Origin of the sequence: Maritalea mobilis (assembly GCF_019800885.1) — a bacterium.
Lineage (GTDB): Bacteria > Pseudomonadota > Alphaproteobacteria > Rhodobacterales > Rhodobacteraceae > Roseibacterium > Roseibacterium beibuensis.
In genome coordinates this window covers 1681944-1793407 of sequence record NZ_JAHVKE010000001.1, presented here as the reverse complement: position 1 = coordinate 1793407, position 111464 = coordinate 1681944, and the positions used below count along the sequence as shown (strand labels likewise).

The window sequence follows — 111464 nt, the reverse complement described above, 5'->3', positions numbered from 1 at the left end:
CACCACGCTGGAGGCAGACGGCACGCTGACCGTCGCGCTCGAGGAGGTGTCCTTTGCAGACCCAACCGGCAATCAGGTTCTGGTGCGGATGGAGGCAGCGCCGATCAACCCGTCCGATCTGGCCATCCTTGTGGGCGGCGCAGACGTTGAAAACGCGCAATTCACGCCGGGTAAGTTCGTGGCCAAGATGCCCGAGCCGGCCAACGCCGCCTTCAAGGCGCGCCACGGTCTGAAGCTGCCCGCCGGCAACGAGGGGGCGGGCACCGTGATCGCCGCCGGCGACAGCGAGGCCGCGCAGGCTCTGATGGGGCAGCGTGTCTCCTGCGTGCCGGGCAATGCCTACAGCCAGTATTGCCTTGCCGACGCGTCCATGTGCCTGCCACTGGGCGATCATTCCGCCGAGGAGGGGGCGAGCGCCTTCGTCAACCCGATGACGGCGCTTGGCTTCGTCGAGAATGCCAAGGCCGACGGGCAGGACGCCATCCTGCACACGGTCGGGGCCTCGAACCTCGGGCAGATGCTGACGCGCATCTGCCAGGAGGACGGGATCGACCTGGTGAACATCGTGCGCAAAAGCGATCAGGTCGATCTGCTCAAGGGGCTGGGGTCCACGCATGTGGTCAACTCCGCCGAAGATGACTTCATGGACCACCTGACCGATGCCATCCGTGAGACGGGGGCCTTTTACGGGTTCGATCCCATCGGTGGCGGCAAGCTGGTCGACACGTGCTTCAAGGCGATGGAGCGGGTCGCGTCAGAACAGATGACCGAGTACTCACGCTATGGCTCGACGCAGATGAAACGCATGTTCATCTACGGTCGCCTCGACACCAGCCCCACCGTCCTGACGCCCAGCTACGGGTTCGGCTGGACGCTGTCGGGCTGGCTGCTGTTCCCCTTCCTGCAATCCATCGGGCATCAGGCCATGGGCCGCATGCGGCAGCGCGTGCGCGACAATCTCACGACCACATTCGCCAGCCATTACAAGACCCGTGTCACCCTGGAAGAAATGCTGACGAAGGACGCGGTGCTGGATTACCGCGCCATGCGGACGGGCGAAAAATACCTTGTGACGCCTTGGACCTGATGGGCGCGTCGCAACGGCGCTGCCCGATGGGGCGGCGCCGCAGCTTTGGCAAGCCAGCATTAAATGCAAGCCGCGGCATCACGGGCGGCCGAGTGTCGGCTGTCGGGACGAAATGGACTTTCACCCGGATCACCCGTCGCTGATCATCCACAACTGGAACAGACCCAAGGCACGCACCACATCGCGCCTTATCGACTTGGTGCGTTCTCGCGCCCGTTCCGTGCCTTCCTTTGTCACCTCAAGAATGTATCCCCGGTCTTCAGACAGCTTTGCCCTGCGCTCGCGAATTGGGGCAATAAGGTCCTGAAGGATAGCTTCGAGCCGCGCTTTGACCTCGCGGTCGCCAAGTCCGCCACGCTGATAGTGTCCCTTAAGTTCGATAAGCCAGATAGGTGAAGACCACATCGCCCTCGATACAGCCCGGGCCTTCAACACGCGGTTGGTCAGGCTCGCTAAACATCGCTCTGACAGAACTACGGATTTCCTCGGTCGACGCGGACAAGGCGATAGCATTGCCATCGGGTTTCGACATCCTTGCCTTGCTATCGATACCCGGCAACCGGCCCGCCTTGGGGGTGATCGCCTGAGTTTCCAGGAGCACGGCGCTGCCCGCTGCAGCGTTGATGCGCGGCACGATCACCTTCGGTTGCTCCACCAACGCCGCCTACGGCGCTGCAGACCCATGATTAAGCGTTGTCCGGTATTTGGACTTCGGCGGCCAGCCCTCGATCAAACCAGCGCGCGCACCTTTTCGAGGAGGGTCGTATTGACCGCGACGCCTTCCGCTTCGGCCCGTGCTCGGAACGTGCGACGGGCATCTCCCGGTAGGCGCGCGCCATCCTGATCTTGGAAGGATGCAATCAGATCGCTCAAGCGAGCCTGATACGCGCCACCAGATGTTGCCTCGGGATTGATGGCAATAAAGAATTGCCCAGTGCGCGGCGGGCCACCTGCGGTACCGGAAAACGGACTGGCAACCGAGCCCAAAGTCGCCCCAGTCATCGTGGCGGCCATCATCTCGACCAACAGGGCGATGCCGACCCCTTTATAGCCGCCCGAGGGCACCATGGACCCTTTCAGCCCCAATTCAGGATCGGTGGTGGGATGCCCGTCGGCATCCAACACCCAACCTTCAGGCACCGACTTGCCCTCGCGCGCGTATTTCATAACCTCGCTTTTGGCGATGGTGCTGGCGGATTGGTCGATCAGCACGGCGGCAGAACCGTCGGCGCCGGGGGCCGCGACCGATATCGGGTTGGTCCCGACCACCGGTTTTCTGCCCCCCGCAGGTGCGATCGAAGCGGGCGCATTGGTAAAGCCTATGCCAAGCAAACCTGCCTCGGCCAAGCGGCGCGTATGCACGCCCAACACGCCGCAGTTGTATGAGTTGTGGATTGCCAGAACACCGACCCCCATTTCGCGCGCCGTCGGAACCAATGCGTCAAACCCCATATCAATCGCCGGATGTGCAAAGCCGGTCGCCGCATCGACGCGGATCACGGCGGCGCTTGGGCGGCTGAGCGTGGGCTTGGCCCGACCGTCGACCTTGCCGCATTGAACGTGCTGGGCGTAGATCGGGATATAGGCCAAGCCGTGCGAAGTGATGCCATCGGCCTCTGTCATCGCGGTCGCGGCCGCGAGCGGGCGGGCGTTCTCGGGGATTGTGCCGGCCTTGACCAACGCGCGAAAGGCAAGGTCCTCGATCTCGGTGAGGCTGAGGGTTTCTGTGTCAGTCATGTCAGGTTCCTTCCAATCCCCAAATGGCGCGATTGCGTGCGGCAGCCGTGGGTCAATCGTTGTCATCGGCCCCTGCGCCAGCGCCGAGCAGGCGGCTGAGTTCTGTCGCGGGGGCAAAGGTTCTGTGGGCGAATGCGGCAAGCCGGTCCCACGTGGCGGCGGAGACATGCGCGCGCACCACGGGTTCCAGATGGCCTTTCATTTCGGCGGGTGCCGTGAACACCACCTTCGCGGCCATCTTGACCCGAAGAGCCGCGCCATCCCCCTGCAGGCACAGTCGCCGTCCATCTGTGGCGATCCGTGCCCCGCGCCATTCGGCAGCAACGGGATGACCCAGCCGCAACGCCGCGCCACCCATGAACGGCACGCTCAGCAGCGGGACACAGACGTTTTCCATGGAAATCTCGCCGCGCTCCATCAATGGTACGGCGCAATCGCTGAGCGAAGCCCCGGCGATCAGCGGGCTCATGCGGTGTGCCGGCGCATGCCAGACTGCATCGCGCAGCGACACCGGTGCCAGGTCTATGGGCGGCAGCCGGTCGTTCATTTCAAGCAGATCAGCCAGCAGGTCGGCCCCCGGCAAATCGTATGACGACAGCCAGCGCGCGCCCTTGGCGGCCTCCTCCGCAAGGCCCCAAGACAAGCCGGCTCCGCGCGCGGCGCGTTTGCTCATGGCCTCGATCTCGTTGAGGGAATGGGTCATGCCATCGTGTCCTTCAGGTCGGGGTATACCCAAAGATCTGCAGTGTCGTGCGACAAGTCCTTGGGCAGAGGGGCGTTGCGATACATGCAGATGCGCACCCAGCGATCCGATCTGGGGTCGAACTGGGTCGCTCCGAAAAACGCCAGTTTGCAGCGCAGCATGTCGATGGGCATGACCGCGCCAGATATGGTGTTGTCGCGAATTTCGGCATAGGGCGCGCGGCCGACAATCTGAGTGCGGCGCACGATGTGGCGGTGTTCGGGGTGGCGCAGAAGGAATTCGGCCACCGGCGCATCGTCCGGCCAATGGCGCAGCGCTGCATGAAGCGCGGCGGCGTCACGCCCCGGCGCAAGGGGTTGCTCATACTCCTCGATTGGTTCCTCGAACCGTTCGCCCAGACGGGGTTCCAGCTTTTCCTCTGAAACATACCACGCTCGGGCCTGATTGGCCGGGTCTGTCCAGTCGATGTCGATTGCCCATGCATAGATGTGGCGCAGAAGGGTGCGCAGATCTTCGATGCGCATGGCACCCGCGATGCGAAAGGTCGCCGTGTTGTCGGCTGACATGGTCTGGGCCAGATCATCGACAAGCGCACCGTAGGGCTCAAGCATCAGTGAGACGATCCATTCCTGCCCCTCCAGCGACAGGTTATCCTCGGCCCAATTGTAAAGCGCATCCCATGCATGGGGCGCGGACAGGCTGATCCTTTGCAGGTAGCTTGCGACAAGGTTGGTATCATTGTGCAGAGCGGACAGTTTCGCGACCTGCACCGGGTGGTCCGAGCGCCACATGTCAACCAGCCTTCGCGCGCGGTCGAACAGCATGCGAAAACGGGAAATCTCGTCAGGGGTGGCCTGCGCGATACTGCGCACGCGGCTCAGGGCGGTTTCGCGGGCTGCGATCCAGTTATGAAACAAAACGGGATGGTTCAGCAGGAAGGGCGCCATGCCTAGGCCAGTGGAATTGCCGATCCCGATAGACCGCGCAATGGCGGGCTCCAACGTTGCCGCCGTCGCGCCGCGTTCGGCAGCTCGGCAGCGCGCCATGTGCTGAACAAGGTCGATGACAAACCAGCGTGTCAGGAAGACCGAAAGCATCTCGACCTGAAAGGGCACGCTGAATTCGGGGCGTTCCGCAATCATTTCGCGATCCGCCGCGCCCAGTTTACCCGATCCGTAGACGGCGGTGGTGCGCATCAGGTAACCCACTGCGTCGATCTGGTCGCGCGCGGGCTGCTGCCCGGTGGACAGGCGGCTGACCACATGTTCCCATAGCCGGACCGATCGGTTGGCGCGCGAGACAGACAGTTCCGTGCTTGTCACGCGGCCTGCCTCTTGCAGAGGGATGTTCTGTGCGAGGCGGTCGATATCCTTGGCATCGGGGATGCCATCGAACAGGGTAAAGGTTGCATCCCAAGCCTCGGCGATGACACGGTCTGAGCGTTTCTCAGCAGGCAGGTCATGGGCAAAGGCGATCAGCGAATACGCGCGATCCGGGGTATGGGCGGTATAGACGGCATGACCGACGCCGCGGTCGTCAATCTCGAAGCAGGTCTGCTCGAACCGCCAGCCTTCACGGGCCATACGGCGGGTGAGGATACGCATGAAGGACAGGCGCGATTGGTGCAGCGACCCAAGGCGGGCAAGGCGCATCACCAGATCGGGTTCGCGGTTGGGGATCTCGGTCATGCGGTCGGACCTTTGCTGTCTTGAGGCGCAGGGCGTGTCGGTGTTGTTAGGTATCTTGGGTCGGGTAGGATAGTGGGCGCGGGCGCAGTGGCTGCGCCCGCGCGGGCCTTACTGGACCTTACCTTTGGCCAGCGTGATCCGCAGCGCATCCCAAAGCGAGGGCAGCAACAGCAGCGATACCGGCACGGCTGTCACGACGATGAAGCTCTGCAGCTTCGATACTCCGCCCGCCCCGACCGAGATCAGGATCAGGGCCATGACACCCATGGCCACGCCCCAGAACACTCGGATGGCGGCGGGCGGCGTTTCCTCGGTGCTCATGGTCGATGCGATCATGTAACTCATCGAGTCACCCGTGGTGGCCACGAAGATGGTGGTCAACACCAAAAACAGCAGCGAAACCAGAAAGCCCATCGGCAAGTTCGACGTGATCGCCAAGAGTGCTGCCGGTAGGTTGAACCCCTCGAACGCGGTCGAGATGCTGCCCGGTTCGGCCAGTTCCATCGCGATGCCCGTGCCGCCCACGATCGTGAACCAAAAATTCGTCACGATGGGCGCCACGATGGACAGCATGATGATGATCGACCGGATGGACCGCCCCCGCGACACACGAGCGATGAACATCGCCATCAGCGGGCCGTAGCCCATGAACCAGCCCCAGAAGAAGACCGTCCACCAGCCAAGCCAGCCGGGATCGCCGAAAACACCCGCCTCGCCACGATACAACGCCATCTGGAAGAAGTTTGCGAGGTAGGTGCCAAAGCCCGAAAAGAACGAGCCAAAGATAAATCCGGTCGGACCGGCGATCAGCACGAACAGCAACAGCAATGCGGCCAGCAAGACGTTCAGTTTCGACAGCAGTTGGATGCCACGCGACAGGCCGGTCATGGCCGAGATCGAATAGATCGCAACAAGGCCCGCGATCACCACGAACTGCGTGGCGAACACGTTGGGAATGTCGAACAGGTCGGCCAGCCCGTAGCTGACCTGCAAGCCAAGAAAGCCGATCGGCCCGACAGTGCCCGCGACCACGGCAATGATCGAGCATGCATCCGCGACCAGGCCTATGGGCCCGTTGATCGCGCGGTCCCCGAACACGGGGTAAAGCAGCGTGCGCGGCGCCAGCGGCAGGCCCTTTTCGTAGTGATAATGCATCAGCATCACCGTGGTCAGCGACCCCAGGATAGCCCATGCCAGAAAGCCCCAATGCATGAAGCTTTGGGCGATGGCGGGGTTCACCGCGGCGGGTGTCGCGCCCTCGGCCCCGTAGAGCGGCGGGGAATACAGGAAATGCGCAATCGGCTCACCCGCGGCCCAGAACACACCGCCGCCCGCAAGCAGGGTACACATGATCATAGACCCCCATTGGAACGTGGTGAATTCGGGTGTGGCCAACCCGCCCATAATGGCGCGCCCGCCGGGCAGAACGCACAGCAGCAGACCGATCAGGAAGGTCGCCAGCAGCAATACCTGCCAGTACAGTCCGAAATAGGTCGCGGCGATGTTGAAGCCCCAATCGACAGCGCCCGAAAGCGCATCCAGATCGATCAGGGCCGCAAAGCCGAACAGGGCGATGAAGCCGCCGGAGATCAGGAAAAGTGGCATATTCACCTTCCTGTCCCGCAGGGGCTGTTGAAGGGTCGTGTCGCTCATGTGTCACTCCTGTTGGGGTCGGCATGGGGCTGCCATGCCGTGTGGGGTTCCCTCGGCTAGTTGTCTGGGTTTGTTTGTGGGCCGAAGTTTTCTGCAAAAAAGCGGTACCAGTTCCCGCCCATGATCCCTTGCACCTCAGTCTCACTCAGGCCGGTGGCGCGCAGGCCGTTCTCGATATTTTCAAAGTCGCGATTGTCCTTGAACCAGCTCGGCATGGGCGGAAAGCCCGCGTCCGATTTGGACCCTTCGCCATAGTCGATCTGCTTGGTCCAGCGACCGACGCGCATCCATTCCACGATGCTGTCGGGCTGGTCTTGGCAAAGGTCCGTGCCGATACCCAGGTGCTCCGCACCGTAGCGTTCGGCGGTGCGCGCGATCATCTCGCAGAAATCCTCGAGCGTGCAGGCAGATTTATTGCGCAGATGGTGCGGGTAGACGGAAAACCCCAGCATCCCCCCGTGCGAGGTGACGGCGCGGATCACGTCATCGCGCTTGTTGCGCAAGGCCGGGGCCCAGTCATGCGGATTGGCGTGGCTGACCACAATGGGCCGTTCGGACACCTCGGCCGCCTCGATCGTCGAGCGGTCGGCGGAATGGCTCATGTCCACCACGAGACCCACACGATTCATTTCGCGCACGACCTGTTTGCCCATACGGGTCAGGCCCGCATCCTCGGTCTCGTAGCAGCCGGTCGCCAGAAGCGACTGGTTGTTATAGGTGAGCTGCATGAAACGCGCGCCAAGGGTGTGTACGATCTCGACCAAGCCGATATCGTCCTCGATCGGGCTGGGGTTCTGAAAGCCGAAGAAGATCGCCGTGCGCCCCGTAGCCCGCGCGACGTCGATATCGGCCGCAGTCAGACCTTTCATGATCAGGTCAGGGTATTGTTCGAACCAACGGTTCCATTTCTCGAAGTTCAGGACGGTTTCACGAAAATTCTCGTGGTAGGCGATGGTGACATGGATCGCGTCCACGCCGCCCTCGCGCAGTTGGCGAAAGATCTTTTCCGACCAGTTGGCGTATTGCAGTCCGTCGATCCGCATCAAACCGGCCCCGCGCTGATATAGGCCGTCTTGACGGTGGTGTAGAACTCGGCTGCGGCCTTGCCCTGTTCGCGCGGCCCGTAGGAACTGTCGCCCCGGCCGCCGAAAGGCACGTGATAATCGGTGCCCGCGGTGGGCAGGTTGACCGTTACAACCCCGGTGCGGGCGTTGCGGCGAAAATGGGTCGCGCGGGCCAGCGAGCGTGTCACGATCCCCGAGGTCAGGCCGAGCCGAGTGTCGTTGACCACTGCCAACGCCTCGTCATAGCTGCCGACCTTGATGACCGAGGTCAGGGGCGCGAACATCTCTTCGCGGTTGATGCGCATATCGTTCGTGGTGTTCAAGAACACGCCGGGCGACATGTAGAACCCGTCATGCGGCATCTCCAACCGTTCGCCACCGCAGGCCAACTCGGCCCCTTCGGACAGGCCAATCTGCACGTAGGACAGATTTTCAGCCAGTTGCTGTTCGCTGACGACAGGGCCCATCTGGGTGCCGGCCTCGAGCGCGTGGCCGACTTTCATCGCTTTGGCACCGGCGACCAGTTTCTCGACAAAGGCATCGTGGATCGCTGCATGCACGACCAGCCTGGACGACGCGGTGCATTTCTGCCCCGTGCCGCCAAAGGCCCCGCCAAGGGCCAGCATGACCGCCAGGTCCAGATCAGCGTCATCCATCACCGCCAGCGCGTTTTTCGAGCCCATCTCCATCTGCACCTTGGTCAGGTTGGCGATGGCGGCGGCGGCGATCCCCTTGCCAACGGGCACCGAGCCGGTGAAGGAAATCGCGTCGATCTCGGGGCTTTCGACAAGGCGCTGACCGACGCTGCGACCGGCCCCCATGACAAGGCTGAACAGCCCCTTCGGGATGTCCTGACGGCTGATGATCTCGGTCAGGGCGACGGCAGAGGCGGGCGTCAGGTTGGCGGGTTTCCACACCACGGCGTTGCCGTAGCACAGGGCCGGTGCGATCTTCCACGAGGCGGTGGCCGTCGGGAAATTCCATGGGCTGATGATGGCCACGGTGCCCACCGGTTCGCGGCGGATGTCGACTTCGACCCCTTCGCGGACCGAGTCGGCGTTTTCACCCAACTGCCGCAGGCACTCGGCCGCGTAATAGGTAAAGAACTGACCGGCGCGGTAGACTTCGCCCTTGCCCTCGGCCAGCGGCTTGCCCTCTTCGCGCGACAGCAAGGTGCCCAATTCCTCGGCGCGGGCCATCAACTCGGTTCCGATGGCGTTCAGAACGGCCTGCTTGCGCTCCATCCCGTAGGCGGCCCATTCGCGCTGCGCCACGCGCGCCTGCGCCAGCGTGGCGTCCAACTGGTCGCTGCTGGCCTGCGCGAAGCGACCCACCAGATCCGACAGGTCGGACGGATTGCGGTTTTCGATGTCGCCTTCGCCAGCCTGCCATTCGCCGGCAATCAGGTTCTTTTGAATCTCGCTCATGCGTCGTCGCCTCCCGGAAATTGGATTCGGGCGGACTATGGACACGGTGAGTTGCTTCAGACAAACTCAAACTTCTGAATGGTATTTCAGAAAAACTGAAACTAAGGTCGAATGCTGAAGATCGAAACCTTGCGTGGCTTTGCCGCCGTTGCGCGGTGCGGAAACCTGAGTGATGCAGCGGCAACGCTGGGGCGGACCCCATCCGCCGTGTCGATGATGCTCAAACAGCTTGAAACCCATCTGGGCGAGCCATTGTTCGAGACGGACCGAAAGAACCGCTTGACCGCCTTGGGGCGGTTTGTCCTGGACCACGCCGAGCGGGAGTTGCACCAGTTTGACACGACCGTGCGCGCGATCGAAGGCTACGCCAAGGCTGTCTATGGCTCGGTGCGGATCGCGACGGTTCCGTCAATCGCGGGCACGATCATGCCACAGGTCATGGCCCGCCATTTCGGGAGGTTCGACGAGGTCGATATCGAGCTGCGCGACATCGACTCGAATTCGATCCTGCACGAGGTGTTGCGCAATCGCGTGGATATCGGGATCGCAACCATCGGCCAGAACCGGGCCGGGCTACACAGTCAGTTGTTGATGACCGATGCCTTTGGAGTGGTCTGCGCCCCCAGCCACCCGCTGGCCAAAGAGGACGGACCCATCGAGTGGGAGACGTTGATGACCGAGCGCATTATCGCCAACAGCCTGTCGGAAAGCATCGACGCCATTCCATCGCGAGACCTGCACGAGGCGTCGCGGCTTAAAGCGCATAACGTGGCTTCGATCCTGGGTATGGTGCGGGCGAATATCGGCATCAGTCTCTTGCCGAAAATGACCATCTTGGCCTTTGGCTCCGACGCATTGGTGTTTCGCCCGTTGGCCGATCAGACCGCGCGGCGCGAGTTGCACATCCTGCGCCGCGCCGACGCGACCCTGTCGCCGGCAGCGCGTATGTTAGAGGAACGTATTCGCGACACGGTGGCGTCCATCATGCAGGACATGTGAACCCGCACCGGCGCATTGCATCAGGATGTGTTGCCCGAAACAAAGGTTGGACAAGGGCGCCGGCCGGTAGCAGCCTACCACGAATTACAACATCCCTTAGCCCAGCCAGAGCGAGCGCCATGAAGATAACTCTCGTTCAACTCCGCGCCTTTGTTGCCGTCGCGCGCGAAGGGTCCTTCACGCGGGCCGCCAAGGTGCTGGATACCTCGCAACCCTCTGTCACCACAGCGATCAAGCAGTTGGAAACGGGTCTTGGGTTAAAGCTCTTCGATCGATCAACCAAGGTTCTTTCGTTGACCAAGGCCAGCGCTGCGTTCCTGCCCGGTGTCGAGCGGATCCTGGAGGATCTCGATGCTACGCTGGCCGATTTTCAGGCCGCCGCCGATGGCACGCAGGGCAGCGTGGCGGTGGCCGTGCTACCCTCGGTGGCCACCGTTGTTCTGCCCGATACGGTGAAGAGCTTTTCAGCGGCCTTTCCCAAAACTCGAATCTCGTTGCGCGACGACAATTCCTCGGGCGTGTGCGAGCGGGTTTTGAGTGGTGAGGTCGATCTGGGTGTCGCGGGGCGCACGGATCACATTGCAGGGGTCCAGTTCGATCCATTGATCCGCGACCCGTTTGGCGCGGTCGCTCACAAATCCCACCCGCTTGCACAAGATCAGGGGCCGATTTCATGGGATGAACTTGATGGCTACCCGTTCATTTCCTTCGCCGCCGATACCGGGCTGCGGCCCATCCTCGACACGTTGACCGACATTCCCGAGAACGTGAAATCGCCGTGGATCGAAGTGTCGAACATCGCCACCGTTCTGTCACTTCTCAAGACCAATCTTGGCATTGCCGCGCTGCCCAAGATGTCGGTGAACCCGATCGAAAACGACGTGGTGTTTCGCACCTTGCTGAACCCACCCCTGTTCCGCGAACTGGGTTTGATCACCCGGCCGGGGCGGTCGTTGTCACCGGCGGCCCAAAACTTTGTCGATCACATGAAGGTCACGTTGCGCCCCAAATGGGAACGGTAGAACCGGGCAACATGCATAACGCAGCCCTATCCTATAATTTAAAAAACGAATAAGTGGCTAATTTTTATTCGGTTATGCCATAATATTTTTGGCGCGATGAGAAAAACTGTGCCCCGATGATCTCACCTGAACCGAGAGGGAACGCCATGACACATTCGATCAATCGCCGCGCCATCCTGGCCTTTAGCGGTGCGCTTGCTGCTTCACTGTCTTTCGCCACGCCATCCATCGCCGAAGATCCGGACTTTCTCAATATCGGCGGCGGCCCCAGCGGGGGTACCTTCAACGTCGTCGCCACGGGCCTCGGCGATCTTTTGCGCGAGGAATTCTCGGACAGCATCATTGGTGTTCAGCCGGGTGGCTCTGGCCCAAATCTTTTGCGCGTGGCCTCGGGCGATGTCGATCTTGGCATCACCTCGGCCAGCAATGCCGCTGATGCGTGGGCCGGTCGCGACCCTGCCACGCCCGACGCGCCGATCCAGAACGTGCGCGGTTTGATGACCTTCTTCCCCAGCGCGATCCAGATCTGGGTCGATGCCGACTCCGATATCCACTCGGTTGAGGATCTCGTGGGCCGCCAGATCAGCGCGGGCCAGCCCGGTCAGACATCGTGGCTGGCCTTTAACAACCTGCTATCCGTCTATGACATGAGCATTGAGGATCTCGAGGCCGACGGCGGACAGGTGCATCACCTCAGCTGGGCCGAGTCGCAGGCCGCCTTGCGTGACGGTCAACTGGACGCGGTGATGTGGGTCGCGCTTTACCCGCACTCGACCGTACTGGCGACGGAAACCGCTCGCGAGATCCGCGTGTTGCCGCTGGATGAGGACCGCGTCGCGGAATATCTCGAACTGCACGGCGCGGGTTTTTCGGCCGTGACCCTGCCCGCGGGCCTTTACCAGGGCCACAGCGAGCCAACGCTTTCGGTCGGCACGACCACCTTCCTGTTCGGCTCGGACGAGATGAGCGACGACACGGCTTATCGCGTCACCTCGGCGATCTGGAACCAGCTTGACCGGTTCCAGCAGACTCACGCGCTGCTGCAATTCATCGACGAGGATACCGCCGGTCGCGGCATGTTCGTGCCGATCCACCCCGGTGCGGCCCGCTTCTACGAAGAGCAGGGCATCGCGATGGATGAGCCTCAGTTGAACTGAGCCTCGCCCCTCGCGGACGGGCGCCTCTCACCGTCCGTCCGCGCCCCTTATTTCCCGCAACCAGATTTTCTGCGCCGCAGCGGCCGGACCCCGCTGCCCGCGAGAGGTGGACCTCATGCCCTTAACATTGGACAGGACGGTGACCGCGCTGGCCGTTTCCATGGCGCTGTTTCATCTTTTCGTTGCGTCGCCCTTTACCCTGCTGCCCGATCTGGTCGTGCGCGGCACACATCTGCTGCTCGCGCTTGTGATTGGGTTTCTGGTCTATGGAATGAAGGGCGGCCGCGTACGAAAGGCCATCGATCTGGCATTGATCGCGCTGTCGATCATTTGTCTGGGCTATCTGATCGTTTTTCATTCCTCGATCGTGGTGCGCCCCCCTTGGACGCGCGATGCCACACCAATGGAGCTCTTCGTGGCCCTTGGCACTGTGGTTGTCGTGCTGGAATTGACGCGCCGTGCGCTGGGCTTGGCGATCACCGGGCTGTGCCTGATCTTTGTTCTTTACGGTTTTTTCGGCCCCGACTTGCGTCATGTCGATTTCCTGCGCCCGCTGGCCCATAGCGGCGTCGATCTGAACGAATTCGTCGACCAGATGTACTTCAGTTTCGAAGGGATCTTTGGGGTCGCGCTTGGTGTCTCGACCAACTTCATTTTTCTCTTCGTGGTCTTCGGCGCCTTGTTGCAGGTGATCGGGGGCGGCGATTTCTTCGTCAACGTCACCAAAGCCGCAACCGGATCGACGCGCGGTGGCCCTGCCAATATGGCCGTGGTCGCCAGTGCGCTGATGGGCACCATGTCGGGCAGTTCGGTGGCCAATGTCGCGACCACGGGTGCGATCACCATCCCGATGATGCGCAAACTGGGCTACCCCCGCAACTTCGCCGGCGCGGTCGAGGCCGTCGCTTCGACCGGGGGACAAATCACACCGCCGATCATGGGGGCTGCAGCCTTTCTGATGGCTGCAATTTTGGGCATTACCTACCAAGAGGTCATCACCGCTGCGGCCCTTCCCGCGATCCTGTTCTTTGCGTCCCTGCTGGTCGCGGTCCATTGGGAGGCCCTGAAGCACGGCCTGCAACCGCTGGATCGCAGCGAAAAGGGCGCGACCTGGCGCGAATTCAAGGCAGGGTGGACATTCCTGCTGCCCCTTGTCGTGATCATGACCTTCCTGATGATGGGCTATACCCCCAGCCTGTCGGCCTTTTGGGGCGTGGTCGCCACGCTGGTCACGCCGTTCCTGCGCCGCTCGACATGGGTATCGCTGGCGGTTCTGGCGGATGGCTTGAACCTTGGCGCGCGGGCTGCCGTGACGGTGGCGATCGCCTGTGCCTCGGCGGGCATTATCGTCGGCATCGTGCAGATCTCGGGGCTTGGCTTCCGCTTTAGCAGCCTTGTCATCGCCTTTGCCGACGGCAACCTTTATGCGGCGCTGTTTCTGGCGATGATCGCGGCCTTTATCTTTGGCATGGGGATGCCCACGACACCGGCCTACATCATTCAGGCGACGCTTGTGGCGCCCGCGCTGGTCGATCTGGGTGCAACGCCGCTGTCGGCGCATCTGTTCGTCTTTTACTACGCCGTTCTTGGCCAGATCACGCCCCCCGTTGCCGTGGCGGCCTTTGCCGCTGCACCTATTGCGGGGGCCACATCCACCGCTGTCGGGTGGCGGGCCTTTACACTGGGTATCCCCGCCTACGTGATCCCGTTCCTCTTTGTCGCCAACCCGGTCCTGCTGGGGCAAGGCGAGATTGTTGATCTGTTGATCGTGCTGTCGCGGTCCGCCGCCGCGATCGTATGCCTGTCCATCATGCTGACCGGGTGGTTGGGCGGACGCCCCCTTGCATGGGTCAGCCGGGGCATCCTGCTGATCGCCGCCGCCCTGCTGATCGCCCCGAACCACATGCTGAGTGCGGTGGCCGTCGTCGCGATCGTCTGTGTCTGGTCGATACAGCGGTCGGGATTGACCCTGCCGCGCCTGAAAGGAGAAAGCCGTGACTGAACTCTGCGATCCCAGCCATGAGGCCCTGCCCGCAGATCGCGCCGCGTTCGCCGAAGTCGCGCGTCGCTTGCCCAGCCCCGAGGGCACGAAATATCCCTATGACCTTGTGGTGATCGACGGGCGAACGGCCTACTTAGCCGGGCAAATCCCGAAACGGGATGGCCAGCTTGCGCTGGCAGGTAAGGTGGGGCGCGAGGTGAGCGTCGAAGATGCCGCCGCCGCCGCCCGCATCTGCGCCGAGCAGGCGATGGCGTGGTTGAACCATTCCGCCGGCGGGCTCGAGAACCTGCGCCGCATCCTGCGTTTGACCTGCTACGTCGCACATGAGGACGGGTTCGAGAATATCTCGGCGGTTGCGGATGGCGCCTCGATATGCCTGATCGAGATGCTCGGCGATCCGGGCCGCCATGCGCGGTCAGTTATCGGCGTGCGCAGCCTGCCGCGCAACGCCCCGGTTCTGGTCGAGGTCACGGCCTCCCTGCTGGCCCCGCCTGCGCCGTAAGGCGGCTGACGGCTGCCCCCCGTGGCCAGGCAGACAATCCAGCTAAGCCGCCGACGCCTGCGATCAACCGTAGACACGCACCTGTACTCGAACTGAGTTTTGGCGGTAACGGCATACGTAAAAGGACGTGTATGGCACGATTTCACATAGGCAAAGCATCGAGGTGAGGTATCCCGTAGCAGGTCTCGGAATACATTCAGGCTTAGGTGCAAGTATCACTCGCATACCGCTGCTTGGGGGGGGAGCACTCGGAAATATTCGACCATCATCCGGATGGTTGGACAGGAGGTTTGTTCGTCGATCCGGCCGTTATGATCCGAAGATCTTAAGGATCATGATTCAATCTCTCCTGCGAGGAAGTACCGTGACAGGGTCTTATATGGTGAATAACGCTACAAAGCCGTAGGGTTGATCGGCACGCCAAACGGACCTTGGTGTAATTTGCGGGTGAAACACCGCTCTTCGCCCCTCGCACTTGAACTCACGGCCCCGGCACTTCGAGCACAAACTTGCCGTTCGTACATGGTGCCGTGAACGGCGACTGGCGTTCAGCGGCCGGCTTCTTGGCTGCTTTGACTAGGTCTGCCTATCGGGCCACGATCTGTGCCCTGAGGAAAGCGACATTCACAGCCAGTCCCGGCAAGAGCCACTGAAACAACCGGACGACGGATAGAACGTCGTCCAATTCCGCATCCGCTTTTGCCGCGTCCCGGAGGGCTTCGGACGTCAGCCTCGCGGCGTTGGGCAAGGCAAGAGCCAGCTCGGTCGCGATGCGGTGGACGTGCTCGACCGCATCGACGTAGCCGGGACCGGTGACCGCACCTTTGAGATCGGCCCAAGCGGGGGCAAAGTAGCTCGGCCAGCGGGCAAAGGCGCGGTAGTCGGTATTGACGAAGGGCAGCCCAAGCGTTTCGCGGATATCCTGATAGATCGCTGCCATCGTCGGATCGACGTGATGCGCTTCCATCAGGGTGGGCTTCGGACTGGCATCAACCGGCGTTTGCCGGGTGCCGGCGGAGGCTTGCCCTTGCCATGCATGACCTTCCAGCAGCAACCGGGCCAGCGTGGCCATCAGCAGATAGGGCATGTTGCCATCCGAGAAGACTTCGTTGCAGGCCCGGATCTCGTCGATCTCGCGGCGCCCATAGCCCATACTTTCGAGGCGCGGCAGGATATCTGGTGGCCCCAGCCTTTCGGCTTGCGTCTCGGCCGCGTCCCGCAAGGATCGGCAGAACGACGCAAACGCCTCGGTCCCGATCACGGGTTCGAGTGCCGTCCAGAGGCAGTTGTAGAAATTCGGATAGTGCGCGAAGGCCATGGCGACAACGCCCATCCATGGCACCCCGAGGCCGCGTTTGGTGCGCGCGTAGGCATCCGCCAGGGCGCCCGCCGCCTCGTATTCCGGAACCGGGTGGATCGCCGGCAGCGGGACGGGCTTGAGCCGTGGAAGGTCACTGGCCATCGGAGGTCAGCGCCTTGGGAAGGCCCTCGCTCCATTTCCGGAGCTCATCGAGAAAGCCCAAGGCCGACATGCCGAACTCCGTGATCTCGTAATGCACCGACACTGGCGCGGTATCGAGCACCTCGCGCCGGACGAGTCCTTGCGCTTCGAGTTGCCGAAGGCGTTCGGTGATCATCTTCTTCGAGGCCCCGCCGATCATCCGGGCAAGGTCGTTGAAGCGCACGGGTCCGTCCTTCAGATGCCACAGGATCGAGCCGGTCCATTTGCCTCCGATGATCCGCATGCCGCGTTCGATGGCGCAGGGTTCGATACAGGCATCATGGACATACCTGCGGCCTTTCTCATCCTCTTCGATGCGTGCGTCCATCTTGCCTCCGGTCGTCCATTTCAGGTTACTAAAAGTATACTGGTTGCTTTTGGTTATCTTCACACTCAACTTCCGTCCAACACAGCCGCAAGTCAAGCGGCCCCCGAAACATGGAGACTACCGATGTCCAAGATCCTCATCCTCAACGGCGCACAGCCCTACGGGTTTGCCCCCGGTCGCCTGAATGCCACGCTGGCCGACCGCGCGCGGGACCGTTTGACCGCGCAGGGGCATGATGTGCGCCTGACCACCGTCGCCGAAGGCTATGACATCGAGGCCGAGGTCGAAAACCACCAATGGGCCGATGCGGTGATCCTGCAGTTTCCCGTGAACTGGATGGGCGTGCCGTGGTCCTTCAAGAAATACACGGACGAGGTCTACACCGCGGGCATGGACGGTCGTCTTTGCGCCGGGGATGGCCGCACGTCCGAGACGCCCAAGGCGAATTACGGCATGGGCGGTACGCTGACGGGCACGCACTATATGATCTCGGCCACGTTCAACGCCCCACGCGAATCCTTTGATGATCCCGCCGAGCCTTTCTTCGAAGGCATGTCGATGGACGATCTTTTGCGGCCGGTTCACCTGAACGCCAAGTTCTTCGGCATGACGCCGCTGCCCAGCTTCGGCGCGTTTGACGTGATGAAAGCCCCGCAGGTCGAGGCCGATCTCATTCGCTTCGACGCCCATCTCGACAGTGTCTTCGCGGAGGCAGACCATGTCGCGGCCTGATATCGTTCTCTACACGGCCAACACGATGAACGGCTGGAAGCCGCTGATCTTCCTGCACGAGGCCGAGGTCGATTATGATCTGGTCAACATCGACTTCTCGAAGAAAGAGCAGCACGCGCCGGACTATCTGAAGCTGAATCCCAACGGCAAGATCCCGACGATCTGGGACAGGGCCGAGGACCGCGCGATCTTCGAATCCGGCGCCATCCTGTGGCACCTCGCCGAAAAATACGACCGCTTCCTGTCCAGAGACCCGGTCGAGCGGTCCGAGACCCTGCAATGGCTGTTCTTTCAGGTCGGGCATGTCGGGCCGATGATGGGGCAGGCGATGTTCTTCCAGCGCATTGCCAAACCCAATGGCGATGAGGTGCCCTATGCCATCGACCGCTACGTAAAGGAAAGCCGCCGCCTGATGGAGGTGCTTGACCGGCGCCTTGCGGGGCGCGACTGGCTGGTGGGCGATGACATGTCCATCGCCGACATGGCAACCTACCCTTGGGCCCGCAGCCATTTCTGGGCGACCGTGGATGTCGAAGGCTTGCCGAACCTGCACGCGTGGTTCGACCGTCTGGATGCACGGCCCAAAACGCAGGCCGCGCTGCAACTGCCTGAGCCGCGTCCCTCGGCCTTCGGCAAAGGCGACATCGCGGCCGCAGCCTCGGCCAATGCCGCCCGTTTCAAGGAGTAGCAAGATGCCAATACGTGTCGATATCGTCTCGGACGTGGTCTGCCCCTGGTGTGTGATTGGTTATCACCAGCTGGCCGCGGCGGCTGCGGCGCGACGGATCGCGCTCGATGCGGTGTGGCACCCGTTCGAGCTGAACCCGGGAATGGCCGAAGACGGCGAGAACCTGCGCGAGCATCTGGCAGCCAAGTATGGCACGACGCCTGAGGAGTCCCGCGCGGCACGGGACCGGCTGACAACGCTGGGGGCGTCGCTTGGCTTCACCTTCGATTATGCCGACGACATGCGCATGTGGAATACATTTCGGGCGCATCAGTTGATCGATTGGGCCAATGAACAGAGCAGGGGGCATGACATGAACATGGCCCTGTTCGCCGCGTTCTTTTCCGAACGACGCAACATCTCTGACAACGCAGTCCTCTCGGATGTGGCCGCTTCGGCAGGTCTCGACCGTGACGCGGCCCTTGGCGTTCTGGAACGCGGGGACCGTGCGGACCGGGTCAGGGAAAAGGAACGCTTCTGGACATCGCGGGGCATCACCGGCGTACCTGCCATGGTCTTCCAGCGTCAGCATTTGGTGGTCGGCGCGCAGGGCGAGGATGCCTACGGGCGGATCCTCGACCAACTTGCGGCAGAGCAACCTGCCTGACAGGGGCGGTCGACGCCGTCGAATAGCGCAAACCATCGACAGCCGCCTCTTCAGATCAGCAGCTCCGCTTGTATTCCTCCCACCTCCGTGCCAATTCTCAACGTGCAACAGGGGCGTCCGCCATGCGCGGGCTGAGAAGCACCCTTTGAACCTGACCCGGATCATGCCGGCGGAGGAAGTTGCGGGGATGGGCCCAATTGGGGAGTCCGTCTGCCGTGCCTCCGTCTGAAAGGAGGCACAATGCAGACCCCAGGATCATCTCTGGCGACCATGCGCGCGGCCACGCCGCTTGTTCACAACATCACCAATTTCGTCGCCATGAACGTGATGGCGAATGTCCTGCTGGCCATCGGCGCGTCGCCCGCCATGGTCCATGCCCGCGAGGAAGCCGCCGAGTTCGCCGCTTTGGCGCAAGCCTTGACGGTCAATATCGGCACGGCGGACCCGGACTGGGGCGCCGCGATGTACGAGGCCGCCGCCGTCATGGGCGAGGCGGACCGCCCTTGGGTCTTCGACCCGGTGGGCGTGGCGGCCACGCGGTTCCGGCAGGATCTGTCGGCCAAGCTGCTTGACCTCAAGCCGACCGTGGTGCGCGGCAATGCCTCGGAAATCCTCGCGCTGGCGGGTCTGGGCGGGGCCGCGCGCGGGGTCGATGCCGGTGATAGCGTCGAGGCTGCCGAAGACGCGGCCCGCGATTTGGCGTCACGCACCGGCGGAGTGGTCGCCGTGTCCGGTCCGGTCGACTTCATCACCGACGGCACGCGCGCCGCACGTGTCGCCAACGGCCACCCGATGATGGCGCGGATCACGGTCATGGGCTGCTCGCTGAACGGGGTCATCGCGGCCTTCTGCGCGGGCCAGCCCGCCTTTGACGCCACCGTCGCGGCGCTCGCGGCCTATGGTGTCGCGGGCGAGGTTGCAGGCGAAACAGCGCAAGGGCCGGGCAGCTTTCAGGTGGCCTTTCTCGATGCGCTCTATCACCTGACGCCCGAGGCGTTGAACACCGCCGCCCGGATCGAGGTCGTGGCATGATCGGCCCGGTCTACGTCGTGACCGACCCTAATGCGCCGCTTCCCCAGCGCGATCAGGCCATGGCCGCCGCCCGTGGTGGGGCTTGGGCGGTGCAGATCCGGGACAAGAGCGCCCCGGATGTCGAGGTCGCTCGGCTGGCCGACGCGTTGCTGGCCGATCTTGCCCCCATGGGCGTGCGCGTTTTCGTCAACGACCGGGTCGAAGTGGCGCGCGCAACGGGTGCCGACCTGCATATCGGTCAAGGCGATGGCGACCCGCTACGCGCCCGCGACCGGATCAAGCCGGATGCTCTGCTTGGCCTGTCCATCGAAACCGTCGCGCAATGCGCCCGCATCCCCGAGGGCGTGGATTATATCGGCGCGGGCCCGTTTCGCGCCACGGCGACCAAGCCCGACGCGGCCGCCCCCATGGGGGCCGAGGGCCTGGCCCGGATCGTCGCGGCCGCATCGGTGCCGACAATCGCGATCGGCGGGCTCACCTCGGGCGACATCGCGACCCTGAAACAGGCAGGTGCGGTTGGCATGGCCGTTGTTTCCGCCGTGACACGCGCCGCGGATCCCGAGGCGGCGACCCTCGCCCTGCTAAACACATGGAGGCAGCCATGATCCCCAACATCCTGTCCATCGCAGGATCCGACCCCTCCGGCGGGGCCGGCATCCAGGCCGATCTCAAGGCGATTTCGGCCAATGGCGGCTATGGCATGGCCGCGATCACGGCGCTGACGGCGCAGAACACGCAAGGGGTACGCGCCGTGACGCTGACCGAGCCCGACATGGTGGCCGCTCAGATCGCCGCCATCCACGACGACATCCGCATCGACGCCGTGAAGATCGGCATGCTGGGCAGCGCCGCGATCATCGAGGCTGTGGCCGAGGCGCTCTCAGGCCTGTCTGTGCCCGTGGTTCTGGACCCGGTCATGGTGGCCAAGGGGGGCGATCGCCTGCTGGCGACCGAGGCCGTGGCCACCCTGCGCGGCCGAGTTTTGCCGCTGGCTTCGGTCATCACGCCGAACCTGCCTGAGGCGGCGGACCTGCTGCACACCGACATGGCAACGGATCGGCCCGGCATGGAAGCGCAGGCGCAAGCTTTGCTGGCACTGGGGCCAAAGGCGGTTTTGTTGAAGGGCGGGCATCTTGAAAGCGATGAAAGTCCGGATCTGCTCCTGACCGCAGAGGGCGCCCATTGGATCGAGGGCACACGTTATGCCACGCGCAACACGCATGGCACCGGCTGCACCCTGTCCTCGGCGCTGGCGACGCAGTTGGGCCATGGCCTGCCGCTGCCCGAGGCCGTGGCGCGGGCGAAATCCTACATCGCCGAGGCCATCGCCCGATCAGGCGAGCTATCCGTCGGCTCCGGCCACGGCCCCGTCCACCACTTCCACGCGTTCCTTCCGGAGGCCTGACCATGGCGCAAGCACTCGACACCCAAACCGTCCTGATCACCGGCGCAGGGCGCGGCCTTGGCGCCGCGATCGCCCGCGCCTTTGCCCGCGAGGGCGCCCGCGTCGCGATCAATTACCGCAACAGCGCCGCACAGGCCGAGGCTTTGGCCGAAGAGCTTGGCCCCGGCGCAATGGCCTTCAAGGCCGATGTCACGGATACAGATGCCGTTTCCGCCATGGTGGCCGACGTAGCCGACCGGCTCGGCCCGCCGACGACCCTTGTGCATAATGCGTTGGCAGATTTTTCGTTTAACGGCGACGACCGGGCCAAGATCGACACGCTGACATGGCCCGCGATGGCCCGACAGGCCGAGGTCGCCGTGGGCGGGGCGTTGCACGCCATCCAGACGATGCGCCCCCATTTCGAGGCCGAGGGTGGCGGCAGCGTCGTAACCATCGGCACGAACCTCGTGCAGAACCCAGTGGTGCCTTATCACGACTACACGGCGGCCAAGGCGGCGCTGATGGCCTTCACACGCACCGCTTCCAAGGATCTTGGGCCGCTCGGCGTGCGGGTCAACATGGTGGCGGGCGGGTTGCTGCGCACCACCGACGCCAGTGCCGCGACGCCCGAGGCGGTGTTCGACATGATCGCCGGGCTGACGCCGCTCGGCCGCGTCACCACACCCGAGGATCTGGCCGACGCGGTGTTGTTCTTCGCCTCGCCGTGGTCGCGCGCGGTGACCGGCCAGACGCTGGTAGTCGACGGCGGGCTTGTCTGTGATTGACAGGCTGCGACAGGCTTGTGTCACTTAACGCCCTCTTGGCGATCATTGGTCTTACCTGCAACGGGCGGCCGTCTTCTACCTTGGTCGATGGATTGACGCGCCCGTCGCCATTCGACGATCAGTCATGCCTGCACGCACAGTTTGGCAGCGTGGACAGTACGGCCATTCGTGACCGACGCAGCGAAATTCCACTTCGCGCCTTCGCTCTCGAGGTCACGGCATTTGCACCTCCACCCCGAACCGGCCGTTCGTGTCGACTAACCATGACCCGCCGTAGCTTCATCGGTCCGGACATTCATGCAAGCCACGGCATCACGGCAAGGCTGAGTGTCGGCTGCGCAGATGAAGCTGACGGTCCCGTCCTCATGGTCAGGTTGTTGCCCGAGACACTTCATCGGTTCGACCATTCAGGCTGGAAGCCCCTCGATCCTGTCGATGGAGGCAAGATCGTTATCCCAATCCGCGCGACTGGACCAACAGATATGCGCGTTGGGTCGTATGTCGATCCGGCTGTCGAGCGACCCTGCCGGCACCACAAGCAAACCAAGCTCCGGCTGGGAAACTGGAAGCGCAGACCCGCAGTCGGAGCAAAAGCACTTCACGTGGCGTGTACCGGAAAGTTCGAATGTCTTGATACTTTCCACCCCTGACACCCAGGTGAGACTGGCCGTGGACGAAAACAAGTTTGCAGAATGGGCCGAGCCGCTGTCCTTACGGCAGCGGGAGCAGTGACACAGGAAAAAGGCTTGGAATTCTCCCGATATTCGGAATTTCACAGCGCCACAAAGGCATTGCCCGGTGATTGGATTATCGTTCATTCGTACTCCTCTCGACAGGCAAGCCGCCTTCCGCCAGTCGAACGCATTTTCGTTGATCTCAAGTATCCGCGTGTTGGATCACGGTCACAAGCGGCTCAGCCTAGGGTCAGGACTCATAACCAGAACATGACGGTTGCGGCGATGCAGATGGCGGAGAGGAACAGCTCGCAGCATCTGTCGTAGCGGGTGGCGATGTGGCGCCAGTCCTTGAGGCGGGCAAAGAGGTTCTCGACCCTGTGGCGTTGCTTGTAGAGCTTCCGGTCGTGACTGGCGGGTTTCCTCCGCCCGCGCCGGGCGGGGATGCAGGGCACGATCCCCTTGTCTGCAAGGGCTTCGCGGAGCCAGTTGGCACCGACAATCCGCTCAGATCCCAATCGAGATTTTAGCGGATTGCCAGATCGGGCAGCAGGTCCTCTTGCAAGAGGGTTCCGATCTCGGCGGCGCGGGCGGGGTTGTCTTCGGAAAGATCGCCGGTGACGGTCACGAGGCGGCGCCCGTTTTCCCGCGTGATGGTGGAAAAGGCGCGCAGGGTCTCGGCCGTGACAATCTCGCCCAGAGGCACGAACTGTCCCGGCGCAACGCGGATCAGGGTTGCCGCAAGGAAATCGGCGGTCTGTTCCGCTTCGGGCAGGCGCACGGTGACCTCGGTCGTGCGCGTGCCGGCGGGAAACTCGGCCGCCGTGATCCCGCGCAGGCGGGCGAACAATTCCGCGCCAATCTCGTCTTCGGATAGCCCGAGCGCCGCGCCTTGCGGCGTCAGGCGCAGCACCACCTCGTCGCGTCCGTAAGGCAGATCGTCCTCGAGGGGTCGCCAGAATATCAAGCGAATTCAGCTCAAACCCAAATCGCAAATCCGTTCGGCAAGTCTCACGTGGACGCGGCTCACGCATGCCGGAGAAGCGCGTGGGAGGATGCTGGCGAGCATGAGCTTGGAGACGCTGGCAGATCAGCGCATCCGGGCATTCCTTAACGCTTGCTCTCGTCCCAGATGCTTTTGATTTCGCTTCCTAACGTCATGGGATCGAACGGCTTTGTGATGACAGCGGTTGCACCTTCGGCCAACAGTTGTTCGGTAAACTCAGCTTCTGCTTTGGCCGTGACGAACACGACCGGGACATGCTGGAGCGGCTCTTCCTTTGCCAATTCGCTGGCCAGGGTTTGGCCCGACATACATGGCATCATCACGTCCAGAAGGATGAGCTGGGGCCGGAACTCAGAGGCTTTCTCCAACGCCTCTTTTCCCGAGGCGCATTGCAGCAGCTCGAAACTGTCTACGACCTCAAGCGCAAGCTGGACGATGGCGCGAATATCCTCGTCGTCGTCGACGTGCAGGATGCGTTTCAGTTCTTCGGCCATGGTATTCCTTACGAATCAATGGCTTAAAGTTCACTTTCGGAGACTCGAACACTCGTTACACATCTGCTCTTCGAAATTTCCAGCCGGTGAGTTCCTCTTGAGAGAAACTGCTGCGCCGGACCGCAAAACACACTTTGGTCCGTTCAGTATGCGACCGCAAAGACGAGATGGCTAAGACCGTCGCGCGTTAACGGTCGTGGCCGGTAGAGGCTCTACCTCCTGCCAAACCGTTGGTCACCCCCGAAAACAGATGCTCGAAGAAATCGGGGCGGGCATGCCTTGGCGCGGACCCTTCATCCAACCGCGACCCTAGCTCTTATGATACTACCCCGATTGGGCAGATGGAGCAATCGCCCGACGACGCACGGCGCTTTGATCTTCCGTAGCAGGACGGGCGTGTACGGTGGCTCCTGCCATTTTCGACCAGATCCTTCACCGCAGCCACATCCAGCTGACCTACCGCGGGGCGTTCATCCAGCCGGAAGCTGAAGCCGGTCGACCATTTTGCCGGTCGGCGTTGGTTGGGCAACTGCGCGATATGCGCCGCCAAATTCTCGCACAGGGGCGCGGTTGCTGGCGCAACTCGGAAACCACCCGAAAGAAACCCGGGACCCAGCCTTCCATGGCCATGGGCGCCGGATGTTGGTCGTTGTTCAGGCGCAGGGGGGAGGTCAGGCCTTGGCTTGGTTCAGGGCAACTCCGCCTCAAGCAGGTCCAGCAGGTATTCGATCTTTGAATCGAACTCTTCGAACATGCTCCACGAAAAGCTTTGTTGGAGGGCGCTCTGCAATCGAGCGTCCAGTTGCGCGGCTTCCTCTCCGATCGCGTGAAAGCCAAAAGATGCGGCCGTACCTGCAAGGCGATGAACTTCGTGGATCACGACCGCCAAAGCGTTTTCGGCCAGTTCGGGGTCTTTGGCTGCAATCCAACAGGTTTCGATCTTGAGGATGCGCTCGTCCAGGTTTTTCCTGAACTCGTCTTTAAGGCGCGCTAGATGTTCTTCGACCAGCTTGTATTTCGCACTATCCAATGACACCTGCATATTTGCTCGCACTTCCATATACTGACTGGTCTAACTTGTTACTGTCCGAAAAGATAGCTTTCCTGGCCGACGCAATAGCCCGTGTGATCATCTTCGTCGGCTTTTCCAAACTCAACAGCCTCACGGTGGCCGGTTTGCCCATGACGACGTCAGGCAGACGCAACCCGGCACCTTCATACACCGGCCCCAGTTGGGATATCATGTCGGCCACTTCCCAACGCACGTTTTCCCACTCGTCCGCAGTTTTTGCGTTCGTGACCGCGACGAAAAGGCCACTGCCGGTGTAAGCCAGCAAATGCGGTGTGCGCCCAAGTGCGCTGCTGATCACAGTTGCCGTGTCGGCCATGATATCCGAAAAATCCACTCCGCCGAATTCATCGAGAAGTCCGCGGGCATTGGCGACGCGGAACCCGACGGCCGCACTGGATTTGAGACGAATATTTCCGAGTTTGAGAAGGTAGTTTTCGATTGCCATGACGCTTGTCAGGCAATCCGGTTCATCGATCAGGTAAGGCTTGTCAAAGGCGAAGGACACCGATTGACCATCATCGGAGTCGACAACGCTTTGGTTTAGAAGCTGCGTCTGCCGCCTCGCTTCCGCGAGGCTTGCGGCCATGGAGAGACGCGCTTGCAGCTCGACGGGTTTGAGCGGTTTGGTGATGTAGTCGTTGGCACCGGCAAGAAACGCGTTATCGATCGACGCTTTTTCCGCGTTTGCCGTGATCATGATGATCGGCGTGTAACGGAACCGCTCGATGGCACGGATGCGACGGACAAGCTCGATGCCGTTCATCGGTGCCATCTGGATGTCGACCAGAAAGCAATCGAAATTGTTGCTGGGAACGCTCAGGAATTCCAGCGCCTGCTTTGCAGAGGTGGTGTATTTCGCGTCGGTGTAACCGATTTCCTTCAGCGCTGCCGAGAGCAGTTCGCAAAAGAGAAGTTCGTCGTCGACAGCAAGGATCTTCATGTCCATGTGAGATATCCTTACCCAGTCGGACCGCGGCTATTGAGCCGGTTGGGCCAGCGATCGTCGTTGCGGTCGTCCATGAGCGACGTCAGCAGGTCCGAGTAGGCACTTTTTTCCAGACGTGCCTCTTCGGGATGACGTCGCATGAGCGATCGAGGGCGCTGTTGCCTTGCGTGCATGTCCTGGCCGTAGACGTCGCCATGCGCAACGCTGCGCGCCTCGGCGCTGAGAACTGCCGTGGCCAGCGCATCAAGCGCATCGGCGTAGGCCCCTTGGCCAAGCGGGACTTCCTGGCCAACCAGCAGAAGAACGGGCGTCTGCGATCGTTCTTCGGCGATGTCTTGGCAAAGCGCGTTCAGGGTCGTCTCACGATCGGCACTCGGCCACAGCTTCATCCGCCGTTCCAAGATGCAAAGAAACGTGCCGTCACCACGGTATGACATCACCCCACCATCTGTCAGGAGGGCGCCGCGAATGGCATCGCCGACAAGGGTCAGTGCGGCCTCGAACCCTGACAAGGACCGCATCGCAGAATGCCGATCTTCGTCGGCGATCCGAACCGCGACGGTCGAGAGCCGCGCCCTGGGCTTTCGCACGAGCTGGCGGAGGTAGTTTTCGAATTCGACATAGTCGATCAAACCCTCGACGCCACGCACCGGGACAGGGTCCTGGAACCAGTTCTTTCCCGCATCGTAGACATCGCGTCTTGCCTCGCCCGACCGGCCCGCCTGCTGACTTTGCCATGCCTTGTCCAAGGCGAGCCGTTGGGCCGCTTGCAGCCGCCGCGGCAGATCGTGCAGGTCAACCGGTTTGCTGACATAGTCCGTCGCCCCCGCCGAAAACGCCTGGCCCAGTTCCTGCATCTCTTGCGAGGCAGTCATCATGACGATCGGTGTATGTTCATGCCCCGGCGATTGGCGGATCTCCCGAACGAGGGCGATCCCGTCCATGTCCGGCATCTTGATGTCGCACAAGAAGCAGTCGTAGGGGTCCTTTGCATCGGAGATCGCTTCAAGCGCCGCGACTGCCGAAGGGGCAGCGTTGACGTTGTGGTGCGTCGCAATACCGAGAAAGTGTGCGACGAGATCCAGTGCAATCGGATCGTCATCAACCAACATAACTTTCATCACGTCTCCAGAATCATCGGCCCCCACCGACGCTTCTGTTATCGCTAATGATTTGGGCTGATTTTTGTCGGAGAAGAGACGTTTGCCGCCGGGGTATGCCGTTTTCGCCTTTGGAATGACACTTTTCCTTGCGCCGTCCCTCCGCCGCCTCGGGCGTCCGCGAGACCGACATTCAAGTCATGCTCAACGTGGCTTTGTAACGTCCAAACCGATTTGAAAATCTACAGGCGCGAGCTGAAGTTGCGCGGATGGGTTCAGCGCTCACCTCAACAATAAGCTGCAACGCAGCGAAAACGGCTGGTGTTGCCTCACCGTTCTTCCGGTCGAGGCCGCGCAGAACTACCCTTATTGTGCTCAGAAAGGAAACAGTCCGCGGCATATTTGTGCTTTGTGGACAAATCGGCTTGCAATAGCCGTTCTGCAGTTTAACCTCTTGATAAGACGGTAATCTGTTCAACTCAAGCTTTCCTCGGAAAGGGCTGGGTCGTGGCAAGCAAACCGTCCCCGGCTTGCACCGATGCACCCGTCCAACTTGCTACCGACTGGCTTCGCCAGCTCAACCGGACATTGCGATCCGATGCCACCGAGGCCGGTTTCAAGACCCTAATGCAGCAACCCACTGGTTGCGATGACTGCGGTCGCTTTGTGCGTCGCACCACGCCAAAATCGCGCCCAAGCGCAAGGAGCGCTCATGAACGAGCAGGTCATTAGTGCACTGAAGCACTCCCGCTACCGAGTTCTCACCGATAATGAGAGCCTCAAGGAGGTCTATCGCCTGCGCTACAAGTGCTATCGCGCCGAAAATTCGATCGCCGAGGATGAGCGCGGAATCATGACCGACCCGTTCGACGAGACCGAGAACTGCGTCCAGGTCGCGGTCGAGATGGACGGCAAGATCCTCTCTGCGGTGCGCCTTCACATCGTGACGGCGGCTTCGCCGATCTCGCCGACGTTGGAGGTTTTTCCCGAACTCAAGGAAAATCTGGAGCGCGGCGAGATAATCCTCGATCCGACCAGGTTCGTCGTGGACCCCACGGCGCGCCAGCAGCGCGTGCCGCTGAATTTCCTGACGCTCCGTGTGCCGGTTCTGGCCACGATCTTCTACGACGTGGACATTGCACTGGCTCCCGTCCGGCCGGAACACAGTGCTTTCTATCGCCGTTACCTCGGTCATAAACCCGTTCTTGAACCGCGTGTTTACCCGGGATTGGCCAAGCGCATCGAGCTTCTGATCGCCAAGCGTGAACAGCGTGATGCTGTTCTGGCGCGCACGCCGGTCTTTGGTCCGTTGGAGGACTTCCCGGACTCCAATGTCGATTTCCCCAAGCTTCCCGGCGTTTCCTCCAAGGTGGGTCGGTCGAGCGCAGCCTGACCGAGGCACGCCAGCCTTTCTTGCATCCAAGTGCACCCGCTCCGCGTTCCCTTGCGTCCGGCAGAGTGAATGCGGCCAGGCGCGGATACCGGTGCCTTGCCTTGAATTGTGCAAAGAAACAGACCCTTCCTGCCCAAGAAAAGGCCGATTCCGGGATCATTCCTTAACGCGGATCTAGTTCTTCCGCCGCTTAAGAAACGGGCCTGACACGGCTGGGGAACATTCACACCTAAGCTGTGGAGTTTTGGCGCATGCCTTCAGACGCTCTTGCCGGGGCCATCGCACGTTTGACATCAGATCGGCCGAACTCGGCCCAGGCGTCGGCGCCAACCAATTGGAGCGCCTACGCAACAGCCTATGACATGCTTGCCGAGTACAACCCTGCCTATCAAGAACTCGTGCAGGATTTCGCCGCGTTCCTTTCGACGATCGAGGCGCCGGACCTTGTCTACGATATCGGCGGCGGCACCGGAAACTACACACAGGTCGCCGCCCGGTCCTGCCCGGCAAGCGAGATCCGCTTTGTCGAGCCCGACGATGGCATGATGTCAGCGGCACGATCCAAGCTGGCAGGCCACCCGAACATCGCCTTCGACGGGCGTCCGTTCGAAGCGATCGACGCGGCCGGTGCGGCCGATCTCGTGATCTGCGTGCATGCGCTTTATGCCATGCCTCAGCCCGAGCAACGCCTCAGGGACCTTGCGCGTTTGCTTCGCCCCGGTGGCTGGCTCTACCTGATCGACTTGGGCCGATACCTCGATGTGGCGGAATGGCGGGGCTACCTGTTCGACCATCTGAGGAAGGAACACGGTCTCTTCAACGCGCTTCGTATCGCCTGGCAAGCGCGCCAGATCGCCAGACAAAACAAGGCCATCCTCACGGCCCAGAAAAAGGGTATCTACTGGACCCATTCCGAAGCCGAGATCGCATCCCTCGTCACGTCCGCAGGTTTGCAGATCCACCGGCAGCAACCGGTTTATCGCGGTTACAGCGATCTTCTGATCTGCACAAAACCCGGGTCCACGGAATGAAGCGAAAGCAAAAGACATGATGGACTTGAAGGCGCTATGGTCAGCCCGGTCGCAGTGGTTTTCTTCGGCAGGCCGCGAGCAGCACATCAAGGATTACATGATCCTGACCAATCAGCTTGTCTGGAAGCGGCACGCGAGCTTTCTGACCGTGGCAGCATTGGCGGCCTTCTACTACGATCCCGTTCTGGCCGCAGCGTGCTACACTCTTATTGCGCTGACCGAAGTACTGGATGAGAGGTTGGGGCGCGAGTCTGCGGCGTGGGATGGTACGGACTCTTCTGTAGGGGATTCGATCCTCAGGCGTATAGGCCGAAATACCGTCTTGAGCGCCACGGCCATCAGCATTTTCGTGATCAGCTTGGCGCTCCAACAGACATCCGGCGGGCATTTCACGCCACTCTTCTTCCTGTTCTCGGCATCGCTCTTCGCGGCAATGTACAATAGCCAGATGATGAGTATCCTGTTCTTGCGCCTTTCAATATATGGCGTCGCCTTTCTTGTTATCGCCTTTCTCGATATTATCCGGTTCTTTCCACCGCTCGACTCTCACGTTTGGCTGGACTTTTTCACAATCATGTTGGTGCTCTATTTCTTGGCCGACATCTCTTTGAAGTTCTATCAGAATTACCAAAAGCAGCTGGAACAGCTGAAATTGATACGCGAGGAAAACGAACGCACGAAGGCCGCCTACGAGGTCAAATCGCAGTTCCTGTCCACGGTCAGCCACGAGTTGCGCACGCCGCTGACGTCACTCAAGGCCTCGCTCGACCTGGTGAACAAGGGCGCCCTCGGTGAAGTCCCCGAGCATTTGAAACGCGCGATCGGCATTGCGGCCAAGAATGGGGAAACCCTTGCCGTCCTGATCGATGACCTGCTCGATCTGCAGAAAATCGAGGCTGGCGAGATGAAGTTCAGGTTCAAACCGGTGAACGTGAACGACCTCGTAACCGAAGCTGTCGAAACCACCGCCGATTTCGCCGCCAAGCTGGGAATCCAGGTCACGATAACGCCTTGTGCCGAAGATGGCCGCATCAACGGCGATCGAAGCCGCTTGATCCAGGTGATGAACAACCTGCTGTCAAACGCCCTCAAATTTTCGGAGGCGGGCAGCACGGTGAATGTGCGTGTGGAAACCCTTGGGTCCCGCATCCGCGTTTCGGTAGAAGACACCGGCGTTGGTATCCCCGAAGGTGCAAAAGAGCGCGTGTTCGGCAAGTTCACCCAGGTCGACTCGTCCGATATCCGCAAGGTCGGCGGCACAGGCTTGGGGCTCAACATCGCCAAGCAGATTGTCGAGCGCCACGATGCCTCTATCGACTACGTGAGCGAACTGGGCGTCGGAACAACCTTTTTCCTGGATTTCGATCGGCTGGAAGACACGCAACACGAAAGCGCCAGTTTGCAAGCCACCGCCAAAGTCGCGTGAAGCGGTTCCAAGGCGCCACTGCGCCTGCCGATGGACAGCAATGGCATCCTTTTCAAAACATTGCATCGCGAAGCTCTGGCGGCGCGTTGGCGAAGGTGCAGCGGAGATCGCCGCCGAAGCCGAACGGTGCGCGAATCGCCCCTTGGCGGAAGTCGATCACAGCGCCACAGGAGCGCGTTTCGCAGGGGCAAAGGGCAGAAAGAGGGCTTTGAAACAGCCGCTTGGCCCGTTTTCGGGCAGCTTTCACAGTATCAAATCGTACGGTGTCGACGTATAGTGCGACCTTAGCGGCGCTGCCAAGCCGGGAGGAATTGACATGATACGCTCGGAACTGATCCAGAAGCTGGCCGACGAGAATCCGCATCTCTACCAACGGGATGTCGAACGCATCGTGAATGCGATCTTCGAGGAAATCATCGAGGCGATGGCAAATGGAAACCGCGTCGAATTGCGCGGGTTCGGGGCGTTTTCGGTCAAGAAACGCGACGCGCGCGTGGGCCGCAACCCTCGCACCGGCGAGAGTGTCGAGGTCGAGGAAAAACACGTACCTTTCTTCAAGGCCGGGAAGCTGCTACGCGACAGGTTGAACGGCCAGGACGCGTGACTACTGCAACCCGGGGGTGGGCATGAAACTTATCCGCTACTTGAAGTATCTGTTTCTCATTGTTGTGGCGATCGGCCTCGTCGTTCTGGCGATGGCGAACCGTGATCCGGTCTCCCTGACGATCCTGCCTAGCGAATTGGCGCTGTGGACCGGGGTCGATTACGCGATCGAGCTGCCGCTGTTTCTCGTGATCCTGGGCGGTGTCGTGACCGGTGTGCTGGTCGGCTTCGTCTGGGAATGGCTGCGCGAGCATCGCCACCGGGCGGCTGCGGCGACCAACAAGCGCGAGGCGCGCAAGCTGGAGCGCGAGGTCGAGACGCTCAAGGGCCAGAAGAACGAGCACAAGGACGAGGTGCTCGCCCTGATCGAGGATGCGAGCCCCGCCCGCTGATCCACACGCCATGTCGGTTTCCGTCAAGATCTGCGGCCTGACGCGGCCCGAAGACGTGGCGTCCGCCGCCGAGGCGGGCGCGCGTTACGTCGGTTTCGTGTTCTTTGCGAAATCCCCGCGCCATGTCTCGGTCGAGCAGGCGCGGGCGCTGGCGCTCGACGTGCCGCCGGGTGTGGCCAAGGTGGCGCTGACGGTCGATGCCGAAGATGCGGTGCTGGAGGAGATCGTCGCGCGCGTGCCGCTGGACATGCTGCAGTTGCACGGACACGAAAGCCCCGAGCGGGTGGCCGAGTTGCGCGCGCGCTACGGCCTGCCCGTGATGAAAGCCATCGGCGTGCGGGACGCGGCCGATCTGGCCGAGATCGACCGCTACGCGCCCGTGGCCGACCAGCTTCTGATCGATGCGAAACCGCCCGAGGGGGCCGACCTGCCCGGTGGCAATGGGCTGGCCTTTGACTGGCGGCTTCTGGCGGGGCGCAAATACTGGACGGTGCCGTGGATGCTGGCCGGTGGCCTGACGCCCGAGAACGCCGCCGAGGCAGTGCGGCTGACCGGGGCGAAGCAGGTGGACGTGTCTTCCGGGGTCGAGGCGGCGCCGGGGGTGAAAAATGCGGGCAAGATCGCCCGGTTCATCCAGAACGTACAGGGTGAAGGCACCTCCCCATGACGAGCAAGCTGATTCTCCATCTTGGCCTGAACAAGACCGGGACGACGAGCATCCAGCGTAGTTTTCAATCCCTCGACGAACCCGGCTTGCGTTACCTCGATGCCGGTGCGCCGAACCATTCTCGCTTGATGATCAATTACGGACGGCACCTGAGCGGGCAACCGCTTGAGCCGCTGGCCGAGCGGGATGTCCCTTTGGCGCCGGAAATTGGGTTGCAAACGTTACTCGACGCGCTCGACGACCCGAAGCCGGGCACACTTGTGATCTCGGCCGAGTTCCTGTCGGCACCCCGGTTGAGCCACGCGTCGGCGGCCGACATGGTCGCCGATTTTCGGCGCCGCGTAGAGGATGTTCGCGCCTTGGTCTATGTGCGGGAACCGATTTCCTACATGCGCAGCGTTTTGCAGCAGGGCATCAAGCGAAACGGCAAGTTGCGGATGGACCCCGCGTATTACTATCCGCGCTTTCGCACCCGTCTGGCGCCTTGGGAAGAGGCACTGGGCCGTGATGCGATCAGCTATGCGATCTTCGACCGCGCGAGTTTCGCAGGGGGCGATTTGCTGACCGATTTCGCCAATCGGATCGGGGCGCGCGCCGTCCCGGAACGTGTGGAAGCAAACCCATCATTGTCGGCTGAGGCATTCGCCTTGTTCTATGCGCTGCGAAAGTTCCGGGAAGCCGAAGCCCCGACTGATGTCAGCGATGCCGATATGCGCCGTGCGCTGGCTGATCTTATGCAGGTCAAAGGCCGAAATTTCGAATTCGCGCCCGACGGTTGCCGAGAGGTCATTGCCGCACACTCGGCTGACCTGGCCTGGATGGAAGACCGGGTGGGTTGCCCGCTTCCCGGCTATCGCCCGCCCGAGGATGCCATCGTGTTTAATACCGAAGCTGATGTGCTGGCCTATGCCGAGCACTTGGGGTTCGACCCTCATGCCTTGCTGTGTCGTACCGCATCTCGACGCCGCGCGCCGGTGCATAGTTTGCGCCGCAAGCTTGCCCGGCTCTGGACGGCGACCCGGTAAGCGCCGGAATGAGCCGGAACGAGGACGGTGCCCATGGCAAACCCCGCATGACTGCCCTAGAACATGGTCAACACCGATATTGAGGACTGACATGGCCAACGACCTTCCCAACTCCTTCATGACCGGGCCCGACGAGAAGGGGCGCTTCGGCGATTTCGGGGGGCGGTTCGTCTCCGAGACGCTGATGCCGCTGATTCTGGAGCTGGAGCAGCAATACGAGCACGCCAAGACCGACCAGAGCTTCTGGGACGAGATGGATTTCCTGTGGAAGCATTATGTCGGCCGTCCCAGTCCGCTGTATTTCGCGGAACGGCTGACCGAACGCCTGGGCGGGGCGAAAATCTATTTCAAGCGCGACGAGCTGAACCACACCGGCGCGCACAAGATCAACAACGTGCTGGGCCAGATCATCCTGGCCCGCCGCATGGGCAAGACGCGGATCATCGCGGAAACCGGCGCGGGCCAGCACGGGGTGGCCACGGCAACGGTTTGCGCGAAGTTCGGGCTGAAATGCATTGTCTACATGGGCGCCACGGATGTGGAGCGTCAGGCCCCGAACGTGTTCCGCATGAAGCTGCTGGGCGCCGAGGTCGTGCCGGTGACCTCTGGCCGCGGCACGTTGAAGGATGCAATGAATGATGCCCTGCGCGACTGGGTGACCAATGTACGCGACACGTTCTATTGCATCGGCACGGTGGCCGGCCCGCACCCCTATCCGGCGATGGTCCGCGATTTCCAGGCGATCATCGGCAAGGAAACCAGGGAACAGATCATGGAGGCGGAGGGCCGCCTCCCCGACACGGTCATCGCGGCCATCGGCGGTGGCTCGAACGCGATGGGCCTGTTCTACCCGTTCCTCGATGACAAGTCGGTCAATATCATCGGCGTCGAGGCCGGCGGCCACGGCGTGAACGAGAAGATGGAGCATTGCGCGTCGCTGACCGGTGGGCGTCCCGGCGTGCTGCATGGCAACCGCACCTACCTGTTGCAGGACGAGGACGGACAGATCCTCGAAGGCCATTCCATCTCGGCGGGTCTCGATTACCCCGGTATCGGGCCGGAGCATTCCTGGCTGCACGAGATCGGGCGCGCGGAGTATGTCTCGATCACCGACAAGGAAGCGCTTGAGGCGTTCCAACTGTCCTGTGAGACCGAGGGGATCATCCCGGCGTTGGAGCCCAGCCACGCGCTGGCCCACGTCACCAAGATCGCGCCGGATCTGCCCAAGGACCACCTGATCGTGATGAACATGTGCGGCCGGGGCGACAAGGATATCTTCACCGTCGCCCGCGCGCTGGGCTGGGATATCGAGGGCGGCTGATCCCGCCCAGATCTGTTGGCGATCAAAGGCCCCCGCGTCCATGGCGATGCGGGGGCTTTGTTTTTCGGGGAAACGCATCCCGTAAACCCAAGGTATATGGGCATAGCGCCGGGGTTTATGGCACCGGGTCTAAACCCCGTGGCAATGGCTGGGGAAGGTGCCGCTAGTCAGTCTGATGAGGAGCGGACCATTCAGGTTCGCCAGAACCAAACTGACAGAACGGGAGATACCCTCATGAACCGCAAGCATATGTTTACCGTGTCCGCCGCCGCGCTTGTCCTGGGTGCCGGTTCGGCCTTTGCCGTCGACCAGGAGGTGATTGATGCCATCGTCGCGGACCTCGCCGCGCAGGGCTATGAACGGATCGAGATCGACGTCGAGGATGACGGCTACGAGGTCGAGGCCTATGGCAACGGGCTGGAAGGCGAGTTCTTCTATTCCGAAGATGGTGAGATGCTAACGTCTTTCGTCGAAGAGGATGATGACGACGACGACGATGAAGACGATGATGACGATGATGACGACGATGATGATGATGACGATGATGACGACGATGACGACGATGACGACGATGATGATGACGACGATGACGACGACGATGATGATGATGACGACGACGATGACGACGGTGACGACGACGATGACGACGACGATGACTGACCCGTTGATGTTGGCCATATTGGCATGACGGATTTTCTCACTCCCGCCGGCGGTGCCTCTGTCGGCGGGGTTTGTCTCGAAAGGACAAGGCGATGATGACGCGACGCGCGATACTCGCAGGGCTGCTGGCCACTGCGGCTGGTGCTGCGCCCGCGCTTGCGCAGGATGCCGCGACGCGTTCGGTTCAGCGTCAACTCGAGGCGCAGGGGTTCACCGTGCTGGAAATCCGTCGGACCCTGCTTGGCCGTGTGCGCGTGGTGGCGCGACGCGGCAACCTTATGCGCGAGATCGTTTTCGACCCCCGCAACGGTGCGATCCTGCGGGACTATACATCCGGCGACGGGTCGGTCGAGCCGCAGTTTTCGTACCAGGGCGATGATGGTGACGGCCCCGGCCATGGGGATGACGACGACGCCGACGATGATGATGACGACGACGCCGACGACGATGATGATGACGACGATGACGACGACGATGATGATGACGATGACGACGACGATGATGACGGCGGCGACGATGACGGCGGGGACGATGATGACGATGACTGACACGGGGGACGATCAACGCCGCCAGCGGTGCCGCCTGTGCTGAAGCACCCATGGCTCTTCGGTGCGATCCTCGTGATCCAATCCCTCTGCGGGATCTTCTTCGTGTCGGATATCCTGTTGTCTGTTCTGGGGGTCCCGATCTCGCCGATCCCGTGGACCTATCGCGAGGCCATGGAAATCGCGGCCGCCCTGGGTCTGGTCCTTGGCGTGGTCCTTGGGGCCATGTTGCTGCGCGCCTCCCTGCGGCGGACCCGGGCCGCCGAAGAGGCTCTGCGCGCCGCGTCTGGGGCGTTCATGGAGGTCGTCGCGGATCGCTTCGAGGAATGGGGTCTGACGCCGGCCGAGCGCGACGTGGCCCTGTTCGCGCTGAAGGGCATGTCGATTGCCGAGATCGCACAGTTGCGCGACACCTCGCAGGGCACCGTCAAGGCCCAGACCAACGCCATCTATCGCAAGGCCGGGGTCAGCGGGCGTCCGCAGCTTCTGTCATTGTTCGTCGATGACCTGATGGGCGAGGGCATGCCCATTGTGCCCGTCGCGCAAGGCGAAGAGAGTCAGACCAGCGGGTCCTCCGCGTCGAGCGCGTAGGTCTCCAGCACCTCCAACGGCACTACGTCCAGCGTGCGCTCGTGGGTTGCGTCCATGTTCACGCGCGGCGCACAGCCGCCGTCATGGGCCTGCAGGAAACGGCTGGCACACACACACCAGCGATCCCCTGCCTTCAGCCCCGGGAAGTCGTATTCCGGGCGCGGGGTCGACAGGTCGTTGCCGACGTATTTCGAAAAGGCGAGGAACTCGTCCGTCATCACGGCGCAGACCGTGTGGTGCCCGGCATCCTCGGCGCAGGTGTCACAGGCGCCGCTGCGGAAGAAGCCGGTCATGGGATCGCGCGAGCAGCTTTGCAGCGGCCCGCCGCGGACATTGACCGAAGGGTCCATTTCAAATGACATGTTGCCTTCTCTGTCCTGTGCGCTTGACGATCCACATGTCACGGCCAGAAGACAAGTCAAGGGGAACGCGGGCTATCCGCGCCAATCTACCCAACGACCGTGGAAATCCGCGCGTCCAAGGCAGTGCGGCTCGGGCGCTTCGGGCCAATGCCTCAGGGTCAGGGCGGCACCCTCGGGCCGACCGTCGGCCTCAAGCGACACATGCGCCAGCGGGGCGGCGCGGGTCGCCTTGGCGCCGGCGGCCTCGAGCGCGGCGGTGGCGGCGGCCTGTGTCTCGGGTGGGAAATACTGCCAGGCCACGGTTGTGAAGACGACATGCAAATGGCCGGGATGGGGAGCGGCCAGCCGCCCGGCCAGCCATGGCGCGGCGTCCCCGGCATCGGGCGCGGCAACGGCCAGGGAGATCGCCCCCCGCGTGAGGGCGAGGCGATGCGGCTGATCGGGCCAGAGATAGGCCGTCAGCCGCAAGGCATGCACCGGGTCATGCGGATCGAGCGGGTTGCGATCGACGCCTGCCGCCTCGGCCACGGTCAGGGTTCGCGGGGCAGGGGGCGCATCCCCGCGCCAATCGGGCTGCAACTGCACCGGGCTGTCGGCAGGGCCGCCGATGCCGTCGGGCGCGTGCAGGGCAAAGCGGCCAAGCGACAGGTTCAGCCCCGCGCTTGCCCCCAATTCGGACAGGACAAGGGGCAGGCCGTAAATCTCATCGAGATGCCACAGCGCCGGAAGCAGGGCGCTGGCGCGGCGCACCTCATTGGTTTGGGGGAACTGGTCGAGCCATTCCATCAACCGCGCCTCGTGGCGGGTGAATGCCCCGCTCACCGCTGCCCAAAGCGCTGCGTCTGATACGGTATTGGGCGGGTAGGCCGCGGCCAACTCGGCATCCAGTCTGTCGAGGATCAGGCCATGCAGGGCCCCGGCCAAGCGCAGGGGGATCGACTGTCCCGCGGAGCTGACATCACCCTCCCACGCCAGAACCCGTGCAGCCACGGTGCTGTCCGAGGTCAGCCGGTCGGCCATCAGCGACATGAGCCGCCCCATGAAGGGCGAGCCGAGCATCGCGCAGCTTTTCCCCTGGTCGCGGAATGCCGCGCGGACCGTCTCGGCGCTCACTTGAACCGGTCCACGAGCTTTTGCAGCGGGCTACGCGTGTCGTCGGTTTTGTTCGGCTCCGCGCGGTTTGCCTTCGTTTTGTCGATCGGAATCTTCGTTTCGCTCGCTTTTTCCGAAGATCGGGGCGGCGCGGTGCGCAAGGCGACGGCGTTCTGGAACCGGCCCGTGTCGTCGCTGGCAAGGGCAGGGGCCCCGTCCGACACGCCGCGCAGCACATCGTCGAGCCAATCCTGATCGGCCTTGGCGAAATCCGACAGGACATAGCCCGCCACGCGATCCTTGTGGCCGGGATGCCCGATGCCAAGCCGGATACGCTGGTAGGCCTCACCGATATGCTGGTGGATCGACCGCAGCCCGTTATGGCCCGCATGCCCACCGCCCTGCTTCACCCGGACCTTGCCGGGGGCGAGGTCCAACTCGTCATGGAAGACGGTTACGTCGGCGGGGCTCAGCTTGTAGAAGCGCATGGCCTCGCCCACCGACTGGCCGGAAAGGTTCATGAAGGTTTCGGGTTTCAGCAGCAGGACCTTTTCGCCCTTGAGGCTACCCTCGGTCAGGCTGCCCTGGAACTTGGACCGCCACGGCGCAAACCCGTGATCCTCGGCGATACGTTCGACAGCCATCCAGCCGATATTGTGCCGGTTGCCCGCGTATTTCGGCCCCGGATTGCCCAGCCCGACCCAGAGTTTCATGGCGCATCCTCCTGTCTTCCCGCGGTGATGCCAGCCCGTCGCGCCTTTGCCAAGCCGGAGGCGCCGCGTTTTTGCCATGGTCACGGGGTAGGGCGCGGGCCATGATGCACGGCATGGCCCCCAAACCCTCTTCAGAAGATCCACTCACCGCGATCGCCTTTCGGATCAACGGCGTCGACCTGCATGTTCCGAAGGGGGTGGCCACACCCGAGATCATCGAGAAACTGAGCACCGGCACCTATGAGGCGGATGAGGCGCGCGCCGCCGACCGCTGCGTGAAATCGGGGTTTCGCGTGCTCGAACTGGGCGCGGGGCTGGGATATGTCACGACGCTGGCCGCACAGAGGACCGCGTCGGAAAATGTGCTGTCGGTCGAGGCGAACCCGGCCCTTCTGCCCGTGATCGAGGCCAATCTTGCGCGCAATGGCTGCGAGGGCGTCACCCTGCTGCATGGGGCCGTGTCCGGCGTGGCCGAGGAGGGCGAAACCGCCAGCTTCCATATCTCGAACGGGTTCACCGGGTCACGACTGGGCGCGCAGGGGGGGCGGCAGGTCGAGGTGCCGCTGATCGGGTTTCACAAGTTGATCCGCGCGCATCGCCCCCATGTCGTCCTGATGGATGTCGAAGGGGCCGAGGCGGGATTTTTCGACCGTCTGTGGAAATGCCCGCTGCGGTTTTGCGCGATGGAACTGCACCCAAAGCAATATGGGCCCAGTGTCATCAAGAAGATCGTCGATACCATGTCGGCGATGGGCATGACCTACGACCCGGTCGTGTCCAGCCGCAAGATCCTCGGGTTTCGCAAGGTCTGGGGATCGGACGAGGCGGAATGAAAAACGCCGCCCCGAGGAGCGGCGTTTTCAAGTCATTGAAAGACGGCGCGCAGCGCGTCCGGATCACGCCTCTTCGGCGGCTTCCGCGGCTTCGGCTGCTGCCTCGTCGTCCGCTTCGTTCTCGGCGCTGACAAGGCCGGACGGGGCGGTGATGTTCGCGATCACGAAGTCACGGTCGATCGTCGGCTTCGCGCCCTCGGGCAGGGTCACGTCCGAGATGTGGATGACATCGCCGATCTGACGGCCCGAGACGTCGATCGTGATGTGATCGGGAATATCGCCCGCGGTCACGATCAGTTCGACTTCGGGGCGGACCATCGTCAGAACGCCACCCTTCTTCAGGCCGGGGGCTTGTTCCTCGCCGGTCACTTCGACGGGGATGAAGAGGTTGACCTTCGAGGTGCGGCGCAGGCGCATGAAGTCCACATGCGTCGGCAGGTCCTTGACCACGTCGCGCTGGACATTGCGGCAGATCACGCGCACGTCGTCCTGGCCTTCGACCTTCAGGTTGAAGAGGGTCGAGAGGAAGCGGCCATCCTTGAGGCGCTTGAGCAACGCGTTGAAGGGGATCTGAATGGGAAGCGGGTCTACACCGCCGCCGTACACGATACCGGGCACCTTGCCTTCACGGCGAGCTTGACGAGCGGCCCCCTTGCCTGTCCCCGTCCGTGCCTCGGCGATAAGATCAGGAATCTCACCAGCCATAGCTATATCTCCATAGGTTAGAGGGGCCGCCTCCAAGGGTGTCGGCCCCGATGAAGACGCTCCATTAGCGCCGAATCCCCTATTTGGCCAGAGGAAAAGGAACATACCGATGCCGCGGTCGGGCAGCAGGGGGCTTGCCCGTCCGGCGCGGGCGGGATAGCGGCGGGATATGCAACGCCTCTCCGACCTTCTGAACGCGGCGATCCTGTCGCGCGCGCCAATCGCCGCCCTTGCCGCTATCGGCGTCTTCTGGGGCGGAACAGCGGCTTATATCCCCGACCTCAAGGCGCGGATCGGGGCAGGGGACGCGCTGTTCGGGATGATCCTGCTGGCGTCTTCCGGAGGGGCCCTGATCGCGATGGCAATCTCACCGCGGGTCGAGGCGCGGCTGCCGCGCGCGGCCCTGACGCTGTCGGTCGTGGCCATGGCGGCGGCGGCGGCGCCTTTGGGGTGGGCGGCGAGCGTGGCGCTCTTCAGCATCGCGATGGTCGCGGTCGGGATGACCACCGGCATGGCCGACATCCTTGCCAATGCGCGCGTGGCCCGACTTGAGGCGCGGCACAACACGGCGCTGATGAACCTCAACCACGCCTGCTATTCCTTTGCTTACGCGGCCAGTGCCGCCCTGACCGGGATCGCGCGCGAGGCGGCGCTTTCGCCTGCCCTGTGGTTCGTGCTGATCGCGGCGGCAACGTTGGCGCTTGCCTCGTTCACCTGGCCCCGCATGAGCCAGCAGGCCGAAGGGGACGCGCCGCAAGCCAGCCGGGGCCATGTGGGGCGGCATGCCTGGATCGCGGGGTTCGTCGTGCTGATCGCCTTTTTTGTCGAGAACGCGACCGAGGGGTGGTCCGCGCTGCATGTCGAACGCACGCTGGGCGGTGGCGCGGCCGAGGGCGCGCTTGGCCCGGCCATGCTGGGCCTGACCATGGGCATCGGCCGCCTGCTGGGCCAGATGGTCACGTTTCGCGGGTCCGAGATGACCGTTCTGCGCTTCGCGGTGCTGATCGCGGCGGCGGGGCTGATCATCGCGGCCTCGGCCCCGGTGCCGATCCTCGCCTATCTCGGCTTCGGATTGCTGGGGCTGGGCGTGTCGGTGGTGGCGCCGCTGGCGCTGGCGTTGACCGGCGTCCATGCGGAGCCCGAACGGCGCACGCTGGCCGTGTCGCGCGCCGCGATGATCGGCTATTTCGGCTTTTTCATCGGGCCGCCCCTGATGGGCTTCCTGTCCGAGGCCGTCGGCCTTCGCATCGCTTTTGCCACCGGGGCGGCGATGCTGCTGATCGTGCCGCTGCTGCTGTTGCCGCGGATGCGCGCCGCCGAGCGGATGGTCTGAGCCGTCAGCGCCAGCGCGTTTCGAAATCCTCGGGCAACAGAAGGTTGTGACGCCCAAGGTTCTTCACGTCCCGTTCGCCGCAGAGCGCCATGGTCGTGTCGAGTTCCTTGTGCAGCACTTCGAGCGATTTCTTCACGCCTTCCTGTCCCATGGCCCCGAGGCCATAGACAAAGGCGCGGCCCACCATCGTGCCCTTGGCCCCAAGCGCGAGCGCCTTGAGGATGTCCTGGCCCGAGCGGATGCCGCTGTCGAGATGCACCTCGATCTTGTCGCCCACCGCATCCATGATGCGCGGCAGCATGCGGATGGAACTAAGCGCGCCGTCCAGTTGCCGCCCGCCGTGGTTCGACACGACGATGGCATCGGCACCCACTTTGATCGCCTGTTTCGCGTCCTCCTCGTCGAGGATGCCCTTGAGGATCACGGGGCCGTCCCACCAATCGCGGAACTGTTTGATCCGCGCCCAGTCAAGCGATGGGTCGAAGGCCTCGGCCGTCCATGAGCCGAGCGAGCTGGGATCTTTCACGCCCTTTGCGTGGCCGACTATATTGCCGAAGAACCGCCGCTTGGTTTGCAGCATCTCCAGCCCCCAAGGCACCTTGGTGGCGAGGTTGGCGATGGAGGCGGGAGTCAGTTTCGGCGGCGCGGAGAGACCGTTTTTCAGGTCCTTGTGGCGCTGCCCCATGATCTGCAAATCCACGGTGATGACCAGCGCCGAACATTTCGCCTCTTTCGCGCGGTCGAACAGACGCTTCATGAAGTCGTCGTCCTTGAGCGTGTAGACTTGGAACCAGAACGGTTTCGAGGTGTGGCTGGCCACATCCTCGATCGAGCAGATCGACATGGTCGAAAGCGTGAACGGCACGCCGAACTTCTCGGCGGCGCGGGCGGCTTTGATCTCTCCATCGGCCGATTGCATGCCCAGCAGGCCCACCGGAGCCAGGGCGACCGGCATCGCCACGTCCTGCCCCACCAGTTGCGAGGCGGTCGTGCGGCCCGCCATGTCCACGGCGATGCGCTGACGCAGGCGGATTTCGTCGAAATCGGACGAGTTTTCGCGGAAAGTCTGTTCCGTCCAGCTGCCCGATTCCGCGTAGTCGTAGAACATCTTGGGAACGCGGCGGCGGTAGATGCGGCGCAGGTCTTCGATTTCGGTGATGACGGGCATGGCGGCCTCCCCCTGTCCGCAGGAATTGGTATGGTTTTCTTACCGCCTGTCTCTCACCCTGTCCATTGTGGCGTTCCGCCACCGCGAGCCGCCCGCTCAGGCGCGATGCGCGCCGTCTGCCAATCCCTTGACAAAGGACAGCACGTCCACGGGTGTACGGCCCGCCGCGATTTCGCCCACGATGGCCGAGCCGACGACGCAGCCATCGGCGACGCCTGCAATGGCCTCGGCGGCGTCCGGGGTCTTGATGCCGAAGCCCACGATGACGGGAAGGTCGGTTTGCGCCTTGATCCGGGCCACCTCGGGGGCGACGTCACCGGCCTGCGCCTCGGCCGCGCCGGTGATCCCGGTGATCGACACGTAGTAGACGAACCCGCTGGTGTTCTGCAGCACCTTGGGCAGGCGCTTGTCATCGGTCGTGGGCGTGGCCAGCCGGATGAAGTTGAGCCCCGCCTTTTGCGCCGGGATGCACAATTCCTCGTCTTCCTCGGGCGGCAGGTCCACCACGATCAACCCGTCGATCCCGGCCTCTTTCGCATCGGCGAGGAACCGGTCCACGCCACGCGAATAGATCGGGTTGTAATAGCCCATCATCACGATCGGGGTGGTGTCGTCATCCTTGCGCAGCTCGCGCGCGATCTGGAGGGTCTTTTCGAGCGTTTGCCCGCCTTCCAGCGCGCGCTGGCCGGCCAACTGGATCGTCGGACCATCGGCCATGGGGTCGGTGAAGGGCATGCCCAACTCGATGATGTCGACACCCGCACCGGGCAGGCCGCGCACCACCTCGAGCGAGGTTTCGTAATCGGGATCGCCCGCCATGACATAGGCGACGAAGGCCTTTTTCCCCTCGGCCTGCAGGCGTGCGAAGGTATCGTCGATGCGTGTCATGGGCTCCCCCGTCAAAAACTCCGTTGCCGGGTTTGGGCCAAAGGGGCGGGGAAATCAATGGGGCGCGAGGGATCAGGCCTCAACACCGTCTTCGACGGACACCATCCAGCGGATGCCGAACCGATCGCGCACCGTTCCGAAGGCGGGCGTCCAGAAGGTTTCACCCATCGGCATGCCGACCTCGCCGCCCTCGGCCAGCCCGGCGAAGACCCGGTGCGCTTCGGCCACGCTGTCCAGCGCCAGATGCAACGACGCGCCGGTCATCCCGGCCCCGTCGCCGGCGGCGCTGTCCGAGGCCAGGATCTCCAGGTCGCCGTGGCGCAGCGTGGCGTTCATTACCGCATCGTCCGCCATGCCTGCCATCTGCGCACGGTCGGCTTCGGGCATGTCGGCAAAGCGCAGGATCTCCGGCGCGGGCGCCCCGAGCAATTCGGCATAGAAGGTCAGGGCTGCCTCGCAAGTGCCGTCGAAGAAGAGATAGGGTGTGATGTGCATGGCGCGCCTATGGTTGCTGCGTTCATGCTACCACATTCGGTTGCCCCTTTCGCGTGCGCACCGTAGAAGGCGGCGAATTTCCAAGGCACGAGGGCGAAACATGGGGTTCAAGGTCGGGATCGTGGGGCTGCCGAATGTGGGCAAATCCACCCTCTTCAACGCGCTGACCAAGACGGCCGCCGCGCAGGCTGCCAATTTTCCCTTCTGCACGATCGAGCCGAACGTGGGCGAGGTTGCCGTGCCCGATGCGCGGCTGGACACGCTGGCAGGGATCGCGGGCTCAAAGCAGATCATTCCGGCCCGCATGACCTTCGTGGATATCGCTGGCCTGGTGAAGGGCGCGTCGCAGGGCGAAGGCCTCGGCAATCAGTTCCTCGCCAATATCCGCGAAGTCGATGCCATCGCCCACGTGCTGCGCTGTTTCGAGGATGACGACGTCACCCATGTCGAGGGCCGCGTCGACCCGGTCGAGGATGCCGACACGATCGAAACGGAACTGATGCTGGCCGATCTCGAGTCGATCGAGAAGCGCTTGCAGAATATCGTCCGCAAGGTGCGTGGCGGCGACAAGGAAGCCGTCCAGCAAGAGCGCCTGATGAAAGAGGCCAAGGCCATGCTCGAAGAGGGCAAGCCCGCCCGCATGGTCGAGGTGTCCGAGGATGACGCCAAGGCATGGAAGGGGCTGCAGCTTTTGACCACCAAGCCCGTGCTCTACGTCTGCAATGTCGACGAGGGCGAGGCCGCGACCGGAAATGCGCTGTCGGACAAGGTGGCGGAAATGGCCGCCGAACAGGGGGCCGGGCAGGTCGTGATCTCGGCCAAGATCGAGGAAGAGATCAGCCAGCTCGATGCCGACGAGGCGCAGATGTTCCTCGAGGAACTGGGCCTGCACGAGGCGGGCCTCGACCGGCTGATCCGCGCAGGCTACGACCTTCTGGGGCTCGAGACCTATTTCACCGTCGGCCCAAAAGAGGCCCGCGCCTGGACCATCCGCCGCGGCACCCGCGCCCCGCAGGCTGCTGGCGTCATCCACGGCGATTTCGAGCGCGGCTTCATCCGCGCCGAAACCATCGCCTACGACGATTTCGTCAGCCTGGGCGGCGAACAGGCGGCCAAGGATGCCGGCAAGATGCGGGTCGAAGGCAAGGGCTACGAGGTCAAGGACGGCGACGTTCTGCATTTCCTGTTCAACGCGTAAGGAATAGGGCGCCCAAGGTGGCCCTTTCCCCCTTGCCCCTCCCGGCCATGCCCACTAAACGGGTCGACGGAGACGTGGCCGAGTGGTCGAAGGCGCTCCCCTGCTAAGGGAGTAGGCGGGAAACCGTCTCGAGGGTTCGAATCCCTTCGTCTCCGCCATCCAATTCATGAAATCCTGTGGGCGCGGTTCAATCCAAGCGCCAATTCCGGACTGCGGCTCGCCCATCCATTTTCCAGACATAGAAGATGTGGATTGGGCTTTTCAGTGGCGGATCGGGTCATCCGTTGTACGTTGCCAATAATAACACCCGCGACCGCAACTGTTTGCGGATCTGGTGGATGCGCCACCGCATAAGCGAAAACTGCAGAAGTCCTTGTCCACCTTAAGATGTCTGCTGCTCTCTCCAGATCTATGAACAGTGCAGAAAGAAACGTATCCGGCCCCGAGTGTTCGTTCGATCACGTGCATGCCCAAAGTCGTCTTCAATTCCGGGTCAGAATGTGAGTTTGAAACCCGTACACCCTCAAGGGTCATGGCTGGCCGTGTCGCCTTCTTCGGGCCTGGCAGGTGGATCCAAGTGGTTTCGGGAGCGCAGGCAGTTTTCGGGGCGCTGACACAAGCCAGCGGAGGCCGTTTCACGGGCACTTGCCATCTCGGTAAGGGCGACCGGTCTGCCTCAATCCGTCCACAGGCGCTGGTGACCACGAATCCGCAACCAACCAGCAATAAAACGCGCGCAGATGCCTGCGCAGGATCACAATTGGCATTGCTGACAGCTTTTTGCGACCTATTGTTGCGCGGAAGAGATTTCGCTTGGGGAGGAAGAGATGACGGACTTGCTGGCTGACTTGATTGCGGGGCATCCGGGTGAAACGCCTGCGATTGGCGCTCCTGGTCGTGACTGGCTGAGCTATGGCGGTTTGCGGGACTTGTCGCAGTCGGTGGCCGGTGCGCTGCATGCGGCGGGTGTCGGGCGCGGGGACCGGGTGGCGATCGTGCTGCCGAATGGTCCGGAAATGGCGGCGGCTTTCGTGACGGTGGCGCAGGTGGCCACGACCTGCCCGCTGAACCCCGCCTACAAGGAGGACGAGTTCGCCTTCTACCTCGAGGACCTCAAAGCCAAGGCCATCGTCCTGCTGGACAGCGAAGAGGGCCCGGCCTTGGCCGCCGCGCGCAAGCTGGACCTGGCGGTCATCCGCCTGACGCCGGATGCGGACGGCGCGGCAGGGCAATTCACCTTGACGCCCGAGCGCAGCGCCGGCACCGCCGATCCCGCCGCCCCCGGCGCCGAGGATGTCGCGCTGATCCTGCATACCTCGGGCACGACCTCGCGCCCCAAGATCGTGCCGCTGCTGCAATCGAACCTGGCTGCCTCGGCGCGCAATATCGGCGCGTCGCTGGCGTTGACCCCGGAGGATCGCTGCCTGAACGTGATGCCGCTCTTCCACATCCACGGTCTGATCGCCGCAGTCTCGTCCACATTGGCGGCGGGCGGCTCGGTCTGGTGCGCGCCGGGTTTCGACGCGATGAAATTTTTCGGATGGATGAAAGAGGCGCATCCGACCTGGTATACGGCGGTGCCGACCATGCACCAAGCGATCCTGGCCCGCGCCGGTCGCAACGCCGAGACCATCGCCGAGGTACCGCTGCGCTTCTTGCGGTCCTCCTCGGCCTCGCTGCCCGGCCCGGTCATGGAACAGCTGGCCAAGACCTTCAACGCGCCGGTGATCGAGGGATACGGCATGACCGAGGCCACGCACCAGATGGCCTCGAACCCGCTGCCGCCGCGCGCGCAAAAGCCCGGTTCGGTCGGCATCGAGGCTGGCCCTCTGGTGCGCATCGCGCACGAGGTGGAGGACCGCCTGATCGAGGGCACCGGAGAGGTCGTGATCTCGGGGCCGAATGTCACCCCGGGCTACGAGGGCAACCCTGAGGCCAATGCCAAGTCCTTCTTCGAGGCCGAGGGCAAGCGCTGGTTCCGCACCGGCGACCAGGGGCAATTCGATCAAGAGGGCTACCTGACCCTGACCGGTCGCCTGAAGGAGATCATCAACCGGGGCGGCGAAAAGGTCAGCCCGCTCGAGGTTGACGGTGTGCTCTCGGCGCACCCGGCCATCGCTCAGGTCGTCACCTTTGCCTTGCCCCATCCCAAGCTGGGCGAAGAGGTGGCCGCCGCCGTCGTGCTGCGTGAAGGCGCCGAGGCCGACGAGGCGGCAATCCGGGCCTTCGCGGGCGAACGGCTGGCCGCCTTCAAGGTGCCGCGCAAGGTTCTGATCCTCGACGAGATCCCGAAAGGCGCCACCGGCAAGTTGCAGCGCATCGGCCTGGCCGAGAAACTGGGCCTCGTGGCCTGACACCATCATGGCCGTGCGGCCCTGGCGCCGCACGGCCCCCATCGACTTACGCGCCCGCCCTTCCGCGCGGGCAGGAGACTGATCCATGAAAATCTGCATCTTTGGCGCCGGCGCGATCGGCGGTTACATGGGCGTCAAGCTGGCGCAGGCCGGGGCGGATGTCAGCCTGGTCGCGCGCGGCCCGCATTTGGCCGCGATGAAGGAAAATGGCCTGACCCTGATCGAGGAGAGCGGCACCAGCACCGTGTCCGTTACCGCCTCGGACAACCCCGCAGATCTGGGGCCGCAGGACTACGTCATCGTGACGCTCAAGGCGCATTCGGTCCCGCCCGTGGTCGACAAGATGCAGCCGCTCATCGGGCCTGACACGACCATCGTCTCGGGCGTGAACGGTGTGCCCTGGTGGTATTTCCACAAGATCGGCGGCCCGCTTGAGGGCACCCGGTTGGAAACCGTTGACCCCGGCAATGCGCAATGGGACGGGTTTGGCCCCGACCGCGTGCTGGGCTGCGTCGTCTACCCCGCCGCCGAGGTCTCGGAACCCGGCGTGATCAAGCATATCGAGGGCAACCGCTTCTCCCTCGGTGAGCCGGACGGCTCGAAATCGGAGCGTGCGATGGCGCTGTCAAAGGCGCTTGCCGCGGCCGGGCTCAAGGCGCCGGTGCGGCCCCGCTTGCGCGACGAGATCTGGGTCAAGCTTTGGGGCAACCTGTCCTTCAACCCGATCTCGGCGCTGACGCATGCCACGCTGGACGTGCTCTGCACCGATCCCGGCACCCGCGCCGTGGCGCGCAACATGATGCTCGAGGCGCAGGAGATCGCCGAGAAGCTGGGCGTGAAGTTCCCCATTGACGTCGACCGCCGCATCGATGGCGGCGCAGCCGTGGGCGCGCATCGCACCTCCATGTTGCAGGATCTTGATGCGGGTCGCCCCATGGAAATCGACGCGCTCTTGGGGTCCGTGCAGGAGCTTGGCCGCGTTACCCAGACGGAAACCCCGACCATTGACACGGTGCTTGGCCTGACACGCCTCCGGGCGCGGGTCGCGGGATTGTATAGCTGAAGGGGAGAGCCGGTCAGGACGGCTCTGCCCCACTTTTTCCACGCCCGCGCCGGAGCAGTTTGACCGCCGGCAGGAACAGCAGGATCAGCGCTATGATCGTGATCGGCGCGGCCACGGGGCGGGTGAAAAAGATCGACGGATCCCCCGAAGACAGCAGCAGTGACTGGCGCAAAGTCGGCTCGGCGATCGGGCCAAGCACGATGGCCAGCACCGCCGGCGCGAGCGGATAGTCGAAGCGGCGCAGGACGAAGGCGCCCAGCCCGAAAATCACGATCAGCCAGATGTCGAACATGTCTCGTGTCGCGGCAAAGCCGCCAGCGATGGACAGCACGAAGATCATCGGCGCGAGGATCGTGAAGGGCATGCGCAGCATCCAGATGAAGACCGGGATGAAGGCCAGGTTGATCAGAACCGCCGCAACGTTCGAGATGTAGAACGAGCCGATCAGGCCCCACACGAACTCGGTTTCCTGCACGAACAATAGCGGTCCGGGCACAAGACCCCAGATGACCATACCACCAAGCAGGATGGCGGTCGTGGGCGAGCCGGGGATGCCAAGCGTCAGCATCGGCAGCATGGATCCGGTCGAGGCCGAGTTGTTGGCGGCCTCTGGCGCGGCGACGCCGTCCGGGTTGCCCCGGCCAAATTCATGGGGCACGCGCGAGACCATCTTGGCAACGCCATAGGACATGAGGGACGCAGGCGTTGCACCCGCCGCAGGCAGGATGCCGACGAAGAACCCGAGCACCGATCCGATGGCCGTTCCCTTCCATCCGCGCCGCGTGGCTTCGGCCGTGTCCGCCGCCATGCCGCGCATGGTCATTTTCGGGTTCGTGCTTTCGACGTCGCCGCGCGATTGCTCGATTGTCCAGAGCATCTCGCCGATGCCGTAGACGCCGATGGCGAGGACAAGGAAGCCGATGCCCTGCAGGAAACCGGTGATATCGAACAGCACCAACCGGGGCGCGCCCGAGATCTGGTCGAAACCGATCGCCCCCAGCACGAGGCCAAAACAGATCGAGAAAATGGTCTTGGGAATGTCATCCCCACCCAGCCCCACGAAGGTGGCGAAGGCCAGAAGCATCAGCGCAAAGATTTCTGGCGGGCCGAAGGACAGGGCCACGTCTGCAAGCAGCGGCGCAAAAGCGGTGAAGAACACGTTGGCCACCGTGCCGCCCACGAATGAGGCCAGCGCTGCCGTGACCAGCGCAAGGCTGGCACGCCCCTGTCGGGCAAGTGGCCGGCCGTCGAAGGTGGTGGCCACGGCGGTCGATGCCCCCGGAATGCCAAGTGTCACGGATGAAATCGCACCGCCATACATCGCGCCGTAGTAGATCGCGGCGAGGAAGATGATCGCGCCGCTCGGGGGCACCAGGAACGTGATGGGCAACAGGATCGCGACCCCGTTCACTGACCCAAGCCCGGGCATGGCGCCGATGAACAGGCCCACCGTGACCCCGATCACGATCAGCAGGAGGTTCTGGGGTTGGACGGCCAGCAGCATGCCGTCGCCAAGAAGGGAAAGGATTTCCATGCGCAGCGCCGCCTAGTAGATGATTTCGTAAAGCAGATCGAACACCGGGTCGGTGAAGGACATGCCCGACGGCATGGTGATCTGCATGGCGCCCTCGAAGAAGAAGAAGAAAACCAAGGGCGTCGCGACTGCGAGCGAGATGCTCAGGCCCCAGGAGTGGCGGCCGAGGAAACGCAGGTAGTAGAACAGGAAAACGGCGATCGCCCCGTACATCGAGATGATGTTGATCAGGGCGACGAACACGACCACGCCTCCGCCCACAAGCGCCACCATCCGCCAGCCATAGCTGTCGAGAAACGGCTCTTCCGAGCGCGATGGCGGCGAAGTTCGCCGCCACCAGTTGAATGCGATCAGGCCGCAGCAGGCCAGCATGATGGCCGATAGCCAGAATGGCCAGAAGCCGCCCCCGGGGCCACGCCCGGGGATGTAGCCGATGGGTAGCTCGGCACTCTCCCACATCAGGTATATGGAAAAGAGCGCCAAGACCCCGGCGGTTATGATTTCGCCATTGCGCATCGCTGGTCTGCCTTGGTCAAAGTGCCGTCAGGACAAGCGATTACTCGCCAAGTGCTTCGAGCAGTTCGCGGTGGTTTTCGACCTGCGTTGCCCAGTAGGCGCGCTGTTCGTCGGCATCCATCCAAAGCGGTGCGAGGCTTTCGGACTCCAGGTAGGCCTGCCACTCCTCGGACTCGTAGATGCGGCCGAAGAGGTCCTGGTAATAGGCCGCGGCCTCGTCCGACATGCCCGGCGCGCCGACAACGGCCCGCTGGTTGTAATACGAGAAGTCGTGGCCGAGTTCCCGGATGGTCGGCACGTCGGGATAGGCCGGCAAGCGCTCGTCCGAGAAGGCCAGCAACGGCACGAAATCGCCCGCCTCGTAGAAGCCCTTGGCTTCTGCCGGGTTGTTGACCGTCGCCATGATTTGCTGACCGGCAAGGTCGCGGGCCACGGCGCCGCCGCCATCATAGGGGATGTAGTTGATGTCGAGGTCGTAGGCCGCCGACATGAATGCGATCACGATCGAATCTTCCTGCCCGGCACCGGTCCCGCCCATGACGAATTCGCCGCCCATGGACTGCACCTGTTCGACGAACTGATCGAAGGTCGTGATGCCGGACTCGGTATGAACCCACAGCACGAAGGGATCGACCCCCATCATCGCGACCGGCGTGAAGGTCTGGATGTCGATCCCCAACTCGGACTGCCGCAGCGGTGTGGTGAAGAACGAATTCAGGGTCACCAGGATCGTGTGATCGGGATCGGAGGCATTCGCGACGTGGATCAGCGCCTCGGCGCCCGAACCACCGCCCCGATTGCTCGGAACCAGCGGGCGGTTGGTCATGTCGTATTCTTCGGCCACCGACTGGATGAACCGGGCGATCTGGTCGGCGCCGCCACCCGGACCGGCCATGATCGTGAAGTCGATTGGGCGCCTCGGCTCCCACTCCTGCGCTACCGATGGCAGCGGTGCCAGGGCGACGATCGCCGCACATCCCAATTGCAATAAAACCCGCTTGGAAACCGTCATGTCTTTTCCTCCCATGATCAAGACCCTCGCCGCGCAGACCCTTCAGAAAAGCTCCCCCCTTTCGAAAAGTCTCTGCTGGCACATGGGAAGGTAATTATCTTGCGCGCAACTCAATTCAAGAGAAATTTAATTGCGTACCATCGTATTCAATCAATGCGCAAAAACGACAGGGATTTTCGCTTGATCTACAACGGTTTGCGTGTTGCCGCCGAAAAGTGTCTCGCGTTCGTGACTGTGGCCATACGCCCCCATGATGAGCAAACCGGCCCCAATCGCCTCGGACTTCTCAAGCAGGGCAGTGCCCGGTTTGCGGGAGTCGAACCTGTGCACATCCGCCGATTTGCCGCGCAGGCGGTAGTACTGGACGAGCTCTTCGGCGGTGGCCCCGTGCGGTTCCCCACTGCCAACCGCGAGTATGCTCACACGGTCCGCTTTGGCCACGATATCCATGGTCAGCGCGACGGTGCGGGCGGCCTCGAGCGATCCATTCCAGCCAATGGCGACATGCGTGCCGAAATCCGGTGCGACCTCATCCGACGGCGGACACATCAGAACCGGACGGCCCGTTTGGAACAGGGCCGATTTCAGCGCATTCGTCCCAAGGTTCCGGTCGCGGTTCGGCTTGGGCGTCACGACAAGATCGGCGAGGCGTCCGTGATGCTTGATGATATCTCCCATGCGCCCGAATTCTTCGATGAACTGGACGCTCGCGCTCGTGCCATCCGGGGTTTCGGTCTCGACCAGGTCCAGCGCCCGGGCCGTCTCGTGGATCGCTTCGCGCAGCGCCTCTTCTTCCTGATCGGCCAGTTCGGCCGCCTGGGCCTTGATGGTTTCGCTTGCAAAGGCGGGCAGCAGGGTGCTGTAGGGAAACATGTCTTCCGGTTTCGCCCGGCAATGGGCCACGGTGACATGCGCCTTGTGCAGATGCGCCAAGACGGCCGCGTGTCTCATGACCGTTTTTCCCATGCCATCGCCCCGCACGGGCACCAGTATTTTCGCCAGCATTTCAGCCCCTCCCTTTGGGTCGCGCCCGCGTCAGTCTCGGTCTTTGGCGCGATGTCTCATGGAGAAAATAGTACGAACCCACGCCATTCCTGAGGAAAAAAATTCTCGATGGACCAGCGTGTTTGAAGCTGACCACATCGTGGGGTCGCTCGTGTGCCCTCGGACGCCGGGTGTTTTGCGCTCCGACCTCCTTGAACTTTCGGTGCTTTTCGAAAGGGAAGACTGCGGCACGTTGGAGATGCGGGATAAGCGGTCTCGACGCGCCAAAACGGCTCTTGCCGTTCGGGACGGTTTCGATTGAGGTTTGCACGGCACATGCCGGACAGGGCAATGTCTGAAACCCACCGCCGCCCGTGTGGTCCGTCTACACGCTACCGTGGGGCCAAGGGGGGGCGGACCCGTCGATTCGGTCCAGCAGATCAAGAGGAAGAGCATGTCGAATACCGTCATCCCCGCGCCCGAGGTGCACAGCATTCCCACGACTGGCGACGGCGCCTTTCCGATCCGGCGGGTCTATTGCATCGGCCGGAACTACGCTGCCCACGCGGTCGAGATGGGCCATGACCCCGACCGCGAACCGCCCTTCTTCTTCCAAAAGAACCCCGACAACCTCGATCCGTCGGGTGAGTTTCCCTACCCACCCAACAGTTGCGACGTGCATCATGAGATCGAGCTGTTGGTCGCTCTGAAAAGCGGCGGCACGAACATCCCGTTGGACAAGGCGTTGGAGCATGTCTGGGGCTACGGTGTTTGCCTCGACATGACGCGGCGCGATCTGCAGGGGCAGGCCAAGAAGATGGGGCGCCCTTGGGAAATCGGAAAGGCGTTCGAACGGTCGGCTCCCGTCGGCCCGGTGCGCCCGGTCTCGGAGATTGGCCATCCCGACCATGGTCGCGTTGCGCTGAAAGTGAACGGTGACCTGCGGCAGGAGGGCGACCTGAACCAGATGATCTGGAAGGTGCCTGAAATGATCTCCTACCTGTCCGAGTATTTCGAACTCGCGCCCGGCGACGTGATCATGTCCGGCACGCCCGCAGGCGTCGCGGCCGTCGAACGCGGTGACGTGATGGAGGCCGAGATCGAAGGCGTTGGAACCCTGAGCGTCACCGTCATCTGATCCGGGCTTGGGTCCGGCCGCACGGCCAGAACGGGTCAGTCAAAGACGGACATGACCTCGTCCATGGGTTTCTTGCGTTTGGCGGCGGCTGGCACGGTGGCATCCTCCGCCGGCCAGCCCACGGGTATGATCATCACCGCCTTTTCATGCGCCGGGCGGCCGCAAAGCTCGGGTAGGAATTTCATCGGGTTCGGCGTGTGCTCCAGGCAGACCAGACCTGCCTGGTGAATCGCCGTGATCAGCATGCCTGTGGCGATGCCCACGCTTTCAGGCACGTAGTAGTTCTTGTAGCGCTGGTTGTCCTCGGTCAGGCCATAGCGTTGCGCGAAGACGACGATCAGCCAGGGCGCTTTGGTCAGGTGCGGTTTTGACACGCCCGTTCCGATCGGCTCCAACGCGGCCAGCCATTCGTCGCCCGCGCCGCCTGCGTAGAACTCCCGCTCTTCCTCTTCGGCCGCGGCACGGATCGTGGCCTTCATCTCGGGATTCGCGATGGCCACAAAATGCCATGGCTGGTGGTTCGCGCCCGAGGGCGCCGTGACGGCGGCCTCGATGCAGGCCGTTATGATCTCTCGCGGGACGGGACGGTCCGAATAGTCGCGCACGGAATGGCGCTTGCGCATGTAGTCGCGAAACGCCTCCACCGCCTGCAACGCCTCCGCGTCCGGTTTCTGGACACGATCGGGCAGGGGAAGCGGTTTGTAGGAAATCTCGCCTTTCTTATACATGATTTATCCTTCGGTCCGGCAGTCTGTGACAAAGGTGGCGAGGTCTTCGGCAAATCGATCGGGTGCTTCAAGGAACGGGACGTGCCCGACGCCCTCATACGCAATGAACCGGCCCTTTGGCATGATCTCGGCGGCATGTTCCCCCGTTGCGGGCGAAACCACGGTATCGGCGGCGCCGTGGATCACGAGGCCGGGGCAGGATAGCGCGGCGTAGACCGGGCGAAAGTCGAGGTTTGCCGCGAAAAGCGCGCGCCGGACATGGGCGGGGCAGAGCATGTTGGCGCCGACAAGCTCGGCATAGGCGCGCCGGTCTAAGGGCTCTGCCGTGCAGGCATCGACGAACCGGGCCGTCGCCGCCAGCCGCCGTGGGATGTCCTCGGTATAGAGGTCGCGGTCCAGGCCGGGGCTGGCGCTGCCGACCATCCAGTCTTCGCGCGCCTTGCCGACGGCCACGATCCCACCGGCCAGCACGATGCCGCCCAGATGCGCGTCGCCATGCGTGGCGATATGCGCCGCGATCACGCGCGAGCCGTAGGACCAGCCGACCAGGACCGGTTTGTCGAGGCTGGCCGCATCGATCACCGCCTTCACATCGTCGCCCCAAAGACGGGTGTCCGTATAGGCCTCGGTCGCGTCGGGTTTGTCCGATCCGCCATGCCCGCGCAGGTCCATCGCGACGAGGTGAAACCGGTCGGCCAGCCGCGAGATGGCCGGCGTCCAGCAGATGTATTGCTGCGACCAGCCGTGGATCAAAAGGATTGACGGCGCCGCCGGCTCACCGGCCGTGGCGTAAGCGATCCGGGTGCCATCCGAGGATGTCGCGAAGTGAGTCTGAAGGTCCATGTTGTCCGTTTCGTCTTTTTGCCGCTGGCATGGCGCAGCGTGGCTTTGTTTCGGGCGGGATGATGCGCGGAATGATCGGGCGGAGCAAACCGAAAAGGCTGGGGCGGCCGGCACCCGCCACCTCTCAGATTACGCACAGACCCCATGCGCGCATGTGCATTGAGGCAGGAGAGATTACGGCCATTTTACCGGCAGACACCGGCCAAACCGCCGATGAGCCATTCAAGGAGGAGCGAAATGTCCAAGACCATTCCCGGCATCCACCACGTGACGGCCATTTCCGGGCCGCCGCAGCCCAATGTCGATTTCTTCACCGGCCTGCTGGGTCAGCGGCTGGTCAAGAAGACCGTGAATTTCGATGCGCCCGACACCTACCACCTCTATTACGGCGACAACGCCGGGTCGCCCGGCACCATCCTGACCTTCTTTCCCTTCGCCAATGCGGGCCCCGGCCGGGCCGGCGCAGGGATGGCTAGCGCCTATGCCTATGCCGTTCCGAAGGGTGGGTTTGATGCGTGGATGGAAAAGCTGGCCTCCGACGCCGTCGATTTCGAAGGCCCGGTCGAGCGGTTCGGCCAGCGCGTCATCACCCTGCGCGACCCCGATGGCGCACCGGTCGAGTTGATCGAAACGGAGCGCGAGAGCGCGGACGCGTTGGATGGGTTCCACTCCGTCACCCTGTGGGAGCGTGACCTTGCGCCGACCGCGAAGCTCTTGACCGATATCTTCGGCTATCGAGAGCAGGGGCACGAAACCATCGATGGGGTCGAGCGTCTGCGCTTCGCCGTTCCGGGCGATGCCCGCGGCACGGTGGTCGACCTGATGCGCTCGGACGCGCCGTCGATCGGTCGGCAAGGGGCCGGGACAATCCATCACGTGGCCTTCCGGGCTGAGGATGACGACACGCAGATGGCTTGGCGCGAAGCGGTGGCCTCGGCCGGGTTCGACGTTACGCCGCAGATCGATCGGCAGTATTTCAACGCGATCTACTTCCGCGAGCCGGGCGGCGTTCTGTTCGAAATCGCCACCGATCCGCCGGGCTTTGCCGTGGATGAACCGCAGGAAACCATGGGGCAGGAGCTGAAGCTGCCGCAGCAGTACGAACCCATGCGCGACCGGATCGAGGCGGTTCTGCCGCCGCTGAAGGTGGCGTGATGGCCGTGGATCAGGAAACCCCGCTGCGTGTCGGCGGGGTTAACCCCGCCATGGCCCGCATGGGGCTGGTGCTCGTGCATGGTCGGGGTGGCTCGGCTGCCGATATCCTCGGTTTGGGCGAGGCGCTGGCGCTGCCTGATATTGCGACCATTGCCCCCGAAGCCCCCGGGCGGAGTTGGTGGCCGACCTCGTTCCTTGCGCCGATGGGGCAGATGAACCCGCATGTCGACCGTGGCCTGGCTGCCGTCGATGCGGCCATCGACGCCTTGGTCGAAGGGGGCCTGCCGCGCGAAAAGATCGCGCTGGCGGGGTTCAGCCAAGGCGGATGCCTTGCGCTGGAATACGCGGCGCGCAAGGGCGGCTTGGCGGCGGTGTTCGGCCTGTCGGCGGGGTTGGTCGGCACGCGGGACGCCATGACCGGTGGGCCGCAGCCGGCGCTTTACGGGTTTGCCGCCAAGGCCTTCGACTACGACACGGACCTCTCTGGCACGCCGGTCGAGATCACGGTGCATGAAGAGGACCCGCACATCCCGCTGGCGCGGGCACAAGAGAGCCTCGCGGTCTTCGAGCGGCTGGGTGCGCGCGCGCGACTGCACGTGGCGCCGGGGCCGGGACACGGCATCACCGACGCGGGCATCACCGCGATGCGGGCGCACCTGAACGGCTAGGCGGGCCTAGCGGAACCAGTAATCCCATCCGCGTTGATATAGGGCCACGAGCGGATGGCCCTGTATCGAGTTCACCCCGACCTCGACCGGGCCGGTATCGCCGGGAAAGACCTGCGCGGCGTCCCATTGCGCCTCGGTCAGAAAGCGCAAGCCGTCGGGCAACTCCGGTGCTCGGCCTTCGGCGGGGAGTGTCGGGCCTGCCATCACGAACCCCCAATCTCCGAAACTTGGCACATAGGCGTGGTAGGCCAGCGTCTCCAAGGTGCTGTCCGGCGCGAAGGGATTTCTGGCCGCATCCAGCGTTGCGGAGACCGTCCAAAAGGCGTCGCGCGCGAAGGTCGGCGACCCGGATTGCGTGACGATCAGCCCTTGGGCTGTCAGCCGCTCGACCAGCATGTTGTAGAACTCGATCGAATAGAGCTTCGACAGAGCGATGGTCTTGGGGTCAGGCAGGTCGGCGATGACCACGTCGTAAAGCGCGTCATCCTCGGCGATGAAGCTCCATGCATCGGCGGACACGATCTCGACCCTCGGGTCAGTCAGTGCGCCGTTATTCAGTGCGGCAAGGTCGGGGTTGGTCGCAAAGATCTCGGTCACGCGCGGGTCGAGGTCCACCAGCGTAACCCGCTCGACGCCATCGTGGCGCAGCACCTCGCGTGCGGCCATCCCGTCGCCACCGCCAAGGATCAGGACATGCGCGCGGCGCGGGGCGAGGCCCATGGCGGGATGCACCAGCATCTCGTGGTAGCGGTGCTCGTCAAGGCTGTCGAACTGGATGGAGTGGTCGAGGAACAGGCGGTAGCGTTCGTCGAAGCGCGTAATGGTGATGGATTGATAGGGCGTCTCTTCGCGGAAGATGACCTCGTCCTGGAACAGGCGCGCATCGACGCTGGCGACCAGCCGCTCCGACAGGACCAGCGCGGTCAGCGCTGCCAGAAGGAAGGCCGCCCAAGGCAGCCACAGCCCCCTGGGCAACCGGTCGCGGAACAGCCACAGCGAAAACCCGGCGACGGCCAGGTTCATCACGCCGAAGGACAGCGACGCCGCCATCAGCGACAGGTTCGGCACGATCAGAAGTGGAAAGGCGAGAGAGGCCGCCAACGCCCCGATATAGTCGGCGGTCAGGACATTCTCGAAGCGGAATTCGGCGGCCCCGATCTCTTTCAACACCCGCGTAATGAGCGGGATTTCCATGCCCGACAGGATGCCGATGGCCATCAGGATCGCGTAAAGCGGCAGGCTTACCGCGCCGTAGATCGCGTAGGCGAAGAACAGGAGCGGTCCGGCAGCCCCGCCAATGACGCCAAGCGCGATTTGGGTGCGCACGAAGCCCGACAGCGCATCGCCCACGAAGCGCGACAGCCACGCGCCGGCCCCCATCGCCGTCAGGAACACGCCGATCACGAAGCTGAATTGCCGGATGGAATCCCCGAGCAGGTAGCTGGAGATCGTTGCCGCGATCAGCTCGTAGATCAGGCCCGCGACCGCGACGAAAAAGGTCGCGGCCAGCAGCCAGACGACCTTCAGATCCGGCCCCGGCTGGCTTGTCCCGCTCTGGTCGGAAATGCTCAAGACAGGATGACGGCGGCGATGATGATCGACATGGAGATGAAGACCGACGCGATCAGCACGGCCAGCGAGGTGTTCTGGTCTTCCTCGATCTCCTTGATGATCGAGAAGGGCGACATCAGCTGGATCACCTTCCAGCTGCCCCACAGCAAGATCAGCCCAAGCGCCGTGTAAAAGATGGTCGAGACGACCTCGGCCCAGACAATTGCGTCAAGCATCACGCATCCTTTCCGTTCATTTGACCCGTCCGAATGAAGAATAGCCGCCGCCGGTGCCGGACCCGGCGCGAATGGAGGCGGCACTGGCGGCCAGATCGCCGCTTTCGCGCGCGACGCCGAACCACGAAAGATAGGTGGCCCCCGACAGGAAGGCGGCGCAGCCCAGGATGATGACAAGGCGGAACGGGGTCATGGCGTCACTCCTAGTCCGACCAGTCCGACCCGGCAAACCGGCGTGCGTGGTAGACAGAACGCCGCGCGGTGACGGCCATCCAGCCAAGCCCGAACAGCACGGCCGCGATGATCAGCCAGAACGCGCTGATCTTGCCTTCTTCGACGCTGAGCGTGACGGTGCTGGCCGGGCGCCCGCGCAAACCTTCCGTGCCGTCTTCTTCGAGGGTCAGCGTGATCGTGTGTGTTCCCGTCTCGGCGGGGCGGAACCGGATTCTGTCGCTGTTCGAGCCTTCGCTCCAGCGCTCGCCATCCTCAATCCCCTGGTAGTATTCGACCACGCCCACACCGGCGGTAAGGGGTTCCCCGCTTGGGCCAGCGACTTCGGCGGAGAAGGCAGACCACCCGTTATCCGCGTTGCCCTGCAAGCTGATGATGCTGAGTTGCGAGGCATTCGTCACGTCGAAGCTGAAATTCTTGGGAAGGCTGTCGACGGGAACGCGCGTGGGCGGCATCACGACCGATCCGCTGCCGCCGGAGAGCGTGACGGCAAGCACAACGGCTCCGATGGCGGAGGCCAGCAAGGATCGGCGTAGGAACCCTTCTTCTCGCATCGGCTTGTAGGGGGTCAACGCGTGGCGCTGGGCCGAACCGATGGCCGCCGCATCCAAGCCGAGTTCCGAAAGAACCGTGTCACGGTCCATCAGTGTCGTAAGTTCCACCTCGCGCTCGGTCTCGCTGCGGGTGAGCGACAGCATGGCCGAGGGGCCCAACAGGGTGATCGTTTCAGTGGTCTCGCCGATCCGCGGCACCCAGTTGAATTCGCCTTCCATGAAGTCGATCTGCGCGACCGTCGTCTCGTAATACTTGTAGCGCTCGCCCGCATACTGGCGCGTCGGTGGAGTCTCGGCCCGTTCCACGGTGCCGGAACTCAGCCAATGGCCCATGTTGAAATCGCGGATCTTGCGGGTGAACAGGACATGGCCGTCCTCCCAACTCAACCAGGCGTAGCCATGGGTGGGTGAGAAAAGCTGGTGTTCGACCCAACGCCATGTGCGTCCGCGATAGGTTTCACTCATGCCGAGCGTACCGATCACGGTGAAGGGTACGTCCCGGTATGTCAGGCTCATGCCGATCTTGACCGGGCTGTCGGGATGGTCGCGTTTCCCGATCGAGGTCAGGATCTTGTAATTATCCTGCGTGTCGAGGACCGCGCCGCAATAGCCGCAGACATGCGACAGGACGCGCCCGCCGCCCAGAACCGAGAGGCCGGCCCCGCACTGCGTACAGTTGATCGAGGAAAGCGCGTCTGCCCGTGTCATGCGCCCGACCGCACCGTGAGGGTGAAGGGATCAAGCCAGACGCCTTCGAACCATTGATGCACGCCGTCCCAGAACTCGCCAGACAGCACCTCCCCGTCGCGGCCAGCGGCGTTGATGAAGAGATGTTGCTCACCGATTTCCAGAACTTCGGGAAACTCGCCACGGATCGCGACGCATTTGGCCAAGTCGGCTTCGGTCACGGTGTATTTTCGGCCTTGATACGTGAAGTCATGGCCAACAGGCAGCGGGTCGGGTTGGCGCGGGCCGGACCCGGGCGGAAAGGCGCGTTGCAGCACGACATCACCTTCATCGATCGACAGCCATGCGCCATCGCCGTTGCCATCGAGCGCCCACATCTCGTCCCAGAAGCCGCGACCATAGTCGAAACGGGCATGGCCCACGACCTCGAATTGCGTCCCGTCGGCCCAGACCGCGTCGCCGATCCCGAACAGCATCGGGGTTTCGTGCATCACTCCGTGATCGCCCATCGGGGCAAGCGCGTCCTGCCCGCGAAAGAGGGTCGTGCCACAGGCTGGGCAATCGAACATGCGTGTGGAGTGCCGAAGCTCGGGAAATCCATAGCCGCAATTCGGGCAGGTCAGGGCAGGGTCGGGCATCGGCAATCGTGACGTGATCGAAATCGGAAAAGAAAAGCGCGGTCATGTAACCGCGCCGGGGGAAAGGGGTAAAGGGGGAAGGCTGTGGGCGCCTTCCCCGGTGTGGGCCTGTGGTTAGCCCAGCACTTCCTTGATCGCGTCGGCGGTGGCCTGAACCACCGTGTCGGCTTCCTCGCGCGAGAGGCAGAGCGGCGGGGCGTAGCCGATAATATCGCCCTGCGGCATGGCGCGGGCCACGACGCCGCGACGGCCCATCGCCGCGACCACCTGCGGGGTGATCTTGTCGGCGGCATCAAAGAAGGTGCGGCTGTCGCGATCCTTGACCAGTTCCACGGCGGTCAGCATCCCTTCGCCGCGCACTTCGCCGACATTGGCATGCTCGCCGATGGCCTCGGCCATGGTCTTGGTCAGGTAAGGGCCGACCTCGCCCGCGTTCTGCACAAGGTTCAGGCTGTCGACCAGTTTGAGGTTTGCAACCCCGGCCGCCGCCCCGATCGGGTGCGCCGAGTAGGTCCAGCCGTGGCCGATGGGGCCGTTTTCATCGGTGCCCTGTTCCAGCACCTTCCAGACCTTGTCGGACAGGATGGACCCCGACAGCGGCGCGTAGGCGCTGGTCAGGCCCTTGGCGATGGTCATGATGTCGGGCGTGATGCCGTAATGCGGGCTGCCGAACATCGACCCCAGACGCCCAAAGCCGGTCACGACCTCGTCCGCGATCAGAAGGATATCGTGCTTGCGCAGGATCGGCTCGATGGCCTGCCAGTAGCCGGCGGGCGGCGGCACGATCCCGCCCGTGCCCAGCATCGGCTCGGCGATGAAAGCGGCGATGGTGTCGGCACCCTCGCGCTCGATCATCTCTTCCAGGTCGGCGGCGCATTTCGCGGTGAACTGCTCCTCGGACAGGGACAGGTCATCGCGCCGGTAGTAATAGGGCGAGGTGGTGTGCAGCACCGTGTCGAGCGGCAGGTCGAATTTCTGATGGAAGAGCGTCAGGCCGGTCAGCGAGCCCGACATCAACCCCGAGCCGTGATAGCCGCGCCAGCGCGAGATGATCTTTTTCTTCTGCGGCAGGCCGCGGATGTTGTTGTAGTACCAGACCAGCTTGATGTTGGTCTCGTTGGCGTCCGATCCGCCAAGGCCGAAATAGACCTTGGACATGTGATCCGGTGCACGCTCCATCACCATGTGGGCCAGCGTGACCGAGGCCTCGGTGCCGTGGCCGACATAGGCGTGGTAATAGGCCAGTTCGCGCGCCTGATCGGCGATGGCCTCGGCCACCTCCTGCCGTCCATAGCCGATATTCACGCAGTAAAGCCCGGCGAAGGCATCCAGCATCCGGTTGCCGTCACGATCGGTGATGAAACAGCCCTCGGCTGTCTTGATGATCTTGCCCGGTGCCTCGCCCCGCGCGTGCTGCGCAAGGTGCGTCGAGGGGTGCATGAAGCTTTCGCGATCCCATTTCGCGAGTTCGTCATTGGTCAGCATTCGGGAGACTCCTTTTCGATTTGGGCGCAGTCAAACGTGAGGGCGGGGCAAAACGCAACCCGGGGCGGTGCATCTGCCGCAGGAGAGGCACGGCATTGGCAGGCCGCCCGCTGAACGGGCATACTGCCCGGTATCCGACTGAAAGGTCGCGCATTTGCGTGGGGCGGTCGGCTTTGGCATTGCACCCGATGGCGTTCCGCGGTGACGTGGCCGAGCCCTGTTCACGAACCTGAAAGACGCGCCGATGGTCTCTCGCATCTACAACTTCCCGACCGAAGAATACCAGATCCGCATCGCGCGCACCCGCGCCGAGATGGAAAAGCGGGGACTCGGCTGGATCATCGTCACCGACCCGTCAAACATGGCGTGGCTCTCGGGCTATGACGGCTGGTCCTTCTACGTGCACCAGGCGGTGCTACTGGGCTTGTCGGGCGATCCGTTCTGGTGGGGGCGCGGGATCGACACACGCGGGGCGCTGCGCACGGTCTGGATGGAGGACGAGGCCGTTCACGGCTACGATGACACCTATGTGCAGAACCCCGAGAAGCACCCGCATGAGACGCTGGCCGAGCTGATCCGCCAACAGGGCGGGTCCAAGGGGCGGATCGGCGTGGAACTGGACAACTACTACTACTCTGCCGCCGCCCATCAGGTGCTGGTGAAGGAACTGCCCGAGGCGGAGTTGATCGACGCCACCGGCCTCGTCAACTGGCAGCGCGCCGTGAAATCCCCCGCCGAGATCGAGTACATGCGCCGCGCCGCCCGGATCGTCGAGCATATGCACCGCACCATCCTGGAGGTGGCCGAACCGGGCCTGCCCAAGAACCGGCTGGTGGCCGAGATCTACCGCGCCGGGGTCGAGGGGGCCGAGGGGCACTGGGGCGACTATCCGGCCATCGTGCCCATGACGCCTTCGGGCATCGACGCGACGGCACCCCACCTGACATGGGACGAACAGCCCATGCGCGAGGGCGAGTCGACCTTTTTCGAGATCGCCGGCTGCTATCGCCGCTACCATTGCCCTCAATCGCGCACGCTGTTCCTGGGCCACATCCCCGACAAGTTCCGCGAGGCCGAAAAGGCCGTGGTCGAGGCGACCGAGATGGCGTTGGAGGCCGCCAAGCCCGGCAACACCTGCGAGGATATCGCCATCGCGTTCAACACGACGCTCAATCGCTTGGGCTTTGAAAAAGACGGGCGCTGCGGCTATGCCATCGGTCTCAGCTATCCGCCCGACTGGGGCGAGCGGACCATGAGTTTCCGCCGTGGCGACAAGACCGTTCTGGAACCGGGCATGACTTTCCACTTCATGCCCGCGCTCTGGCTCGATGATGGCGGGATCGAGATCACCGAACCGATCCTCATCACTGAGCAGGGGCACGAGTGTTTTTCCTCCCTGCCGCGCGAGTTGAACGTCAAGTGAGCTGACCCGCGACGCGTTTCGCCCTCGCGCCCGTGGTCGGGCTTGGGTAGGGTCCGTCCATGACCGTGCCCATGCCCTTTTCCGACGATCAAGCCCACGCCCATGACCGCATCGCCGAGGCGCTGCGCGGGATGGGCGTGGACCTCGACCACGAAACGCTCACCCCGGCGGTCGAGGGGAAGTCGACCGTTCTCGCCGTCGTCGGCAAGGCCGGATCGGGCAAGACGCTGCTCTTGGCGGAACTCGTCAAAAGCCTGGAGGCCGCTGGCGTCGATATCGTCTCGGGCGATTGGGAGGGCAAACGCCGTCGCGAACGCCGCACCGTCGCCGTTCTGGCCCCCACCAACAAGGCCGCCAGCGTGTTGCGCCTGCGCGGGGTGCCTGCGACCACGATCCACCGCATCCTCTACACGCCGGTCTATGACCCGGAATACGAGAAGGTCGCGGAATGGCTTGCGGGGCAGGGCGACCGCCCCGAGATCGAGGCGCTGACGGACGAGGCGCTGGATCGCGCCAAGGCCGTCTACGAGGTGCATAAATCCGTGCCCGCCGCGCTAGCCGCCGCCGGGCTGCGCGGGTCCGATTTCATCACCGGCTGGAAACGGCGCGACGACCCGCTCGACATCGGGCTGATCGACGAATCCTCGATGCTGGATGAAAAGCAGTTCGAGGATCTGTGCGAGATCTTCCCGATGCTTGTTCTCTTCGGTGACCCGGCGCAGCTGGCCCCGGTTGGACAGTCCGGCCAGATGGTGTTCGACCGCTTCAGCCCCGAGAAGAAGCTGGAACTGCGCCGCATCCACCGGCAGGACGCCGACAATCCGATCCTCGATCTGGCGCATGCGCTGGGCGACCCGGACCTCAGTTTCGAGCGGTTCGAGCGCATGGTCGAGGATGCCGCCGCCCGGGACGACCGCGTGCAGGTGGCGCCGCGCGTCGACAGCGACATGATGGCCCGCAGCCCCGTGCTCGTCTGGCGCAACGCGACCCGCATCCGCCTCATCGCGGCCTTCCGCGCGGCCCATGGTGCGCCCGAGGACGCGCTTCTGCCGGGCGAGCCCCTGATCTGCGACGGGATCGAACTGCCGCTCAAGCACCGCAAGAAACGCATCGACCTCGAAGCGCGCGGCCTGATCAAGGGCGCCCCGGTGATCTATCTCGGCCCCGGCTCCAAGCCCGGCTTTTCACGGCTGCACGTGATCGGGGCCGAGAACCCGCGCTTCTCCGCCGCCTCCATCGTCAAGATCGAGAAACCCGACGAGGAAGAACCCTTCATTCCTTATGCCGCCCGCATGGGCGCGGCCTTTCTGCATGGGGCAGCGGTGACGATCCACAAGGCGCAGGGTTCGCAATGGCCCGAGGTGCAGGTTTTCGCACCCGATCTCTATGCCGCCTCGCGCGCAGGCCGGATGGAAGCCGGTCAGGCGCTGTGGAAACGGTTGGCCTATGTCGCCATCACCCGCGCCGAGGAACGCCTGATCTGGGTCACACGCTACCGCCTGTCGCGCCCCAAGGCCGAGTTGCGCACAGACGATCTTGTCGCGCCCGCCGCCCCCCTCGCCCTCGAAGCACAGGAGGAGACCCCATGAAAACCGCCATCGTCACCGGGGCCAGCGCTGGGATTGGCCGCGCCGTGGCCGAAAAGCTCCTCGGCGCGGGGTGGACCGTCGGTCTGATCGCGCGGCGTGCCGATCCGCTCGAAGCCATCGCCGCCAGCCATGACCGCGCCGTGGCGCTGCCTTGCGACGTTGCCGACCCCGATGCCGTGCAGGTTGCCTTTCACGACTTCGTCGAAGGGCAGGGGCGCCTCGACCTGCTTTTCAACAACGCGGGCATCTTCACCCCGGCGGCTCCGATCGACGAGATCGCCGTCGACGATTGGAAACGTGCGGTCGACGTCAACCTGACAGGCATGTTCCTGTGCGCGCGCATGGCCTTTCGCCTAATGCGCAGGCAGGCCCCGCAGGGCGGGCGCATCATCAACAACGGATCGATTTCCGCCCATGTCCCGCGCGAAGGCGCCGCCCCCTACACGGCGACGAAACATGGCGTCACCGGCCTGACCCGGCAGATCGCGCTCGATGGACGGCCTTTCGATATCGCCTGTGGTCAAATCGATATCGGCAACGCTGAAACCGACCTTCTGCGCGGCATCGCCGAGGCTGCTGTCGCAGCGGGCAAGGCCCCGCCACCGATGATGGACGTGGACCACGTGGCTGACGCAGTTCTGGGCATGGCCGACCTGCCGCTCTCGGCCAATGTCCTGTTCCAGACGATCATGGCGACGAAAATGCCCTATGTCGGGCGCGGATAGCTCCAACCCACCCCTTCATCTTGGCCAGAAAACTCCGGGGGTGCGGGGGCAGAGCCCCCCCGGGTCCCTCAGCTGCGCAGAAAGCGGAAGGCTGCCGAAGCGCCCCAACCGGCGGCGATTGCGATAATCAGTGACAGGATGCCGTAGACCAGGGGTTGCTGGTGGGCGAGGTTGTAGATCAAGCGTTCCAGCCCGACCTTGCGCACGGCGATGTCGGTCTCGAATGCGTCGATCACCTCGCCGTCCCGGGTCAGGAAAATCCGGGTGCGGTAATCGCCCTCGGTCAGGTTCGCCGGCAGCCGGATCGAGGTGTCGAACAAGGTTTCGTCGCGCAGTGTCACCGCGCCTTCGTTCAACTGGTAAAGCCGATCGTCCATGCGCAGCCGGATCAGCGCGTCTGTGAAATTCGAAAGATCGCCGACATCGACGCCGACGGCGCGGATCGCGCGCGGGATCGAGATGCGGTGGCGCAAATCCTCGGTCTGTGTCAGCGCGATCGCCATGGGCGAGGTGCTGGCCACGGCGTAAAAGGTCGGGGCCGAGTCCACGTCCGCCGCGTCCGTGTTCACCCAGATGCCGAACCGGCGCTCCTTGCGGCGGACGGTCACGGGGCGGCTTGGCCCCTCGACCGTGATGATGACCTCCAGCGGTGCGCCTTCGGGGGCGGGGGCCTCTCGGCTGACCGCGCCGAAAATCAGGATCTCGGAGCCTTCGAAATTCGTGGTGATCGAGATCGCGTCGCGGCTGAGGCCGGCGACAACCCGTTCGGCCATGGCTGGCGTGGCAAAGGCGACCAGCGCCGCAAGCAGGATCGCGAGGCGCCGGATCATTGGATCACCTCGGCCAGCGAATAGAGGTCATTGGGATAGAGCAGCAGGTCCAGCGCGATCTTGCCGCAGACCCCCAAAACCATCAGCGCCAGAAGGATGCGCAACTGCTCGGCCTTCATCTTCACGCCGATCGTTGTGCCGATCTGGGCGCCGATCACCCCGCCCACGATCAGAAGAAGCGCCAGCACCATATCGACGGTGTAGTTCGTCGTGGCGTGCATGATCGTCGCAAAGCCGGTCACGAAGATGATTTGGAACAGCGAGGTGCCGACCACGACCTTGGTGGGCATGCCCAGCAGGTAGATCATCGCCGGGACCATGATAAAGCCCCCGCCCACGCCCATGACAGCGGCGAGGATGCCAACCAGAAGGCCCACCACCAGCGGCGGGATCGCCGAGATATAGAGGCCAGAGGTGCGGAACCGCATCTTGAAGGGCAGCCCGTGGATCCAGCCGATATGCCTGCGTTTGGGCGGCGGTGCTCCACCGGGAATCCGGGACCGTTTCAAGGCCTTCAGGCTCTCGATCAGCATCAGACCGCCGATCACCCCAAGGAAGACGACGTAGCAAAGCTGCACCGCCAGATCGACCTGGCCCAACCGGGTGAGCAGCGCGAAGATCTGCACGCCCGCGCCGGCCCCGACAAGGCCGCCGATCAGCAGCACCACGCCCATTTTCAGATCCACGGTCTTTCGTCGGAAATGCGCCAGAACGCCCGAGATCGAGGATGCGACGATCTGGTTCGACTGGGTCGCCACCGCAACGGCGGGCGGGATGCCGATGAAAAAAAGCAAGGGCGTCAGAAGGAACCCGCCGCCCACGCCGAACATGCCGGACAGGATCCCCACCAGCCCGCCAAGGCCAAGCAGCAGAAACGCGTTCACGCTGACCTCGGCAATGGGCAGGTAGATTTGCATGGGCGGCTTCCCGTTCTGCGCCCTTACAGATGTAACGCGGGGCCATACCTGTGGCTAGACTGCTCACATCGCGAAAGCTCGGAAAGGCGGGAAGGCCTCCCGCCTTTCGCAGGCGAAACGCGGAACGGTCAGCGCTCTTTCACGTAAGGCTCGCCGCCCGCACGCGGCGGAATGGCCCGGCCCACGAACCCGGCAAGGATGATGACGGTCAGGATGTAGGGCAGCGCCTGCATGAACTGGACCGGGATCACGAAATCGCCCAACTGGATATTCTGGTAGCGGTTGCCCACCGCGTCGAGCAGGCCGAAGAGCAGGCAGGCCATCAAGGCGTACCAGGGCCGCCATTTCGAAAAGATCAGGGCCGCCAGCGCGATGAAGCCGCGCCCCGCGCTCATGTCCTTCACGAACCCGGCGGAAAGCGACGTGGCAAGATAGGCCCCCGCGATCCCGCACAGAACGCCGCAGATCAGCACGGCGGCATAGCGCAGGCCGACGACCGAGATACCGGCGGTGTCGACAGCGGCGGGGTTCTCGCCCACGGCGCGCAGGCGCAGGCCAAAGCGTGTGCGGAACAACACCCACCATGTCAGCGGCACGATCAGCAGCGCGACATAGACAAGGATGGAGTGGCCCGAGATCAGGTTGGCATAGATCGGCCCGATCACCGGGACATCCGCGACCGCGTCGGCGAAAGGCAGGGTGATCTCGGTGAACCGGGCATCGCCGGTCAGCGCAGGTGTACGGCCGCCCTGGCGGAACGCGGTTTGTGCGATCACGACCGACAGGCCTGCTGCGAGGAAGTTGATCGCCACACCGGAAATCAGCTGATTGCCGCGGAACGTGATGGAGGCCACCCCATGCAACAGCGCAAGGATCATCGAGGCCCCGATGCCCGCCGCCAGCCCCGCCCAGGCGCTGCCGGTGACGAAGGCGATGGCTGCCGAGGCGAAGGCTGCGGCCAGCATCTTGCCCTCGAGCCCGATATCGAAAATCCCCGAGCGTTCCGAGAACAGCCCCGCAAGGCAGGCCAGCAAGAGCGGCGTGGCCAGTCGCACCGTCGAGTCGAGGATCTGGAGGATGGTCAGGAAATCCATTGGATCACTCCTCGCGTTGGGCGGCTGGTGCGCCGGTATGGGCCGCGTCGGGCTTGGGGTTCGGCGCCGCGGCGGCCGCCGCCGCCTCTTGCCGCCGGTGACGGGCGAGGAAGAAGGCCTCCATCGGCATCCGCACCATGTTGTCCAGCGCCCCGGTGAACAGGATCACCAGCGCCTGGATGACCACAATCATCTCGCGGCTGACGGCAGGCATCTCGAATTCCAGTTCGGCCCCGCCCTGGTAGAGCGCTCCGAACAGCAGCGCGGCGAGGAACACGCCCACCGGATGCGACCGTCCCATCAGCGCCACGGCAATGCCGACGAAGCCCGCGCCCTGCACGTTGTCGATCACCAGCCGCTCGGCCTCGCCCATGACACCGTTGATCGCCATCATGCCGGCCAGCCCGCCCGAGATCAGCATGGAGACCATGACGATCTTGACCGGGTGGATGCCGGCATAGACGGCGGCGGTCTCGGAATGGCCGAAGGCGCGGATCTCGTAACCCAGCCGGGTGCGCCAGATCAGCAGCCAGACGAAGACGCAGGCAAGGATCGCCACGAAGAAGGAGACGTTCAGCGGCGTTGACGGGCGGAACCCGAGGAAGCCCGCGAATTGCGACGCGTTGGGCAGGTGCACCGCCTCGGGGAAGCGGGCGGTTTCGGGCGCCATGGAGCCGGGCACGCGGAACACGTTGACCAGCAGATATACCAACAACGCCGAAGCGATGAAGTTGAACATGATCGTGGTGATCACGATATGGCTGCCCCGTTTTGCCTGCAGGTAGGCCGGGATCGCCGCCCAGGCCGCCCCGAAGACGGCAGAGCCGATCACGGCGGCCAGCAGCGCGACGGACCAGTGCGGCCATGGGATCGTCAGGCAGATGATCGCAACACCGAGGCCCCCGAGCGCGGCCTGCCCCTCGCCCCCGATGTTGAACATCTTGGCATGGAAGGCGACGGCCACGGCCAGCCCGGTGAAAATGAAATTCGTGGTGTAAAAGAGCGTGTAGCCCCATCCATAGGCGTTGCCGAAGGCACCACGGATCATGATCTGCATCGCTTCGATCGGGCTTTCGCCGATGAAGATCACCACAAGCCCCGACACCAGAAGCGCCAGGATAACGCTGATCAACGGGATCAGGATGACATCGGCCCATTTAGGCATCTTGTCCATGGGTTACGCGGCCCCCTTGGTCATGCCGGCCATCATCAGGCCCAGCTCGTTTTCATCGGTTTGGTCGGGCAGGCGTTCGCCCATGATCTGCCCATCGAACATGACCGCGATGCGGTCGGACAGGCCCATGATCTCGTCCAGTTCCACCGAGACCAGCAGGATCGCCTTGCCCTGGTCGCGCAGCGCGATGATCTGGCGGTGGATGAATTCGATCGCGCCGATATCGACACCGCGGGTCGGCTGACCGACCAGCAACAGGTCGGGGTTGCGCTCCATCTCGCGGGCGACGACGATCTTTTGCTGGTTGCCGCCCGAGAAGTTGCGCGCCGGCAGGCGCGGGTTGCGCGGGCGGACGTCGTATTGCTCCATCTTCTCGGCAGTGTCGGCCTTGATCGCGGCGTTGTTCATCAAGAAGCGATTGGCCTGGTAGGCCGGGTCGTGATGATAGCCGAAGGCCATGTTTTCCCACGCCTCGTAGGGCATGATCAGGCCTTCCGACTGCCGGTCTTCGGGGACATGGGCGATGCCACGGGCGCGGCGCGACTGCCCGTCGGATTTCGCGCCGGTCAGGTCGATCGCGTCGCCGTTCATGCGCACGGTTCCGCCCTGTGCCGGGATCATGCCGCCCAGCACCTCCAGCAATTCGGATTGCCCGTTCCCCGCAACGCCAGCGATGCCAAGGATCTCGCCCGCACGGATCTGGAAGGAGATGCCCTTGAGCTTGTCGACCCCGTGATGGCGCACACGCAGGTTGTCGACCTCCAGCACGGTCTTGCCGGGTTTGGCCGGGGCCTTGTCGACCCGCAGCAGCACCTTGCGGCCAACCATCAGTTCGGCCAGTTCGGCAGGCGAGGTGTCGGACGTCTTGACCGTGGCCGTCATCTGCCCGCGCCGCATGACCGACACGGTATCGGTCACCTCCATGATCTCGCGCAGCTTGTGCGTGATCAGGATGATGGTCTTCCCCTCTTCCTTCAGCCGTTCGAGGATACGGAACAACTGGTCGGCTTCGGCAGGGGTCAGAACGCCGGTCGGCTCGTCAAGGATGAGGATATCGGCCTGGCGGTAGAGTTGTTTGAGGATCTCGACGCGTTGCTGGTGGCCAACGGACAGATCCTCGATCCTGGCGTCGGGGTTCACCTCCAGCCCGTATTCGGCGGCGAGGTCGGTCAGAAGCTTGCGCGCCTTGGAGATCGAGGGCTGCAGCATTGCCCCGTCCTCGGCCCCGAGGATGACATTCTCGACCACGGTGAAATTCTCGACCAGCTTGAAATGCTGGTGGACCATCCCGATACCGGCGCGGATGGCGGCCTGGCTGTCGGGGATCGGGGTCAGCTGTCCGTTGATGTAAATCTCGCCCTTATCGGCCTTGTAGAAGCCGTAGAGGATGGACATCAGTGTGGATTTCCCCGCGCCGTTCTCGCCCACGATGCCGTGGATCGTGCCCGGCTGAACGGAGATCGAGATGTCCTTGTTGGCTTGCACAGGGCCGAAGGCCTTGGAGATGCCGCGGAGCTCGATGGCGGGGGGTGTGCTGGTCATGGGCGACCCTTTGGCGGATGGGGGCGTGTCCTGATGGGAAACGGGCCGCGGGCGTGTCATGCCGCGGCCCGGTCCGGTTTTTCGGCGCATGCACCGGTGGGGGCAAGCCCTGCCGGTGCGTCATGCCGTCCTTATTGCATCTGCACGGGGCAGGTGCCGTCGTCCGAGAAATTGTGAACCTCGATATCACCGGCGATGATCGCGGCGCGCGCTTCGTCCACGGCGGCCATCATCTCTTCGGTGATCAGTTCTTCGTTATATTCGTCGAGGGCGTAGCCCACGCCCTCTTCCTCGAGGCCGAGAACGACGAGGCCGGGTTCGATCTCCTCACCGGCGGTGAAGGCGTTGTAGACGGCCACGTCGACGCGCTTGAGCATCGAGGTCAGCATGGAGCCCGGGTGCAGGTAGTTCTGGTTCGAGTCGACGCCGATGCCGAACACACCTGCGTCGGCGGCGGCCTGAAGAACGCCGATACCGGTGCCGCCGGCGGCGGCATAGATCACGTCGGCGCCACGCTCGATCTGGCCGCGGGCCAGTTCACCGCCGCGCACCGGGTCGTTCCATGCGGCCGGCGTGGTGCCGGTCATGTTGGCCAAAACGGTTGCATCGGGGTTGGCGGCCACGGCGCCCTGGGCATAGCCGCAGGCGAAGCGCGAGATCAGCGGGATGTCCATGCCGCCGACGAAACCGACCGTGCCGCTTTCCGAGGCCATCGCGGCCAGCATGCCGACGAGGTAGGAGCCTTCATGCTCCTGGAAGATGATCGACTGCACGTTGGGCTGGTCCACCACGGCGTCGATGATCACGAAGCTGGTGTCGGGGTATTCCGGCGCGATCACGTCCAGGGTCGAGCCAAAGGCGAAACCGGCCATGACGATCGGGTTGGACCCGGCCTCGGCCAGGCGGCGCAGCGCCTGTTCGCGCTGGGCGTCGTTCTGAAGCTCGATCTCGCGATAGCTTTCGCCGGTTTCCTCGGCCCACATCTCGGCGCCGTTGAAGGCGGCCTCGTTGAAGGAGCGGTCGAACTTGCCGCCGAGGTCGAAGACGAGGGCCGGTTCGGCCAGCGCGCCCGTGGCAGTGATTGCCAGCGCGGCGGCCGCGCCGAGGAAGGACTTCATCATGCTCATGTGTATCTCCCGGTTGGTGGGGGGCTGCACATTGAGGCAGGCAGCCCTCTCGCATCAAAGATCGTCACGATCCTCGGCGTGAATTAAGGGCAAAGGGACGGGGAAGGGTCAACCGGATTCTGCCATGAGGCGCCGATAGGATCGACGTATCGCAGGGGTGTCGCTGCGTCAGGCGGCAGGCGACAGCGCTTTGCGCAGCAGGAGGGCATCGCTGCGTGATCCATCAGCTTGTGCGTAGTAGTTCGCGCGAAGGCCGGTCTGCTCGAAGCCTGCTGAACCATAAAGCGCGCGGGCCGGTGCGTTGGTCATGTCCACCTCGAGAAAGAGGCAGGACGCGTCAAGTGCCGCGGCACGCTCCAGCGTCTCATCCAGAAGCGCGCGTCCCAAACCTTGGCCCTGCCGGGCGGTGTCGATGACGATCGTCAGCAGTTCGGCCTCGGGCGGGATGACCTGGATCAGGGCGAACCCATGCGGTGCGGTGATGGCATGGGTGCTTGGCCGGTCAAGCAGGGCGGCGATTTCCGTCGCCGTCCACGGGCGGCTGTCGGGAAATGCCGCCGCGTAGAGCGCTGCCATGGCCTCGGGCGTCATGGTCACCCCGGCAGGATCACGGGGCCGGTTTCACGCGACGGTGCGGCATCGGCAGGGCGGATATAAAGCGGCGCAGGGCGCGGAAGGTCCGGGTCCTGCCAGCGCTTCGCCGCGATGCGGGCGATGGCAGATGCGGGGGCGTGGGCGGCCGGGGCGTGTGCCGCGCCAATCGACTGCGCGACCTCGTCGCTGCGCTGGCCGACAACGGTGATCCCGGGCAGGGCCCAATCCCGCGCCTCGGACAGCGGCACGAGGTCTGGTCCCCGGTCGGCGCTGTCGGCGACACGTTGCAAATAGAGGTTGTCCCTGCGCGCATCGAGGCAGGCCAGCAGCGGGCGCGGCGCGTCAAGCGCAAGCGCATCGAGAAGCGTGACGCCCACCGCCGGAATCCCTAGGGCCAAGGCCAGCCCGCGCGCGGCAGAAACCGAGATGCGGATGCCGGTGAAATTGCCGGGGCCGATCCCGACACCGATTGCATCGAGATCGCGGAGGGTCACGCCCGCCTCGTCCAGCACATCCTGGATGAGCGGCATCAGCCGTTCGGCCTGTCCCTTGCCCATCTCCTCATGGGCCGCCGAGATGACACGATTGCCCGACAGCAAAGCGGCCGCGCAGTGCGCGGCCGATGTGTCGAAGCCCAGGATCAGGGGGTCAGACGGTGACAGGGCGCACCTCGACCACTTCGGGGATGTAGTGCCGCAGCAGGTTCTCGATCCCCATCTTGAGGGTCAGCGTGGACGAGGGGCATCCCGCGCAGGCCCCCTGCATGTGCAGGTAAACCACGCCACGGTCAAACCCGTGGAAGGTGATGTCGCCGCCATCCTGCGCCACGGCCGGACGCACGCGGGTGTCGAGCAGGGTCTTGATCTGGCCCACGATTTCGGCGTCTTCGCCCTCATGATCGGCATGGCCACCGGCGGCCTGCCCTTCGCCTTCCATCACCGGCGCGCCGGATTGGAAATGCTCCATGATGGCGCCGAGAATGGCCGGCTTCACGTGATCCCAATCCGTTTCCTCGGCCTTGGTGACCGTCACGAAATCGGTGCCGAAGAACACGCCCGTCACGCCCGAGACAGCGAAGATGCGCTGCGCGAGCGGCGAGGTGCCTGCCGCATCGGCCGACGGGAAATCCGCGGTGCCGGACTCCAGCACGGACTGTCCGGGCAGGAATTTCAGCGTGGCGGGGTTCGGAGTGGATTCGGTCTGAATGAACATGGGACGAGATCCTTATCAGTTTCGTCAGATATGCGGATCGCGCGCCGCGAAGTCAAGGTTTGGAATGATTCTAAACTTTTCCCATTCAGGTGATCTGTTCAAGCTGTTCCTTGCTCAGCTCCACGGGAACGATGGTGATGGGAACGGGCAGGGTGCCGGCTGTCTTGGTCAGCTTGGTGACAAGCGGCCCGGGGCCGCCCTTGTCCGACCCGGCACCCAGCACCAGCACGCCGATCTCGGGTGTTTCGCGTATATGGGCCAGGATCTCGTCCACCGGCTCACCCTCGCGGATCACGAGGGTCGGGTCGACGCCCTGTTTGTCGCGCATCCACTTGGCGAAGACGTTGTAATGCGCCTCGATCCGTTCGCGGGCCTCGGCGCGCATGACCTCTCCGACACCGATCCAGTGGTTGAACTCATCCGGCGGAATGACGGACAGGATCTCGACCCCGCCCGCCGTATTGGCGGCCCGCATCGCAGCAAAGCGCATTGCGTTCAGGCATTCGCGGGTGTCGTCGAGTACGACGAGAAACTTGCGCATGGATCCATCCCTTACCGCGCCCGAGCATGGCGCGGGCACGGGCGTGTTGCAACGGGAATGATGCCGGGGTCAGGCCGTGGCGCGGGCCCACTCCCAGTAGAGGTCGTAGGCGCGCTTGGCGACGGGGCCATGCTGGTAATGGGTGCCGTCGAATTCCGAAACCGGCGTGACCTTGTTGAGGTTGCCGGTCAGGAAAACCTCGTCGGCCTGGCGGAAATCGTCGAAGGTCAGAACGGTTTCCACCACCTCGTGCCCGTCGGCGCGCAACAGCGCGATGTGCCGTTTGCGCGTGATGCCCGGCAGGAAGGTGCCGTTCGGAATGGGGGTGTAGATGACGCCGTCGCGCACCATGAAAACATTGGCGCTGGCGCTTTCGGCGACATTGCCCATGGCGTCGGCGACAAGCGCGTTGTCGTACCCTTTCGACATGGCCTCGGCCAGCATCCGGGCGTTGTTCGGGTAAAGGCAGCCTGCCTTGGCATTGCAGACGTTGTCGGCCAGGACGGGGCGGCGGAACTGCGTGGTGGTCAGGCGCACGGTCTTGTTGGGATCGGCCATCGGGATCTCTTCCAGCGACACGCAGAAGCCCGCGGGCGACTCAGCCGGCAGGATGCCGAGCGCACCGCCGTCGATGCCCCAGAACATCGGGCGGATATACACCGCGGCGTCCTCGGGGTAGCGTTTCACGCCTTCCCAGACGATGTCGAAGATTTCCTGCGGGGTTTGAGCCGGGTGAAGCATCAGCGCGCGGGCCGAGTTCACGACACGCTCGCAATGGGCCATCAGGTCGGGGGCAAGGCCGTCGACATAGCGCGCGCCATCAAAGACAGTGGTGCCCAGCCATGACCCATGGTCGGCTGCCCGCATGATCGGAACATCCGCATCATGCCAAGCGCCTTCGAAAAATGTCTTGATGTTCGTACCCGTAGCCATCTCGCCCTCCGAATTTCGAGGGCGAGACTAGGCCCGGATCAGGCGGAAGGTCCAGAGGTGAAACCCTGCTGGTATTCCATGGACGCACCGCTGCTATGCGCCTCTGCCTTGGTGGCCGGGCGCTTTAGCGGGCGGGATTGGACACGGGCCACACCGGCGCGCGCATCAAGGGCGGCGGTCCGGGTGGGGCGGGTCATGACGCGGTCAGCCGGACGGCGACCGGTAGGCACGTGGGTGCTCATGGCGGTTCTCCCCAAAAGGATCGTCGATTTCAGGATAGGCAAAACATAACCATCGGTTTGTAAAAGTCAAATGACAGCGGTGGCGCTAACGCTGCAATGCCGCAAAGACGTTACGTCACGCCTCGGACAGAAGGGCGGGTATGTCCAACGGCGCATTGAACATTTCGATGTTTCCGTCGGAATCGCGCGGCCAGTCTTCCGGCGCGCGGTCGACATAAAGCTCGATCCCGTTCTGGTCGGGATCGCGGAAATAGACAGCCTCGGACACGCCGTGATCGGCGGCGCCGTCCAGGCGCACGCCGGACTCCAGCGCCTGTTTCAGCGCCTGCGCCAAGGCCGGGCGGTCGGGGTAGAGCAGCGCGAGGTGATACAAGCCGGTCGTGCCGGGGGCGGGCGGGGTGCCGCCACGGCTTTCCCAGGTGTTCAGGCCAACATGGTGATGGTAGCCGCCCGCGGACAGGAAGGCGGCCTGGTGGCCGAACTTCTGAATGAGCTCAAGCCCGAGAACCTCTCGGTAGAAGGCGATCGAGCGGTCGAGGTCGGACACCTTGAGGTGGACGTGACCCACGCGGGTCTCGGGGTGGGCTGTGTAGGACATCGCATATCTCCGTTCTTTCGAGCAGAGATATGAATTGTGCAGATGCGAAATGAAACAGACGCAAGCGCACCGGATTTGTGCATCCGTGCAGTGCGCCGCGCGCCCCTAGCTGCGCAGCATGCCCACGATATCGTAGGTCCGGTCGAGGATCGGGGCGGCGATCTCGCGCGCGCGCTCGGCGCCGCGTCCGAGGATGCGGTCGATCTCGGCCGGGTCATCCATCAACCGCGCCATCTCGGTCGAGATCGGGGCGAGTTGATCCACTGCGACATCGGCCAGCGCGACCTTGAAATGCCCGAAAAGCGCGCCGGCATGCTGGTCCAGAACCTCTTGCTGCGTGATATCGGCCAGCGCGGCGTAGATATTGACGAGGTTGCGCGCGTCGGGGCGTCCCTCCAGCCCCTCCACCGTGTCGGGCAGCGGGTCGGGGTCGGTCTTGGCCTTGCGGATCTTCTTGGCGATCGCGTCGGCGCTGTCGGTCAGGTTGATGCGCGTCTTGTCCGACGGGTCGGACTTGGACATCTTCCTGGTGCCGTCCTGCAGGTTCATCACGCGGGTTGCCGCCCCCCCGATCACCGGTTCGGTGATGGGGAAGAAGTCGACGTCGTAGTCGTGGTTGAACTTGGCGGCGATGTCGCGCGTCAATTCCAGGTGCTGCTTCTGGTCCTCGCCCACGGGAACATGGGTCGCGTGGTAGACAAGGATATCGGCGGCCATCAGCGCGGGGTAGGCGAACAACCCGAGCGAGGCATTCTCGGCGTTCTTGCCGGCCTTGTCTTTCCACTGGGTCATGCGGCCCATCCAGCCCATGCGCGCGACGCAGTTGAAGATCCAGGCCAGTTGGGTGTGCTCGGCCACCTGGCTCTGATTGAAGAGTACGCTTTTCTCCGGATCGATCCCGGCGGCGATGAAACCTGCACACAGCTCCCGCGTGTTGTTGCGCAATTCGGTCGGGTCTAGGCGCTTGGCGGTGATCGCGTGCAGGTCGACCATGCAGTAGATCGTCTCGTGCGTGCCTTCGTTCTGCATCGTCACGAAGCGTTTCATCGCGCCGAGGTAGTTGCCCAGCGTCAGCCCGCCAGAGGGCTGGATGCCGGAGAAAACGCGCGGGGTGAACTGGGGCTCGGACATGGGACGCTCTTTGCTGTGCGGACGTGGCGCCCGATCCTCTGGCCAAGCGCCGCGGCATCGCTTACCCACGGGGGCAGATGGCGTCAACCGAAGGCCGTGCCGCGATGGAAGACCACAACGTTTCCCCCTTCAATGCCTTGCCGCCCGTCGTGGTGGCTTTGGCCGTGGTGATCGGGGGGCTGGAACTCCTGTTTCAGGCCGCGAGTGCCGGGTTTCTCGGCGGACAGGGCGGTGTCGGCTGGCGCATCGCGGCGATGCAGGACTACGCCGTTCTCGACCAGGTCGCGGACTGGATGTGGGAGAACCGCAGCTTCCCGCCCGAGCATATGCTGCGCTTTCTCACCTATCCACTGATCCATGGTGGCTTTGTCCATACGGCATTCGTGGTCGTCTTCATCCTTGCCATCGGCAAGATGGTGGCCGAGGTCTTTTCGCCCATGGCCTTCGTGGTGATCTTCTGGCTGTCGGCCATGGCCGGGGCCCTGGCCTACGTGACCTTCCTCAACAGCCCCTATCCGCTGGTTGGCGGCTATCCCGGCGTTTACGGCCTGATCGGGGCGTTCACCTTCCTGATGTGGGTGGACCTGACCCACCGGGGCGGCAACCGCGCCCGCGCCTTCGGGCTGATCGGCATGCTTCTGGCGATCCAGCTGATCTTCGGTGTGCTCCAGGGCGAGTTCGGGAATGTCGTTGCCGATCTGACGGGCTTTGCGGCCGGGTTCCTGCTGTCCTTCGTCGTCAGCCCCGGCGGCTGGCAGCGCGTGCTCGGAAAGCTCCGCCAGCGTTAGGAGCGGCGCAGCGCCGTGCGGAACTCGGCCAGCCGGAACGCGCCAAGCCATTGGCCGATCGCGAAATAGGTCACCACGCCGCCAATGACGAGAATGGCGAGCCCGATGTACCGCCACCCCGGCGTGCCAAGCAGCGGGCCGAGGACAAGGGCGGCAATCCAGAGTGCGACGCCCATCAGCATTGATGCAAGGACGATGCGGGGCATCCGTGCGCGGAAGCGGTCGTCGAACCGGGCTACATCGCCCATGCCGCTCTTGCCGCGCAACAACAGCCAGACCATCGCCCAGGCCGCCAGCGTGGTGCCAAGCGCGGCACCGACGAAGCCGATGACCATGGCAAGGCCCACCGCTGCGACCGCGTTCACGACCATCGCGACCAAGGCATACCGGAACGGCGTGCGGGTGTCCTCGCGCGCGAAATAGAGCGGTTGCAGCACCTTTTGCAGAACGAAGGCAGGCAGGCCGAGGCCATAGGCCGCCAGCGCCAGGGCGGTTGCCGCGGTATCGTCGGCCTCGAATGCTCCGCGTTCGAACAGGACGGAGACAAGCGGCACGGGCACGACGACCAGCGCCACGGCTGCAGGCACGGTCAGCGCAAGGCAGATCTCTCCCGCCCGGCTGAGCGCGTGGCGCCCCCCCTCGGCGTCGCCGGCCTGCAGGCGGCGCGACAGGTCGGGCAAAAGCACGATGCCGATCGCGATTGCGACCACGCCCAGGGGCAATTGATACAGCCGGTCAGCGAAACTGAGCCAGGAAATCGCCCCCTCTGCCGAGAAACTCGCCACCTGGCGGCCCACAAGCAGGTTGATCTGCACGACCCCGCCCGCCAGCATCGCGGGCAGCATGATCACGGCCAGCTTCTTCATGTCCGGCGTGAGGCGCGGCCAATGCGGCAGCAGGCGATAGCCGGCCCGCGCGGCGGCGACCCAGACCAGCGCCATCTGCGCGACGCCCGCAAAGAGGATGCCCCAGACCAGGACGGTGCCGTAATTCAGGCCGATCAGCTCCGCATCCCGCCCCGCGCCCTCGACATCGACCGTGACGCCGGACAACCAGCCCTGATCCGTGGCAAGCAGCAGGCTGATCAGGATGACGTTCAGCAGGATCGGTGCCGCTGCGGCCGCGGCGAACCGACCGGTGGAGTTCAGCAGCCCTGACAGCAGGGCGGCAAGCGAGATGAAGATGATATAGCCGAAGGCGATACGCCCAAAATCGACGGCGAGGTCGAACCGCACATCCCCCGCAAAGCCCGAGGCCATGCCCAGAACGAACCACGGCATCGCCACTTGCGCGATCAGCGTCAGGGCGATCAGCACCGTCGCCAAAAGCGAAAAGGCATCGCGGGCGAAGCGCTTGGGGTCTTCCTCCCCTTCCAGCTTTTTCGAGAACATCGGCACGAAGGCGGTGTTGAACGCGCCCTCTGCAAAGAAACGTCGGAAAAGGTTCGGCAGCGCAAAGGCGACGAAGAACGCCTCCGAGACTGGCCCCACCCCCATGAAAGCGGCGATCAGGATGTCGCGCACGAAGCCGAGGATGCGGCTGCCCAGGGTCCAGCCACCCACGGTGATGAAACCCGCGATCAGACGGATCGGGCGCGGCCCGGGGCTCATGCTCAGGCCCCCGCCCGTTCGGCCACGCGCGCAATGGCGTCGCGCAGCTTGCGCTCAAGGCTTTCCTGCTTGGACTTGGTGTAGAGCTTCAGGCCGAACATGTCCTTGACGTAGAAGGTATCGACCACCTGCACCCCGTAAGTCGCGATCACGGCATGGGCGATGTAGATGTTGTTGTTCGCCAGCGTCTTGGTCAGGTCATACAGCAGGCCGGGCCGGTCGCGTGTATCCACCTCGATGATCGTGTAGATCTCGGAGCCTTCGTTGTCGAAGGCGATGTTGGTGGGCACGTCGAAGGGGCGTTCGCGCTTCTTGATCTTGTCGCGGCCTTCCAGCGCCTTGGAGGTTACGACTTCGCCTTTCAGGATCTTGCCGATCATGCCCTTCAGGCGCGGCAGTCGCGCGGCCTCGTAGGGGCTGCCTTCGGCATCCTGCACCCAGAACACGGCGGTCGCGTAGCCGTCCTTGGTCGTATAGGTGCGCGCGTCCACGACGTTGGCCCCGACAAGGCTCAACGCCCCGGCGAGCCTCGAAAAAATGCCCGGGTGATCGGACAGGGCAAAGCAGACGCGCGTGGCATCGCGATCTTCGTCTTCTTTCGTATCAATTCGGATTTCATCGGGGTCGAGGCCGCGCAGCATATGCGCGAAATCGACCTGCGTGGCGAGGTCGAGGCCCTGCCAGTAGGGTCCGTAATGGCGGTCGATCTCGGTCTTGACCTCGGCCTTGCCCCATTCCTCGGACAGCGCGGCCCGCAAGGCGCGCTTGGCCTCGCCTTCGAGGTTCTCGCGGTTGAGATCCTCCAGCCCCGTCTCCAGCGCCGAGGCCGTCGCCCGGTAGAGCCCGCGCAGAAGCGTGGCCTTCCAGTTGTTCCAGACACCGGGGCCGACGCCGCGGATGTCGCAGACCGTCAGCACGGTCAGCAGGTCCAGCCGGTCGCGGGTCTTCACCGCCTTGGCGAAGTCGCGCACCGTGCGCGGGTCGGCGATGTCACGTTTCTGCGCCATGTCGGACATCAGCAGGTGATAGCGCACCAGCCATTCGACCGTCTCGCATTCGGCGGGTTTCAGGCCCAATCGCGGGCAAACCGTGCGGGCGATCCGCGCGCCGACGATGGAGTGATCTTCTTTCCGACCCTTGCCGATATCGTGCAGCAGGCAGGCGACGTAGAGCACCTTGCGGTTCACCCCACGCTCTAGGATGCCGGAGGCGACGGGCAGCTCCTCGACCAATTCGCCGCGTTCGATCTGGGCCAGGTGCGAGATCACCTGGATCGTGTGCTCGTCCACCGTGTAGCTGTGATACATGTTGAACTGCATCATCGCGACCACCGGGGCGAATTCCGGGATGAAGGTCGCCAGAACGCCCAGCTCGTTCATGCGCCGCAGCGCGCGTTCCGGGTTGCCGTGTTTCAGCAGCAGATCGAGGAAGATGCGGCACGCCTCGGGGTCGCGGCGCATGCTGTCGTCGATCTGGTCGAGCCGCGCGGAGACCTCGCGCATGGCGTCGGGGTGGATCAGGTAGCCCGTCCGCAGCGCTTCCTCGAACAGGCGCAGGATATTCAGCTTGTCGGCGAAGAACGCCTCGTCATCCTCGACCGTCAGGCGGTTCTGCTTGAGCCCGTAGCCCGGCTTCAGCTTCTTGCGTCGCGACCGTCCGCGCAGAAACCCCAGGATGCCGGGTTCCTGTTTGACATGGGCGGCTTCCAACGCGGTCAGGAAGATGCGGGTCAGTTCGCCGACCTTCGTGCCGTGCCGGAAATAGTCTTGCATGAAATGCTCGACCGCGCGGCGCCCGGAATGATCGGTATAGCCAAGCCGTTCGGCCACGGCGACCTGGTTGTCGAAGGTCAACTGGTCCTGCGCCCGCCCCGCGATCAGGTGCAAATGGCAGCGCACGGCCCACAGGAACCGTTCGGCCGCGTCGAAGGCCGCGAATTCCTCGGGGCGGAAGACGCCGATTTTTACCAGCTCGGACGCGCGCTCGACCCCGTGCTGGTATTTGGCGATCCAGTAAAGCGTCTGCAGGTCGCGCAGCCCGCCCTTGCCCTCTTTCACGTTAGGTTCCAGCATGTAGCGCTGGCCGCCCTGCTTGCGGTGGCGCGTGCTGCGTTCCTCCAGCTTGGCCTCGACGAATTCGCTGAGCGTGCTGGCAAAGAGCTGCTCGCGCAGGGCGGTTTGCAACTCGTCGGCAATCGCCTCCTCGCCGCAGATAAACCGCATCTCCAGAAGCGAGGTGCGAATTGTGATGTCGTCCTTGCCGAGGCGCAGGCACTCTTTCACCGTCCGGCTGGCATGCCCGACCTTCATGTGAAGGTCCCACAACATGTAAAGCGTCGCCTCGATCACCGTTTCGATGGCGGGCGTCATCTTCCACGGCGTCACAAAGAGAAGGTCCACGTCCGAATAGGGCGCCATCTCGCCGCGTCCATAACCACCCACGGCCATCACCGCCATGCGGTCCGAGTCCCCGGGCAGGGCGTTGGGATGCAGGTGGGTTTGGGCGATGTGCAGAACCTCGCGCACCAGCTGGTCGGTGAGATGCGCATAGGCCCGCGTCGCCCGCCGTGCCGCGAGCGGCGAAGTGTCGATGGCCGACGCGATGGCCGCGCGGCCCGCGTCCTGCGCCTGTTGCAGGACCTTGACCGCGGCACCGCGCACCGCCGAGGTGTCGGCGGCATTCTCGACAGCGGCATCTACCCGCGCGCGGATCGCGGCGGGGTCGAAGATGGCCGTTTCGGGGAGGATCAGTTCCCCCGGTGCGGACGGGATGGGAAGGCGCGGGTTCCGGTCAGAAACCGGGAGCGCTAAGGCGTCTTGGGGCGGGGTCAATGATGGCCACCTGGTTGTCGGTGATCTGGGCGATGGCCATGGCGCGTGAGATCGTGCCATCGGCCAGCAGGCGGAAGACGCCGTTCGCGCCCTGGAATTCTCCTGCGGTCAGGTCTGCCGCGCCAAGGCGTCCGGCATTGGCCGCGGTTTCCCCTGCCGCGCGGATCGCGTCGTATCCCAAGGCCGCAAGGTTATGCGGCGCTTCGCCGTAGCGGCCCTGGTAGCGGGCTTCGAAATCGGCGGTGGCCGACGGATCGGGCAGGGCGAACCAGCCGCCCTGAAGGCCCGCGAATTCCAGCGTTTGCGGCGGGATGTCCCAACGGGTCAGGCCCATGACCTGCACCGCCTCGGTGTCGAGCCCGTTCTCGGGCAGAAGCTGTGCGAAAAAGGGCAGGGCGCCCGCCGAATCCGAGGTCAGGATCAGCCCGTTCGACCCGTTCTCGCGCACCGCGTCGACGACCTGCGGCACCACGTTGATGACACCGGTTTGCGAGAATTCGTAGGGGATGGTCGCCGCGATATTGGCGCCCGACCGGGCCGCGGCACTGCGCACCGCGTCACGCGCCACTTCACCGGCAAGGTTCGAGGCATGCACCAGCACGATGTTGCCGTTGCCCCGCTGGGCCGCGTAGCTGACCATGCGGGTTGCGGTGTTGGCGAAGGTGTGCCCAAGGACAAAGACGTTGCCCCCCGCGACCTCGGTGTTGTTGGAGAAACTCAGCACGCTGACATTGGAACCGGCAACGGCCACGCCCACGGCGGCGGCGGCGTCCGAGCGCAGCGGCCCGAGGATGACATCCGCCCCGTCGCGAACGGCCTCGCGCGCCACGTTGGCGGCGGTCGCGGCCTGACCGGCGGTGTCGTAAACGCTGATTTCCACGGTCACGCCCGACAATTCGGCGGCGGCCAGACGTGCTGCGTTCTCCAGACCGCGCGACACGATCGCGTCGCCACCCTGGGTGGAGCTCATCGGCAGCAGCATGGCAACCTGCACCGTCTGTCCGCTCACGCGCGGGCCGGAGCCACCGCCAAGGCCGCCGCCGACCTGACAGGCGGCAAGAAAGGCGGTAACGACCAGAAGGCCCAGCACTCGGGCCGGGTTGCGGAGCGCTCGGAAAGCGGAAATCATCGAAGCTTGTCCTCCGTGAGGCGCGAAAAACATTGGAAGGCAACCGGATGCCACCCTGTGGCAGGCTAGTTTCTCCGGTTGCGCAAGTAAACGCCGCTTGCACGAGGCGGTTGGAAGGGGTCATGGCCCATGGGCGAGGGCGAAAGCAAGCACCAGTTGCAAAAAACCGACCCGGGCGGCGGAGAGGTGCCGGTCGCGGCGGCCGCGCTTGCCCCCGGGCTGCATTTCGTGGCGACCCCGATCGGGACGGCGCGCGACATCACCCTCAGGGCGCTCGACACGCTGCGCGCGGCGGAGGTGATCGCGGCGGAAGATACCCGGAATGCGCGCCGCCTGATGGAAATTCACGGCATCCCCCTCGGGGGGCGACCGCTGTTGCCCTACCACGATCACAACGGGGCCGAGATGCGGCCACGCCTGATCCGGGCGCTGACAGAGGGCAAGCGCGTGGCCTATGTCTCGGATGCGGGCACGCCGCTCGTGGCCGATCCGGGCTATCAACTTGCCCGCGCGGCGATCGAGGCGGGGGTGCCGGTGACGGCGGCGCCAGGGCCATCGGCGGCGCTGGCCGCGCTGACGATTTCTGGCTTGCCCTCGGACCGGTTCCTGTTCGCGGGCTTCCCCCCGCCGCAGGCCGGGGCGCGCAAAGGATGGATCGCCGGGCTGGATGCGTCAGGCGCGACGGTGATCCTGTTCGAAAGCCCCAAGCGGATTCATCGTTTGTTAGGGGAATTGTGCGAGTCTCTGGGCGAGGATCGTCAGGCGGCGCTGTGTCGGGAACTGACCAAACGATTCGAAGAGGCGCGGCGCGGCACGCTGGCCGAGTTGCGAGACAGCGTGGAGGCCGTGCCGCCCAAGGGCGAAATCGTGCTTGTGCTGGATCGCGCAGGTGCGGTGGAGACGAGCGAAGAGGATCTGGACGCCGCCTTGCATGACGCCTTGGCGCGGCTTCGGGTCAAGGATGCCGCGGCCGAGGTGGCCGAGCGTCTGGGTTTGCCCAGGCGTGACGTCTACCAGCGTGCGCTGGCGTTGAAAGAGAAAGGCTAGCTCGGGCGCATGTCTCCCGGGACCGAAAGGAACGGGCAATGACGAATGCGAAACGGATCGAGCGCGGCCAGCGGAATTTCCACGCCGGACAGGCTGCCGAGGAGCAGGTCGCGCGCCGCTACGAGCGGGACGGGCACCGTATCCTTTCGCGACGCTGGCGGGGGCCTTTGGGCGAGATTGACCTCATCGCTGAGAAGGACGGGGAAACCGTCTTCGTCGAGGTGAAATCGGCGGCGGATTTCTCGAAGGCGGCGCAGTCGCTGACGCGGCGCCAGATCGACCGCCTGCTGCGGAGCGCCGAACACTACATCGGGGCCTTGCCGACGGGTTCCCTTACGCCGATGCGGTTCGACGTGGCCTTGGTGGATCGCTCCGGGCGCATGGAAATTCTGCCCAACGCGTTGATGACATGATGGCGCGCCATTGCCTCTCGGGGTGCAGCGCGCCATGTATGGCGCCGACACGGCCGTCGGAGGGTGACAATGAAAGTGGCATTCCAGATGGATCCGATCGGATCCGTCAACATCAACGCGGACAGCACGTTTCGTCTCGCCGAAGAAGCGCAGGCGCGCGGCCACGAGATGTGGGTCTATACGCCCGATCACCTCTCCTACCGCGAGGGCCGTGTGATGGCCCGCGCCCAGAGCCTGCGGGTCCAGCGCGTGCAGGGCGACCATGCCGACCTTGGCCCGGTCGCCGATATCGACCTCGGCGAGATGGACGTGGTCTGGCTGCGGCAGGACCCGCCTTTCGACATGGGCTACATCACCACGACGCATCTGCTGGACCGGCTCAAGGGGCAGGCGCTGGTTGTGAACGACCCGTTCTGGGTGCGCAATTCGCCGGAAAAACTGCTGGTGCTGGATTTCCCCGATCTGACCCCGCCCACCGCCATCGCCCGCGACATCGAGGTGTTGCGCGAGTTCAAGGAAAAGCACGGTGATATCATCCTTAAACCGCTTTACGGGAATGGCGGGGCGGGGGTGTTTCGCCTCGACCCGAACGACCGCAACCTGACTTCGCTGCACGAGCTCTTCACGGGAATGAGCCGCGAGCCCTTGATCGTGCAGAAATTCCTGCCCGACGTGTCGGCTGGCGACAAACGCATCATCTTGGTGGACGGTGAACCGGTCGGCGGGATCAACCGTGTGCCCGCCAAGGGCGAGACCCGGTCGAACATGCATGTCGGCGGTCGCCCCGAGAAAACCGACCTGACCGAGCGGGAGCGCGAGATCTGTGCGATCATCGGGCCGCGCCTGAAAGAGATGGGGCAGGTTTTCGTCGGCATCGACGTGATCGGCGGCTACCTGACCGAGATCAACGTGACCTCGCCCACCGGCATCCAGGAGCTCGAACGCTTCGACGGGGTCAACGTGGCCGGCCAGATCTGGGAGGCGATCGAAGCGCGCCTCGCCGGGTGAGCGGTCACACCGACTGCGCCCCGATCAGCCGGTAGCCCACAGCCTCGGCGATATGGGGCTGTCCGACCGTCTCGGCCCCGTCGAGGTCCGCAATGGTCCGGGCCAGCCGCAGCACGCGGTGATAGCCCCGGGCGGTCAGGTGGAACCTCTCGGCCGCCTTGAGCAGCAGGTCCTTGCCCGCCTTGTCCGGAGTAGCGATCCGGTCGAGCAGCGCGCCTTCGGCATCGGCATTCACGCGGGCCGCTGCACCGATCTCGGCAAATCGCGCGCTCTGGATGTCGCGCGCCGCGGCGACGCGTTTCGCGATCTCGGCCGACGTGTCACCCGAGGGCGGCAGGTCGAGATCGGCATAGCTGACCGGCGGCACTTCCAGCCGCAGGTCGAACCGGTCCATCAGCGGCCCCGAGATCTTGCCCATGTACTCCGCCCCGCATTGCGGCGCGCGGCCACAGGCTTGGCCCGCGTCGTAGAGCTGCCCGCAGCGGCAGGGGTTGGCGGCAGCGATCAGCAGGAAGCGGCAGGGATAGGTGACATGGGCATTGGCGCGGGCGACCACGACCTCGCCCGTTTCGATCGGTTGGCGCAGGGTTTCCAGAACGGCACGGGCGTATTCCGGGAACTCGTCAAGGAACAGCACGCCGTTATGCGCTAGGCTGATCTCACCCGGTTTCGCGCCACGCCCGCCCCCCACCACCGCGGCCATTGAGGCCGTGTGATGCGGCGCGCGGTAGGGGCGCGTGCGGGAAATGCCGCCCTCGTCGAGCAGCCCCGCAAGCGACTGGATCATCGAGGTTTCCAGCGCCTCCGGGGCCGAGAGCGGCGGCAAAATCCCGGGCAGGCGCGCAGCCAGCATGGATTTGCCCGATCCCGGTGAGCCGACCATCAGCATGTGGTGCCGCCCGGCGGCGGCGATCTCCAAGGCGCGTTTGGCGCGCTCCTGTCCGCGGACCTCTGACAGGCAGCCCGTGGTCGGATCATCACGGATCTCGCCGGGGCGGGCCGGGTCCAGCGGCGCACGGTCGGTCAGATGGGCGATCAGGTCGGCGAGGCTTTTGGCGGCAAAGACGGGCGTGGCGCCGACCCAAGCCGCCTCGGCCCCGCAGGCGGCGGGGCAGAGCAGGACGCGGTCGTCTTCGCCGGCGGCCAGCGCGGTCGGCAGCGCCCCGATGACAGGCACGAGGCGTCCGTCCAGCGACAACTCTCCAAGGGCCACAGCCTCCTCGACCCGGTCTGGGGGCAGGATGCCGAGGGCGGCAAGCAGCGCCAGTGCGATCGGCAGGTCGAAATGCGAGCCTTCCTTGGGCAGGTCGGCAGGCGACAGGTTTACCGTGATCCGCTTGGATGGCAGCGCGATGGCCATGGCCTGCAGTGCGGTGCGCACGCGTTCGCGCGCCTCGGATACGGCCTTGTCGGGCAGGCCCACCACGGCAAAGCCCGGCAGCCCGGCGGTGACCGCGCATTGCACCTCGACCCGGCGGGCGTCCAGCCCTTCGAAGGCGACGGTATGGCAGCGCGCAAGCGCCTCGGGGCTGGGACTGTCGAACATGGCGACAGTCTTCGCCCGGCTTGGTTAGGAAATGATTAACACCACCATCGGCGCGACACGTTTTCCTCGAGGAAAACGGCCCGGAAAACTCGAGTTTTCCGGCCGCGCCCCGAGCGTCGGCTCAGCTTGGCATCGGGAAGGGCAAGCGCGGCAGGCCCAAGTCGTATTTCGCGACTTCGTCATCCTCGGCCAGTCCCGCCTCGCGCCATTCGATGATAGCGGGGTGGGCCAGTTGCGCGGTCACGTAGCTCTGTGTCAGCGGATCGACTGCCAGGCCATAGCCCGCGATGCGGATGGCGACGGGGGCGAAAAAGACATCGGCAAGGGAATAGTCGCCATAGAGGTAAGGCCCGCCTGAGCGCGCCAATGCCTCGGACCATAGGGCTTGCAGCCGGTCGAGATCGGCCTGCACCGCGGCGCTGATCTCGAACCCGTCCCATGCCGTGCGCAAATTCATCGGGCAGGCGCTGCGCAGGGCCGTGAAACCGGAATGCATCTCGGCGATCAGGCTTTGCGCCTCGGCCCGCGCGATGGGGTCATCCGGCAGCAGGCCCTTCTCGGGGAAGGTTTCGGCAAGGTGCCAGGCAATGGCGAGGCTGTCGGTCAGGATGCCGCCTTCGGGCGTGCGCAGAACCGGCACGGTCCCCCCGCCGCCGAACGCCGCGACCTCTGCCGCGAAAGCGTCGGAATAGATGACGGTGGAAGACACCTCGACGGGAATGCCGAAGGCCGCGAAAGGGAGCCATCCGCGCAGGGACCAAGAGGAATAGCTGCGCTGGCCGATCAGGAGTGCATAAGCCATGGCGGCATAGGCGCAGGGGTGCGCGTCGGCGTCAATCGCCATTCGCTGATCGTGCCGATCAGGGAAGGTGATTGATGGCGGCAATGCGCCAGCCGTCGTCGCCGAGATGAAGTTCGGTGACCGACAGCGTGTCGATCCGATGGGAGAGCGCCTGTTCGGGCGCAAGGCCGCCCGCGCGGCTGAGATGGGTGAGGATGGCGCCGAAATGGCTGACCGCGATCAGGTCGCCCTCCACCTGTCCGATCAGCCTGTCGATCGCGGAGGAGACCCGCGCGGCAACGGCGTTCCAGCTTTCGCCCCCGGGTGGGGCGGTGTCGCCCGGCTGTTCCCAGAAGGTGCGGGACAGGTCCGGGTCGCGGGCGGAAACGTCGTCGAACTGCATCCCGTCCCACAGGCCGAAATCAAACTCGCGCAGGGCCGGGTCATGGGGCAGGCGAACACGCTCGGCCATGATGGCATCGGCCGTGGCGACCGCGCGCCGGAGATCGGAGGAGACGACAGTGGCCGTCCGGGGCAGGTAGGCGTCCAGCCGCGCAAGCGCCTGTCGATCCGACAGGTCGGCGGGCACATCGCGCCACCCGGTCATGGTGACTTGGTGGGTCGGTCCGTGTCGGACCCAGCAGAGCCGCCTCACCATGGGGTCGGTTTCGCCATGTCGGGCAAGGGCGCCTCACCCTTCAGGACCAAGGGCAGGCCGGCGGTGACCTGAACCACCAGATCGGCCTGCGCGGCGAGTTGCTGGTTCAATCGCCCCAGGGCCTGTTGAAAATGGCGATCGGGGTCTCCGTCCGGTGCGACCCCTCCGGTGACATCGTTGGTGACCAGAACGACGGGCGCGGGCAGTTGGTCGAGCACGTCTTCAAGCAGCGCGGCCTCTTCCTCGATATCGGCGCCGCTTCGCATCTGGTTCGACAGCCAGGTGGTCACGCAATCGACCAGCGCGACCTCTTCGACCTCGATCTGCGCGAGCGCCCGGGCAAGGTCGCGGGGGGCTTCGACGGTACGCCAGCCCTGCCCGGAGCGGCGGGCGCGGTGCACGTCGATCCGCGCCGCCAGATCCGCGTCATCGGCCTCGGCCGTGGCGAAATAGACCTTGGCAAGGCCCGAGCGGCGCACAAGCCTTTCTGCAAAGGCGGATTTGCCCGAGGCCGCGCCTCCAATGGCAAGTGTGATGGGGGGCAGTTGCAATTTTCTTTCCCGAGAAGTGATCCGGACGCGAAGACGTTGCGTAACAAATATGATCGCGGCTTGCGAGAAAAACAGCAAAAGCAACGAACCGGGGGGTTCTGACGATGGCTTTCGACATGGGTGGAGACCAATCTCTGTCACGGCGCGCCATGAAGGCGGAGCTGCTGGATGCGGAGACGGAATTGCAACTGGCCTACGCGTGGCGCGACCACCGCGACGAACAGGCGCTGCATCGGCTGGTGACGGCCTACATGCGGTTGGCGATCTCGATGGCGGCCAAGTTCAAACGCTACGGCGCGCCGATGAACGACCTGATCCAGGAAGCCGGGCTTGGCCTGATGAAAGCGGCCGACAAGTTCGACCCGGATCGCGGCGTGCGTTTCTCGACCTACGCGGTGTGGTGGATCAAGGCCTCCATTCAAGATTACGTGATGCGCAACTGGTCGATGGTGCGCACTGGCTCGACCTCGTCTCAGAAATCGTTGTTCTTCAACATGCGTCGGGTTCAGGCGCGGCTGGAGCGGGAAGCGCTGGCGCGGGGCGAAAACCTCGACAAGCACCAGATGCGCCAGATGATCGCCACCGAAGTGGGCGTGCCACTGCATGATGTCGAGATGATGGAAGGCCGCCTTGCCGGGTCCGATTACTCGCTGAACGCCACCCAATCCGTCGAGGACGAGGGGCGCGAATGGATTGATGCGCTGGAAGATGACAGCGCCCAGGCGGCCGACCTTGTGCAGGACACGCATGACAACGAACAGCTGCGTGAGTGGCTGATCAATGCGATGCAGGCCTTGAACGAACGCGAACGGTTCATCGTGCGCGAGCGCAAGCTGCGCGAGGAACCGCGGACGCTGGAAAGCCTCGGCAACGAGCTTGGCCTGTCGAAGGAACGCGTGCGCCAGCTCGAGGCCGCCGCCTTTGGCAAGATGCGCAAGAACCTCGAAGCGCAGTCGAAGGAGGTTCTGTCATTTTTCGCCGCTTGATGCTCCACGCGCCTTTGGCGCTGATCGCCGGACTGTTCGCCGGATCCTTCCTGTGGCTGACGCCGCAGGGAGGGTTGGATGCTGGTCCGACGGGGATCGCGGCAGATGCGGCTCAAGGGGTTATTGCCCCGCAGCCGATCCGCCAGATGGCGCTGTTCGACTAGGACCAGACAGACAGATGGTCGCGCGGCCTTGCCGGGCGACCGACCACGGCGCATGTGCCAACAGCTCACCTTTCCCAAGCCTTTGACGAGAGCCGCACATGTTTCGCTTTGTTTTTCCGATCCTGATGGCCACATCCGCCCTGCCCGTCGCGGCATCGGAGGTGGTGGACGCAGGTGCCCTGTCCGAGGTGACGCAGGGTGCCGATGTGATCATCCTGGGCGAGGTGCATGACAATCCCCACCATCACGCCTTGCAAGCCGATGCGGTTGCCGCCATCGGCCCGACCGCCCTGGTGTTCGAGCACCTGACCGAAGCGGCAGCGGCCAGCGTGACCCCGGAACTGGCCGGTGACGCCGCGGCCTTGGAAGAGGCGCTGAACTGGGCCGAAAGCGGTTGGCCGGATTTCTCGTATTACTATCCCCTGATCGCCTTTGCCCAAAACGGGCCCATCTACGGCGCGCAGGTTGGGCGAGAGGCGGCGCAGGCGGCCTTCGCGGATGGCGCAGCGGCGGCATTCGGCCCGGACGCCGGGCGCTATGGCCTGACCACCGCCTTGCCCGAGGACGAACAGGCCACGCGCGAGGCCGAACAGATGGCGGCGCATTGCGACGCCCTGCCGGAAGAGATCCTGCCCGGATTTGTCGAGGCGCAGCGTTTGCGTGACGCGGCCCTTGCCGCAGCCACGCTGGAGGCGTTGGAGGCGCATGGCGGGCCTGTTGTCGTCATCACTGGCAATGGCCATGCCCGGCGCGATTGGGGCATCCCTTCGGTCCTTTCCGTTGCGGCCCCTGACCTGAACGTGGTCAGCCTTGGGCAGTTCGAAGAGGCGCCGCAGGGCGATATCCCGTTTGACCTCTGGGCCGTTGCGGACCCGGTCGAGCGGCCCGACCCCTGCGCGGCGTTTCGCTGACTTGTGCCGCGCGCGTGACGTCGCCATTTCGGTCGGATGAGCTATGCGCGCTTTGTCCAGGGCCTTTTCCGGCTAAGCCTGATCGGATTTGTCACGGTCCTCGCTGTCTATGCCGCGATGATCGCGTTGATCGCATGGCCTGCGCCGTTGTTCTCGCATGAGCGAACGGGTGGGGCGCTGACCTTCCACTCGGACGTGCCGCTGCCGCCCTCGGCCGAGGTCATGGGCCAGGAGGTGACGGCGCTCTTGGCGGCCTCGCCCCTTGGCCCGCCTGAAGAGGTTCATGTCTGGCTGGTCGAGGACGGTCTGGCGCTTCGGGTCTTCTTTGCGGGGTCCCCGCGTGCCTCCGGCCTGACCTACCCGGTGGCGTCGCTCGACAACATCTTCTTGCGCCACGCGGATTTCGACCGGAACCAGCTGGTGCGCGCGGGCCAAGCGGTGCCGCCGCCGCGCACGCTCAGCTACTACATCGTGCACGAGGCGACGCATCTGCAACTGTCGCGCTACGCAGGCCGCTTTGCCGTGCCGCGCATCCCGCGCTGGATCAACGAAGGATTTGCCGACTATGTCGCGCTGGGTCCGGCCACGCCCGACATGGTCGCCCGGGCAAGCCATGGGCGTCCCCTGCCGCGAGAGGCGTTTGGAAGCTACCCGCAGGAACGGGTCTGCGTCACGCTGGCCCTGGAGCGGCTGGGCGGTGATCTCGATGCGCTGCTGGCCCTGCGGAACGAAATGGGCGCGGACGGGGCCTGTCCGCTGGTGCCGCAATTCGGCATTGCCCCAGTCGGGGCCGCCACCTAACCTGCCGCGCGGCAGACGGGGACGGGATCATGCTGACGGACAAGCGAATTCTCCTGATTATCGGCGGCGGTATCGCGGCCTTCAAATCGCTCGATCTGATCCGGCGGCTGCGAGAGCGCGGGGCCTCGGTCGTCCCGGTTCTGACGCCCGCCGCCGAGCATTTCGTCACCCCTTTGTCGGCCTCGGCGCTGGCTGGCGAAAAGGTCTATCGCGACCTGTTCGACCTGACGGACGAGGCGGAGATGGGCCATATCGAACTCAGCCGCGCCGCCGATCTGGTGGTGGTCGCGCCGGCCACGGCCGACCTGATGGGCAAGATGGCCGCCGGGCTTGCCAACGACCTTGCCTCGACCCTTCTGATGGCGACCGACAAGCGCGTGCTGATCGCGCCCGCGATGAACCTGCGCATGTGGGAGCATCCGGCGACCCGGCGCAACCTCGCGACGCTGGAGGGCGACGGTATCCTCGTCGTGGGCCCAAACGAGGGCAACATGGCCTGCGGTGAATTCGGGCCGGGCCGCATGGCCGAGGTGCCCGAGATCGTCGAGGCGGTCGAGGCGGCGCTGGGCGATGGGCCGCTCAAGGGCAGGCATGTGCTGGTGACATCTGGTCCGACGCATGAGCCCATCGACCCGGTGCGCTATATCGCCAACCGGTCCTCCGGTGCACAGGGTACGGCGATCGCCGCCGCGCTGCGCGACCTGGGCGCGCGGGTCAGTTTCGTGACCGGGCCAGCCGACGTGCCGCCGCCCGCGGGCGTCGAGGTGATCCCGGTGCAAACCGCGCAGGAGATGGCCGAAGCCGTCAACACGGTCCTGCCCGCCGATGTCGCCGTTTTCGCCGCGGCCGTCGCCGATTGGCGGGTGGCCAATGCCGCCGGGCAAAAGATGAAAAAGGACGGAAGCGGCAGCCTGCCTGCGCTGGAATTTGCCGAGAATCCCGACATCCTCGCCAGTGTCAGCCAGTTGCAGGCCGGCCGCCCCAAGCTGGTGGTCGGGTTCGCCGCCGAAACCCATGACGTGGAACGCCACGCAACCGAGAAACGCGCGCGCAAGGGCTGTGACTGGATCGTCGCCAACGATGTCTCGCCCGAGACGGGGATCATGGGCGGGGCCGAGAATGCGGTGACCCTGATCACCGCCGACGGGGCCGAAACCTGGCCGCGCCTGTCGAAACACGAGACAGCGCGCCGTCTGGCCCTACGTATCGCCGAGGCGTTGGACTAGGGCGGCGTGTCCGCGTCCGTTGGGGCGACTGAACACCGAAGACGGAGGTAACGGGTGAACGTTACGGTCGATATCATGCGCGAAGATTGGGCCGATCCGGATATCGCGCTGCCGGATTATGCGACGGCGGGCGCGGCCGGGGCCGATGTGCGCGCGAATTTCGAAGCCGAGCGGCGGGATGCGGGCTTGACCCTTGCCCCCATGGCGCGCGCGCTGGTGCCCACGGGCCTGCGGGTCGCCATCCCCGAAGGCTACGAGATGCAGGTTCGTCCACGCTCGGGCCTTGCGCTGAAACATGGCGTGACGCTGGTCAATACGCCGGGCACGATTGACGCCGATTATCGCGGGCCGCTGGGGGTGATCCTGATCAACCTCGGGGAAGAGTCTTTCCGGATCGGCCATGGCGACCGGATCGCGCAGGCGGTGATCGCGCCGGTCGCCCAGGCGCGCTTTGACGTGGTAAGCGCCTTGCCCGATACCGACCGCGGCGCGGGCGGCTTCGGGTCGACCGGGGTCGGCTGATGCTGTTCGTCTTTCTCCTCGCAGGGGCGCTCTGGGGCGTCGGGGCCTTGATGAAGACCCCGGTTCAGGCGCGGCTCTACATGGTCGGGCTGCTCTACGTGGCGGTTCTGGGCGTGCAGGTGGCGCTGCCCGCGGGCCATCCCTTGCGCGAGATGACGGGCGGCTCGCCCGCCTTGTGGCTGCTCCTGGGCGGGGCGTTCGTGCTGATCCTGATCTACCGCGCCGGGCTATCCCGCCTTCGGGGCCGCGCCGAAGCGGTCGAGGCCGCGCGCAATGACGGCACGGCGCAGGAGCCCTCTGGCCCCTTCACGGGCGAGGAACTGGAACGCTACGCCCGCCACATCACGCTGCCCGATATCGGCGGCGGCGGACAACTGGCGCTGAAGAACGCCAAGGTTCTGGTCGTCGGCGCCGGTGGCCTTGGGTCGCCTGCTTTGCTCTATCTCGCGGCGGCGGGTGTGGGCCGGATCGGCGTGATCGACCATGATGTCGTCAGCCTGTCGAACCTGCAGCGGCAGGTGATCCATACCGACGCGCGGCAGGATATGCCCAAGGTGTTTTCCGCCGAGATCGCGATGAGGGCGCTGAACCCGCGCATCGACGTGCGGCCCTACAATCGCCAATTGAGCGCGGACATCGCCGAGGAGTTGTTCGGCGATTACGATCTGATCCTCGACGGCACCGACAGTTTCGAGGTGCGCGCGCTGGTCAACCGCGCGGCGGTGGCCGCAGGCCGCCCGGTGATCGCGGGGGCGATCTCGGCGTGGGAGGGGCAGGTGACCCTCTACGATCCGGCGGGGGGTGCCCCCTGCATGGCCTGCGTCTTTCCCGAGGCGCCGGCACCGGGCCTTGCGGCGACCTGCGCCGAGACCGGTGTCATCGGCGCCTTGCCGGGGGTGGTCGGCTCCATGATGGCGCTGGAGGCTGTGAAGGAGATCTGCGGCGCGGGCGACGGCCTGCGGGGGAGGATGCTGATTTACGATGCACTCCATGCCGAGACCCGCACGGTTCGGATGCAGCGCCGGGCTGATTGCCAGGTCTGTGGCGACCTCTAGGCGCGCTTCCCCTTGCCCGGGCCGCGCGCGCAGGCATACTCGGGCCAAAACCAGCCTGGGAGTTCCGCCATGTTCCGTTTCCTTGCCGCGCTGACCGCGTTCGGCCTGATCGCCCCCCTTGCCGCCACCGCGCAGGACCTGCCCGACCTCGAAGGGCGCGAGGTGGTCGTCGTGACCGAAAACGCCTACCCGCCGCTGCAATTCATCGACCCGGCCTCGGGCCATGAAATCGGCTGGGAATACGACGCGCTGGCGATCATCGCCGAGCGGATCAACATCACGCCCATCATCGAGAATATCAGTTGGGACGCCATGATCCCGGCCGTGGCCGAGGGGCAGTACGACATGGGCATGACCGGCATCACGATCCGCGAAGACCGTGACGAACTGGTCGATTTCAGCGCACCCTACATGGTCAGCCAGATGCGCATGCTGGTGCGCGCGGACGAGGACCGGTTCGAGGATGCCGCCGGGTTCGCCGCCGACGAGGACCTGCTGCTTGGCACGCAAGCGGGCACGACACCCTTCTACGTGGGCGTCTATGACGTGCTGGACGGCAACGAGGCCAACCCGCGCCTTGTCTTGGTCGAAACCATCCCCGCCGCGATCCAGGCGCTGATATCGGGCGATGTGGACATGGTGCTGGCCGACAGCGCCGGGGGCCAGGGCTATGTCAACGCCAATCCCGATGCGCTGATGATGGTGGGCGAACCGCTGGGCACCGAGGAATTCGGCTTCATCTTTCCAAACGGCTCGGACCTGGTCGAACCTTTCAACGCCGCCATCGAGTCGATGCGCGCCGACGGCACGCTTGAGGAACTGGACCAGCGCTGGTTCGTCGAGTACGTGCTGGGCGAGTAAGCAACGCTCCATGACAAAGGCGCCGGTCCCGCGCGGGCCGGCGTTTTCATTGCCCGATGATCCCGACCTCTCCCCCCGACCGTGACTTTCCGTGGTGGCTGGTGGCGCTTGCGCTGCTGGGCGGCGTGGCCGCGTGGCGCATCGCGACCGACGAGATGTACCTGCAGGTGCTGGACACGCTGCGCCGGGGCATCCTGATCACCATCATGGTGACGTTGGTGGGGTTCGCGATGGCCTCGGCCATGGGCCTTTTGATGGCGGTGATGAGCCTGTCGCGGGCGCTGCTGCTCCGGCAGGTGGCGCGGTTCTACATCGAGGTGGTGCGCGGCATCCCGATCCTGGTTCTGCTGCTCTACGTCGCCTTCGTTTTCGCGCCTGCACTGGTGGCGGGCTATAACTGGCTGGCCGAGGAGATCGGTTGGGCCACGATCCGCACGCGGGATTTCCCGCTCCTCTGGCGGGCGATCATCGCCCTTGCGATCGGCTATTCCGCCTTCATCGCCGAGGTGTTCCGCGCGGGCCTGCAATCCGTCGATCCCGGCCAGATCGAGGCCGCACAGGCGCTGGGCCTGAACCGCTGGCAGCGGTTCCGGCATATCGTCTTTCCGCAGGCGATCCGCACGATCCTGCCGCCGCTGGGCAATGATTTCGTCGCCATGGTGAAGGACAGTTCACTGGTCTCGGTCCTGGGCGTCCTCGACGTGACGCAACTGGGCAAGGTCACGGCAGCGTCGAACTTTCGCTATTTCGAGACCTATAACGTGGTCGCGCTGATCTACCTGACGATGACGGTGACCCTGTCGCTGCTGCTGCGCCGGTTGGAGCGGCGTTTGCGCGAGGGAGGGGGGCAGGCGCGCCGGGGGTCTTGACCCCCCGTCGCGCCTTGGGCGCCCGGTGGCATCGGCTGGATTTTTCGCCGCCCGTCTCGCAGCCGGGGGCGGGGTGGCCTATGTCTGGTGAAACGCAACCGAGGATGTCCCCATGACCAACCTGCTGCTTGAAAACTGGAACACGCCGTTCGACCTGCCGCCCTTCGACAAGATCGAGGATGCGCATTTCGGCCCGGCCATGGAGGCCGCGCTGGAGGACGGGCGCGCCGCGATCCGCGCGATTGCCGAGGCACCCGAGCCGCCCACCTTCGCCAACACGATCGAGGCGCTGGAACTGGCCGATGCAACGCTCGACCGGGTGGCGGGGGTGTTCTTCAACCTGGCCGGGTCGGATTCGAACCCCAAACGCCAGGAATTGCAGCGCGCGTTCGCGCCGAAACTCTCGGCCTATTCCTCGGAGATCGTGAACAACGAGGCGTTGTTCCGCCGGATCGACGACCTCTGGCAGCGGCGCGATACCCTGGGCTTGAGCGCCGAGCAGATGCGCGTCCTCTACCTGACCCATCGCGGGTTTGTTCGTTCGGGCGCCGCGCTGGAAGGCGCGGCGCGGGAACGGCTGACCGAGGTCAAAAGCCGCCTGTCCGTGCTTGGGACTGAGTTCACGCAGAACCTGCTGGCCGACGAGGCGGGATGGTTCATGGAGCTTGCCGAAGAAGACCTCGAAGGCCTGCCCGATTTCGTGGTCAGCGCCGCGCGTGCGGCGGGCGAGGAGAAGGGCGCGAATGGCCCGGTCGTGACGCTGTCGCGGTCGCTGATCGTGCCGTTCCTGCAATTCTCGCCCCGACGCGACCTGCGCGAGACGGCCTATCGCGCCTGGGCCGCGCGCGGGATGAACGGCGGTGAGACCGACAACCGGGGCATCGCGACCGAGGTCCTCGCGCTTCGCGACGAACGCGCCAAGCTGCTCGGCTACGAGAGCTTCGCGGCCTACAAGCTGGAAACCGAGATGGCCGGCACGCCCGAGGCGGTGCGCGACCTGCTGATGGCCGTCTGGTCGCCCGCCAAGTCCGCGGCCGAGGCCGATGCGGATGTGCTGGCGAAGATGATGGCCGAGGATGGCGTGAACGGTCCGCTGGAGCCGTGGGATTGGCGCTACTACGCCGAGAAACGGCGACTGGCCGAGCATGACCTCGATGAGGCGGAGTTGAAGCCCTATTTCCAACTCGACGCGATGATCGACGCCGCCTTCGATTGCGCGACCCGCCTGTTCGGGCTGGAGTTCCGGCCGCTCGACGTCACGCTCTATCACCCCGATGCACGGGCCTGGGAGGTCACGCGTGACGGGCGGCACATGGCCGTGTTCATCGGCGACTATTTCGCGCGCGGCTCCAAGCGCTCGGGTGCGTGGTGCTCGGCCATGCGCAGCCAGAAGAAACTGGGCGGCGAGGTGCGGCCCATCGTGGTGAACGTGTGCAACTTTGCCAAGGGCGACCCGGCGCTTCTGTCCTACGACGACGCGCGCACGCTGTTCCACGAGTTCGGCCACGCGCTGCACCAGATGCTGTCGGACGTGACCTATGCCTCGATCAGCGGCACCAGCGTCGCGCGCGATTTCGTGGAACTGCCCAGCCAGCTTTACGAACACTGGCTGGAGGTGCCCGAAGTGCTGGAAAAACACGCCCGCCACGCCAAGACGGGCGAGGCCATGCCGCGGGAGTTGCTGGATCGCCTGCTGGCGGCACAGACCTATGACATGGGGTTCCAGACGGTCGAGTATGTGGCCTCCGCGCTGGTCGATCTCGATTTCCATGATGGCGCCGCGCCCGCCGACCCGATAGCGGCGCAGGCCGACACCCTTGCGCGGATCGGGATGCCGCACGCGATCGGGATGCGCCATGCCACGCCGCATTTCGCCCATGTCTTCGCGGGCGACGGTTATTCCTCGGGTTATTACAGCTACATGTGGTCCGAGGTGATGGACGCCGACGCCTTCGCCGCCTTCGAAGAGGTCGGCGATCCGTTCGACGCAACCCTTGCCGCCAAATTGGAACAGCATGTCCTGTCCGCCGGCGGCTCGGCCGAGGCAGATGCTCTCTATACCGCGTTCCGCGGTCGGATGCCGGGGGTCGAGGCCCTGCTCAAGGGGCGGGGTCTGCTGGACGCGGCCTGAGGATTGCGCCGCCCCGACCGACAGATCGGGGCGGGACCGCGTCAGTAGAGCGGCGGGGCGTCGCTGGCCTGTATCGAGGGAAAGACGATCACGTCCGCGCCGTGTATGGCGCGGTCATGCAGGTCGATCGCGTCTTGATCCAGCATGCGGATACAGCCCGAGGACACGGCTTGTCCCAACCCCTCGGGTGTGGCGCCGCCATGGATGCGGTAAAGCGTGTCTTCTCCGTTCTGGAACAGGTAGAGGGCGCGGGCCCCCATCGGGTTGCCGGGGCCCGGGTCCATCCCGCCATTCGCCACCGAATAGGGTTCCAGCTCGGGCTGTCGCTCGATCATGCTCTCGGGCACGTTCCAGCGCGGCCATTCGCGGCGGAATTGCAGCCGGGCCGTGCCGCTCCAGGAAAACCCTTGCGCGCCCACGCTGACACCGTAGCGCATCGCGCGGTCTGGGCCTTGGAGAAAGAACAGCAACCTTGCATCCGGATCGACGACGATCGTGCCGCGCACACGGTCGGGCCAGGGGTTCGCGACCTCCTGGCGCCACAACTCGGGCCGCACGCTGCCGGGTGGGATTGCGGGGACGGGGAAAGGCTCGTCGGTGATGGCGCCGTAGAAATCCGGCATAGGCGGTGGTGGTGGAACGGCCGAGACGCTTTCGGCGCGGGTGACGGCGTTGTCCTGCGGTTGCTTACAGGCAGTCAGGCCGCTCGCCAAGGAGAGGAACGTGAAGCTTCGACGGGTCAACATGATGTGGTCCTTCGATCTGACGGAAACAGGCGCGGAGCGCCGGTGGTCGGATCAGGACAGACGGGGCGGGGACCGTGGGGGAGACATGCTGCGGCCCTTGACCGTCGGGTCACCCCCGAGGCCAGGGCTTTGGGTGCGCGAGGGGGTATCGCGCAGCGCGATGTCATCGGCAGGCAGAATATCGGACCCGCAGGGCGCGCCGGGCAGAACTGCTGTGCGGCAGTGTTTCGTTGATGTCAGCGAGACGACCTCGGCGGGGAATGTCTCTGGCCCGGCGCTCGCTGAGACCACAACATCGGGCCTTCGTTCGGCGGCTGCGCCCGTATAAGCCCCCCACGGCAAGAGAAGCACGGCCAACGCCAGCATGAGGAGTGCACGGAGTGTCGTCATGATCTCCACGTGGCCAAATGCGCGGCCAAAGTCGAGACGGGTTGACGCGGTTGTGACCGCCGTCGTGTCGCGCTCCTCACTCGAAGGTTTCGCCCGGCTCGACGCCCCAAAGCGCGGCGCTGCGGACCCAGCCGCGATAGCCGGCGACTTCCATCAGGCACCAGTCGGGCTGGCATTCGCGCAGACGTCCGATCACGCCAAGCTCGGCGCGGGCGCGCACGGGGCTGGCCGGGTCGGGGCGGGCGTGAAGCGGCAGCATGTCTTCCTCGACGATCGCGGTGCGCACACCGGACAGAAGCGAGTAATGCATCCAGCCGCCGGCCCCGTCGCGATCCACCACACGGCGCCAATGGCCGTGCTCGGCCACGATCATCACCGGCATGTCGCGGCGCTGGAATACCCAGTCGATGCGATGGCTGCGTGACGGGCCGCGGCGGGCGTTGCCCTCGGACGCGCCCATGGAGACGAAGCGGGGCAGCGGAAAGCCGGTGACCGGGCCGGTCCGCTGAGGCGTAGCGCGCGCGGCGGGGGCGGTGGCCTCGGCCGCGGCCTGGACGATCTCGGGGCGGGGGGCGGGGTGCAGCGCGGGCGGCAGGCGGCGCGCCTCTCCCTCACCCGATTGCTGGGCCAGCGACACGGCGCTGGCGGTAAGGCTCAACAGAAAGACGAGGCCCATCACGGCCTTCCTGGGGAATCCTGTCACGCTCTGCCTCCAATGCGCGGACCCGTTCTGTCGCGGGTTCCGCACCGTTCCGTCGTATTTTTTCTTGCCGCTTTTGTCGCGGTGCCGGGCTGACGCCTTGCGCCATTCCGATGGATCGGAGAGTGTCACGGGACAGGGCGGATTGCCAGCGAAGGAAGGGATCGAATGCCAGGTCAGCGCTTGAGTGTTGTCGTTACGCGACGGTTGCCCGAGGCGGTCGAGACGCGGATGAAGGAATTGTTCGACGTCGAGTTGAACGAGGACGACCACCCGATGAGCAAGGCCGAGCTGGTCTCGGCCATGAACCGGGCCGATATCCTGGTGCCTTGCATCGCTGACCGCATCGACGGCGGAATGCTGGGGCAGGCGGGTGAACGGCTAAAGATGATCGCGAATTACGGCGCTGGCGTAGACCATATCGACGTGGCCACGGCGCGCCAGCGCGGCATTCTCGTGTCGAACACGCCCGGCGTGATGACCGATGACACTGCTGACATGGTGATGGCGCTGATCCTGTCGGTGCTGCGCCGCGTGCCCGAGGGCATGGCGGTCATGCAGTCGGGCAATTGGCAGGGCTGGTCGCCCACCGCCTTCATGGGCGGTCGCGTGGCCGGCAAACGTTTGGGCATTCTCGGCATGGGCCGGATCGGGCAGGCCGTGGCGCGCCGCGCGCAGGCGTTCGGAATGCAGGTGCATTACCACAATCGCCGCCGCCTCCACGAGGAGATCGAGAGCAATCTTGAGGCGACCTACTGGGAAAGCCTCGACCAGATGATCGCGCGGATGGACGTGATCTCGGTCAACTGCCCGCACACGCCCTCGACCTTCCACCTGATGAACGCGCGGCGGCTGAAGCTGATGAAGCCCGAGGCGGTGATCGTGAACACCTCGCGCGGCGAGGTGATCGACGAGAACGCGCTGACGCGCATGCTGCGCGCGGGCGACATCGCGGGCGCGGGCCTCGACGTGTTCGAAAAGGGCCGCGAGGTGAACCCCCGCCTGCGCGAATTGCCCAACGTGGTGCTCTTGCCGCATATGGGCTCGGCCACCCGCGAGGGGCGGGCCGAGATGGGCGAGAAGGTTCTGATTAACATCAAGACCTTCGCTGACGGGCACCGCCCGCCCGACATGGTCGTGCCGAGCATGCTCTGAAGTCCGCGCCGTCCCGGCCCACTTCGTCTTTCCGTCTTGACCTCGATCATGCCCGCCGCGTGGTGCGGCGGGCATGATGGCACGGCAAGGAAGAGAGCCATGGACCGGGCGAACCACGCGCAGCGACGGAAAAAGACGCCGCACCCTTCCCGGCGCAGCAGTGCTGTGTTTGCGGCGGGGCTGTCTTTTGTCGGGATGGCGGCGAGTGGCCTGATCCTATTCGTCCAGCCGCGCGCCATGTTCGGGTCGGGACTTGCGTGGTCCTTCCTCGGGATCGACATCGCAGCGTGGTATCGGGTGCACTTCGTCTTTTCGCTCCTTTTTGTCTTGGCTGGCCTTTGGCATATCCTGCTGCATTTCTCGGTGATCCGAACCCTTGTCTTCGGGGTTGCGGGGCAGAGCCGTGGGCACTGGCTGGAAGGCGGTGTTTTTCTGGCGCTTTTCGTGATCTTCCTGGTGACATCCATTCTGGACGTACCGCCGGCGGCCTGGGTTACGCAGCTGCATCATTATATGGGCCGCGGCTTCTGGCAGCCCTAGGGGCGTTGCTGCGTCGCAGAGTCGGTTTCGCGCCGCGAATGGTCGTCGTGACTTGCTCCTTTCTGGCGCAATCCGCCAAAGTCGCGGCAAATACGGAATGGCGGGAGACGCGTTCATGAAAACCCAAGTCAAAGCCCTTGTCGTCGGCGGCGGTGCCGTCGGCACCTCGATCGCCTATCACCTCGCCCGCGCGGGCTGGGACGATGTGATGCTTCTGGAACGTGATGAGCTGACCTCCGGCAGCACCTGGCATGCCGCGGGGCTTCTGCCGCTGTTCAACATGTCCTACGCGACCAGCCACATCCACGACTACAGCGTCAAATTCTACAAGACGCTGGAGGAGGAAACCGGCCTGAACGCGGGCTTCGCCGTGGTGGGCAACCTGCGCATGGCGCAGACGCAGGACCGCATGGATGAATACATGCTCTATGCCTCGACCGCCGAGACGGTCGGCATCCCCTACGAGTGGATGACCCCCGCCCAGATCAAGGAGCGCTGGCCGCTGGTCCGCACCGAGGATCTGAAGGGCGCGATCTATCACCCCACCGATGGCTACATCAATCCGGCCGATGTCACGATGGCCATGGCGAAGGGCGCGCGCCAGCGTGGCGTGATGATCGAGCGCAAGTGGCAGGTCGATGGCTACGCGTGGGCGGGCGATCACTGGAAGGTCACCTGCACCAAGATGGGCGAGAAGGGCGGCAACCTGATCCCGACCGAGGAAACCGTCGTGATCGAGGCCGAGCATGTCGTCACCGCCACCGGCAACCACGCGCAGCGCACCGCGCGGATGCTGGGCATCAAGATCCCCGCGATCCCGGTCGAGCACCAGTTCATCGTGACCGAACCCGACCCCGCGCTTGTCGCCTACCGCAAGGACGGCAACCCCGAGCACCCGGTTCTGCGCGATGCCGACGCCAAGTGGTACGTGCGCGAGGAACGCGGCGGCTGGATCCTCGGCCCTTACGAGCGCAACGCGCCCGCGCGCTTCCTCTACGAGGTGCCCGACAGTTTCCGCGCCGATCTCTTCCCGCTCGACCTTGAGCGGATCGAAGAGGAATACATGAGCATGATCCACCGCCTGCCGTCCTCGGAAGAGGTGGGTCTGAAGGACGACTATAACGGCCCGATCTGCTACACCCCTGACGGCAACCCGCTGGTCGGCCCCGCGCCGGGGTTGCGCAACATGTGGCTGGCCGAGGGGTTCAGCTTCGGCATCACGGCGGCCGGCGGCACCGGCTACTACCTTGCCCAGATGATGGTCGAGGGCGAGGCCGAGATCGACATGGCCAGCCTCGATCCCAAGCGCTACGGCGACTGGATGACGACCGAATATGGCGCGCGCAAGAACGAGGAAGCCTACGAACACGTCTACATCCTCCACCACCCCGACGAGGAGCGCGAGGCCTGCCGCCCGTTGCGCACCGCGCCGGCCTATGAACGCCAGCGCGCGATGGGGGCGCAGTTCGGATGCGTGAACGGCTGGGAACGGCCCAACTACTATGGTCCCAAGGATGCGCCCAAGGGCTTCGATCACGACACGCGCAGCTTCCGTCGCGGCGGCTGGTGGGACTATGCCAAGTCCGAGGCCGAGGCGATCCGCAATGGTGTCGGCCTGATCGACGCCACCGCCTTCACCAAGCACCTCGTGCGCGGCCCCGGCGCGACGGAGTTTCTTGACCGCTTCACCTGCAACAAGCTGCCCAAGGTCGGGCGGATCAACCTGACCTACGCGCTGACCGATGCCGGCACGACGCGCACCGAATACACCATCGTTCGTCTGGCCGAGAATGAATATTACTGCGTGTCGGCGGGCGCATGGACGGCCTATGACGCCGATTTTCTGAAGAAGGCGGCCGAGGATTTCATGGGCGCGGGCGGCGGCTGGGTCGATATCCACGACGTCACGACCCAATGGGGCGTCTTCGCCATCGCCGGTCCGAAAACGCGCGACGTCCTGAACGAGCTGGTCAAGGATGCGCAGCCGGACACCGTGCTGTCGAACAAGCGCTTCCCGTGGCTGTCCATGCGCAACATCGAGCTGGGCATGTGCCCGGTCCGCGCCATCCGCGTCGCCTATACCGGCGAATTGGGGTGGGAGTTGCACCACCCGATCGAGATGCAGAATTACCTGTGGGACCAGCTGATGCTGGCCGGTGAGAAGCATGCGCTGAAACCCGTGGGCGCCCGCGCGCAGAACTGGCTGCGGCAGGAAAAATCCTACCGCGCCTTCGGCACCGAGCTGGGCCGGGACGCCACGCCGCTCGAAGCCGGGCTTGATCGCTTCGTCGACCTCGACAAGGAGTTCAACGGCAAGGCCGCGATGCTGGACAAGGGCATCCGCTCGAAATGCGTCACGCTCCTGATCGACGGACCCGAGGATGCCGATCCGTGGGGGCGCGAGGCGCTTTACGACGGCGACACCAAGGTGGGTCGCCTGACCTCGGGCGGCTACTCGGTCGCCTTCGGCAAGTCCATCGGCATGGGCTATGTCCGGCCCGACCTCGCCGAGGTCGGCACCAAACTGCGAGTGCGGATGTTCGACCAGCTGTGGGATGCCGAGGTGGTCGAGGACAGCCCTTACGACCCGAGCAACGCCACGATCCGCAAGGACGGCTGACGGTCGCATGTTGCGCCCATGCCGCCCGTGCTAAGCGGGCGGTATGGTGACGATCATCGCGTATTTCGCCCTCGCGGGCTTTGGCTGGCTGGCGCTGTTCCAGATCGCGCTGGCCCTGGGCACGCCTTGGGGCAACATGGCCTGGGGCGGAACGCATCGCGTGCTCCCACCCGCGCTGCGCGTCGGCAGCATGATTGTCGCGCTCTTGTCCGTGTTCGGGGTCGCGGTCGCCCTGCAAGTGGGCGACATCGCGCAAATGAGCCTGCCGCAGGTGGTGCTGCGCCCGGCGCTTGGGGCGTTCGCCGTCCTTTTCGCGATGTCCTTCGTGGCGAATGCCCTCAGCAGCAGCCGTGCCGAACGTCGCCAGGGCATTCCCCTGACGCTGGTCCTGACGATCAGCTGCGGGCTTCTTTTCTTCCTCGTCTGACCCGGCTCAGCCTGCGGCCGCCTTCAACGCGGCAAAGGCCGGGTCGCCTTCCTTGTCGAGCGCCGCAAAGGTTTCGACGGCGTGCTTGTAGGCCATCTCGTAGAACAGCCTGTGCTGGTTCCACGCGAGGAAGCCCGCGCCTTTCAGGCCGGGCGGCCGGATCATCAGGTCGGTGGGGTTCATCGCCTTGAGCATGTCGGCCTGACCCACCAGAAGACTGCGCATCACGGTCGAGATCACGCCGGGCGCGCGCGGTGCGCCCCTTTTGGAAAACGGGTTCACCGTGCGTTTCACCAGTTCCGCGCGCCCCGGCAGTTTCGCGTAGTCGACGTGGTAGCGCGTGCCGGTTTCCTTCTGCACGTTCGACACGATATTCGGGCCGGTCTTGAGCGAATGCATCGTTCGGAACGGCATGTTGTCGATGCAGCCGCCATCGACCAGCATCTCGCCCTCGGCATTGAAAAATGCAGGCAGCACGCCGGGAATGGCCGAGGAGGCGCGCACCGCCTCCCACAGGGGGCCACGGCGGATGTCGATTTTGTCCATGGCCGACAGATCGGCGGCTACGGCGTAATAGGGCAGCCAGAGGTCTTCGATCGGCTCGTCGCCGTAATGCTCCTGCAGGGCGGCATCCAGCACCTTGTGATCGAGGAACGCGTATCTCGGCACGGTCACGCGGCGCATGGCGCCGGACTTGACGAAGATGTCCTCGATCCGCGGCCCGATTTCCTCGGGCGGAACCCCAAGCGCGATGGCCCCTGCCATGGCCGACCCGATCGAGGTGCCGCCCACGATATCGACGGGCAGACCGATCTCGCGCATGGCGCGCCAGATGCCCACATGCGCCACGCCAAAGGCGCCGCCTCCCGACAGGACCATGCCGATGGCCTGACCCGCCAGGAAGCGCGCCAGCCGCCTCAGGTCTTCGCCGTCGCCCGTCAGCGCGACATGGTGGTGCAGGAAGACAGGGCGCGAATCCAACCACCGCCCGGTGCCCTTGGCGCTTTGCGAGCGGTGCGGATGGATCAGCACCAGCCGGCGCTGCGCTTCGGGCAACAGCTCCAGCGCCAGCGCCTCCAGCTCGGACGGGCCCTGGTAACGGATGGCCTGCGCGACGAAGATCACCTGATCGGCCTGTTTCACGGCGGCGCGGGACCAGGCCTCGGCCTCGGGCGAGGCGACGAAAAGGACAAGGTCCGCCGCCCGTTCCTGCGCGTTGAGCCAAGCGATGGCCTCCGGGCTGGCGGGGTCGGCCCCCGGCCCGAACGCGGCGGTGAACTCGGCCTCGGTCACCGTGGCGACCTTGTGGAACCGCCCGATGGCGGCGGCAAGGTCGGGTACGAAACGGTCGGGCAGCGGTGCATGGGCCGAGGGCACGATGCAGAAGGTGCGCGCGGGCGGTCGCCCCGGATCGGGCACGACCCGCGTCGAGGTCGCTGCCAGACGCCGGGCCAGTTCCGCGCTGATCGCGTGTTGCAGGCCGGGCGTCTCGGAGCAGAGCGCGTCATAGGCCGCGCGGCTGACCCGCACGACGACCGAGTCGCGCGCGGCGATGACATCCGCGCTGCGCGGCTGGCCGGTAAAGAACGCGATCTCGCCCAGCACACCGCCTGCGCCGATCTCGGCCAGGTCCACCCCTTCGCGCGAGACGCGGAAGCGTCCGGTTTCGACCAGGTACATCGCGTCTGCGTCGGTGCCTTCGGCGATCAGGCGCGTGCCACGCGGCACCGCTTCGCGCTCAAGCCGCGCCAGCGCGTCCGCGCCTTCGAGAACGGAGAATAAGCCTTCGGGGGCAAACGGTTCGGACCCGGTCATGCTGAAAACCCATCAAGAAACAATTCCGGCGCGACCATACGGGACGCGCCGGTAAATGCGAACGGTTTCCTTGCGTTACGTCCCGCCCGGCGGCTGCCTCCCCCCCGCGGCCCGGGCAGGCCGGTCGCCTCACTCGGCGCCCGTCATCTCGTCATAGACCGACAGGGCCTTGGCGGCATACATGAGCGACGGGCCGCCGCCCATCTGCACCGCCATGGCGAGGACGTCGCCCAGTTCCTCGCGCGTCGTGCCCGCGTTGATCGCCGCCTCGACATGGAAAATGATGCAGGGCTCGCAGCGCACCGCGATCGAGATGCCAAGCGCCACGAATTCCTTGGTCTTGACGTCGAGAACGCCGCCGTCCTTGACCGCCTTCGACAGGGTGCCGAACCCCTTGGTCGCGTCGGGAATCGTGCGGTTCAGCGCGCGCAGGTCGTTGCGCATGTCTTTGGCCTTGTCGGTCCATGTCATCTTGGGGGACTCCATCACAAAAGGATAAGGATGGTCGGGCTCTAACAGCCCGTTGCCCCGTCAACTTTGACCAGTGTCAAACGCGTTCGACCGCAAGAAGCAGGTTGTTGGCGGGCATCCGCACCGTCTCGATCACGCGCAACCCGCGATCGACCAGGTGCGACAGCACCCAAAGCACGTCCTTGTACCCGATGGCCGGGTCCTGCGCCCGCAGTTGCGCGTCAAAGGCCGCGTCCCCCTCACTGGTGGCTTCGCCATCGCGCAGGAAGGGGCCGTAGATCAGCGCCACGCCGCTGGGCCCGAGCGCCTCGGCGATGCCGGACAGCACAGCTTCCGCCGCCTCGGTTGAGATCAGGTGCAGAAGGTTCGACAGGAACAGGAAGTCGATCGGCCCGATCTCGGCCCCCCAGCCGGGGCGCGCGGCATCAAGGTCGAGGGGCGGCAGGATGTTCGCCACGCCTTCCGCCTCGGCCCAGGCTGTGATCGAGGCCCGCCGGGCCGCGTCGGGTTCGGTCGGTTGCCATGTCAGGCCGGGGGTCGCGGCGGCGAAGCGCACGATATGCTCGCCCGTGCCCGAGGCGATCTCCAGGGCGCGGCCGCGCTCCGGTGCGAAACGCGGCAGGTGGTCGAGGATCGCATCCCGGTTGCGCAGCGCCGAGGGTGCGGACAGCCGCGCATCGCCCGTGCCTGCGGCACCGGGCTGTTCGCCCGGTGCAGGTCGCTCGCTGGTCATGGGTCGGCCTTACTGACCGCTTTCCATCATGATCGACATGGCGCCGGACTCGGCCATGCGCATCATCATGATCTCGACCATGCCGCATTCGTTCGAGATGGCCTGCATCTGCTGGTCCGTGATGCCGTCGGGCAGCGCCGGTTGGAACGTGCCCTGCATCAGGCCCTCGGGCGTGGCGGTGGCCATGGCAGCCTCCATGTTGTCGAGCATCTCATTGACGCCGTCTTCGCCCACCTCATCCTCGACGCCGTCGAGGATGCATTCGCCCGCCGCCCGCATCTCGGCGTCCCATTCGGCCGAGGGCAGGTTGCCTTGCAGCGCCGGGATCTCGGCGACCAGCGCAGTATAGGTCATCTCGGTCATGGTTTCCGACATGGCTTCCATCCGCTCCAGCGCGGATTGGGCACTGGCGGCCATGGGCAGGGCCAGGGCAACGGCCGAGGCGAGGATCAGGCGGGTGGTCATGGGTGTCTCCCTTGAGTCGGATGTCACGGGCAAAGGTATCCGCTTGGGGGCGGTCTTCAAGCGCGGGGATTCCCGACCGGGCGCAATCTTGCCGGGGAGAGCGCCGCGACAAGTTCGGGCCCGAGGCTGGGCGCGCTGCCCGAAACCAGTTCCGAGAGCAGGCGGCTGGCGGCGGGCGCCGTCTGGAAGCCGTAGCCGCCTTGCCCTGCAAACCAAAGGAAATCGTGGCGTCCGGGCTCCGGCCCGATCACCAGGCAGCGGTCGGGCGCGAAGGTGCGCAGGCCCGCCCAACTTGAGGACAGGCGCGTGACCTCCTCGGTGACGAAAGGTTGATAGCGGGCGATGCCCTCGGCCAACACCATGTCGTCGGGCCAGGCGTCATGGGGCTCGTCCACCGGGTCTTCCTCGCCGGGCGAGACGATCCACGCGCCGGCATCCGGCTTGGCGTACCAGCTTTCGCCGGTGCCCAGCAGCATCGGCCAGCCCGAGACATCGTGGCCGCCCGGCGCAGGCATGCGCGCCATCGAGCGGCGCAGCGGTTTCAGTCCGATCGCCCCGATCCCGGCCATGGTGGCGACTTGGTCGGCCCAGG

115 protein-coding genes, 1 tRNA gene, 1 pseudogene and 1 riboswitch (2 of these 118 cut by a window edge) are annotated in these 111464 nt (G+C 64.4%); of the genes and pseudogenes, 54 read left to right on the top strand and 63 right to left on the bottom strand.

Annotated features, from left to right (window positions below; translation table 11 throughout):
- Positions 1–1087: the 3' portion of a zinc-binding dehydrogenase gene (locus KUV65_RS08720; protein WP_222189474.1), read on the top strand. It extends 26 nt beyond the left edge of the window; only the last 1087 of its 1113 coding nucleotides appear in the window; its start codon lies off the left edge, out of view; the stop codon is at positions 1085–1087.
- Positions 1088–1457: 370 nt separating this feature from the next.
- Here KUV65_RS08720 and KUV65_RS08715 read toward each other — a convergent pair whose 3' ends face one another.
- From KUV65_RS08715 to KUV65_RS08685, 7 genes are all read right to left on the bottom strand, one after another.
- Positions 1458–1742, bottom strand: coding sequence for a hypothetical protein (locus KUV65_RS08715; RefSeq protein WP_222189471.1), 285 nt, complete (start codon positions 1740–1742; stop codon positions 1458–1460).
- Between the two features lie 74 nt (positions 1743–1816).
- A complete protein-coding gene (locus KUV65_RS08710) occupies positions 1817–2824 on the bottom strand; it encodes an Ldh family oxidoreductase (protein ID WP_222189692.1) in 1008 nt (335 codons plus the stop codon).
- 52 nt (positions 2825–2876) lie between these two features.
- A complete protein-coding gene (locus tag KUV65_RS08705) occupies positions 2877–3527 on the bottom strand; it encodes a DUF3726 domain-containing protein (protein WP_222189469.1) in 651 nt (216 codons plus the stop codon).
- Positions 3524–5215, bottom strand: a complete 1692-nt coding sequence (locus KUV65_RS08700) for a hypothetical protein (protein ID WP_222189467.1) — start codon at positions 5213–5215, stop codon at positions 3524–3526. Before KUV65_RS08700 ends, KUV65_RS08705 begins: the two co-directional genes overlap by 4 nt.
- 108 nt (positions 5216–5323) lie before the next feature.
- Positions 5324–6868 (bottom strand): BCCT family transporter, encoded by a 1545-nt coding sequence (locus tag KUV65_RS08695; RefSeq protein ID WP_222189465.1) that lies wholly within the window; start codon positions 6866–6868, stop codon positions 5324–5326.
- 56 nt (positions 6869–6924) lie between these two features.
- Positions 6925–7911 (bottom strand): membrane dipeptidase, encoded by a 987-nt coding sequence (locus tag KUV65_RS08690; protein ID WP_222189464.1) that lies wholly within the window; start codon positions 7909–7911, stop codon positions 6925–6927.
- Positions 7911–9359 (bottom strand): aldehyde dehydrogenase family protein, encoded by a 1449-nt coding sequence (locus tag KUV65_RS08685; RefSeq protein WP_222189463.1) that lies wholly within the window; start codon positions 9357–9359, stop codon positions 7911–7913. Before KUV65_RS08685 ends, KUV65_RS08690 begins: the two co-directional genes overlap by 1 nt.
- 111 nt (positions 9360–9470) lie before the next feature.
- Between KUV65_RS08685 and KUV65_RS08680 the strand changes: the two genes are divergently transcribed.
- From KUV65_RS08680 to KUV65_RS08660, 5 genes are all read left to right on the top strand, one after another.
- Positions 9471–10358 (top strand): LysR family transcriptional regulator, encoded by an 888-nt coding sequence (locus tag KUV65_RS08680; RefSeq protein WP_222189462.1) that lies wholly within the window; start codon positions 9471–9473, stop codon positions 10356–10358.
- A complete protein-coding gene (locus tag KUV65_RS08675; protein WP_222189461.1) occupies positions 10355–11380 on the top strand; it encodes a LysR family transcriptional regulator in 1026 nt (341 codons plus the stop codon). Before KUV65_RS08680 ends, KUV65_RS08675 begins: the two co-directional genes overlap by 4 nt.
- 146 nt (positions 11381–11526) lie before the next feature.
- Positions 11527–12537 carry a TAXI family TRAP transporter solute-binding subunit gene (locus KUV65_RS08670; protein WP_222189460.1) on the top strand — a complete coding sequence of 337 codons (1011 nt, stop codon included), beginning with the start codon at positions 11527–11529 and terminating at the stop codon, positions 12535–12537.
- Positions 12538–12652: 115 nt separating this feature from the next.
- Positions 12653–14539, top strand: a complete 1887-nt coding sequence (locus KUV65_RS08665; protein ID WP_222189459.1) for a TRAP transporter permease — start codon at positions 12653–12655, stop codon at positions 14537–14539.
- Positions 14532–15041 carry a RidA family protein gene (locus KUV65_RS08660; protein WP_222189458.1) on the top strand — a complete coding sequence of 170 codons (510 nt, stop codon included), beginning with the start codon at positions 14532–14534 and terminating at the stop codon, positions 15039–15041. Before KUV65_RS08665 ends, KUV65_RS08660 begins: the two co-directional genes overlap by 8 nt.
- Before the next feature lie 586 nt (positions 15042–15627).
- Here KUV65_RS08660 and KUV65_RS08655 read toward each other — a convergent pair.
- Positions 15628–16503 carry a halocarboxylic acid dehydrogenase DehI family protein gene (locus KUV65_RS08655; RefSeq protein WP_222189457.1) on the bottom strand — a complete coding sequence of 292 codons (876 nt, stop codon included), beginning with the start codon at positions 16501–16503 and terminating at the stop codon, positions 15628–15630.
- Positions 16493–16870: a winged helix-turn-helix transcriptional regulator gene (locus tag KUV65_RS08650; protein ID WP_222189456.1), complete on the bottom strand. Its 378-nt coding sequence runs from the start codon at positions 16868–16870 to the stop codon at positions 16493–16495. Before KUV65_RS08650 ends, KUV65_RS08655 begins: the two co-directional genes overlap by 11 nt.
- 123 nt (positions 16871–16993) lie before the next feature.
- Here KUV65_RS08650 and KUV65_RS08645 point away from each other — a divergent pair, with 123 nt between their 5' ends.
- The 7 genes from KUV65_RS08645 to KUV65_RS08615 all read left to right on the top strand — a co-directional run bounded on the left by KUV65_RS08645 (position 16994) and on the right by KUV65_RS08615 (position 22140).
- Positions 16994–17602: an NAD(P)H-dependent oxidoreductase gene (locus KUV65_RS08645; protein ID WP_222189454.1), complete on the top strand. Its 609-nt coding sequence runs from the start codon at positions 16994–16996 to the stop codon at positions 17600–17602.
- On the top strand, positions 17589–18290 hold the full coding sequence (locus KUV65_RS08640) for a glutathione S-transferase family protein (protein WP_222189452.1): 702 nt from the start codon (positions 17589–17591) through the stop codon (positions 18288–18290). Before KUV65_RS08645 ends, KUV65_RS08640 begins: the two co-directional genes overlap by 14 nt.
- 4 nt (positions 18291–18294) lie before the next feature.
- Positions 18295–18936, top strand: a complete 642-nt coding sequence (locus tag KUV65_RS08635; RefSeq protein WP_261331623.1) for a DsbA family oxidoreductase — start codon at positions 18295–18297, stop codon at positions 18934–18936.
- 99 nt (positions 18937–19035) lie between these two features.
- A riboswitch (TPP riboswitch) is annotated at positions 19036–19131 on the top strand.
- 45 nt (positions 19132–19176) lie between these two features.
- Positions 19177–19968, top strand: coding sequence for a hydroxyethylthiazole kinase (thiM, locus tag KUV65_RS08630; RefSeq protein WP_222189448.1), 792 nt, complete (start codon positions 19177–19179; stop codon positions 19966–19968).
- On the top strand, positions 19965–20573 hold the full coding sequence (thiE, locus tag KUV65_RS08625; protein ID WP_222189446.1) for a thiamine phosphate synthase: 609 nt from the start codon (positions 19965–19967) through the stop codon (positions 20571–20573). Before thiM ends, thiE begins: the two co-directional genes overlap by 4 nt.
- Positions 20570–21373: a bifunctional hydroxymethylpyrimidine kinase/phosphomethylpyrimidine kinase gene (gene thiD, locus KUV65_RS08620; protein ID WP_222189444.1), complete on the top strand. Its 804-nt coding sequence runs from the start codon at positions 20570–20572 to the stop codon at positions 21371–21373. Before thiE ends, thiD begins: the two co-directional genes overlap by 4 nt.
- Positions 21374–21375: 2 nt before the next feature.
- Positions 21376–22140, top strand: coding sequence for a 3-oxoacyl-ACP reductase (locus KUV65_RS08615; RefSeq protein WP_222189442.1), 765 nt, complete (start codon positions 21376–21378; stop codon positions 22138–22140).
- A gap of 407 nt (positions 22141–22547) precedes the next feature.
- Here KUV65_RS08615 and KUV65_RS08610 read toward each other — a convergent pair whose 3' ends face one another.
- From KUV65_RS08610 to KUV65_RS08580, 7 genes and pseudogenes are all read right to left on the bottom strand, one after another.
- Positions 22548–22958 carry a GFA family protein gene (locus KUV65_RS08610; RefSeq protein WP_222189440.1) on the bottom strand — a complete coding sequence of 137 codons (411 nt, stop codon included), beginning with the start codon at positions 22956–22958 and terminating at the stop codon, positions 22548–22550.
- Between the two features lie 113 nt (positions 22959–23071).
- Positions 23072–23311: pseudogene (locus KUV65_RS08605) on the bottom strand (transposase); the annotation flags it as partial.
- 29 nt (positions 23312–23340) lie between these two features.
- Positions 23341–23781: an efflux RND transporter permease subunit gene (locus tag KUV65_RS08600; protein ID WP_222189436.1), complete on the bottom strand. Its 441-nt coding sequence runs from the start codon at positions 23779–23781 to the stop codon at positions 23341–23343.
- Between the two features lie 143 nt (positions 23782–23924).
- Positions 23925–24314 carry a response regulator gene (locus KUV65_RS08595; protein ID WP_222189434.1) on the bottom strand — a complete coding sequence of 130 codons (390 nt, stop codon included), beginning with the start codon at positions 24312–24314 and terminating at the stop codon, positions 23925–23927.
- 688 nt (positions 24315–25002) lie between these two features.
- Positions 25003–25374 carry an Hpt domain-containing protein gene (locus tag KUV65_RS08590; protein ID WP_222189432.1) on the bottom strand — a complete coding sequence of 124 codons (372 nt, stop codon included), beginning with the start codon at positions 25372–25374 and terminating at the stop codon, positions 25003–25005.
- Positions 25337–26332 carry a response regulator gene (locus KUV65_RS08585; protein WP_222189430.1) on the bottom strand — a complete coding sequence of 332 codons (996 nt, stop codon included), beginning with the start codon at positions 26330–26332 and terminating at the stop codon, positions 25337–25339. The genes KUV65_RS08590 and KUV65_RS08585 overlap by 38 nt, the downstream gene beginning before the upstream one ends.
- A gap of 11 nt (positions 26333–26343) precedes the next feature.
- Positions 26344–27453: a response regulator gene (locus KUV65_RS08580; RefSeq protein WP_222189428.1), complete on the bottom strand. Its 1110-nt coding sequence runs from the start codon at positions 27451–27453 to the stop codon at positions 26344–26346.
- A gap of 691 nt (positions 27454–28144) precedes the next feature.
- Here KUV65_RS08580 and KUV65_RS08575 point away from each other — a divergent pair.
- The 11 genes from KUV65_RS08575 (at position 28145) to KUV65_RS08525 (ending at position 37086) form a co-directional block, all read left to right on the top strand.
- Complete coding sequence (locus KUV65_RS08575; RefSeq protein WP_222189426.1) at positions 28145–28825, top strand: N-acyl amino acid synthase FeeM domain-containing protein; 681 nt, start codon at positions 28145–28147, stop codon at positions 28823–28825.
- A gap of 251 nt (positions 28826–29076) precedes the next feature.
- Positions 29077–29856, top strand: coding sequence for a class I SAM-dependent methyltransferase (locus tag KUV65_RS08570; protein WP_222189424.1), 780 nt, complete (start codon positions 29077–29079; stop codon positions 29854–29856).
- Between the two features lie 16 nt (positions 29857–29872).
- Positions 29873–31282 (top strand): sensor histidine kinase, encoded by a 1410-nt coding sequence (locus KUV65_RS08565; RefSeq protein WP_222189422.1) that lies wholly within the window; start codon positions 29873–29875, stop codon positions 31280–31282.
- Positions 31283–31598: 316 nt separating this feature from the next.
- A complete protein-coding gene (gene ihfB, locus KUV65_RS08560; RefSeq protein WP_222189419.1) occupies positions 31599–31886 on the top strand; it encodes an integration host factor subunit beta in 288 nt (95 codons plus the stop codon).
- Positions 31887–31908: 22 nt separating this feature from the next.
- Positions 31909–32277 carry a lipopolysaccharide assembly protein LapA domain-containing protein gene (locus tag KUV65_RS08555; protein ID WP_222189417.1) on the top strand — a complete coding sequence of 123 codons (369 nt, stop codon included), beginning with the start codon at positions 31909–31911 and terminating at the stop codon, positions 32275–32277.
- 10 nt (positions 32278–32287) lie between these two features.
- Complete coding sequence (locus KUV65_RS08550) at positions 32288–32944, top strand: phosphoribosylanthranilate isomerase (RefSeq protein WP_222189415.1); 657 nt, start codon at positions 32288–32290, stop codon at positions 32942–32944.
- A complete protein-coding gene (locus tag KUV65_RS08545; protein ID WP_222189413.1) occupies positions 32941–33969 on the top strand; it encodes a hypothetical protein in 1029 nt (342 codons plus the stop codon). The genes KUV65_RS08550 and KUV65_RS08545 overlap by 4 nt, the downstream gene beginning before the upstream one ends.
- 91 nt (positions 33970–34060) lie before the next feature.
- Complete coding sequence (trpB, locus tag KUV65_RS08540; RefSeq protein WP_222189411.1) at positions 34061–35290, top strand: tryptophan synthase subunit beta; 1230 nt, start codon at positions 34061–34063, stop codon at positions 35288–35290.
- A gap of 234 nt (positions 35291–35524) precedes the next feature.
- On the top strand, positions 35525–35950 hold the full coding sequence (locus tag KUV65_RS08535; protein ID WP_222189409.1) for a PepSY domain-containing protein: 426 nt from the start codon (positions 35525–35527) through the stop codon (positions 35948–35950).
- A 92-nt stretch (positions 35951–36042) separates the two neighbouring features.
- Positions 36043–36498 carry a PepSY domain-containing protein gene (locus KUV65_RS08530; protein WP_222189407.1) on the top strand — a complete coding sequence of 152 codons (456 nt, stop codon included), beginning with the start codon at positions 36043–36045 and terminating at the stop codon, positions 36496–36498.
- 36 nt (positions 36499–36534) lie between these two features.
- Positions 36535–37086 carry a helix-turn-helix transcriptional regulator gene (locus KUV65_RS08525; protein ID WP_222189406.1) on the top strand — a complete coding sequence of 184 codons (552 nt, stop codon included), beginning with the start codon at positions 36535–36537 and terminating at the stop codon, positions 37084–37086.
- On the opposite strand, the gene KUV65_RS08520 is transcribed toward KUV65_RS08525, so the two are convergent.
- The 3 genes from KUV65_RS08520 to pth all read right to left on the bottom strand — a co-directional run bounded on the left by KUV65_RS08520 (position 37053) and on the right by pth (position 39253).
- Positions 37053–37448, bottom strand: coding sequence for a DUF2237 family protein (locus KUV65_RS08520; protein WP_222189405.1), 396 nt, complete (start codon positions 37446–37448; stop codon positions 37053–37055). The genes KUV65_RS08525 and KUV65_RS08520 overlap by 34 nt on opposite strands.
- A 72-nt stretch (positions 37449–37520) precedes the next feature.
- Positions 37521–38561 carry a DUF2332 domain-containing protein gene (locus KUV65_RS08515; RefSeq protein WP_222189404.1) on the bottom strand — a complete coding sequence of 347 codons (1041 nt, stop codon included), beginning with the start codon at positions 38559–38561 and terminating at the stop codon, positions 37521–37523.
- Complete coding sequence (pth, locus tag KUV65_RS08510; RefSeq protein ID WP_222189403.1) at positions 38558–39253, bottom strand: aminoacyl-tRNA hydrolase; 696 nt, start codon at positions 39251–39253, stop codon at positions 38558–38560. The genes KUV65_RS08515 and pth overlap by 4 nt, the downstream gene beginning before the upstream one ends.
- Before the next feature lie 113 nt (positions 39254–39366).
- Between pth and KUV65_RS08505 the strand changes: the two genes are divergently transcribed.
- On the top strand, positions 39367–40086 hold the full coding sequence (locus KUV65_RS08505) for an FkbM family methyltransferase (RefSeq protein WP_222189402.1): 720 nt from the start codon (positions 39367–39369) through the stop codon (positions 40084–40086).
- A gap of 63 nt (positions 40087–40149) precedes the next feature.
- Here KUV65_RS08505 and KUV65_RS08500 read toward each other — a convergent pair whose 3' ends face one another.
- Positions 40150–40791: a 50S ribosomal protein L25/general stress protein Ctc gene (locus tag KUV65_RS08500; protein WP_222189401.1), complete on the bottom strand. Its 642-nt coding sequence runs from the start codon at positions 40789–40791 to the stop codon at positions 40150–40152.
- Between the two features lie 169 nt (positions 40792–40960).
- On the opposite strand from KUV65_RS08500, the gene KUV65_RS08495 reads away from it, so the two are divergent.
- Positions 40961–42124: an MFS transporter gene (locus KUV65_RS08495; RefSeq protein ID WP_222189400.1), complete on the top strand. Its 1164-nt coding sequence runs from the start codon at positions 40961–40963 to the stop codon at positions 42122–42124.
- 4 nt (positions 42125–42128) lie between these two features.
- Here the strand turns inward: KUV65_RS08495 and KUV65_RS08490 are convergent, their stop codons facing one another.
- From KUV65_RS08490 to KUV65_RS08480, 3 genes are all read right to left on the bottom strand, one after another.
- A complete protein-coding gene (locus KUV65_RS08490) occupies positions 42129–43292 on the bottom strand; it encodes an alpha-hydroxy acid oxidase (protein ID WP_222189399.1) in 1164 nt (387 codons plus the stop codon).
- Between the two features lie 96 nt (positions 43293–43388).
- Complete coding sequence (gene trpA / locus KUV65_RS08485) at positions 43389–44180, bottom strand: tryptophan synthase subunit alpha (RefSeq protein ID WP_222189398.1); 792 nt, start codon at positions 44178–44180, stop codon at positions 43389–43391.
- Between the two features lie 72 nt (positions 44181–44252).
- Positions 44253–44675 carry a VOC family protein gene (locus KUV65_RS08480; protein ID WP_222189396.1) on the bottom strand — a complete coding sequence of 141 codons (423 nt, stop codon included), beginning with the start codon at positions 44673–44675 and terminating at the stop codon, positions 44253–44255.
- A 100-nt stretch (positions 44676–44775) separates the two neighbouring features.
- Between KUV65_RS08480 and ychF the strand changes: the two genes are divergently transcribed.
- The 4 genes from ychF (at position 44776) to KUV65_RS08460 (ending at position 49290) form a co-directional block, all read left to right on the top strand.
- Positions 44776–45873, top strand: coding sequence for a redox-regulated ATPase YchF (gene ychF, locus KUV65_RS08475; protein ID WP_222189394.1), 1098 nt, complete (start codon positions 44776–44778; stop codon positions 45871–45873).
- A gap of 68 nt (positions 45874–45941) precedes the next feature.
- Positions 45942–46031: transfer RNA gene (locus KUV65_RS08470), tRNA-Ser, on the top strand.
- Positions 46032–46700: 669 nt separating this feature from the next.
- Positions 46701–48227: an acyl--CoA ligase gene (locus tag KUV65_RS08465; RefSeq protein ID WP_222189392.1), complete on the top strand. Its 1527-nt coding sequence runs from the start codon at positions 46701–46703 to the stop codon at positions 48225–48227.
- A gap of 85 nt (positions 48228–48312) precedes the next feature.
- Complete coding sequence (locus tag KUV65_RS08460; protein ID WP_222189390.1) at positions 48313–49290, top strand: 2-dehydropantoate 2-reductase; 978 nt, start codon at positions 48313–48315, stop codon at positions 49288–49290.
- Positions 49291–49303: 13 nt separating this feature from the next.
- Here the strand turns inward: KUV65_RS08460 and KUV65_RS08455 are convergent, their stop codons facing one another.
- The 4 genes from KUV65_RS08455 to KUV65_RS08440 form a co-directional block, all read right to left on the bottom strand.
- On the bottom strand, positions 49304–50824 hold the full coding sequence (locus KUV65_RS08455) for a tripartite tricarboxylate transporter permease (protein WP_222189388.1): 1521 nt from the start codon (positions 50822–50824) through the stop codon (positions 49304–49306).
- A gap of 12 nt (positions 50825–50836) precedes the next feature.
- Positions 50837–51340, bottom strand: coding sequence for a tripartite tricarboxylate transporter TctB family protein (locus tag KUV65_RS08450; protein WP_222189386.1), 504 nt, complete (start codon positions 51338–51340; stop codon positions 50837–50839).
- A 40-nt stretch (positions 51341–51380) separates the two neighbouring features.
- A complete protein-coding gene (locus KUV65_RS08445; RefSeq protein ID WP_222189384.1) occupies positions 51381–52352 on the bottom strand; it encodes a Bug family tripartite tricarboxylate transporter substrate binding protein in 972 nt (323 codons plus the stop codon).
- Positions 52353–52502: 150 nt separating this feature from the next.
- Positions 52503–53303 (bottom strand): universal stress protein, encoded by an 801-nt coding sequence (locus tag KUV65_RS08440; protein WP_374107057.1) that lies wholly within the window; start codon positions 53301–53303, stop codon positions 52503–52505.
- A gap of 487 nt (positions 53304–53790) precedes the next feature.
- Here KUV65_RS08440 and KUV65_RS08435 point away from each other — a divergent pair, with 487 nt between their 5' ends.
- Positions 53791–54474, top strand: coding sequence for a fumarylacetoacetate hydrolase family protein (locus tag KUV65_RS08435; protein ID WP_222189381.1), 684 nt, complete (start codon positions 53791–53793; stop codon positions 54472–54474).
- A 35-nt stretch (positions 54475–54509) separates the two neighbouring features.
- Here KUV65_RS08435 and KUV65_RS08430 read toward each other — a convergent pair whose 3' ends face one another.
- Together KUV65_RS08430 and KUV65_RS08425 are read right to left on the bottom strand one after the other, a co-directional pair.
- Entirely contained in the window at positions 54510–55202 is a 693-nt protein-coding gene (locus tag KUV65_RS08430) for a nitroreductase family protein (protein ID WP_222189379.1), read from the bottom strand.
- A gap of 3 nt (positions 55203–55205) precedes the next feature.
- Positions 55206–56045, bottom strand: coding sequence for an alpha/beta fold hydrolase (locus tag KUV65_RS08425; RefSeq protein ID WP_222189377.1), 840 nt, complete (start codon positions 56043–56045; stop codon positions 55206–55208).
- Positions 56046–56282: 237 nt separating this feature from the next.
- On the opposite strand from KUV65_RS08425, the gene KUV65_RS08420 reads away from it, so the two are divergent.
- Together KUV65_RS08420 and KUV65_RS08415 are read left to right on the top strand one after the other, a co-directional pair.
- Positions 56283–57200 carry a ring-cleaving dioxygenase gene (locus KUV65_RS08420; protein WP_222189375.1) on the top strand — a complete coding sequence of 306 codons (918 nt, stop codon included), beginning with the start codon at positions 56283–56285 and terminating at the stop codon, positions 57198–57200.
- A complete protein-coding gene (locus KUV65_RS08415; RefSeq protein ID WP_222189373.1) occupies positions 57200–57868 on the top strand; it encodes an alpha/beta hydrolase in 669 nt (222 codons plus the stop codon). The genes KUV65_RS08420 and KUV65_RS08415 overlap by 1 nt, the downstream gene beginning before the upstream one ends.
- A gap of 6 nt (positions 57869–57874) precedes the next feature.
- Here the strand turns inward: KUV65_RS08415 and KUV65_RS08410 are convergent, their stop codons facing one another.
- The 6 genes from KUV65_RS08410 to KUV65_RS08385 form a co-directional block, all read right to left on the bottom strand.
- A complete protein-coding gene (locus KUV65_RS08410; protein WP_222189371.1) occupies positions 57875–59440 on the bottom strand; it encodes a polyamine aminopropyltransferase in 1566 nt (521 codons plus the stop codon).
- Complete coding sequence (locus KUV65_RS08405; protein WP_222189369.1) at positions 59437–59655, bottom strand: DUF350 domain-containing protein; 219 nt, start codon at positions 59653–59655, stop codon at positions 59437–59439. Before KUV65_RS08405 ends, KUV65_RS08410 begins: the two co-directional genes overlap by 4 nt.
- 16 nt (positions 59656–59671) lie before the next feature.
- Positions 59672–59848: a hypothetical protein gene (locus tag KUV65_RS08400; RefSeq protein ID WP_222189367.1), complete on the bottom strand. Its 177-nt coding sequence runs from the start codon at positions 59846–59848 to the stop codon at positions 59672–59674.
- 10 nt (positions 59849–59858) lie between these two features.
- Entirely contained in the window at positions 59859–61148 is a 1290-nt protein-coding gene (locus tag KUV65_RS08395) for a DUF4178 domain-containing protein (RefSeq protein ID WP_222189365.1), read from the bottom strand.
- Positions 61145–61765, bottom strand: coding sequence for a DUF4178 domain-containing protein (locus KUV65_RS08390; RefSeq protein ID WP_222189363.1), 621 nt, complete (start codon positions 61763–61765; stop codon positions 61145–61147). Before KUV65_RS08390 ends, KUV65_RS08395 begins: the two co-directional genes overlap by 4 nt.
- 114 nt (positions 61766–61879) lie before the next feature.
- A complete protein-coding gene (locus KUV65_RS08385; protein ID WP_222189361.1) occupies positions 61880–63250 on the bottom strand; it encodes an aspartate aminotransferase family protein in 1371 nt (456 codons plus the stop codon).
- Positions 63251–63494: 244 nt separating this feature from the next.
- Here KUV65_RS08385 and KUV65_RS08380 point away from each other — a divergent pair, with 244 nt between their 5' ends.
- From KUV65_RS08380 to KUV65_RS08370, 3 genes are read left to right on the top strand one after another with little or no spacing between them, the layout of a single operon-like run.
- On the top strand, positions 63495–64673 hold the full coding sequence (locus KUV65_RS08380; RefSeq protein WP_222189359.1) for a M24 family metallopeptidase: 1179 nt from the start codon (positions 63495–63497) through the stop codon (positions 64671–64673).
- Positions 64674–64732: 59 nt separating this feature from the next.
- Positions 64733–66262, top strand: coding sequence for an ATP-dependent DNA helicase (locus KUV65_RS08375; protein WP_222189357.1), 1530 nt, complete (start codon positions 64733–64735; stop codon positions 66260–66262).
- Positions 66259–66987, top strand: a complete 729-nt coding sequence (locus KUV65_RS08370) for an SDR family oxidoreductase (protein ID WP_222189355.1) — start codon at positions 66259–66261, stop codon at positions 66985–66987. The genes KUV65_RS08375 and KUV65_RS08370 overlap by 4 nt, the downstream gene beginning before the upstream one ends.
- Before the next feature lie 68 nt (positions 66988–67055).
- Here the strand turns inward: KUV65_RS08370 and KUV65_RS08365 are convergent, their stop codons facing one another.
- The 14 genes from KUV65_RS08365 to trpS form a co-directional block, all read right to left on the bottom strand.
- Positions 67056–67817 (bottom strand): TIGR02186 family protein, encoded by a 762-nt coding sequence (locus KUV65_RS08365; protein ID WP_261331622.1) that lies wholly within the window; start codon positions 67815–67817, stop codon positions 67056–67058.
- Positions 67814–68734 (bottom strand): sulfite exporter TauE/SafE family protein, encoded by a 921-nt coding sequence (locus KUV65_RS08360; protein WP_222189353.1) that lies wholly within the window; start codon positions 68732–68734, stop codon positions 67814–67816. Before KUV65_RS08360 ends, KUV65_RS08365 begins: the two co-directional genes overlap by 4 nt.
- Before the next feature lie 128 nt (positions 68735–68862).
- Positions 68863–69828, bottom strand: coding sequence for an ABC transporter permease (locus KUV65_RS08355; protein ID WP_222189351.1), 966 nt, complete (start codon positions 69826–69828; stop codon positions 68863–68865).
- Between the two features lie 4 nt (positions 69829–69832).
- Entirely contained in the window at positions 69833–71002 is a 1170-nt protein-coding gene (locus KUV65_RS08350; RefSeq protein ID WP_222189350.1) for an ABC transporter permease, read from the bottom strand.
- A gap of 3 nt (positions 71003–71005) precedes the next feature.
- Positions 71006–72544, bottom strand: a complete 1539-nt coding sequence (locus KUV65_RS08345) for an ABC transporter ATP-binding protein (RefSeq protein ID WP_222189348.1) — start codon at positions 72542–72544, stop codon at positions 71006–71008.
- Positions 72545–72675: 131 nt separating this feature from the next.
- Positions 72676–73665 (bottom strand): BMP family lipoprotein, encoded by a 990-nt coding sequence (locus tag KUV65_RS08340; RefSeq protein ID WP_222189689.1) that lies wholly within the window; start codon positions 73663–73665, stop codon positions 72676–72678.
- Between the two features lie 174 nt (positions 73666–73839).
- Positions 73840–74262 (bottom strand): GNAT family N-acetyltransferase, encoded by a 423-nt coding sequence (locus KUV65_RS08335; protein WP_222189346.1) that lies wholly within the window; start codon positions 74260–74262, stop codon positions 73840–73842.
- 2 nt (positions 74263–74264) lie between these two features.
- Positions 74265–74903 (bottom strand): tRNA (adenosine(37)-N6)-threonylcarbamoyltransferase complex dimerization subunit type 1 TsaB, encoded by a 639-nt coding sequence (gene tsaB, locus KUV65_RS08330; RefSeq protein ID WP_261331713.1) that lies wholly within the window; start codon positions 74901–74903, stop codon positions 74265–74267.
- A gap of 10 nt (positions 74904–74913) precedes the next feature.
- Positions 74914–75477, bottom strand: coding sequence for a NifU family protein (locus tag KUV65_RS08325; protein ID WP_222189339.1), 564 nt, complete (start codon positions 75475–75477; stop codon positions 74914–74916).
- Between the two features lie 85 nt (positions 75478–75562).
- The gene (locus tag KUV65_RS08320; protein ID WP_222189337.1) at positions 75563–76018 is read right to left on the bottom strand and encodes a universal stress protein; all 456 of its coding nucleotides are present in this window, start codon (positions 76016–76018) and stop codon (positions 75563–75565) included.
- 69 nt (positions 76019–76087) lie between these two features.
- Complete coding sequence (locus tag KUV65_RS08315; RefSeq protein ID WP_222189335.1) at positions 76088–76951, bottom strand: branched-chain amino acid aminotransferase; 864 nt, start codon at positions 76949–76951, stop codon at positions 76088–76090.
- A 38-nt stretch (positions 76952–76989) separates the two neighbouring features.
- Complete coding sequence (locus KUV65_RS08310; RefSeq protein ID WP_222189333.1) at positions 76990–77193, bottom strand: hypothetical protein; 204 nt, start codon at positions 77191–77193, stop codon at positions 76990–76992.
- Between the two features lie 115 nt (positions 77194–77308).
- On the bottom strand, positions 77309–77791 hold the full coding sequence (locus tag KUV65_RS08305) for a VOC family protein (protein ID WP_222189331.1): 483 nt from the start codon (positions 77789–77791) through the stop codon (positions 77309–77311).
- Between the two features lie 105 nt (positions 77792–77896).
- Positions 77897–78922, bottom strand: a complete 1026-nt coding sequence (trpS, locus tag KUV65_RS08300) for a tryptophan--tRNA ligase (RefSeq protein ID WP_222189329.1) — start codon at positions 78920–78922, stop codon at positions 77897–77899.
- Positions 78923–78999: 77 nt separating this feature from the next.
- On the opposite strand from trpS, the gene KUV65_RS08295 reads away from it, so the two are divergent.
- Positions 79000–79710 carry a rhomboid family intramembrane serine protease gene (locus KUV65_RS08295; RefSeq protein WP_222189327.1) on the top strand — a complete coding sequence of 237 codons (711 nt, stop codon included), beginning with the start codon at positions 79000–79002 and terminating at the stop codon, positions 79708–79710.
- Here KUV65_RS08295 and murJ read toward each other — a convergent pair.
- Genes murJ through KUV65_RS08280 form a run of 3 tightly spaced genes read right to left on the bottom strand, consistent with a single transcriptional unit; the run spans position 79707 to position 85280 of the window.
- The gene (gene murJ / locus KUV65_RS08290; protein WP_222189326.1) at positions 79707–81320 is read right to left on the bottom strand and encodes a murein biosynthesis integral membrane protein MurJ; all 1614 of its coding nucleotides are present in this window, start codon (positions 81318–81320) and stop codon (positions 79707–79709) included. The genes KUV65_RS08295 and murJ overlap by 4 nt on opposite strands.
- Before the next feature lie 2 nt (positions 81321–81322).
- Positions 81323–84151 carry a [protein-PII] uridylyltransferase gene (locus tag KUV65_RS08285; RefSeq protein ID WP_222189325.1) on the bottom strand — a complete coding sequence of 943 codons (2829 nt, stop codon included), beginning with the start codon at positions 84149–84151 and terminating at the stop codon, positions 81323–81325.
- On the bottom strand, positions 84111–85280 hold the full coding sequence (locus tag KUV65_RS08280; RefSeq protein WP_222189324.1) for a penicillin-binding protein activator: 1170 nt from the start codon (positions 85278–85280) through the stop codon (positions 84111–84113). Before KUV65_RS08280 ends, KUV65_RS08285 begins: the two co-directional genes overlap by 41 nt.
- 129 nt (positions 85281–85409) lie before the next feature.
- Between KUV65_RS08280 and rsmI the strand changes: the two genes are divergently transcribed.
- The 3 genes from rsmI to gshB all read left to right on the top strand — a co-directional run bounded on the left by rsmI (position 85410) and on the right by gshB (position 87748).
- Positions 85410–86327, top strand: a complete 918-nt coding sequence (gene rsmI, locus KUV65_RS08275; RefSeq protein ID WP_222189323.1) for a 16S rRNA (cytidine(1402)-2'-O)-methyltransferase — start codon at positions 85410–85412, stop codon at positions 86325–86327.
- Between the two features lie 38 nt (positions 86328–86365).
- Positions 86366–86740 carry a YraN family protein gene (locus KUV65_RS08270; RefSeq protein ID WP_222189322.1) on the top strand — a complete coding sequence of 125 codons (375 nt, stop codon included), beginning with the start codon at positions 86366–86368 and terminating at the stop codon, positions 86738–86740.
- 63 nt (positions 86741–86803) lie between these two features.
- Positions 86804–87748, top strand: coding sequence for a glutathione synthase (gene gshB, locus KUV65_RS08265; protein ID WP_222189321.1), 945 nt, complete (start codon positions 86804–86806; stop codon positions 87746–87748).
- A 4-nt stretch (positions 87749–87752) separates the two neighbouring features.
- Here gshB and KUV65_RS08260 read toward each other — a convergent pair whose 3' ends face one another.
- The 4 genes from KUV65_RS08260 to KUV65_RS08245 all read right to left on the bottom strand — a co-directional run bounded on the left by KUV65_RS08260 (position 87753) and on the right by KUV65_RS08245 (position 91284).
- Positions 87753–89294 (bottom strand): YifB family Mg chelatase-like AAA ATPase, encoded by a 1542-nt coding sequence (locus KUV65_RS08260; RefSeq protein WP_222189320.1) that lies wholly within the window; start codon positions 89292–89294, stop codon positions 87753–87755.
- Positions 89295–89415: 121 nt separating this feature from the next.
- Positions 89416–90096 carry a glutathione S-transferase gene (locus KUV65_RS08255; protein WP_222189319.1) on the bottom strand — a complete coding sequence of 227 codons (681 nt, stop codon included), beginning with the start codon at positions 90094–90096 and terminating at the stop codon, positions 89416–89418.
- Positions 90097–90154: 58 nt separating this feature from the next.
- Positions 90155–90733 carry a histidine phosphatase family protein gene (locus tag KUV65_RS08250; protein WP_222189318.1) on the bottom strand — a complete coding sequence of 193 codons (579 nt, stop codon included), beginning with the start codon at positions 90731–90733 and terminating at the stop codon, positions 90155–90157.
- Entirely contained in the window at positions 90727–91284 is a 558-nt protein-coding gene (locus KUV65_RS08245) for a bifunctional adenosylcobinamide kinase/adenosylcobinamide-phosphate guanylyltransferase (RefSeq protein WP_261331620.1), read from the bottom strand. The genes KUV65_RS08250 and KUV65_RS08245 overlap by 7 nt, the downstream gene beginning before the upstream one ends.
- Before the next feature lie 104 nt (positions 91285–91388).
- Between KUV65_RS08245 and KUV65_RS08240 the strand changes: the two genes are divergently transcribed.
- The 10 genes from KUV65_RS08240 (at position 91389) to KUV65_RS08195 (ending at position 100810) form a co-directional block, all read left to right on the top strand.
- Positions 91389–92270, top strand: a complete 882-nt coding sequence (locus KUV65_RS08240; protein ID WP_222189316.1) for an RNA polymerase factor sigma-32 — start codon at positions 91389–91391, stop codon at positions 92268–92270.
- Entirely contained in the window at positions 92270–92434 is a 165-nt protein-coding gene (locus tag KUV65_RS08235; protein WP_222189314.1) for a hypothetical protein, read from the top strand. Before KUV65_RS08240 ends, KUV65_RS08235 begins: the two co-directional genes overlap by 1 nt.
- Before the next feature lie 98 nt (positions 92435–92532).
- Positions 92533–93345 (top strand): ChaN family lipoprotein, encoded by an 813-nt coding sequence (locus tag KUV65_RS08230; RefSeq protein WP_222189312.1) that lies wholly within the window; start codon positions 92533–92535, stop codon positions 93343–93345.
- Between the two features lie 36 nt (positions 93346–93381).
- Complete coding sequence (locus tag KUV65_RS08225; RefSeq protein WP_222189310.1) at positions 93382–94146, top strand: hypothetical protein; 765 nt, start codon at positions 93382–93384, stop codon at positions 94144–94146.
- Positions 94147–94175: 29 nt separating this feature from the next.
- Positions 94176–95372 carry a bifunctional phosphopantothenoylcysteine decarboxylase/phosphopantothenate--cysteine ligase CoaBC gene (gene coaBC / locus KUV65_RS08220; protein WP_222189308.1) on the top strand — a complete coding sequence of 399 codons (1197 nt, stop codon included), beginning with the start codon at positions 94176–94178 and terminating at the stop codon, positions 95370–95372.
- Positions 95373–95426: 54 nt separating this feature from the next.
- Positions 95427–95894, top strand: coding sequence for a dUTP diphosphatase (gene dut / locus KUV65_RS08215; protein WP_308124569.1), 468 nt, complete (start codon positions 95427–95429; stop codon positions 95892–95894).
- A complete protein-coding gene (locus KUV65_RS08210; protein WP_261331619.1) occupies positions 95894–96949 on the top strand; it encodes a HesA/MoeB/ThiF family protein in 1056 nt (351 codons plus the stop codon). Before dut ends, KUV65_RS08210 begins: the two co-directional genes overlap by 1 nt.
- A 69-nt stretch (positions 96950–97018) precedes the next feature.
- On the top strand, positions 97019–97810 hold the full coding sequence (locus tag KUV65_RS08205) for a substrate-binding periplasmic protein (RefSeq protein WP_222189306.1): 792 nt from the start codon (positions 97019–97021) through the stop codon (positions 97808–97810).
- A 56-nt stretch (positions 97811–97866) separates the two neighbouring features.
- A complete protein-coding gene (locus tag KUV65_RS08200; RefSeq protein WP_222189304.1) occupies positions 97867–98679 on the top strand; it encodes an amino acid ABC transporter permease in 813 nt (270 codons plus the stop codon).
- A 112-nt stretch (positions 98680–98791) separates the two neighbouring features.
- Positions 98792–100810, top strand: coding sequence for a M3 family metallopeptidase (locus tag KUV65_RS08195; protein ID WP_222189302.1), 2019 nt, complete (start codon positions 98792–98794; stop codon positions 100808–100810).
- Between the two features lie 41 nt (positions 100811–100851).
- Here KUV65_RS08195 and KUV65_RS08190 read toward each other — a convergent pair whose 3' ends face one another.
- Both KUV65_RS08190 and KUV65_RS08185 read right to left on the bottom strand, forming a co-directional pair.
- Positions 100852–101556 (bottom strand): L,D-transpeptidase, encoded by a 705-nt coding sequence (locus tag KUV65_RS08190; protein WP_222189300.1) that lies wholly within the window; start codon positions 101554–101556, stop codon positions 100852–100854.
- A 466-nt stretch (positions 101557–102022) separates the two neighbouring features.
- A complete protein-coding gene (locus KUV65_RS08185; protein ID WP_222189298.1) occupies positions 102023–102622 on the bottom strand; it encodes an SH3 domain-containing protein in 600 nt (199 codons plus the stop codon).
- Positions 102623–102814: 192 nt separating this feature from the next.
- Between KUV65_RS08185 and KUV65_RS08180 the strand changes: the two genes are divergently transcribed.
- The 4 genes from KUV65_RS08180 (at position 102815) to KUV65_RS08165 (ending at position 107388) form a co-directional block, all read left to right on the top strand.
- Positions 102815–103801: a 2-hydroxyacid dehydrogenase gene (locus KUV65_RS08180; protein ID WP_222189296.1), complete on the top strand. Its 987-nt coding sequence runs from the start codon at positions 102815–102817 to the stop codon at positions 103799–103801.
- A gap of 99 nt (positions 103802–103900) precedes the next feature.
- Complete coding sequence (locus tag KUV65_RS08175; RefSeq protein ID WP_222189294.1) at positions 103901–104341, top strand: DUF4405 domain-containing protein; 441 nt, start codon at positions 103901–103903, stop codon at positions 104339–104341.
- A 115-nt stretch (positions 104342–104456) separates the two neighbouring features.
- Complete coding sequence (locus KUV65_RS08170; RefSeq protein ID WP_222189292.1) at positions 104457–106961, top strand: GcvT family protein; 2505 nt, start codon at positions 104457–104459, stop codon at positions 106959–106961.
- Positions 106962–107004: 43 nt separating this feature from the next.
- Positions 107005–107388: a hypothetical protein gene (locus tag KUV65_RS08165; RefSeq protein ID WP_222189290.1), complete on the top strand. Its 384-nt coding sequence runs from the start codon at positions 107005–107007 to the stop codon at positions 107386–107388.
- Positions 107389–107394: 6 nt separating this feature from the next.
- On the opposite strand, the gene KUV65_RS08160 is transcribed toward KUV65_RS08165, so the two are convergent.
- From KUV65_RS08160 to KUV65_RS08140, 5 genes are all read right to left on the bottom strand, one after another.
- The gene (locus KUV65_RS08160) at positions 107395–109203 is read right to left on the bottom strand and encodes a patatin-like phospholipase family protein (RefSeq protein WP_222189288.1); all 1809 of its coding nucleotides are present in this window, start codon (positions 109201–109203) and stop codon (positions 107395–107397) included.
- 129 nt (positions 109204–109332) lie between these two features.
- Positions 109333–109674, bottom strand: coding sequence for a carboxymuconolactone decarboxylase family protein (locus tag KUV65_RS08155; RefSeq protein WP_222189286.1), 342 nt, complete (start codon positions 109672–109674; stop codon positions 109333–109335).
- A 76-nt stretch (positions 109675–109750) separates the two neighbouring features.
- The gene (locus KUV65_RS08150; RefSeq protein WP_222189284.1) at positions 109751–110407 is read right to left on the bottom strand and encodes a DUF938 domain-containing protein; all 657 of its coding nucleotides are present in this window, start codon (positions 110405–110407) and stop codon (positions 109751–109753) included.
- Between the two features lie 9 nt (positions 110408–110416).
- Complete coding sequence (locus KUV65_RS08145; RefSeq protein ID WP_222189282.1) at positions 110417–110872, bottom strand: hypothetical protein; 456 nt, start codon at positions 110870–110872, stop codon at positions 110417–110419.
- Between the two features lie 56 nt (positions 110873–110928).
- Positions 110929–111464 carry the end of an NAD(P)/FAD-dependent oxidoreductase gene (locus KUV65_RS08140; protein WP_222189280.1) on the bottom strand. It continues 568 nt past the right edge of the window, so only the last 536 of its 1104 coding nucleotides appear in the window; its start codon lies beyond the right edge, outside the window — the gene reads right to left on this strand; its stop codon occupies positions 110929–110931.

Coding starts and splice junctions, on each gene's coding strand:
- KUV65_RS08370 (WP_222189355.1), top strand. CDS start 66,259: ATGAAAACCGCCATCGTCACCGGGGCCAGCGCTGGGATTGGCCGCGCC.
- KUV65_RS08315 (WP_222189335.1), bottom strand. CDS start 76,951: ATGGCTACGGGTACGAACATCAAGACATTTTTCGAAGGCGCTTGGCAT.
- KUV65_RS08170 (WP_222189292.1), top strand. CDS start 104,457: ATGAAAACCCAAGTCAAAGCCCTTGTCGTCGGCGGCGGTGCCGTCGGC.
- KUV65_RS08670 (WP_222189460.1), top strand. CDS start 11,527: ATGACACATTCGATCAATCGCCGCGCCATCCTGGCCTTTAGCGGTGCG.
- KUV65_RS08165 (WP_222189290.1), top strand. CDS start 107,005: ATGGTGACGATCATCGCGTATTTCGCCCTCGCGGGCTTTGGCTGGCTG.
- KUV65_RS08435 (WP_222189381.1), top strand. CDS start 53,791: ATGTCGAATACCGTCATCCCCGCGCCCGAGGTGCACAGCATTCCCACG.
- KUV65_RS08335 (WP_222189346.1), bottom strand. CDS start 74,262: ATGACGCCCGAGGCCATGGCAGCGCTCTACGCGGCGGCATTTCCCGAC.
- KUV65_RS08520 (WP_222189405.1), bottom strand. CDS start 37,448: ATGTCATTTGAAATGGACCCTTCGGTCAATGTCCGCGGCGGGCCGCTG.
- KUV65_RS08350 (WP_222189350.1), bottom strand. CDS start 71,002: ATGGACAAGATGCCTAAATGGGCCGATGTCATCCTGATCCCGTTGATC.
- KUV65_RS08565 (WP_222189422.1), top strand. CDS start 29,873: ATGATGGACTTGAAGGCGCTATGGTCAGCCCGGTCGCAGTGGTTTTCT.
- KUV65_RS08395 (WP_222189365.1), bottom strand. CDS start 61,148: ATGACACGGGCAGACGCGCTTTCCTCGATCAACTGTACGCAGTGCGGG.
- KUV65_RS08390 (WP_222189363.1), bottom strand. CDS start 61,765: ATGCCCGACCCTGCCCTGACCTGCCCGAATTGCGGCTATGGATTTCCC.
- thiM (WP_222189448.1), top strand. CDS start 19,177: ATGCAGACCCCAGGATCATCTCTGGCGACCATGCGCGCGGCCACGCCG.
- KUV65_RS08665 (WP_222189459.1), top strand. CDS start 12,653: ATGCCCTTAACATTGGACAGGACGGTGACCGCGCTGGCCGTTTCCATG.
- KUV65_RS08230 (WP_222189312.1), top strand. CDS start 92,533: ATGTTTCGCTTTGTTTTTCCGATCCTGATGGCCACATCCGCCCTGCCC.
- pth (WP_222189403.1), bottom strand. CDS start 39,253: ATGAAACTCTGGGTCGGGCTGGGCAATCCGGGGCCGAAATACGCGGGC.
- KUV65_RS08580 (WP_222189428.1), bottom strand. CDS start 27,453: ATGAAAGTTATGTTGGTTGATGACGATCCGATTGCACTGGATCTCGTC.
- KUV65_RS08380 (WP_222189359.1), top strand. CDS start 63,495: ATGGTCTCTCGCATCTACAACTTCCCGACCGAAGAATACCAGATCCGC.
- KUV65_RS08645 (WP_222189454.1), top strand. CDS start 16,994: ATGTCCAAGATCCTCATCCTCAACGGCGCACAGCCCTACGGGTTTGCC.
- KUV65_RS08270 (WP_222189322.1), top strand. CDS start 86,366: ATGACGAATGCGAAACGGATCGAGCGCGGCCAGCGGAATTTCCACGCC.
- trpS (WP_222189329.1), bottom strand. CDS start 78,922: ATGTCCGAGCCCCAGTTCACCCCGCGCGTTTTCTCCGGCATCCAGCCC.
- KUV65_RS08200 (WP_222189304.1), top strand. CDS start 97,867: ATGATCCCGACCTCTCCCCCCGACCGTGACTTTCCGTGGTGGCTGGTG.
- rsmI (WP_222189323.1), top strand. CDS start 85,410: ATGGGCGAGGGCGAAAGCAAGCACCAGTTGCAAAAAACCGACCCGGGC.
- KUV65_RS08400 (WP_222189367.1), bottom strand. CDS start 59,848: ATGACCCCGTTCCGCCTTGTCATCATCCTGGGCTGCGCCGCCTTCCTG.
- KUV65_RS08325 (WP_222189339.1), bottom strand. CDS start 75,477: ATGTTCATTCAGACCGAATCCACTCCGAACCCCGCCACGCTGAAATTC.
- KUV65_RS08530 (WP_222189407.1), top strand. CDS start 36,043: ATGATGACGCGACGCGCGATACTCGCAGGGCTGCTGGCCACTGCGGCT.
- KUV65_RS08190 (WP_222189300.1), bottom strand. CDS start 101,556: ATGTTGACCCGTCGAAGCTTCACGTTCCTCTCCTTGGCGAGCGGCCTG.
- KUV65_RS08650 (WP_222189456.1), bottom strand. CDS start 16,870: ATGGACGCACGCATCGAAGAGGATGAGAAAGGCCGCAGGTATGTCCAT.
- KUV65_RS08240 (WP_222189316.1), top strand. CDS start 91,389: ATGGCTTTCGACATGGGTGGAGACCAATCTCTGTCACGGCGCGCCATG.
- KUV65_RS08205 (WP_222189306.1), top strand. CDS start 97,019: ATGTTCCGTTTCCTTGCCGCGCTGACCGCGTTCGGCCTGATCGCCCCC.
- KUV65_RS08365 (WP_261331622.1), bottom strand. CDS start 67,817: ATGATCCGGCGCCTCGCGATCCTGCTTGCGGCGCTGGTCGCCTTTGCC.
- KUV65_RS08375 (WP_222189357.1), top strand. CDS start 64,733: ATGACCGTGCCCATGCCCTTTTCCGACGATCAAGCCCACGCCCATGAC.
- murJ (WP_222189326.1), bottom strand. CDS start 81,320: ATGAGCCCCGGGCCGCGCCCGATCCGTCTGATCGCGGGTTTCATCACC.
- KUV65_RS08225 (WP_222189310.1), top strand. CDS start 93,382: ATGAGCTATGCGCGCTTTGTCCAGGGCCTTTTCCGGCTAAGCCTGATC.
- KUV65_RS08535 (WP_222189409.1), top strand. CDS start 35,525: ATGAACCGCAAGCATATGTTTACCGTGTCCGCCGCCGCGCTTGTCCTG.
- KUV65_RS08555 (WP_222189417.1), top strand. CDS start 31,909: ATGAAACTTATCCGCTACTTGAAGTATCTGTTTCTCATTGTTGTGGCG.
- KUV65_RS08440 (WP_374107057.1), bottom strand. CDS start 53,303: ATGAGACACGCGGCCGTCTTGGCGCATCTGCACAAGGCGCATGTCACC.
- KUV65_RS08505 (WP_222189402.1), top strand. CDS start 39,367: ATGGCCCCCAAACCCTCTTCAGAAGATCCACTCACCGCGATCGCCTTT.
- KUV65_RS08590 (WP_222189432.1), bottom strand. CDS start 25,374: ATGGAAGTGCGAGCAAATATGCAGGTGTCATTGGATAGTGCGAAATAC.
- KUV65_RS08465 (WP_222189392.1), top strand. CDS start 46,701: ATGACGGACTTGCTGGCTGACTTGATTGCGGGGCATCCGGGTGAAACG.
- ihfB (WP_222189419.1), top strand. CDS start 31,599: ATGATACGCTCGGAACTGATCCAGAAGCTGGCCGACGAGAATCCGCAT.
- KUV65_RS08235 (WP_222189314.1), top strand. CDS start 92,270: ATGCTCCACGCGCCTTTGGCGCTGATCGCCGGACTGTTCGCCGGATCC.
- KUV65_RS08575 (WP_222189426.1), top strand. CDS start 28,145: ATGAACGAGCAGGTCATTAGTGCACTGAAGCACTCCCGCTACCGAGTT.
- KUV65_RS08180 (WP_222189296.1), top strand. CDS start 102,815: ATGCCAGGTCAGCGCTTGAGTGTTGTCGTTACGCGACGGTTGCCCGAG.
- KUV65_RS08145 (WP_222189282.1), bottom strand. CDS start 110,872: ATGACCACCCGCCTGATCCTCGCCTCGGCCGTTGCCCTGGCCCTGCCC.
- KUV65_RS08320 (WP_222189337.1), bottom strand. CDS start 76,018: ATGCGCAAGTTTCTCGTCGTACTCGACGACACCCGCGAATGCCTGAAC.
- KUV65_RS08385 (WP_222189361.1), bottom strand. CDS start 63,250: ATGCTGACCAATGACGAACTCGCGAAATGGGATCGCGAAAGCTTCATG.
- KUV65_RS08195 (WP_222189302.1), top strand. CDS start 98,792: ATGACCAACCTGCTGCTTGAAAACTGGAACACGCCGTTCGACCTGCCG.
- KUV65_RS08280 (WP_222189324.1), bottom strand. CDS start 85,280: ATGATTTCCGCTTTCCGAGCGCTCCGCAACCCGGCCCGAGTGCTGGGC.
- KUV65_RS08450 (WP_222189386.1), bottom strand. CDS start 51,340: ATGCGCAATGGCGAAATCATAACCGCCGGGGTCTTGGCGCTCTTTTCC.
- KUV65_RS08460 (WP_222189390.1), top strand. CDS start 48,313: ATGAAAATCTGCATCTTTGGCGCCGGCGCGATCGGCGGTTACATGGGC.
- KUV65_RS08635 (WP_261331623.1), top strand. CDS start 18,295: ATGCCAATACGTGTCGATATCGTCTCGGACGTGGTCTGCCCCTGGTGT.
- KUV65_RS08340 (WP_222189689.1), bottom strand. CDS start 73,665: ATGATGAAGTCCTTCCTCGGCGCGGCCGCCGCGCTGGCAATCACTGCC.
- KUV65_RS08445 (WP_222189384.1), bottom strand. CDS start 52,352: ATGACGGTTTCCAAGCGGGTTTTATTGCAATTGGGATGTGCGGCGATC.
- KUV65_RS08150 (WP_222189284.1), bottom strand. CDS start 110,407: ATGACCAGCGAGCGACCTGCACCGGGCGAACAGCCCGGTGCCGCAGGC.
- KUV65_RS08695 (WP_222189465.1), bottom strand. CDS start 6,868: ATGAGCGACACGACCCTTCAACAGCCCCTGCGGGACAGGAAGGTGAAT.
- KUV65_RS08495 (WP_222189400.1), top strand. CDS start 40,961: ATGCAACGCCTCTCCGACCTTCTGAACGCGGCGATCCTGTCGCGCGCG.
- thiE (WP_222189446.1), top strand. CDS start 19,965: ATGATCGGCCCGGTCTACGTCGTGACCGACCCTAATGCGCCGCTTCCC.
- trpB (WP_222189411.1), top strand. CDS start 34,061: ATGGCCAACGACCTTCCCAACTCCTTCATGACCGGGCCCGACGAGAAG.
- KUV65_RS08680 (WP_222189462.1), top strand. CDS start 9,471: ATGCTGAAGATCGAAACCTTGCGTGGCTTTGCCGCCGTTGCGCGGTGC.
- KUV65_RS08160 (WP_222189288.1), bottom strand. CDS start 109,203: ATGACCGGGTCCGAACCGTTTGCCCCCGAAGGCTTATTCTCCGTTCTC.
- KUV65_RS08345 (WP_222189348.1), bottom strand. CDS start 72,544: ATGACCAGCACACCCCCCGCCATCGAGCTCCGCGGCATCTCCAAGGCC.
- KUV65_RS08405 (WP_222189369.1), bottom strand. CDS start 59,655: ATGCTTGACGCAATTGTCTGGGCCGAGGTCGTCTCGACCATCTTTTAC.
- KUV65_RS08710 (WP_222189692.1), bottom strand. CDS start 2,824: ATGACTGACACAGAAACCCTCAGCCTCACCGAGATCGAGGACCTTGCC.
- KUV65_RS08585 (WP_222189430.1), bottom strand. CDS start 26,332: ATGGACATGAAGATCCTTGCTGTCGACGACGAACTTCTCTTTTGCGAA.
- KUV65_RS08700 (WP_222189467.1), bottom strand. CDS start 5,215: ATGACCGAGATCCCCAACCGCGAACCCGATCTGGTGATGCGCCTTGCC.
- KUV65_RS08295 (WP_222189327.1), top strand. CDS start 79,000: ATGGCGTCAACCGAAGGCCGTGCCGCGATGGAAGACCACAACGTTTCC.
- trpA (WP_222189398.1), bottom strand. CDS start 44,180: ATGACACGCATCGACGATACCTTCGCACGCCTGCAGGCCGAGGGGAAA.
- KUV65_RS08305 (WP_222189331.1), bottom strand. CDS start 77,791: ATGTCCTACACAGCCCACCCCGAGACCCGCGTGGGTCACGTCCACCTC.
- KUV65_RS08500 (WP_222189401.1), bottom strand. CDS start 40,791: ATGGCTGGTGAGATTCCTGATCTTATCGCCGAGGCACGGACGGGGACA.
- coaBC (WP_222189308.1), top strand. CDS start 94,176: ATGCTGACGGACAAGCGAATTCTCCTGATTATCGGCGGCGGTATCGCG.
- KUV65_RS08415 (WP_222189373.1), top strand. CDS start 57,200: ATGGCCGTGGATCAGGAAACCCCGCTGCGTGTCGGCGGGGTTAACCCC.
- KUV65_RS08420 (WP_222189375.1), top strand. CDS start 56,283: ATGTCCAAGACCATTCCCGGCATCCACCACGTGACGGCCATTTCCGGG.
- KUV65_RS08260 (WP_222189320.1), bottom strand. CDS start 89,294: ATGTTCGACAGTCCCAGCCCCGAGGCGCTTGCGCGCTGCCATACCGTC.
- KUV65_RS08545 (WP_222189413.1), top strand. CDS start 32,941: ATGACGAGCAAGCTGATTCTCCATCTTGGCCTGAACAAGACCGGGACG.
- KUV65_RS08705 (WP_222189469.1), bottom strand. CDS start 3,527: ATGACCCATTCCCTCAACGAGATCGAGGCCATGAGCAAACGCGCCGCG.
- KUV65_RS08480 (WP_222189396.1), bottom strand. CDS start 44,675: ATGCACATCACACCCTATCTCTTCTTCGACGGCACTTGCGAGGCAGCC.
- KUV65_RS08360 (WP_222189353.1), bottom strand. CDS start 68,734: ATGCAAATCTACCTGCCCATTGCCGAGGTCAGCGTGAACGCGTTTCTG.
- KUV65_RS08595 (WP_222189434.1), bottom strand. CDS start 24,314: ATGGCCGAAGAACTGAAACGCATCCTGCACGTCGACGACGACGAGGAT.
- KUV65_RS08210 (WP_261331619.1), top strand. CDS start 95,894: ATGCTGTTCGTCTTTCTCCTCGCAGGGGCGCTCTGGGGCGTCGGGGCC.
- KUV65_RS08570 (WP_222189424.1), top strand. CDS start 29,077: ATGCCTTCAGACGCTCTTGCCGGGGCCATCGCACGTTTGACATCAGAT.
- KUV65_RS08425 (WP_222189377.1), bottom strand. CDS start 56,045: ATGGACCTTCAGACTCACTTCGCGACATCCTCGGATGGCACCCGGATC.
- KUV65_RS08310 (WP_222189333.1), bottom strand. CDS start 77,193: ATGAGCACCCACGTGCCTACCGGTCGCCGTCCGGCTGACCGCGTCATG.
- KUV65_RS08430 (WP_222189379.1), bottom strand. CDS start 55,202: ATGTATAAGAAAGGCGAGATTTCCTACAAACCGCTTCCCCTGCCCGAT.
- KUV65_RS08610 (WP_222189440.1), bottom strand. CDS start 22,958: ATGAACGATAATCCAATCACCGGGCAATGCCTTTGTGGCGCTGTGAAA.
- KUV65_RS08355 (WP_222189351.1), bottom strand. CDS start 69,828: ATGGATTTCCTGACCATCCTCCAGATCCTCGACTCGACGGTGCGACTG.
- KUV65_RS08255 (WP_222189319.1), bottom strand. CDS start 90,096: ATGGCTTATGCACTCCTGATCGGCCAGCGCAGCTATTCCTCTTGGTCC.
- thiD (WP_222189444.1), top strand. CDS start 20,570: ATGATCCCCAACATCCTGTCCATCGCAGGATCCGACCCCTCCGGCGGG.
- KUV65_RS08690 (WP_222189464.1), bottom strand. CDS start 7,911: ATGCGGATCGACGGACTGCAATACGCCAACTGGTCGGAAAAGATCTTT.
- KUV65_RS08455 (WP_222189388.1), bottom strand. CDS start 50,824: ATGGAAATCCTTTCCCTTCTTGGCGACGGCATGCTGCTGGCCGTCCAA.
- KUV65_RS08155 (WP_222189286.1), bottom strand. CDS start 109,674: ATGACATGGACCGACAAGGCCAAAGACATGCGCAACGACCTGCGCGCG.
- KUV65_RS08250 (WP_222189318.1), bottom strand. CDS start 90,733: ATGGTGAGGCGGCTCTGCTGGGTCCGACACGGACCGACCCACCAAGTC.
- KUV65_RS08175 (WP_222189294.1), top strand. CDS start 103,901: ATGGACCGGGCGAACCACGCGCAGCGACGGAAAAAGACGCCGCACCCT.
- ychF (WP_222189394.1), top strand. CDS start 44,776: ATGGGGTTCAAGGTCGGGATCGTGGGGCTGCCGAATGTGGGCAAATCC.
- KUV65_RS08185 (WP_222189298.1), bottom strand. CDS start 102,622: ATGGGCCTCGTCTTTCTGTTGAGCCTTACCGCCAGCGCCGTGTCGCTG.
- KUV65_RS08685 (WP_222189463.1), bottom strand. CDS start 9,359: ATGAGCGAGATTCAAAAGAACCTGATTGCCGGCGAATGGCAGGCTGGC.
- KUV65_RS08640 (WP_222189452.1), top strand. CDS start 17,589: ATGTCGCGGCCTGATATCGTTCTCTACACGGCCAACACGATGAACGGC.
- KUV65_RS08615 (WP_222189442.1), top strand. CDS start 21,376: ATGGCGCAAGCACTCGACACCCAAACCGTCCTGATCACCGGCGCAGGG.
- KUV65_RS08550 (WP_222189415.1), top strand. CDS start 32,288: ATGTCGGTTTCCGTCAAGATCTGCGGCCTGACGCGGCCCGAAGACGTG.
- KUV65_RS08490 (WP_222189399.1), bottom strand. CDS start 43,292: ATGCCCGTCATCACCGAAATCGAAGACCTGCGCCGCATCTACCGCCGC.
- KUV65_RS08655 (WP_222189457.1), bottom strand. CDS start 16,503: ATGGCCAGTGACCTTCCACGGCTCAAGCCCGTCCCGCTGCCGGCGATC.